This window comes from Pseudomonas helleri (assembly GCF_045830615.1).
In the GTDB taxonomy this organism is placed as follows: Bacteria; Pseudomonadota; Gammaproteobacteria; order Pseudomonadales; family Pseudomonadaceae; genus Aquipseudomonas; species Aquipseudomonas helleri.
In genome coordinates, this window is record NZ_CP174501.1 from 5,038,099 (window position 1) to 5,153,441 (window position 115,343).

A 115,343-nucleotide genomic window follows, 5' to 3' on the forward strand; every position below is an offset into this window, starting at 1 on the left:
GGCGGTGAATTCGCCACTATTTATCTGTCGCCAAAAGACTACCACCGCGTGCACATGCCACTGGCGGGCACTCTGCGCGAGATGATTTACGTGCCGGGCCGTCTGTTCTCGGTGAACCAGACCACTGCTGAAAACGTGCCGGAGCTGTTTGCCCGCAACGAACGTGCGGTGTGCATTTTTGATACCGAACGCGGCCCGATGGCGGTGGTATTGGTGGGCGCCATGATCGTGGCCTCGATTGAAACGGTATTTGCCGGTCTGGTGACGCCGCCTAAACGCGAGCTGAAAACCTTCCGTTACGACGAAGCGGCCCGTGCGCCGATCCACCTGGAAAAAGGTGCAGAGCTGGGTCGTTTCAAACTGGGCTCGACGGCCATCGTGTTGTTTGGCCCGGAGCAAGTGAAGTGGGCTGAAACCCTGGCGGCCGGTACGCCGGTGATGATGGGCGAGAAGATCGGCGAATAACACCTTTACCTCTGTAGGAGCGAGCTTGCCTCGCGATCTTTTAAACCCTCAAAAGATCGCGAGACGAGCTCGCTCCTACAGGGGATGCGTCAAGGCGTTAGCCCTGGCCGTTACGGTCACGCTGGCCCAGCAGGTACAGCACACCATCCAGACCCAGGGTCGTGATCGCGTATTTAGCCGATTTTTTAACCAGCGGCTTGGCGCGGAACGCCACACCCAACCCGGCAATAGCCAGCATCGGCAAGTCATTGGCGCCGTCACCGACCGCAATGGTCTGTTCCAGGCTCAAGCCTTCCTTGCGCGCCAGCTCTGTCAGCAAATCGGCTTTGCGCTGTGCGTCCACAATCGGCTCGACTGCCACGCCAGTCACTTTGCCATCCACCACTTCCAGCTCGTTGGCGAACACATAGTCGATGCCCAGCTTGGCCTGCAATTGCTTGGCGAAGTAGGTAAAGCCGCCCGACAAAATGGCGGTTTTGTAGCCCAGACGCTTGAGCTCGGCAAACAGCACCTCAGCCCCTTCGGTTAGTCGCAGCGACGCGCCGATCGAGTCCAGCACGCTCACGTCCAGCCCTTGCAGCAGCGCCAAGCGCTCTTTAAAGCTGGCCTTGAAGTCCAGCTCACCGGCCATGGAACGCTCGGTGATGGCCGACACTTTGTCGCCCACGCCTGCGGCCTTGGCCAACTCGTCGATCACTTCGGCTTCGATCAGCGTGGAGTCCATGTCGAATACCGCCAGGCGGCGATTGCGACGGAACAGGGTGTCTTCCTGCAAAGCGATATCAACCTGGAGTTCTTGCGCCAGGTTAAAGAAGGCGGCGCGCAAGGCGTCGATGTCAGCCAGCTCGCCGACCACGCGCAGTTCGATGCAGCTTTTGCTCAGTTCGGTGGGGGCGTCCAGCGGGACACGGCCCGACAAACGATCGGTCTGTTCAATGTTCAGCCCGTGCTGGCTGATCACCGACGTCACACGTTGTAACTCATGGGCCGTTACTTGGCGGCTCATCAGTGTAACCACATGGCGTTTTTGGCTTTGCTCGCTGACCCAGCGCTGGTAGTGATCTTCAGTGATCGGGTCAAAACGCAGTTGCAGGCCCTCATTGGCAATCAAGGGCTGGAGGTCTTTAAGCACCGCGGAGACTTGCTCGGCTTCGGGAATATTCACCAGAAAACCCAACGACAAAACGCCATGGATGACGGCCTGACCGATGTCGAGAATATTCACCCCATTGCTGGCCAACACGCCGGTAATGGCCGCAGTGAGACCCGGACGGTCTTCACCGGTGATGTTTATCAGGACGATTTCGCGCAAGGCACACCCCCATTCGCTAAAAAAAACGCATTCTACCCACTTTCAGTGACCATCGGGCATCGCCAAGGCTTTGCCGCCTCAGGGCTGCTCGCTATACTGCGCACCAACTTAACGGACTAAGAGCCGCGCTCAGTGAACCGGCCATCGCCTGTCAAAACCGATAACTTCTTCCTGCTGATCTTCCGGGCCCTTCGCGATAGACGCGTTCCGATAGCTCTGCGTATTGCCAGCCACAACGTGATTCTGGTCGCGTTGGCGTTGGTCATTTATGCAGTCGTCATGGGTTTGCAGTTCAAACAGGCCATGCACGAGCAAGCCGATGCGCTGGGTCAGAGCCTGACCACACAAACAGCCACGTCGGCCACCGAGTTGCTGGTGTCCAACGACATCCTCAGCCTCAACGTGCTGCTCAATAACCTGACGAAAAACCCGCTGGTGGCCCACGCCGCTATTTATAGCGTCGATAACCGCATCCTCGCCGAAGCCGGGCAACGCCCGAAAAGCGGCCTGCTGGGCGAAACCGAAGGCGTGTATCAAACCAAGATCACCTTTCAGGATGTAACCGCCGGGCATTTGCGCATCAGCCTGGACATGAACCAGTTCGAACAGCCGATGACCATCAGCTTGCAGAGCATGGGCATCCTGAGTGCCATTTTGCTGGCGCTGGCCTTGGCCTTGAGCTTGCGTTTGGGCAGGAACATTACGACACCTTTGTTGCAACTGCGTGTCTGGCTGCGTGAGCCGGACCCTTACACCCCGGCCATCAACCGCCAGGATGAAATCGGCGACCTCGCCCGCCAGTTGCACACCCGCTTGGCCCCACCAGCGCCGGAGCCGGAACCCGAGCCTGAACCGGAATACGACGACGAAGAAACCGAAGAAGACGAGCCGGCGTTCGAAGTGCGTAACCTGCGTGATCCGGGCTTTGATGAAACCCCGCCTGCACCGGCGCCAAAAGCTGCGCCGCGCCAGGTCATCAGTGCCGAAGAAGACGAAAACGACGACGAAGACCCGTTTGCCGACCTGCGCGACACGGCGTCCGAGGCGCCAGCGCCGGTGGTCAAGGCCCAACCGGCCAAGCCTGCCGCCCCGCAACCGAGTGCTGTACTGGCCGTACAACTGGGCGCCCAGGAGCAACTGCGTCGCCTGCCACGCGCCCGCTTGATGGAACTGCTGGAGCGTTATCGCGACTGTCTCAACCAAGCGGCGTCGTTGTACCAGAGCGAGCTGCACACGCTGAACGATGGCAGCACGCTGATGCTGTTCCACAGCGACGACAGCGGCGAAGACTACCTGACCAACGCCATTTGCTGCGGTGAACTACTGCGTGCGCTGGGCCATGCCTTGCAGATCGAAGTCGCAGACAGCGGCATCACCTTGCAACTGCAATTGGGCCTGGTGTTGGGCGAAGGTCTGAGCGGAATGAGCCAGATCGACCTGCTGCTAACCGAAACCGCCCAGGACGCCCTGGCCTTGTCGCAACACAGCCGCAACCTGCTGCTGGTAGAGCGCAAGATCAGCGACGACGCACTGATCCGTCAACGCGCGCGCATCCGCCCGATTGCCAGCCCCGAAGGCGCCTGCTGTGTTGAGCGCTTGATGGAACCCTACCCGTCCATGCTCGAACGCCAACTGGCGCGGATGCACGAGAACCGCGGGTAGGGCCTGACTGCGAACCCTGTAGTCGCTGCCGAAGGATGAGGCTGCGATGGGTTGCGAAGCGACCCCGGGCAGCGGTCCTTCGGCCCGCATCGCAGCCTCGTACCTCGTCAGCGACTACAAAAAAAATCCCGCACACGTGCGGGATTTTTTGTTTCTGGCCATCACCTCAGAAGCGGAACACTTCCATATCGGTGCGAATCGGTGAGGCGGTCGGGATCTTGGGCCTGTTCACTTCCTGCTTGGGCGCAGGCTTGGGCTCGGGCTTGTGCGGTTCGATCAAGGGCGGCTGGTTGGCCAATGGCTTGAGCGCCACGGTCAGTTGTTCGCTCAGTTGCTGCAACAACTCACCTTGGGCGCGGACCTGATCGGCCGTGCTGCCATCATGCTTCTGCTCAAGGTGCACCATGCGGCTGTCACGCACCTGACCGCGACGGTCGAGCAAACGCCATTGGGCATCAAGGATCGCTGGCTGGTTTTTACCCGAGTCCAACCGGGTGATCGACAGCAGCACTTGCACGTCCGGAGCAAACCCCGCAGTGGCCGGGGCCAGTACCACGCGCTGGCTGTCCAGACGCCAGGCCAACTGGCGCACCAGCAACTGGTCAATGTCAGACGACAAACTGCCCGCCCAACGACCATCGGTCGCCGCGCTCAGGCTGCCATCGGTTTGGCGCTGCAACAGGGTTTCACGTTGCAGGTAATCAGCCACGGTCACCGGGCCAAGAAGTACGGCCATGCCAGCGCTTTGCTTGGGCTGGCCGGGGTTGCCGCTGTCCAGTTGGTACAAGGACGCTGGCTGGTGCACGCTGCACCCCGCCAGGCCAAGCACACCGGCCAGCAACGCAATTAAAGGAAGGCGCAGAACGTTCATCATTCCATCCAGGTGGCCGCCACACGGCACGCCACAGTGTCATTCTCAGAAAATATCGGGCACATCGCTATCAGCTGTGCGAAAGAGCGCCATATCATCCGTGAATATGCGGCCTTACTCCAGCGCCGCAACGCCGATCTGCGCGAAAAAACCCAGATCGGCGCACCGCGCTTAGTTAGGCGTCTCTACCAAGAGGGCGTCTACGCGCTGGAAGCCACGCGGCAGCTTGTTGCCGCGGCGCCCGCGCTCACCTTTGTAGTGTTCAAGGTCATCGGCCTTGAGCGACAAGGTGCGCTTGCCCGCCTGCAACACCAGCGTGGCGTTGTCGGGCAGCACGGCGAGGTCGGTCACGTACTCTTCGCGACTGGCTACGCGCTCGCCCGGAATGCCGATGATCTTGTTGCCTTTGCCCTTGCCCAGTTGCGGCAGGTCACTGACTTTGAAAATCAACAGTCGGCCTTCGGTGGTTACCGCCGCCAGCCAGTTGTTTTCGCGATCTGCCACAGGGCGCGGAACCATCACTTGCGCGCCTTTTGGCAGGGTCAGCAAGGCTTTACCGGCTTTGTTCTTGGCTTGCAGGTCTTCACCTTTCACCACAAACCCGTAACCGGCGTCCGAGGCGATCACGTACAACGCGTCGTCGTCAGGCAGCAGCACGCATTCAAAGGTGGCGCCCGGTGGCGGGGCCAAACGCCCGGTCAGCGGCTCGCCCTGGCCACGGGCCGACGGCAAGGTGTGCGCCGCCACCGAGTAGCTGCGCCCGGTGGAATCAATAAACACGGCAAATTGGTTGGAGCGCCCGGCCGCCGCGGTTTTATAACCGTCGCCAGCTTTATAGGACAACCCGGTGGCGTCCAGGTCGTGGCCTTTACCGCAACGTACCCAACCTTTTTCAGACAGCACCACAGTGACGGCTTCAGTCGGGATCAGCTCGTTTTCCGACAGGGCCTTGGCTTCTGCACGGGCCACGATCGGGGAACGACGGTCGTCGCCGTAGGTTTCGGCGTCGGCCAGCAACTCGCTGCGCACCAATTTTTTCAGCTTGGCTTCGCTGCCCAGCAAGGTTTGCAGCTTGGCTTGTTCTTTACGCAGAGCGTCTTGTTCGTCGCGCAGCTTCATCTCTTCAAGGCGGGCCAATTGGCGCAAGCGCGTGTCGAGGATGTAGTCGGCCTGGGTTTCAGTCAGGGCAAAACGGGCGATCAATTCAGCCTTTGGGTGCTCCTCGGTCCGAATGATGTGGATCACTTCGTCGAGGTTCAGGTACGCGGTGAGCAAACCGTCCAACAGGTGCAGGCGGCGCTCGACTTTATCCAGACGGAACTGCAAGCGGCGGCGCACGGTTTGTACGCGGAATTCCAGCCACTCCACCAGCAAGGCACGCAGGTTTTTCAGTTGCGGCTTGCCATCCAGACCGATGATGTTGATGTTGACCCGGAAGGTCGACTCCAGCTCAGTCACGGCGAACAAGTGCTGCATCAGCTCGTCGAGATCGACCTTGTTGTTGCGCGGGATGATCACGATACGGCACGGGTTTTCGTGGTCGGACTCGTCACGCAGGTCGGTGACCATCGCAAGCTTGGTCGGCTTGGCCTGCATCAGCGCAGCGATCTGCTCCAGCACCTTGGCGCCCGACACCTGGTGCGGCAACGCCGTGACCACGATGTCGCCGTCTTCTACGTGATACACCGCACGCATGCGCACCGAGCCACGGCCGGTCTGGTAGATCTTCAGCAGGTCGGCGCGCGGGGTGATGATTTCAGCTTCGGTCGGGTAGTCCGGGCCCTGAATGTGCTCGCACAGTTGCTCGACGGTGGCCTTCGGCTCATCGAGCAAACGCACACAGGCGCTGGCGACTTCGCGCAGGTTGTGCGGCGGTACGTCGGTGGCCATGCCCACGGCGATACCGGTGGTGCCATTGAGCAGGATGTTCGGCAAACGTGCCGGCAACACCGCAGGTTCATCGAGGGTGCCGTCAAAGTTTGGCACCCAGTCTGCCGTGCCCTGGCCCAGCTCGCTGAGCAGCACTTCGGAGTACCGCGACAGGCGCGCTTCGGTGTAACGCATGGCCGCGAAGGATTTGGGATCATCCGGCGCACCCCAGTTACCCTGGCCGTCAACCAGTGTGTAGCGGTAGCTGAAGGGCTGAGCCATCAGCACCATGGCTTCGTAGCAGGCCGAGTCGCCGTGCGGGTGGAACTTGCCGAGCACGTCACCGACGGTACGCGCCGATTTCTTGTGCTTGGCGTCAGCGTCCAGCCCCAGCTCGCTCATGGCGTACACGATACGCCGCTGTACCGGCTTGAGGCCGTCGCCGATGTGCGGCAAGGCCCGGTCCATGATCACGTACATGGAGTAGTTGAGGTAGGCCTGTTCTGTGAAGTCGGCCAGTGACCGGCGTTCTACGCCGTCCAGGCTGAGATCAAGGGAGTCGCTCATGCGGACCTCATTCAGTTCGTTGTCTGGCGCAACAGCATGGTGCCGTCGCGCTGGGTAAATTCAAGTTTGTTCAAAGCGCTCATGCCCAGCAGCACTTGTTCGCCTTCAAGCCCCGGCACCGCCACTGCACGCACGTCGCGCAACACGATGGCGCCCAGTTGCAGGCGGTCGATTTGCGTGCGGTAGCCCTGAACCCGGCCATTGGCGGTGTTCAGGGTCACGGCGGCGCCCCTGGGCAATGCCAGTTGCCTGGCGAGTTCCTGCGGGACCGCCACATCGGTGGCCCCGGTATCGAGTAAAAATTCCACCGGCACGTTGTTGATCCGGCCGCTGGCGACAAAGTGGCCCTGCACGTTGCCGCGCAGGGTCACTTCGATATAGCCCTTGCCTTGCTGCGAGGCTACCTCGGTATTGGGGTTTTGCTGACGCTGCTCTACACGCCCGAAAAACTGCGTGGCCAGGTACAAACCGGCGCACCAGGCCACGATCATGAAGATGCGCCCCATCCCTTTACCCGGCGCCTGCTGGCTCATGACTTGGCGCTCCAGCCACCTTGCGGGGCAGCAAAGCGCCAGACAATCGGGCGTTTCTCGCCATCGGCGCGCACGTGGCTGCCGTTATCCACCCCGATCCACGCGCCTTTGGCGTCGATGACCAGCGCTTCGGCGTTGCCGTACGGGCTTTTGTACAAGCGCTCTTTGGTCAAGGCGTCGTTGGCAAATGACCAGCAACGCTCGACTTCACCGGTGTCCAGAGTGCGACGGCACACGCGGTAGGCCATGCGCTCAAGGGTAAACAGCTTGCCCTCGAACAGCGCCAGATCAGAAAAGTCCTTCTGCTGGGGCTTGCCCTTGAGTTGCGGCGGTGGCTGTTCAAGGCCGCCTTCGCTCATCAACACGCAACCGTTTTCACAGTCCCACACGCTCTGCTTTTTGCGGATGGTCAGCAAACCCCGGCGCTCGCGCTCGGCCGCCAACCAGAGCTGCGTGCCCTGCGGGTTGACCACAATGCCTTCAAACAGCGCATTAAAGTGCAGCAACATGCCGCTGGCGCGGGCCTGACGCACCAGCGCCGGGTCGATTTTGAGCCAGGCCGGGGCGCCAATCGGCGGCACCCGCAGCACGGCAGCATGGGCTTCACTGACCACGTAACGGTTACCGGCGTCGTCGCAGGTGATGCCTTCGAAATCCAGATCGCCGCCGCGCAGCGGGCTGATGGCTTTACCCATCATGCGCACGCCCCACGGCAAGCCGCTTTCGGGCGCAGGCGGCACCTCAATGGCCACCGCCTCGGCCTGCCATAGCGGGTCGCGGGTATCCAGACGGTACAGCTGATCATCATCGCGATCAGACACGGCCCACATCTCGCCCTGGCACATTGCCAGGCCGGACAAGTTACCCCCGCGAATGCCTGCCACCGGATGCTCGGACTGCAGCGCCAGCTCTGGCCAGGTATCCGCCAGAGCCGGGGCCGCACTCACACACAGCAGCGCCAGCAAGGCACTGCGCATCAGGCCAGCACCTGCAGATCGCCTTTGGATTCAAGCCAGGACTTGCGGTCACCGGCGCGTTTTTTCGCCAGCAGCATGTCCATCATTTCTGACGTCGCGGCGTAGTCTTCGAGGGTGAGTTGCACCAGACGCCGGGTGTTCGGGTCCATGGTGGTTTCACGCAGTTGCGGCGGGTTCATTTCGCCCAGGCCTTTGAATCGCGTGACCTGCGGCTTGCCGCGTTTTTTCTCGGCCACCAGACGGTCGAGGATACCGTCGCGCTCGGCTTCGTCGAGGGCGTAGAAAATCTCTTTGCCCAAGTCGATCCGGTACAGCGGCGGCATGGCCACGTACACGTGACCGGCGTCGACCAGCGGACGAAAATGCTGCACGAACAACGCGCAGAGCAAGGTGGCAATGTGCAGACCGTCGGAGTCGGCGTCGGCCAGGATGCAGATTTTGCCGTAGCGCAGCTGGCTCATGTCCGCCGCGCCCGGATCAACGCCAATGGCCACGGCGATGTTGTGCACTTCCTGGCTGGCGAGGACTTCGCTGCCGTCGACTTCCCAGGTGTTGAGGATCTTGCCGCGCAACGGCAGGATGGCCTGGAATTCTTTGTCCCGCGCTTGCTTGGCAGAACCGCCTGCGGAATCACCCTCTACCAGAAACAGCTCGGAGCGCATCGGGTCCTGCCCGGCGCAATCAGCCAGTTTGCCGGGCAAGGCCGGGCCTTGGGTGATGCGTTTGCGTTCGACCTTTTTGCTGGCCTTGAGGCGACGACCGGCGTTGTTGATCGCCAGCTCTGCCAGTTGCATGCCCAGTTCAGGGTTGGCGTTGAGCCACAGGCTGAACGCGTCCTTGACCACCCCCGAGACAAACGCCGCCGCTTCACGGGACGACAGACGCTCTTTGGTCTGGCCGGAGAACTGCGGCTCCTGCATTTTCATCGACAAGACGAAAGCAATGCGCTCCCAGACGTCTTCGGGCGCCAGCTTCACACCACGTGGCAGCAGGCTGCGGAACTCGCAAAACTCACGCATGGCGTCGAGCAAGCCCTGGCGCAAGCCGTTGACGTGCGTGCCGCCCTGGGCGGTCGGGATCAAGTTGACGTAGCTTTCCTGCACGCTGTCGCCGCCCTCGGGCAGCCACAGCAGCGCCCAGTCGACGGCTTCTTTATTACCCGCCAGGCTGCCGCAGAACGGCTCGTCTGGCAGGCGTTCGAATTCGCTGACCGCATCGACCAGGTACGAGCGCAGGCCGTCTTCGTAGTGCCACTCGACCTTCTCGCCGGTGCCTTTGTCTTCAAAGCTGACCAACAGGCCCGGGCACAACACGGCCTTGGCCTTGAGCACGTGCTTGAGGCGGCTGACCGAGAACTTGGGCGAATCGAAGTATTTAGGGTCCGGGGCGAAGTACACGCTGGTCCCGGTGTTGCGCTTGCCGACCGTACCGACGACTTCGAGGTCGGTGGCCTTGAAGCCATCGGCGAAGGTCATCTGGTATTCGTTGCCGTCACGCTTGACCTTGACCCGCACTTGGGTCGACAAGGCGTTCACCACCGAAATCCCCACGCCGTGCAGGCCGCCGGAGAACTGGTAGTTCTTGTTCGAGAACTTGCCGCCCGCGTGGAGCTTGGTCAGGATCAGTTCGACGCCTGAGACGCCCTCTTCCGGGTGAATGTCGACCGGCATGCCGCGCCCGTCGTCGCTGACTTCCAGCGAGTGGTCGGCGTGCAGGATGACTTGCACCGATTTGGCGTGACCGGCCAGGGCTTCGTCGACGCTGTTGTCGATGACTTCCTGGGCCAGGTGGTTTGGCCGACTGGTGTCGGTGTACATGCCGGGGCGTTTGCGCACCGGGTCGAGGCCCGAGAGGACTTCGATGGCGTCTGCGTTATAAGAGCTAGCGCTGGGAGTGGCCATAGGGTCTCGTCGTTAGTCGTAAGTGAAAAATAAGGGCCATTAGACTCGCGCTTAAAGCGCCGCGAAGTCGATGGCTTGATACTGAGGTGCCGCTATCCCGGCGAAACTCAACAGGCCCGGCAGTTGCTCGGCAAACCCTTGGTAACTGTGATCGCCGCCGCCCTGAATCCGTAACGCGCACGCGGCGTAGTACTGTTCGGCATGGCGGTAATCCAGGGTTTCGTCGCCGGTTTGCAACCACACCTGATAACGCTGCGGGTCTTGCGGGGCCGGAACTTCCAGCGCTGCCAGGGCCAGCACGTGATCGTGGGTCAGCTCCCAGGTTTCGCCGCTGTAAAAGTTGGTTTGCGTGCCCAGGTAGCCGTCGAAGTGACGATGCGGGCTGACGGCCGGGTTGACCAGCAAGGCGTTGAGCCCATGCTGTTCGGCCAGATACGTCGCATAGTAGCCGCCGAGCGAGCTTCCGACCAGCAAAGGACGGCCCAGTTCGCTGATTGCCGCCTGCAATTGCGCCATCGCTTCACGCGGATGGTGATGTAAGGCCGGAACGCGCAGGTGCTCACTCAGCCCGATGCGCTGCATCACGGTGGCCAGCTGGACGGCCTTTTTCGACTCGGGGGCGCTGTTGAACCCATGGATATACAAGATGGAACCCGACATGCACTAACTCCCGAGTACAGATTTAGCCGAACGCTGTTTCAAGAAAGACGCGCAGTTTAGCCTGACTCAAGGGGCCATGGCCGTTTCAAGATAATTCAGGCCCGCCCACTCAGTAATTGTTCGCGCTGTAATCGGGCGTGAACACAAAGTTATCCAGCCGCGACACGCCGGTGTCCAGCGCGCCATCGGGGTGCAGGCGGAGCCAGCGATAGCCGGGGGCCTCGCCGCTGACATCAAAATCTGTGCTGCCCGGCGTGAACTGCACGCAGGTAGAAGGCGTTGCCAGCAAGCGCACACCGTTGCGCACATGGTCGAAGGGCTGGTGGATATGCCCCCAGAGCACGGCGCGTACCTGCGGGAAGCGATCCAGCACGGCCCAGAACTCTTTAGCGTTGCGCAGACCGATCGGCTCGATCCATTCACTGCCCACCGGCACCGGGTGGTGGTGCAGGCAAACCAGATGATGACGCTGCGGCGCTTCGCTCACAGCCCGGGCGAGCAACTGTAATTGCTCCTCCTCCAGATAGCCCGGCGTGGCGCCCGGCACCTGCGAGTTGAGCAAAATGATGCGCCAGTTACCGATATCCACAACCGGATCGAGCAGACGGGTCTGCACGGTGGCTTCGCGCATCTGCGCCAATCGGTCGTGATTGCCGGGCAGCCAGCGGGCATTGGCGCACAACGGCTCGCTCACTTGCCGAAACCGCTGATACGCCGCAACGCTGCCGTCCTGAGCCAAATCGCCGGTGCCTAGCAGCAGATCGACCTGCCCCTGCTCGGCCCGCGCCTTGTCGACCACCTGTTGCAGGCTCTGCGCCGTGTTCAGCCCCAGCAGAGAGCCGTCTGCGTCAGCAAACAAATGGCTATCGGTCAGTTGCACCAGCAGCACCGAGTGTTCGGTGGTCGACGTGGAAGCGTTGGGCAAGGCGTTCTCCCGGTGGGTAGATAAATGGCGCGATTATGCCACTCCAGAACCCTCTGTAGGAGCGAGCTTGTCTCGCGATCTTTTGATCGTTAAAAGATCGCGAGGCAAGCTCGCTCCTACAGCAGGAAAGCCTAGCGGACTTCGGCGTACTCGTGCCCGCAGGCCAGGCAATGGCTCAGCCACTCACCCAAAAACACATTGAGCTGGGCCTTTTCGTCGGGCTGGTGCATCGCATCATTGGGGTAAGGATAGATGCTGCGAAAGCGCCGCGCATGTTCTGCGCCAATCACTTCGGCCATGCGCGCATCGTGGTACACCTGCACTTGCAGTTCCGGCACCGGCAGCCACGGCAGGCTGTGTTCCTGGCGCACGCGCAAGGTGCTGGTGTACGGGCAGTCAAGCATCACTTCAAGGGTCAGCACGCCGAGCATCTGCTCACCCTGAGTGACCGCGATCTGTCGCGCGCTCGGTTGCTCGCGCATGTCAGGCAATAAACGCATCAGCCGCGCATAGTTGGCTTCGCAGGCAGCCTGCAAACCAATCAAATCAACCCGGTAGCGATCACGGACGCCATTTACTGCCATAACCCCCTCACTTCAGCGCGGTTAAGCGCCAGCCACTGCAGGGCAATAATGCTCGCCGCGTTAGAAATACGTCCATCACGCACCGCTTGCAGCGCATCTTCATACGCCCATTTAGTCACGCGAATGTCTTCGGCTTCTTCGTCCAGACCATGCAGGCCGCCCGCATTGGAGCTGTCGCAACGCCCCAGAAAAACGTGCACAAATTCAGTGCTGCCGCCCGGTGAAGGGAAATAACGGGTAATGGGCCATAACGCCGAGAACGTCAGCCCCGCTTCCTCTTCGCCTTCGCGGTGGGCGATGTCTTCGGGGTCGTTTTCACCCTCTTTGTCGATCAGGCCGGCCACCAGCTCGATCAGCCACGGGTTGTCGATTTTGCCCAGGGCGCCAACGCGAAACTGCTCGATCAACACCACTTCGTCGCGCACCGGGTCATAAGGCAGCACACACACCGCGTCATGACGCACAAACACCTCACGACTGATCTCACGGCTCATGCCACCGGCAAACAGCTCATGGCGCAGGAAAACCCGGTCCAGTTGGTAAAACCCCTGGTAGCCGTTTTCGCGTTTTACGATCTCGACGGCGCTGGGCTTGGCCTTGGTGATGTCAGTCATGGAAAACCTCTTGCTGGCAAATTCACACCGGGGGTGACCCCACGGCATCGCGCATCCTAACGCGCCTGTGCTTCTGGATGCAGCCCCTTTTATAACGTGGGGATAGACGGATTGCCTGCAAACCAACTCTAATTGACACCTTCAAGCTTAGCGGCGAACTGACGCCCTTGTTGGCAGTCGAACGAGCCTGCGTTCACCTTTCTTTCGTTGATGAAGGACGACCATGTCACTTTTAAAACTGGCTTCCCTGACTTGCATCGCCCTCGCGCTGGGTGCTTGCCAGAGTGCTTTTCAACCCAAACCGCTGGCGTTCACCCCCGATGCTTCCGAGCAGGTCAAAGCGGGCTGCAAGGGCGATGACTGCCCGCTGGTCAACATTGAGACCGTGCACTTTGCAGCCGACCCGAAGCTGGACGCCCTGATCGAACAGCGCCTGCTGAAAATGACCGTCAACTCGCCGGACGACAAATTGGCGCCGTCGCTGAACGCTTACCGCGAACAGTTCCTGCGCACTGCCGACACCCGCAACAGCATGTATTTGCAGGCCAAGGTACGTGAGCAGCATGACGACTTGGTGATAATCGAGCTGATCAGCTACCTGGACACCGGCGGCGCGCATGGCATGCCGGGCCGTGGCTTTATCAACTGGTCGCGTAAAGACCATAAAGAAGTGACCTTGCAGGACATGCTCCTGCCGGGTCAGGAAAGAGCCTTCTGGGGCGCGGCCAAAGTGGCGCACAACAACTGGCTGATCAACTCGCACCGCAGCAACGATGCGGAGTTCGTCAAAACCTGGCCGTTCCAGCAAACCCCGAACGTGGCGCTGCTTAAAGACAGCGTCTTGCTCAAGTACGACGTGTACAGCATTGCCCCGTACTCCGATGGCAACGTTGAGCTGAGCATTCCGTATTCGCGTTTGAACGGGATTATCAAGCCGGAGTGGTTGCCGGGTCGCGGCTAACCCAAAACGCCCAAAACGTCTGTAGGAGCGAGCTTGCCTCGCGATCTTTTGATCTTTTTAAAAGATCGCGAGGCAAGCTCGCTCCTACAGTGGGTTTTGGGTTTTGGGTTTTGGGTTTTGGGTTAGTGTTTGCGGCCCAGCACCCACATCAGCAGCCCGGCCAGCAGCAACGCCGGCAAGGTTGCACCGACATCCGGGTAGAAGTTGGCCAGCAGGTGGTAGGTCAGCACCCCGCCCGACCAGGCCAGCAATGTCGGCCAGCGCAGCAGACCCGGTGTCACGTCGACGCTGCGTTTACGCACAATGAAGTGGTCCACCAGCACCACGCCAAACAACGGCGCAAACACCGAGCCAATCAGCAGCAAGAAGTTCTGGTACTGCGCCAGCGGCGCCAGCAGGGCGATCAAGGTGCAGATAACGCCAATGGCCAACGCCAGGTGCTCAACTTTCAAGCGCAGCAAGAACCCGCTGGAGACGGCCGCCGAGTGAATGTCGGCGAAGGCGTTTTCAGATTCATCGAGCAAAATCAGCAGCAACGGAATCCCCAGGCCAGCCCCCGCCAGCGCCAACAGCAGCGCATTGACTTCACCGCTCGGCGCGAACGCCAGGGTGTAGGCCACACCCAGACTCATCAGCCAGAAGTTGCCGATCAAAAAGCCCAGCGCGGTGCCGCCAAACACGCTTTTGGCGCGTTTGCCGAAGCGCGAATAGTCGGCGATCAGCGGTAGCCACGACAGTGGCATGGCAATCGCAATGTCGAAACCCACCGCGAACGGCATCGAACCGTCGCCCTTCTGCACCCATAATGCAGCCAGATCGGCCTTGGCGAAGAGGTTCCAGGTGAGCCACAGGCACGCGGCCAGCAACAGCCAGATGCCCCATTTGCGCAAGATCTTGCGCACAAACGCCAACGGCCCGCTGACCGCGAGCAGCGTGGCCAGGGCGCCGAAGAATAATGTCCAGAGCAGCGGATTGCTCAGCCAACTGCCCTCACTGAAGGCCCGCGCGCCAAGCAGGCTGGCGGCATCGCGCATCACAATGATTTCAAACGAACCCCAGCCAATCAGTTGCAGAACGTTCAACACGGCAGGGAGCATGGCACCGCGGCTGCCCAGGCTGAGTTTTAGCGCGGCCATGGAGGACAGCCCCGTGTCGCTACCGATCACACCCACCGACGCCAATAACGCCACGCCCACCAGCGTGCCGAGAAAAATTGCCAGCAGCGAACCCGACAGGCCCAGCCCCGGCGCCAACAAGGCCCCGGTCTGCAACACCATCAGCCCGACGCCGAGGGAGAACCACAAGGAAAACAGATCGCGAGCGCCGAAGACGCGCTTGTCCAACGGGACGGCGGTATCCGTTGAGTAAGTGCTGGGTGTGTTCAAAACATCATTCTCGAAAAGGACCAAACCCGTAGTCGCTGTCGAGGCACGAGGCTGCGATAAGGGCCGCAGGACCTTCAACAATAGGGTCGCTGCGCAACCCATCGCAGCCTCGTCCCTCGGCAGCGACTACAAATGGGCGCCAGCGGCGGCTGGCGCGTTTACATCACACCTTCTTGTACAACTGGCTGCCTTCCTGCTTGAAGCGCTCGGCCTGTTCCGCCAGGCCTTTGGCCACGTCGACGTCGACCGCTTCAATGCGTTGGTTGGCGGCGTAGATGCGCACTTCCTGGGTGATTTTCATCGAGCAGAATTTCGGCCCGCACATGGAGCAGAAATGCGCGACCTTGGCCGAGTCTTTCGGCAGGGTTTCGTCGTGGTACGAACGCGCCGTGTCCGGGTCCAGGCCAAGGTTGAACTGGTCTTCCCAACGAAACTCAAAACGTGCCTTGCTCAGCGCGTTGTCGCGGATTTGCGCACCGGGGTGGCCCTTGGCCAAGTCCGCGGCGTGGGCGGCGATTTTGTAGGTGATGATGCCGGTCTTCACGTCATCCTTGTTCGGCAAGCCCAAGTGCTCTTTGGGCGTGACGTAACAGAGCATGGCGCACCCGAACCAGCCGATCATCGCCGCGCCAATGCCCGAGGTGATGTGGTCGTAACCCGGCGCGATGTCGGTGGTCAGCGGGCCAAGGGTGTAGAACGGCGCCTCGTCGCAGCACTCCAGCTGCTTGTCCATGTTCTCTTTGATCAACTGCATCGGCACGTGGCCCGGGCCTTCGATCATGCACTGCACGTCGTGCTTCCAGGCAATTTTGGTCAGCTCGCCGAGGGTTTCCAGCTCACCGAACTGCGCGGCGTCGTTGGCGTCAGCAATCGAGCCCGGACGCAGGCCGTCGCCCAGCGAGAAGCTGACGTCGTAGGCCTTCATGATTTCGCAGATTTCGTCGAAATGGGTGTAGAGGAAGTTCTCTTTGTGGTGCGCCAAGCACCATTTGGCCATGATCGAACCGCCCCGCGACACAATGCCGGTCACGCGTTTGGCGGTCAGCGGCACGTAGCGCAGCAACACCCCGGCGTGGATGGTGAAGTAGTCCACGCCCTGCTCTGCCTGCTCGATCAGGGTGTCGCGGAACAGCTCCCAGGTCAGGTCTTCGGCCACGCCGTTGACCTTTTCCAGCGCCTGGTAAATCGGCACCGTACCGATCGGCACCGGCGAGTTGCGGATGATCCACTCGCGGGTTTCGTGAATGTGCTTGCCGGTGGACAAGTCCATGACCGTGTCCGAGCCCCAGCGAATGCCCCAGGTCAGCTTGGCCACTTCTTCTTCGATGGAGGAGCCCAGCGCGCTGTTGCCGATGTTGCCGTTGATCTTCACCAGGAAGTTACGGCCAATGATCATCGGCTCCAGCTCAACGTGGTTGATGTTGGCCGGGATGATGGCACGGCCGCGGGCGATTTCGTCGCGTACGAACTCAGGGGTGATTTCTTTCGGGATGTTGGCGCCGAAGCTGTGACCGGCGTGCTGCTGGTCCAGCAGGCCCGCCGCACGGGCTTCTTGCAGCTTCATGTTTTCGCGGATGGCGACGTATTCCATCTCGGCGGTGATGATGCCCTGACGCGCGTAGTGCATCTGGGTGACGTTGGCCCCGGCCTTGGCCCGGCGCGGGTTTTTCACGTGGGCGAAACGCAGTTTGGTCAGTTCGGCGTCTTCGAGGCGCATTTGCCCGAAGTTCGAGCTCAGGCCCGGCAGGCGTTCGGTGTCATCGCGGTCGTTGATCCAGGCTGAACGCACGTCGCCCAAGCCTTTGCGCACGTCAATCTGTACAGAAGGGTCGGTGTACGGGCCTGAAGTGTCGTAGATCAATACCGGCGCATTGATTTCACCGCCAAAATCGGTCGGCGTGACATCAAGGCTGACTTCACGCATCGGCACCAGAATGTCCGGGCGCGAACCCTGTACGTAAACTTTTTGCGAGCGGGTAAACGGCTTGACCGACTGCTCATCGACCTTGGCCGAATCACTGAGATTGATCGCGTTTTTTAGTGTTGTACTCATCACGGCTCTCCAGACTGCATCCAGGTGGATTGTCGGAGGGAGAACCTGAAAAAAGCACGGACGCACCCAAGGACCGGGTGCTGAGTGACGACCTCGAACGATTGATCATTTTTTGAACAATCGATCCCGGACGGCACTCAAGAGGACTCGCCGGGAGACGAGAAATCTTGTTCCCTACGCAGGCGCTAACCTGATCAGGTTCAACGGGATCCGAAATTATTCGATCTCAGCCTCATAGCAAGGCACCCCGACAAGAACACGGCCAATATAAAGAAGTGTGTGGCAGAACGCCAACCCTGAAATAAACAGCATGACGAAAGAGACAACAACGGCATTGTTGCAAGGTGTCACGGCTACTACACTCGCTACGTCTTGAAACTCCGAGTGCCAAAACACGGCCTCGATAATCAATCTCGCATTATTGAACTAGGGATCGCTCATGCTGCGCAAACTCTCGCTGGCTATCGCCGTGTCTTGGGCGACCAACGCTATGGCTGTGGATTCACCCGCGCCTGTGTCCAACCAAAACGGTCTGGTCAGCGTTTACCAGGAAGCTGTCGACAATAACGCCGATCTCGCGGCAGCTCGCGCCAGCTACTCGGCACAAAAGGAAGTCGTCCCCCAGGCCCGCGCCGGTTTGCTGCCTAATTTATCGGGCGGCGCCGAGTCGAGCAGCGTGCGCACCTCCATCGACAGGCCGTCGATGACCACCAACCGCAGCTTGATGGTTTACCAGGCCACACTGGCCCAGCCGCTGTTTCGCATTGACCGCTGGTTCCAGCTCAAGGCCGCTGAGTCGATCAATGAACAGGCCGCGCTGCAACTCTCGGCCACTGAGCAAAACCTGATTCTGCAAAGCGCCAATGCTTACTTCTCGGTGTTGCGTGCCCAAGACACTCTGGCCGCGACCAAGGCCGAAGAAGCCGCGTTCAAGCGTCAATTAGACCAGTCCCGCGAGCGTTTTGATGTGGGCCTGTCAGACAAGACCGACGTGCTGCAATCCCAGGCCAGCTACGACACCGCCCGTGCTAATCGCATGCTCGCCAAGCGCCAGGTCGAAGACGCCTTTGAAGCGCTGGTCACGCTGACCAACCGCCAGTACAACGCCATTGAAGGCATGCGCCACAGCCTGCCGATTTTGCCGCCCACGCCAAACGACGCCAAAGCCTGGGTAGACACCGCCGCGCAGCAGAACCTCAACTTGCTGGCCAGTAACTACGCGGTAGACGCCGCGCAAGACACCCTTAAGCAGCGCAAGGCTGGCCACGCGCCGACCGTGGACGCCGTGGCGCAATACAAGACCGGTGATAACGATGCGTTCGGCCTGACCAACCCCAACAGCCTGAGCCAGCGCTATGGCGGCCCGGTCAACCAGACCAGCATCGGCATTCAGTTGAACATCCCGATTTACAGCGGCGGCCTGACCAGCTCGCAAGTGCGCGAGTCGTACTCTCGCCTGGACCAGACCGAGCAGCAGCGTGAGCAACTGCGCCGCCAGGTGGTGGAAAACACCCGCAACCTGCACCGCGCGGTGAATACCGATGTCGAGCAGGTAAAAGCGCGCAAACAGTCGATCATCTCGAACCAAAGCGCCCTGGAAGCCACGGAAATCGGTTATCAGGTGGGTACACGCAACATCGTTGACGTGCTCGACGCCCAGCGCCAGCTGTACAACTCGGTGCGCGACTACAACAACAGCCGCTACGACTACATCCTCGACAACCTGCGCCTTAAACAGGCGGCGGGCACGCTGAACCCGGGCGATCTGGATGCATTGTCGCGTTACCTGAAAGCCGATTACAACCCGGACAAAGACTTCCTGCCGCCAGACCTGGCCCAGGAAGCGGCTGCCAACATTCGTAACGCCGGTCAGTAACCCTCTGTAGGAGCGAGCTTGTCTCGCGATCTTTTAAAGATCAAAAGATCGCGAGACAAGCTCGCTCCTACAGGGCGTCATCGACTTAGTAATCGACCCAACCCGTCCAGCAAGCGCTGCAAGGCGCCCTGGTTGGCGAGCATCACGTTCAAACCGGCCTGGCCCATGTGCCGGGCGTCTTGCGGCAGTTCAAACAAGCGCCGTACCGCCACTGCCAAGGCTTGCGCATCGTCCACTTCTTCCAGCGCCCCGGCGTCACGCAACAGCGCGGCGATTTCGAGGAAGTTGAACAGGTGCGGCCCGCTCAGCACCGGCTTGGACAGCGCCGCTGGCTCCAGCAGGTTGTGCCCGCCATTAGCCACCAGGCTGCCGCCCACAAACGCGCTGTCGGCCAGGGCGTACAAAAACAGCAGCTCGCCCATGGTGTCGCCCAACAGCACCTGTGTTTGCGCGCTAACCGGCGTTGCGGCCGAGCGCCGTACCGTGTCGAACCCTTCGCTTTGGCACAACGCGAACACCGAGTTAAAGCGCTCCGGGTGGCGCGGCACCAGGATCAACAAGGCGTTCGGGTAGCTGGCGAGCAACTGCCGATGCGCCGCCAACACGATGGCGTCTTCACCTTCATGGGTGCTGGCGGCGATCCACACCGGGCGCTCCAACGCCTGCCATTGCTCGCGCAGCTCACGGGCCTTGATCAGCAACTGGGGGTCAATCGTCAGGTCGAATTTGATCGAGCCGGTCACTTGCACGCACTCGGGGCGGGCGCCCAACTGGCGGAAACGCTCGGCTTCGGTTTCGGTCTGCGCGGCAATCAGGCTCATCTCTTCGAGCATTGGCCGGGTGAGCTTGGCAAACCGCGCATAGCCTTTGGCCGAACGGGCCGAGAGGCGCGCATTGGCCAGCGCCACCGGGATGCCGCGCTTGGCGCATTGGTGGATATGGTTAGGCCACAGCTCGGTTTCCATGATCACCGCCAGTGTGGGCTGCACCCGATCCAGAAAACGTGCGGCGGCCCATGGCAGGTCGTAAGGCAAATAACAGTGCTGGATGCGCGGTTCGTCGGCGAACAGGGCTTGAATGCGCTCCGATCCGGTCGGGGTCATGCAGGTCACGGTAATCGGCAACTGTGGATAACGTTGCAGCAACGCCCGGATCATCGGGGCGGCGGCAATACTCTCGCCCACGGACACGGCGTGTACCCAGATCCCGCCCGGCTGCATGGCGGGCATATTCAGCGCGAAACGCTCGCCAATGCGCTTGGCATACGCCGGGGCCTTGCGTGCCCGCAGCCATAAGCGAATCGCCACCAGCGGCAGCCCCAGATGAAACAGCAAGGTGTAGAGAGTTCTATTCATGGGCCCGGAGTTTACTTGAAAACGACCTCCACGATGATGGCACCGAACACGCCCATTTCAAGGCGCGACAAAAAGCCCCCTACACACTTTTACAACCACTAGAATGCCGTGCTGTTAAATTGCTTCGCCACACACTCAGGATTGCACCATGACCGCTTACTACTACCTGGCTATCGCTATCTGCGCTGAAGTCATTGCCACTGTTTCGATGAAAGCGGTCAAAGGGTTCAGTACGCCATTGCCACTCATTTTGGTGATTGTGGGCTACGCCACCGCGTTCTGGATGTTGACCCTGGTGGTGCGCACCATCCCCGTGGGCGTTGCTTATGCCGTGTGGGCGGGCATGGGCATTGTGATGGTGAGCGTTGCCGCCTTGTTTATCTACGGGCAAAAACTCGACCTGCCGGCCATGCTCGGCATGGGCCTGATTGTGCTGGGCGTGGTGGTGATTCAACTGTTTTCCAAAACGGCAGGGCATTAAAGCTTTGCCACTGTAGCCCCTCTTTTCTGGGCACCTCAAAGGCAGAGTCGGGATCAGGCTGTATACTCCCAGCCTTGTCTTTCAACGCTGAGGTCGCCCATGGCATCTGTAATTTCCACCGACGTGCTGATTGTCGGCGCTGGCGTCGCTGGCCTCTGGCTCAATGCCCGCCTGCGTCGTCAGGGTTTTTCCACGGTGCTGGTTGAAAACCATTCGCTGGGTGGCGCACAGACCCTGAAGTCTCAGGGCATTATTCACGGCGGCGCCAAATATGCGCTGCACGGCGCGCTGACCGGCGCTTCCGAAGCCATTGCCGATATGCCGCGCCGCTGGCGCGAGGCCCTTGCCGGTGACGGCGAGCTGGACTTTAGCGGCGTGCGCCTGCTCTCCGAAGCCCATTACCTGTGGTCCCCCGGCACGCTGGCAGGCAACCTGACCAGCTTTTTTGCGAGCAAGGCCGTGCGCGGCCGGGTCGATCAGGTCAAGGGCGATCAATTGCCGCCTGCCCTGCAAAACCCGCGCTTCAAGGGCAAGGTGTACCGCTTGGCCGAGTTGGTGGTGGATGTGCCCAGCCTGGTCGAGCGCCTGGCCGAACTGGCCGGTGACAGCCTGCTGGCAGGGCAAAAGGTCGAGCCGCTGTTTGAGAATGAGCGCCTGATCGGCCTGCGGGTCGACGGCCTGGATATCCTCGCACAACGCATCGTGCTCAGCGCCGGGCAAGGCAATGCCGAGCTACTGGCCAGCCTTGAAATCAACGTCCCTGCCCAGCAACTGCGTCCCCTGCACATGGTGATGGTCAAAGGCCCGAGCCTTAAACCGCTGTATGCCCATTGCCTGGGCGGTGGCCCCAAGCCGCGCATCACCGTGACCACTCACCCGGCCGCCAACGGCGAATGGGTCTGGTATGTGGGCGGTGACATTGCCGAGGCCGAGGGCGTGGCCCGCACCCCGGACGAACAAATCGCCGCCGCCAAAAAAGAGCTGACAAGCCTGCTGCCATGGGTCGATCTGAGCCAGGCGCAATGGGCCACCCTGCGGGTCGACCGCGCTGAACCGGCGCAGTCCGGTCTGGTACGCCCGGATAACGCCTTCCTCGCCGATACGGGCCGTTTGCTGGTGGGCTGGCCGACCAAGCTGGCGCTGGCGCCGGACTTCTCGGACCGGGTCATCCACGCGCTTGAGCAAGACGGGATCAAACCCGGCAATGTGCCTGCGCTGCCGGACTTCCCTCGCCCGCCACTGGGCAAAACCGCTTGGGAGCAACTGCTGCCATGAGCCAGGCGACCCTGCACGATTTTCTGCGCCCGCTGGGCAGCACCGGCCTGCACGTGTCGCCGCTGGGCCTGGGCACCGTCAAGCTGGGCCGCGACCAAGGGGTGAAGTACCCCAACGGTTTTCAGATCCCGGATGACCATGAAGCCAAGATGCTGCTCAAGCTGAGCCGCGACCTGGGTATCAACCTGATCGACACCGCGCCCGCCTATGGGCGCAGTGAAGAACGCTTGGGCCCGCTGCTGCGCGGCCAGCGCCAGGACTGGGTGATTGTCAGCAAGGTCGGCGAAGAGTTCGACAACGGTGAGTCGCGCCACGACTTCAGCGCCAAACACACCCGCCGCTCGGTAGAACGTAGCCTGCAACGTCTGAAAACGGATTTTATCGACCTGGTGCTGGTGCACTCGGACGGCAACGACCTCGCGATCCTCAACGACAGCAAGGTGTACGCCACCCTCGCCGAGCTGAAGCAAGAGGGCAAGATTCGTGGTTTCGGCTTTTCTGGCAAAACGGTCAAAGGCGGCCTCAAGGCCCTGGAAAACGGCGACTGCGCCATGGTCACCTACAACCTCAATGAGCAAGCCGAGAAGCCGGTAATCGACTACGCCGCTGCCCATGGCAAAGCCATTCTGGTGAAAAAGGCCCTGGCCAGCGGCCATGTGTGCCTCAAACCCGGCATCGACCCGGTGCGCGCCAGCTTCGAACTGGTGTTTGGCCATCACGGGGTTGCCAGTGCTATTGTCGGCACTATCAATCCGCTGCACTTGGCCCATAACGTGGCAATGGTTGCGCAGGTTCTGCGTAACGCCTAAAGCCGCCGATTCGGCCGACCCCGACGCAAGAAGGAGCCGACATGCCGCGAATGCTCATCCGCAAGAACCCCAGCGACTTCAAAACCCTGCCGTTGCTTGTCGAAGCCACGGCAGAGGGCTTGAGTTACCAAAGTGTCGGCATGCCGCTTAACTTCGCGCAAACCCTGAGCAAGCGCCGCCCGGTCAGCGTTGCCGACACCGAGCGCTTCGCGCTGGAGCTGGCCAACCTCGGCGTATCAGTGCGTTTGACGCTGCATTGGCAGGGCCGCGATTACTGGGTGCTGGTGCGCCAGCGCCGTCAGGACCGGGGTGACGTGGTGCTCAAGCTGATCTCCGGCTACGTACCGGCCCACGAGGTCAACTTGCCCTTGCACACGGCGGTTCAGGAAGTGGCCGAAGAGTGCCTGCTGGAGACCCCAGAAGGCTGGCTCAGCGGGCGTTTCAACGACATCTGGCTGCCAGCGCCCTACGCCAGCGCGCTGCATTACCGTGAAGCGCTGTCGTTTCGCCTGGCGCCGTTTTCTGGTGCGGCGCGCCCGGTGCGCTGCGCCAACCAGCCGTTGCTTGAGCGCCCGCGGGCCTATGTGCACCTGCCCACCGCCTCCTTGCAACTGATTTACGACCTGCGCCTTGAAGTGCCCAAAGAAGCCAAGTCACTGAGCCTGTTTCATGTTGATGAGCGCCTGGAGGGGGACCAACTGGTCGCCCGCCTCAACCGCAAGCGCCCGGACCTGTACCTGATGCCGCTGACCGACGGCCAGCCGTGCGCCGAGCTGTACACCTTGCACAAGGATCAACTGAAACCGGCCAGCACCCGAGGCGTGTACCTGGCGGAGAGTTTTGCGCCGCAAGAGGGCTGGGTGGTGAGCGAAGAACGCATTCGCTGGAAAGACTGGCTCAAGCAGCAAGGTTTGAGCGCACCTGACAAAGAGTCGCGGCTCAAACGCCTGACGGGCAAGGCGCGGCAGATGTTCAGGAAGGTCGTAAAAAAAGCCTGAATCAAAAGCACCCTCACCCTAGCCCTCTCCCGGAGGGAGAGGGAACCGATTGGGGGATGCTTAAGAAATGCTGCGCCCTGTCAGTGAAACGCTGAAACTGAAAACACCTCGATAGAGCTCCCTCTCCCTCCGGGAGAGGGTTGGGGTGAGGGCAATGCCTTTACTGGCCGCGAATTTTCTCGACGATGGCCGTGGTCGAGCTGTTTTCTACCAGCCCCAGCACTTTCACTGTCCCGCCGTACGCGCTCACGATGTCAGCACCGACCACTTGGTCGATCCCGTAATCGCCGCCTTTAACCAGTACATCCGGCTTGACCTGGGCCAGCAGGTTTTCCGGGGTGCCTTCAGGGAAGCTGATCACCCAGTCCACCGCGCCCAGACCCGCCAGTACCGCCATGCGCCGGTCAACGCTGTTGATCGGGCGACCCGGGCCTTTGAGGCGGCTCACGGAGGCGTCGTCGTTTACGGCAACGATCAAACGATCACCTTGCGCCCGCGCCTGCTCCAGATAGGTCACATGCCCGGCGTGCAGGATGTCGAAGCACCCATTGGTGAAAACGATTTTCTCGTTGTGCGCCCGCGCATCGTCGATGGCCAGCAGCAGTTGCTCGAGGCTCAGCACGCCACGCTCGGAGCCTTCCGAACGCTGGATGGCGCGACGCAGTTCCGGGGCGCTGATGGCCGCCGTACCCAGCTTGCCCACCACAATACCCGCCGCCAGATTGGCCAGGGCCACGGCGTGGGGCAGCTCTTCACCAGCAGCAATGGCAGCCGCCAGGGTCGAGATAACCGTGTCACCGGCACCGGTCACGTCAAACACTTCACGGGCGCGTGCCGGCAAGTGCATGGCGGCAAAGCCCGGACGCAACAAGGTCATGCCGTGCTCGCCACGGGTGACCAGCAAGGCACCCAGCTCCAGATCGGCCATCAGCTTGGCGCCTTTGGCCACCAGATCGGCCTCGTCGATGCAACCACCGACGATGGTTTCGAACTCGCTGAGGTTCGGCGTGATCAGGCTCGCCCCCCGATAAATCGAGAAGTCTTTGCCTTTAGGATCAGCCAGCACCGGAATGCCACGGGCACGGGCGGCCTGGATGAGTACCTGGTGGTTTTTCAATGCGCCTTTGCCGTAGTCAGACAGCACCAGCACTTTAATACCGTCGAGCAGGCGCTCGACTTCAGCGCCCAACGCCAGGGCGTCAGTCGCAAACGGTTCTTCAAAGTCGATACGCAGCAGTTGCTGGTGACGGCTCATGACCCGCAATTTAACGATGGTCGGCTGGTGCTCAATGCGCTGGAACAAGGCGCGAACGCCTGCGCCTTCAAGGCTGTTGGCCAGGCTGTCGGCAGCTTCATCGTTGCCGGTCACGCCGACCAGCGAGGCCGGTGCGCCCAAGGCAGCAATGTTCAAGGCAACGTTGGCAGCACCACCCGGACGGTCTTCAATTTGCTCGACCTTGACCACCGGCACGGGCGCCTCAGGGGAAATCCGTGAGGTTCCGCCATGCCAGTAACGGTCGAGCATGACATCGCCTACCACCAAGACAGGGGCTTGATCGAATCGCGGCATGGACAACTTCATGGAGGACCCACATACAAAATGAACAGGGGCGCGATATTAACACAGGGTGAACGCAGGTCAGTTCACGGTGTTAATCGCAGGGAAAACTGCGCCGACGGGAGCAGGCGTACCTGCCCCCGTCGGTGTTCAGGTGATGTCGCCAGACGCCAGCGGCGCATCCAGGCCCATCGAGTGCAGACGGGCGTAATAGCCGTTCTGCGCCAACAACTCGCCGTGAGTACCGCGCTCGACGATCTGGCCCTGATCCATCACCAGGATCAGGTCAGCTTTTTCGATGGTCGAAAGACGGTGCGCAATCACCAGCGTGGTACGCCCTTGCATCACGTGGTCCAGTGCCGCCTGAATGTGGCGCTCAGACTCGGTATCAAGTGCTGAGGTGGCCTCATCGAGGATCAACAATGGCGAATTTTTGAGCAAGGCGCGGGCAATTGCCAGACGCTGACGCTGACCACCCGACAACAGCACGCCGTTCTCACCCACCGGCGTGTCCAGACCTTTGGGCAACTGCTCGATAAAGTCCATCGCGTAGGCATCACGCGCGGCCTTCTCGATGTCGGCCCGTGGCGCACCGGCCAGGTCGCCGTAGGCAATGTTATTGGCCACGGTATCGCTGAACAGGGTCACGTTCTGGGTCACTTGCGCGATATGACGGCGCAGGTTGAGCAAGCGATAGTCTTCGACCTCAACGCCATCGAGCAGGATCTCGCCCGAGGTGTGGTGATAGAAACGCGGGATCAGGTTGGCCAGCGTTGACTTGCCGCTGCCCGAACGCCCGACCAGTGCCACCATCTGCCCCGGCTCAGCCGTGAACGACACGTCTTTAAGCACCTGGCGCTCAGTGTCGGGGTAGGTGAAGTTGAGGTTGCGCACCTCAAGACGGCCACTCACGTGGTCCAGCTCAACGGTGCCGGTGTCGACTTCCGGTTTTTCGTCCAGTTGCTCAAAGATGCTTTCAGCACCGGCAACACCCTTCTGGATGGTCGAGCTGACTTCAGACAACTGACGGATCGGCTTGGGCAGCAGGCCGGCCAGGGTGATGTAAGCGATCATGTCGCCCGCCGAGGCATCGCCGCGCATGTACAGCACCAGGAACATCAAAATGCCCATGGCGATGTAGATGACCAATTGCAGCATCGGGGTGTAGATCGCCCCGGTGCGGGTCATGCGCAGTTGTTTGTCGGTGTTGCTCTGGCTGGCCTTGAGGAAACGCTCGCGCTCGTATTTTTCGCCGCCAAAGCTGCGAACCACACGGTAGCCCTGGATGGTTTCGGACGCCACGTGGGTCACGTCGCCCATCGCCACCTGGATTTTCTTGCTTTGCTTGCGGAATTTTTTGCTGGCCGAACTCACCATGACCGCAATCAGCGGCAGGATCGCCACCATCACCAGCGTCAGGCGCCAGTTCATCCACAGCAACGACGCAAACAGGAACACCACGGTCATGCCTTCACGAATCACCACCTTGATTGCATCGGTGGCAGCACCGGTGACCATGGTGACGTTGAAGGTGATGCGCGAGATCAAATGCCCCGAGTTGTGCTTGTCGAAATAGCGGTTAGGCAGCACCAGCAGGTTGTTGAACAGCTGCACCCGCAGGTCGTGAACCAAGCCCAGCGAAACCTTGGCCAGGAAGTAGTTACCCAGGAAAGACCCCAGCCCTTGCCAGGCCGCGATCAATACGATCAACAGCGGCACGGTCTGCAGCAGGCGCATATCACGCAGGTAAGGCACGTTCGGAAACAGCACGGCATCCGGGTTGGACAAGCCGTCAACGAAATACTTGAGGATGTAACCCAGCATGGGTTGAGTCGAAGCGAAGATAAGGAAGCCAACGATACTCAGCAGGAAAAGGCCGATGTAGGGCTTCACATAACTCAAGAGCCGGAAGTAGATTTTCAGGCTTGAACTCTGTCCTTCTTCGGACGGTGAATCACTCATCGTAGAGCTCACTGATTAAGGAAAACGCGAAATTTTATCACAGGCTTCACCCTGCGCCGTCTTGAACGACAAAAGAGTCGCCACGGCAATGGGCAGCCAGGTGATAAACCATTCGGCACGCGGGGTATCAAGCAAACTGGCCGCGTCAAACTGCATGGCCATTGTCGAAAACACCCACATGCCCACCAATCCCTGGCCCAGCAAAGTCGCGCGAGCGCGCCAGCCATATACCACTACCGAAAACCAGGCGATGCTCCACAGCAGCAAACCCGGCAAGCCCAAACTGATCGCCACACTGGTGAACAGGTTGTGCGAATGATCAAACATGATTCCCAGCGCCGGCACACCAAACGGCGCCTCAAGGCCAAGGCCGAGCCATGGGTGCGCCTTGATCATCTGCACGCTGGACATAAACAGCTCGGGCCGATAGGACGAGCCACGCGACATCATCTGCGCCTGCATGCACCAAAACACGATCCCGGCGCCAATCAGCCCGGCCACCGAGATGACCACGGTCTGACGGTTGCACCGCCAGATCGGCATGGCCAGCACCGTAACCAATAGCGCCACTGCCGCGCCGCGGCTCTGGGTAAACACCACAAAGGCGCCCAACAACGCCAGTGCGACCCACCACAGGGCTTGCATCCCACGCTCGCGCGGCATCCAGTGCAACATCCAGACACCGGCGATCCCCACTGCATAAGCGCCCAAAATAGGGTGAGCCAGCTCGCCCAGACCTTCCAGGCGGTCCATCAAGGGCCGAGCGTCAATAAAATAGAAACGCACCATGGCCGCTGCTGCCATGACTGCCAGCCCCAGCCCGCCCCATTGCAGCAGGCGTACAACACGTTCAGGGCGGCCATTGGCCAGAATCGGCCATGACATCACAAACAAGGCGATGTAGAGCAATTGCTTGGCCTGGCTCAGGGGCTGGCCACTCCAGCTCAAGCTGAGCGTGGCCCAGGCGGCCAAACCGATCAGTGCCAGGCACAGCGCTCTTTGCGCGTGCCAGACCTGCGCCAACACCGGGCGTGCAGACCAGGCCACCAGCAGTGTCGGCAGCCAGACAAACACCACCAGGCCCTGTTGATAGATTTTGTTCGTGGGGGCAAATGCAATGGCCAACATGAACCACAGCACGCCGCAGGTCATGAGGGTCTGAGCCCAACGACTTTCGTACATCTTCCCGCTCCTAAATCATCTACCCGGCCAACCTGGCATGGTTAAAGCGCCACTTTTTCGGCATCATTGCGTGTCTGACTGCTCGCAAGGGTTCTACGATGCAATGTTCACGGCTTCCACAAGCCGCTTTAAATCAAATGATTGAAGGCGCCAAAATTCTTGAGGCGGACAGTTATGGTGCAAAAGTCTACCTGCTGCAAGACGGGAACATAGTGAAACTGTTTCGTCGCAAGCGTCTTCTGTCGTCCGCCTTGCTACGTCCCTATTCCAAACGTTTTATCGATAACGCGGCCCAACTCGAGAAGCTGGGTATCCCCACGCTCAAGGTGCTGGCGTTTTACCGCCTGGATAAACCCGGCATGACCGCGGTGCTGTATCGCCCGCTGCCCGGTGAAACCCTGCGTCAGATCGCTGAAAAAAACGGTTTTGACTGGACAGAAAATCTGCCGAAGCTTATCGAGCTGATTCGCAGATTGCACGCGGCCGGTATTTACTTCCGCTCTCTGCATTTGGGCAACATTGTGGTGACCCCCGACAACGCGTGGGGTTTGATTGATGTCGCCGACATGAGTTTTGTGAGGGCGCCACTGTCCAAAAAGCTGGTTCAGCGCAACCTGCAACACTTTTTGCGCTACATCGAGCGCGAGAGCCTGAGCGATAAATTCCCCGCCCAAGCCCTCAAAGACGCCTTCTTAAAGGCCTGACAACACCGTGGTGCATGCCTGCCTGAAGCGCAGCCAGGCATGTTCCGGGTCAAGGCTTGCGTGCTGGCGCGCAGCTACTTCTGTTGTCGACAGCGCGTCGCTGGCTTCAATCGCCCGTGCCCATGCCGACTCATCACCTACCGTCACGTAGTTCCCCGCCTCGCCCAATTGCTCGTAAAACACGGGCAGGTCACTGGCCAGTATCGGCACACCAGCAATGACCGCTTCCTGGACGACCAGCCCCAGGCCTTCTGCCCGCGACGGTATCAGCACCCAGTCAAATGCCCGATACAGGCTGGCCACGTTGTCAACGTAGCCCGGCAGCAAGACCTTGCCTTGCAGCCCGAGCGCCTTGACCTGCGCCTCCAGCTCGGTGCGCATGGCGCCTTCGCCGATGATGATCAGCAGTCGATCCGGGTGGGTAACGAGGGTTTTGGCAAAGGCGCTGAGCAGGGTGTCAAAGCCCTTGGAGTCCACCAGCCGACCTACAGCACCGAACACTTGATGAGTACCCGCAGGAATGCCCAGTTGCTGGCGCGCCTGGTCACGCGGTAACAATTGCTGCTCGAATGTGTGCGGGTTGAGCATGCTGCTCAGGGTGACCACCGGCAACTTGAGATCGGCCGAAATGGAGTCTGCGAGGGTTTGCGAGACAGCACAGAGTGTCAGTTGCTCACCCGAGAACTGGCGAAGCAGCCTGACATCTTTGCATTGCAGTCGGGTTGAGCCGTGAAACATCACCACCGCCCGTACGTGCGGCAGTTTGCGCAAGGCAGGCAACAACACCCGAGCCACGCCCAGCCCATCAATCAGCACCTGCCGGGCGTCATTTTTGAGCAGGGCCTTGCGAAAAAAACAATTACGCCAAGGGCGCGATAACGCCCAGATGCCCCGCCCTTTTAAAAAGCGCGACGACAACTTCAAAGCCTCAACCTGCCCAAGCTCGCGCAGGCAAGCCGGGGCAGAGTGCTGTAAAAGCCAGGTTTTAACCGATGTACCCGGTGCCGCCTGAGAGAGGATTTGCTGGTGAACCTTGTGTACAGACGCATAAGGAGAACCGCCTGACCACATCACATTAATGATGCTCATCACACGCTTCCTCGCCGTTCAATCATCACCATTCAAACCTGTACCTGCTAACTGATAAGGACGCCTATTAGCACGCCCACCAACAACGTAACGAACAACTTGATCCGCTCCCGACGGCCGCGTCGCAGCTTGCGCTGACGCTCTTCAGGCACCTCGACATGGTTGCCAAAGCCTGTGTGCAACACCGCGTCAGCTTCAAGGGCCACCGCTTGCAGATTAAGCTCGGCATAGCGCTTGGACAGCGCTTTTTCGCCACCATGACCGCTATAAGGCGCACACAACAAATATTCTTTGTAACGGCGTAATCCAGGATTCAGCGAAAAGCTCTGCCATTCGGGTTTATCCGACAGCACCGGGTAACACGCGACGCCTGCAATCACCTCGCGCTCACCGTAATGCAGGTAAGGGCTGTGAATCCGCAAGTCGTGTGCGTAGCTGCGCAACCAGACCTGCAAGATCTCTGGCTTGTTCTCCAGAATCGCTCTTGAGTCTTCGACAAAGCCCGGGCGATAAAACTCCCAATCGTCTTCACAATGAAAAATGTACGGTGTGCTGACCTTAGAGTAGGCCAGATCGATGGAAGCCAACTGCCCAAGTTTCGGTTTGTTGACGAAAACAGTGCAGTGCTCACGCCAATTGGGCGGAATAGCCTCGCGCACAGCCTCATCACCGGAGTCTTCGGTAATAAAGACTTCACGAATGGGCGCGGTATTGAACCGGTCAAAGCTTTCGAGCGTCAGCTTGAGCAAGTCAAGACGGCCGCAGCTTGTCACAACCAGGGTGATGTCACTTTCTTGGCAGAACCGCACGGTTCGCCTCCTCTCATTAAATAGTTTCAGTCCCTTGGGTATCACCACGATGGCACCGGGGGATGTCTCAAATCCCCAGTTTCAATCGCACCCGATCGACCCAGGACAAGGGTGGATGCGGACGTAGTGCCGGTTGCAGCTTTTCAACAATGCGCTGGCCAATTCGACCGAAGCTGTACTGCGACACCGCAAGATCACGACCACGAAGAGCGATATCGGCTGCCAGTTGCGGATCATTACGCAGCTGTTGCAGTTTTTTTTGCAGCTCTGGAATGTCGCGATAAAAAACAATGTTGTGCATGTCGACAAAGCCCAACGCACGGTTTTCGGCTTCACCCTGATCAAACGCCAGCAGCACACAACCGCAGGCCATGGCCTCAAAGTTTTTGATCATGTATTCGCCCATGCCCACGTCCGCGCTGACAAAAAAGCGGATGCGGTTAAGGGTGTCGCGGTAGTCATCACCAGACTTGGTGCGCGTCACCACCAGCGGCTCGACGCTGGCCAGCTCGTCGAGCAACGCTTTGCGGCCACTGTAAGCCACGCTGTTGGTGCTGCCAACAAACGCCAGCTCGATGTCGCGCTCACGGCCCAGGTCATGCAACAGCGTCTGATCGTAACCCTTGGGCACAAATACGGCGTCAAAGCCCTCTTCGCGCAAGCGCTCGGTGACCATAAAACCCGAGGTGATCACCCGGGCCCACGGCAGTTGGCGGTAATGGGCGCTGAATTTACCGGTGTATTTGCACTCGATGTAATTCTGATACGCATCGTGCTCAAGGATCACCAGGTTGGGCACGGTACGGATAAAGCCTACCTGGCGGATTTCTTGTTTAAAACGCAAGAAAAACACAATGCGGTCATAACGCGACACGTCTACTTCGCGGCGGAAGTAGCTGCGCAAGTTGCGCTGCTCGTCACTGCTCAGCCAGCGCGTATCGCACTCGCAATTGGCTGCAATGCCGTCATACAAGCGATCCAGAATGGCCCGCTGCTCTTTCTGTACTAGAAATAGAACTCTCATGGGTTTCCTTGCGACGCCTTGAGGCGCCAGAACAGCTCATGCCGTCGAACTGCTTTACGAAAATATTCATTCTCGCCATAAGGCGATGGCCGTCTGCCCGCCAGCAGCGCCTGGATTGACCGGCGCACGCGGCGCTTGAGCGCAGCGCGCGGTTGCAGGTCGTGCATCATGCCCAGCGCCATAGCCTTGTCGCGTTGCTGGGCCAGCGTCAGCGGCAGGCTGCACGGGTGCAAGCTGAGCGACGTATCGAACACCGGCGGCAGAGCCACCCCATCACCGCTGTTGCCCATGGGCCAGCGGTCATTGTCATGCAAATGGTTGGCGTAGCCCAAAATCGTCGTCGGTTGCCACTCCAGCCCTTGCAGCGCCTCGAACACCGCCGCTTGCGCGCAGATGTGGTCGGGGTGCGGGTCGAGCGAGGGATGCGGCAACACAATCACTTCAGGACGCGCGCGCAGGATCAAGGCACGTAAATCCGCCAGCAGGTTATTCCAGGTCGGTTCGCCATCGCCATCGCCGGGCATCGGAAACGGATTGAGCTGACGAAATAGCCGGATGTCACTTATGTCAGCCTCGCGGGACGGCATCGGCTGATCCGGCGCGGCCTGCATGGCCGGCAGTTGCAGGCAGAAGTAGCCCAACTGTGCGCAATGCGCCTCAGGCACACCGGCCCAGCGCGGCACGGCCAGGCTGTCCCATGCCCGCAAGCGACCCTTGAGGCGCGCGGCTTCGGCGCGCTCAAGGCCCATCTGCTGATAATGCCCGGCTTCAATTTCACCGGCCGTCAGGGTGACGATCCACGCCTCTTTGGCCTGGCTGTACAGACCAAACGCCGCAAGCTCCGCATCGTCGGCATGGGGCGCAATGACCATGACCCGCTGCTCGCGGTAATCGGCTTGGCGGAACAGCCACAACCGGGGCTGGCCAGACACGCGGCAGTGCCGGCCTTTGAGGCGTAACTCGCCACGGGCCAATGCGCCAGCGTGCTCACTCAGGTTCAAATAGCGCAGCCCGTTGACCCCGCGTTCGAAGGTTTGCTGATCGGGCTGTTCGCCACCCAGCAATTGAATGCTCGGATCAATAAAACGCCCAAGCCCGCGGCTGCTGACCTTAATGGCCAAAATCAGGGTTTGATTGCCGGTCACGCTCAACGGCTGATCGAGCACCAGGCGTTCGCCCTCAAGGCGCACGTCAAGACACTCGCCGTCCGGGTCGAAGGCGTACTGGTAGTCGTCTTGGGGGGAATAGAACAGATGGTCCGCAAACCAGGCCTCATGGGCCACCCAGCCCAGCACCGCCAATACCGGCGGCAGCCACCAGGCCAGCCAGACACCGCTGACAATCAGCACCAGCAAGCCAATCAGCAAGCCAATTCGTTTATTGCGCCGATGGCGCTTGAGGAGTTGCTGTTTGCGGCTCATGGCTCAACTCTTATGTTTGATGCTCTGTAGGAGCTGGCGAAGGCTGCGATCGTTTAAAGATCAAAAGATCGCAGCCTGCGGCAGCTCCTACAAGGTGTGCACTAGACCTTAAACACCGGCACCGGGTTGCACCAACGCTCTTTGTATTCGCGGTCGGCGCGGCCGAACGAGAAACGCAAAGGCTTGTTGACGCTGCGCGCCTGCTCCCAGGCCGATTGGGTATTGAGAAAGCTCAATACGCTACCGGGGCTGAAATCTCGGGTTTGCGGGTCAACGCCGCCGTTGACGTACTCAACGCTGATCCATTGCGGGGATTCAACCCGGTACACCAACTGGATGGCAATAGGCGCGTCGTTAAGGAATATGACCGAACCGATCAACAGCTCACGCAACAGCTCGACCACATCGGCCATGCGCTCGGCGCCCGTGGCCACAAAACCCCAGCGGCGCAGGAACAGATCGCAGTAAATGGCCGCCAGTTCAGTGCTGGAAAAGTCCGTCACCGGGCGCACCACACCGCCCGCCTCTTCCAGCAAACGCAGTTCGCGGCGTTGGTTGTAACGGAATTTTTTGGAGAGTTCTTCAGGCGTGCGGGCCATCGCCAGCTGTTCGGTTTGCTGGATCAGCGTACTGAAACGGCCTTCATTGAGCTGCGACAGGTAGCGCCCACGGTGACGTAAGGGCACGTTGGCCCCGTCGGCAGCCGGCAGAATGATCTCGGCATTACCGAGGTCAAACAGGCCTTTTTTACCGTGGCGCTTGAGCACATCCTTGGACAAAGCCAGGTCGCGGCCCCAGGTCGGGATCGCAGCTTTCACTTCACCGTTTTGCTCCCAGGCCAGGTAGCGCACCGGGATACCCGCCAACTGAGCCAAACGCTCAACCACCATCGGGTGCGTGGCCACGCTGCCACCAAAGCGTTGCCAGGCGTCTGCGTAAACAGACGCGTCAACAACGCTCCAGCCGCGCTCACGCCAGCCCTGGAAATAATTGAGCATCAGGCCCCCGCAGTCAGGTCGGTGACTTGCGGCAACTGCCAGAACCGGTCATGAACGGCCTGATCGCTGAAGCGCTCATGCAGGCGCGCCAGCATCAGGTCAGCACAGGCATAGCGCTGCTCATCGGTGAGCACCGACAGATGCTTGATGCCCTGAGCCAGATGCTCGACATCGCCCAGCGGGAACAGAATCCCTACGCCTTCCACCACTTCCTTGGCGCCGCCACAGGCCGTGGCCAGCAACGGCACGCCAGCGGCCATGGCCTCCAGCAAGACCATGCCAAACGGTTCGTGATCGGAACTGAGGGCAAATACATCAAACGCACGGAAATAACGCCGCGCATCGGGCACCTGGCCCAAAAACTTCACCTGCTCGGCAACACCGAGTTCACGGGCCAGCTCTTTGAGGTCTTGCTCCAGACGGCCTTTACCCAGAATCACCAGTTGGCTATCTGCTGGCAGGTCTGCCCGTGCCTGGGCGAAACCCTTGATCAGCGTGGCCTGGTCTTTGTCCGGGTGCAGACGCCCGACGTTGCCGACAATAAAGCCATCGACCGACAACCCCAGCGCTTCACGCGCCTGGGTGCCGGGCAGTTGGCTGGCTTGTACGGCGTCGATATCGATGCGGTTGTACAGCGTACTGATACGCCCGGTCGGCCACTTGGGCAGGCATTGGCGCATGTCGTCACGCACCGCATCAGACACCCCGAGCAGGCTCAGGCGTTTACGAAACAGGTTAGCGAACAGTTTGCGGCTGCCGCGCTGGTAGTCGCCAAACGCATGGTGCACGCCGATCACCGGCAAACCGGTGGCCAACAAGGCGATATAAATCGGCTTGAAGCGGTGGGCGATGCAAAAGCTGAATGCCCGCGAGGCGGCGATTTTACGCAGCTTGGCGATGGCGCCCAGCTTAAGGCCACGAATGGCCTTGGAGCTGAACTCCATAAACAAGACTTCATCCGACGCGCAGCCTGCGGCGACTTCGGGGTCGGCCGCCCCGGTCAAAAAGACCGTGGTGACCTTGTACCCGCTGCCGGCAAACAGGCTGGCGTACTGGCGCGCGCAGTCCAGAAACGGCCCGTCATAGCCGTGGCAAAACTGCAGCACATGCCGCTCAGTCGAGCGATTCATAACGCTCTGCGCCTTCTTTAACCACCAAGATGTCTTCCATGATCAGGTACTGCAGGTCCGAGCCGAAGAACATGTTCAGGGCGTCGGTCGGCGAGCACACCATCGGCTCACCACGGCGGTTGAGCGAGGTGTTCAGCGACACGCCGTTGCCGGTCAGTACTTCAAGGGCCTTCATCATGTCGTAGTAGCGCGGGTTGTATTCGCGCTTGAGCACCTGGGCGCGAGAAGTGCCGTCTTCATGGACAACCTCTGGCACACGGGTCTTCCACTCTTCAGCCACTTCAAAAGTGAAGGTCATGAACGGTGCCGGGTGATCGACCTTGATCATCTGCGGGCCCACGGTGTCGAGCATCGACGGGCAGAAAGGCCTCCAGCGCTCACGGAACTTGATCTGTTCGTTGATGCGGTCAGCCACGCCTTCGCTGCTCGGGCAACCGATGATCGAACGACCGCCCAAGGCACGCGGGCCAAACTCCATGCGGCCCTGGAACCAGGCCACCGGGTTGCCATCGACCATGATCTTGGCGATTTTCTCAGGTGTGCCTTCGATTTTGCGCCAGGCTGGCTTGCCCGGGTGACGGGCACACGCCGCGATCACGTCTTCGTTGCTGTACGCAGGGCCGAGGTAGACGTGTTCCATCTTCTCGACCGGCACGCCGCGCGCGTGAGACACATAGGCCGCAGCACCCACCGCCGTACCGGCATCACCGGACGCAGGCTGGACGAACAGCTCTTTGACTTCCGGGCGGGCAATGATCTTTTGGTTCAGCTTCACGTTCAACGCGCAGCCGCCCGCAAAAGCAATTTTGCCGGTCTCTTTGAGAATGTCGCCCAGGTAGTAGTCGATCATCTGCAGCGCCAGTTTTTCAAACAGCGCTTGCATGCTGGCGGCGTAGTGGATGTAAGGCTCGTCGGCGATGTCGCCTTCGCGCTTGGGCCCCAGCCACTCAATCAGTTTTGGCGAGAAGTAGAAGCCTTTGCCCTTCTCTTTGTAGCGGCGCAGGCCGATAACGTTGGCGTATTCGGTGTTGACCACCAGCTCGCCGTTTTCAAACGAGGCCAGGCGCGAGAAGTCGTATTTGCTGGCGTCGCCGTACGGCGCCATGCCCATGACCTTGAACTCACCGTCGAGCATCTCGAAACCGAGGAACTCGGTGATCGCGCCGTACAGGCCGCCCAGGGAGTCCGGGTCGAAGAATTCTTTGATCTTGGTGATCTTGCCGTTTTCGCCATAACCAAAGAAGGTCGTGGCGTACTCGCCTTTACCATCGATACCCAGAATCGCGGTTTTCTCTTTGAAACCCGAGCAATGGTAGGCGCTGGAAGCGTGAGCCAAGTGGTGCTCAACCGGTTCGATCTTGATTTTTTTCGGATCAAAACCCAGTTGCTGCAGGCAGAACACAATCTTGTTGCGATAGCGCTTGTAGCGACGGTTGCCCATCAGGATCGCATCCAGAGCGCGGTCCGGGGCGTACCAGTAGCGCTTGGCGTAGTGCCAGCGGGCCTTGCCGAACAAGCTGACAGGTGCGAACGGGATCGCCACCACATCAACGTCGGAAGGTTTGATACCCGCTTGCTCAAGGCAGAATTTTGCCGACTCGTAAGGCATGCGGTTCTTTGCATGCTTGTCGCGTACAAAGCGTTCTTCCTCAGCCGCTGCAACCAGCTTGCCGTCAATATAGAGGGCTGCGGAGGGATCATGGCTAAGGGCGCCGGACAGGCCAAGGATCGTCAATGCCACTGGATTAGCCTCTTAAAAATGCAGGCAGGCGGCGGGCGCCTGAAAAAAGGGGTGTACTGCGCGCAACGCGCAGAAACAACTAAAGGGCGGGATTATAGCGTAAAGCGCACGGGAATGACCCAGCGCTATTTGCCACGCCCTGGCGCCCGCCTGCCTACCTCAACAAGAGACTGCCCTCGCGGCTTTGCTGAAAAATCGTATAGGGCAACGCAACCGTGTCGACCACCGCACAGGCCAGCACATCAAAAAAGAAAATCGGCACAAACCCGCTGGGCACACCGCTGGTGGTGTTGGGCGGCGCATTCAGTACGCACAAATCAAAAGCTACGCCACTGTAGACACGGGTCACCGAGTCACAGTAACTGCGCTGCTTTTTAAGGTCCCGACGGATGCTCTCATCACTGCCGAGCAAGGTCTTGACGGACCCACACCCCAACAAAAGGCAAGGCACGACACACAGCAGCACGAATTTGCAGGCCATCGCATTGGCTCCTGAAGAATGGCCTCGCAACCTAGCACCCGGCTGCGGCTAATCGCAGGTGATGGCTTCCTAAGTTTTCGTATGAAGCCTCTTACACCGCTAAACTACCCGCCCTCTGCTAGCCTGATACCCGTCGCCCAGACGGGTCGCGTCACACGGAACCCCGATACCGCCCATGAATTTTTTTGCTCCTGCCCGCTTTGCCCTGTTGCTCCCGGGGCTTTGCCTCGCCCCCGCCAGCTTCGCCGAAACCCTGGAATTGGACCCCAGCGTCATTACCGGTTCGCGCAGTGCCAGCCCCAGTTTTGACCTGCCCTACTCGGTCGACAGCATCAACCAGCAGCAGATCAGCGAGGGTCAATTGGACATCAATGCCTCAGAAGTGCTGTCCCGCGTGCCGGGGCTGGTGGTGCAAAACCGGCAGAATTACGCGCAGGACCTGCAAATCTCGTCCCGTGGGTTTGGTGCACGCTCGGCGTTTGGCGTGCGCGGCATCAAGCTGATAGCCGACGGCATCCCGGCCAGCACCCCGGACGGTCAGGGCCAGGCCGCGACGTTTAACCTCGACACCGCCGAGCGCATCGAAGTGTTGCGCGGCCCGGCGGCCACGCTGTACGGCAGCAATGCGGGCGGGGTGATTCAAATGTTCTCCCGCGATGGCGAAGGGCCGCCGCGCATCGGCGCCGAAACCCTGGTGGGCAGCGACGGCATGAGCAAAAACCACCTCACGGCCGAAGGCGCGACAGACGACGTAGGCTTTGTGCTCGACGCATCGCGCATGGACACCGACGGCTACCGCGACCACAGCGCCGCCCGCCGCGACCAGACCTTTGCCAAGCTCAACTTAAAACCTGACGAAGACAGCAAACTGGCGCTGATTTACAGCAGCCTTGAGCAAAACGGCACCCAAGACCCGCTGGGCCAAACCTGGGCAGCCTACAAAGCCGACCCACGCTCGGTGACACCGGCGGCACTGACCTACAACACCCGTAAAAGCATCGACCACCAACAAGTGGGCCTGAACTACGAGCGCTACTTCGGCGATGCCACCTTGCAGGTCAATGCCTACAACGGCACCCGCAGCGTGATCCAGTACCTGGCGATTCCCAAAGGCACGCCCGGCAACAGCCAGGGCGGCGGCGTGGTGCAATTCGACCGCAAGTTCTATGGCGGCAGCCTGCGCTGGCTGCAACCGGTGCACAGCGTGCCCGGCGACCTGACCCTGATTGGCGGGCTGGACTACGACCAGAGCCGGGACAGCCGCCACGGCTACCAAAACTTTGTGGGCGACCAACTGGGCGTGAAAGGCGCGCTGGTGCGCGACGAAATCGACACCGCCCGCAGCCTCGACCCGTACGTGCAGGCCAACTGGGCCATCGACAACTGGACCGTCCAGGCCGGGCTGCGCTACAGCACCATGGAACTGGACGTGCATGATCAATTTTTGAGCAACGGCGACGACAGCGGCACCAAGCGCTACGAAAAAGCCACGCCCTCGATGAGTGTGATGTACGCCTTTACCCCGGAGCTGCATGGTTATGTCAGCGCGGGCAAAGGCTTCGAGACACCGACTCAGGCGGAATTGGCCTACTCCCCAAGCGGCAATGGCTTCAACTTTGGCCTCAAACCGTCTGAAAGCACGCAGTACGAAATGGGCTTGAAAGCTCAACTCGCCAACACGCGCATCAATGCCGCCATCTTCCAGATCACCACCTCCGACGAACTGGTGGTGCTGAGCAATACCGGCGGGCGCACCACCTACCAGAACGCGGGCCGTACCCTGCGTCGCGGCTTCGAGCTGGGGGTCGAAAGCCAGCTTGCCGACGACTGGACCACCACCCTGGCCTACACGCGGCTGCAAGCCACCTATGACCGCGACTTCACCAGCCCCAAAGGCCTCATTGATAAAGGCAACGACCTGCCGGGCGTGCCGCAGACCACTTTGTTTGCCGAAGTGAACTGGAAACCCGCCGACTGGGTCAGCACCGCCATCGAAGGCATGTACCGCAGCAAGGTCTACGTCGAAGACACCAACACGCAAAAAGCCGCACCGGCCTACAGCGTGTTCAACTGGCGCGCGAAGTTTGAGCAAAAGGTTGATCACTGGACCTTCCACCAGACCTTGCGTCTGGACAACCTGCTGGACCGCCAATACGTGGGCTCAGTGATCGTTGCCGACGGCAACAACCGCTTCTACGAAGCCGCACCGGGCCGCTCGTGGTACGCCGGCGCCGGGGCGCAATACAGCTTCTAAGTCGCACCAAACACCTTGTAGGAGCGAGCTTGCCTCGCGATCTTTTGATCTTGATCTAAGAGCCCCCTCACCCTAGCCCTCTCCCGAAGGAGAGGGAACCGATTGGGGGATGCTGTCGATTATCGGTGGCCTGTTTGCTGCGCGACAGCGCGGCGTCGAAGACGGGACAGCAGCGCCCACAGAGTTGGGTTACACCACTTTGGGCAAGCGCTCATCAATCACGTGATGCAACGCGCTGCTCGCCGGCCAGTTACGCATAAAGCGCGCGCGGTCGCGGGCGTAGGCCGTGGCGAAGCTGCCTGGCGATGAGTGCTGGCACATGGAGTCCAGGTCAATCAAGGCCCAGCGCCCGTCTGCCCAGAACACGTTATGGCCTTTAAGGTCGCCGTGGCTGATGCGCTCGCGAATCAGGTCGGCAAACAACTGGTCCAGCGCCTGCAATTCAGCTTCAGGGGCGTCGCCGCTGTCTTGATAGGGCGCAAAACGCTCGATGATGTCCGGGCCGGACAGGTACTCGGTGACCAGATACGCCTTGCCACGCAACCACAAAAAGCGGGTTTCCAGCAGCGCCAGCGGCTTGGGCGTGGCAATGCCGAGAAACAGCAGCCGATTGCCTTCCTGCCATGAATGCCATGCCCGGCTCGGGCGCCAGAAGCGTTTAAGCCAGTGGGCAAAGCCTTTGATGTTGTAGCGCTTGACCACCAGGCTGCGGCCCGCCACCTCAACCTTGCCCACGCTGGCCGCGCCGCCGGTTTTGTATAGGTGGCCCTGGTCGAGCAGCGCATCGGCCTTGGCCACTACGGGCAACATCGCCGCTTCTTCTTCGCGGGCAAATGCGCGCAAGGCAAACGCCCCGCTCTGCACGCTGAACAAGGTGCAGTCGCGGCCCACTTTGTTCATGAAGTCGTTGAGGCGCCAGGCGCGGACTTTTTCGACCTGCTTGAGCAGCGCCTCCAGTGGCAAGGCGTGTTCGCCGTTGCTCAGCAGGTAATGCACCAGCAGTTCTTCAATAAACGGCTCAAGGCTTTTCGGCAGTTGAGCGAAGAACACCCCAAGGTTTTCCAGCACTTTTTGCCGTGACAGCGGCTTGCCCGCCTCTTCGACGCAAATACCCGCGCCGTCGATCAAATACAGTTTGCCGTTGCAGCGCAGCAGGTTGTCCAGGTGCAGGTCTTCTTGCCACAGGCCCTTGAGGTGCATCTGCCCGATCGCTTCCAGCGCCTCGGCCAGCACCGCCTGTTGCTCGTCGGCCAACACCGGCAACGCCGCAACTGCATTCCAGGCATCGCCCAGGCTTTGCGCACCCTCAAGAAACTCAAACAGCAGCCAGCCGCCCTCGCCTTCTTGCAGACCGTCGGCCAGCAGTTGCGGCGTGGTCAGGCCTTGCTCTGCCAAGAGGCGCACGCCAGTCAGCTCACGCTGAAAGTTACGCGCCGCCTTGCTGCCGACCATTAATTTGGCCAGTACGGTACGCCCGCGCCACACCCCGGCACCCACGTAGCGCTGCCCCGGCAACACCCGCAGCAGGCTCAGCAGCTGCAATTGCGCAGGCCCGGCGGCGTCAGCCAGTTCAATGCTCAGCGGCAACGACGGCGTGCGCCCGGCCTTTTGCAATTCGGACAAGCGCATCAGCGGCTCTCCTTGTGGCTGCGACGAACATTCAAACGCTCAAACCAGGCATCGACCAAACCGCTCTCGACCGGCTGCTCAAGGTACGCCGCAAGCAGCGTGCGCACGTCATCGGCGTTCCAGACCTGAGCCCGGCGCAACAACGGTTCGATGTCTTTGACCCGGTCACGCTGACCCAGCAGCAAGGGCCGGGTCTTTTCCAGGTCGATCAACTGGGCGCGATAGCCCTCGCCGTCTGCCTGCAAAAAAATGTGTTTAGGGTAGAAACAGCCATGCACCTGACGCGCAGCGTGCAGTTGACGCGCCAACTGACCGCAGGTGCGCAAGATAGCTTGCTGCTGCCCGTGGGTCAGTTGCGGCCAGTGTTCGAGCAGGTAATCGAGGTCGTTCCAGCCGTCCAGCGCGCGGGTCATCAGAATGGCCCGACGCTCGCCAGCGACTTTACGCTCACCAAAAAACACCGCTTCTAGCGCCGGAATGCCCAACTGCTGGTAACGCTGAATATTGCGAAATTCGCGGGCAAAGCTCGGCTCGCCCAACGGGCTGTGCAAGGTACGGGTCAGGTAATTGCTCTGGCGCTTGAGGTAAAAGCCCTGGCCTTCGAGGTCCATGCGAAACACCGTGCTCCAGCCGCCACGGCTGGTATTGGGCTCATCGACCGCGTCCAGTTGCAGGTTCCACAGGGCATCGAAATCTGCCAATCCATTGCGTTCCAGCAAACCCCGTTCGGCTCCTGCCAAAAAATCAGTCATTCCCGGCCCTCAAAAAAACGCACGATATGGCGGACCCGCTCTTTGTCCGCCGCGTTGAGTGTGGTGCGCCCGGTGTATTGGAAATAAAAGCGCAAACGCTGAGTGGCTGTCAGGTGGTACTTGGCCACTTTGTCGAGGCACGCCAGGTCTTTGGTGATCCGGTACTTGAGCCAGAAACCGCGCCAGAAGTCGCCGTTGGGGCAGTCGATCAAGTACAGGCGCGCCTGATCGTCGATCAGCAGGTTGCGCCACTTCAAATCGTTATGGGTAAAGCGATGGTCGTGCATGGTTTTGGTGTAGCGCGCCAGTTGGCGGCTGACGCCGTCGACCCAGGCACGGTCCTTGAGCAGCGGGTCGTTGTTGTCCGCCAGCTCCGACAAATCGCGGGTGTTGGGCAGTTCGCGGGTAATCATCGCGCCACGGGCGTAGGCAAAGCCTTTGCGTTCCAGACCCCAAGCCACCACCTCGGCGGTCGGGATGCCCCACTTGGCAAAACGCTTGAGGTTCTGCCATTCGGACTTCACTCGCGGGCGGCCCAGATAGCGACGCAACCCTTTGCCCGCGCCGGTGTAGCGCTTGACGTAGTAATTGACGCCATCACGCTCGACGCGGATCACTTGCGACAACGGATCGCGGGTCAGGTGCTCGCCTTGCAGGGCAAACACGGCATCGAGACTGCCAAAATCATGTGCCAACGCGCGGTAAGCGGGTTCCAGAGTCCAACCCGCCATTACAGTGCATCTCCATAGCGCACTTTGCGCTCGTAGAGTTTTTGCGCCTTGCCTTCGAGCCAGGCCAGCAAACGCGCTTCTTCGCGCAGGATCTGGCGCAGCGGCATCTGGAAGTAACCGCGCAAAAAGCGCAGCTTGTCGCGTTGGGTCAGGCCAATGTCCAGCGCCGAAAAGTACAGCGCGGCCAGGTCTTTGTTGCGCCAGCGACGGCTGATCACGGCGCGGGTCTGGGCACGGTGCAGGTCGATGAGCGACAGGCGCAGGTTGTCGGCAGTCACCGGTGTGTCGGTGTGCAGCAAGAAGTGGCAGATGTAGCAATCGCGGTGGTTAACGCCCGCACGGTGCATCATGCCGGTCATGCGCGCCACTTCGGCGATCAGCGCACGTTTAAGCTTGGGCTGCGGCGGCTGCTTGAGCCAATTAAGGCTGAAGTCTTCAAGGCTGACGGTCGGCGCCAGCTCTTCGGTGATGATGAACGAGTGCTGCTGGGCCGGGTTACTGCCCTTTTCGCCATAGGCCACAGCGGTCATGGTCGGCACACCGACTTCGTGCAAACGCTTGATCGCCCGCCATTCCTGGCCGGCACCGAGCACCGGCAGTTTGGCGGTGAGCAGGTTTTTGAACACTTCACCCCAACCAATGCCACGGTGGATCTTCACAAAGTAACCGCGCCCGTCGACTTCCGTACGCAAGGTACGGCGGCCGTCCAGTTCGCGGTAAACCTCACCGCTCAACTGCTCGACTTCGGTGAACGCATCGCGCCCATCCCACAAGCGTTTGAAAGGTTCGGCAAGTATCAGTTTCATCAGTGTTGCTCCGCCAGAATCACATCCGCAGCATGCTGCGGCATGCTATAGAGGTCGGCCGTCTGCGCGTAGGCCAGGCCATTTTGGCTCCAGGCCGCGCGCGCAGCATCGTCGGACAACATGTGGGTCAGATAATCATTGAGTTGCGTCTGTTCGAACGGTTCGTCCAGCACCAGGCCCGCATCGGCGTCGCTGATGTAATGGGCATAGCCACACACCGCGCTGACCAATACCGGCAAACCCGCCACCAAGGCTTCAAGCAGAACGGTGCCGGTGTTTTCGTTGTAGGCCGGGTGAATCAGCACGTCAGCGCCCAGCAGAAAGCGCGGGATGTCGCTGCGCCCCTTGAGAAACTGCACGTGCTCGCCCAGCCCCAACGTGGCGCTTTGCAATTGAAAGACCTTGGGGTCGTCCTGACCGATCACCAACAGTTTGGTGCGCTTTTTAAGCTCGGACGGCAACGCCGCGAGGGCTTTGAGGCTGCGGTCGACGCCTTTGGTCTTGAACCCCGAGCCGATTTGCACCAGCAACAGGTCGTCGTCGGCCAGGTTGAATTCGCGGCGGAACTCGGCGCGAATCTCAGCCGCATTCGGCGGCGCACGACGGTCCAGCGCAATGCCCGGCGGCAGCAAATGAAAACGCTGCAACGGGGTGTCGTAGTGTTTAATGAACAGCGGCTGCTGGACTTCAGAAATCATCAGGATTTCAGTCTTGGCGTTCTTGTCGAACACCGCACGCTCGTATTCAGCAAAGTGCTTGTAGCGCTTGAAGAAGCGGTAGAACGAGTGGCGCAGGTTTTGCGCCTTGTCTTCAAAGCAGCCGTCGGCGGCGTAGTACACGTCCAGGCCGGGCATTTTATTGAAGCCAATCAGGCGGTCGACCGGGCGTTTGGCCAGATCGGCCTGCATCCAGGCGAGCATTTTTTCGTTACGGGTGTGGTTGTGGAACGCCTTGACCGGCGCCACCAGCACTTCGAAGCCGGGCGGGATATCGCCTTCCCAGATCATCGTGTACACACGGATCTGGTGCCCACGCTTCTGGCACTCCAGCGCAATGCGCATGAAATCGCGTTGCAGCCCGCCAAACGGGAAGTATTTGTACAGCACAAAAGCCAGTTGCATCAGCGCAGTTCCTCAGCCAGTAACAACGTGCTTAATCGACTTGCGACACGCTCAGGGTTCAGACGAGTGAAGCACAACGGCCACTCGTTTTTCAGATCAAACCGCTGCTGGTCCTGTGCAGTCGGCTGGTAAGTGCATTTTTTCTGCAGGCACGGCGCACACGGGAAATCGCTGGCCAGGTGGATCTGCACCTTGCCGTACGCGCCCGTGAGCCCGGGGTTGGTGGGGCCAAACAGGGAAATGGTCGGCACATCCAGTGCCGCCGCCAAATGCCCCAGCCCGGTGTCCACCGCCACGCATGCGCTGGCGTTAGCCAGCACTTTGGCCACGCCTGCGAGGTTCAGCTTGGGCAGGACCACGGCGTTTTTAAGACCGCTGGCAATGCGTTCAGCACGGGCCTTTTCAGCGGGATTACCCCACGGCAAGCGCACTTCGAGGCCCAAATGGCCCATGCGCATCGTCAAATCGCGCCAGTAGGTTTCGGGCCAGTGTTTGGTGTCCCACGTGGTGCCATGCAAGAACACTGCATAAGGTTTGCTGCGCGGTAATTCAACCAGGCGCTCAACATCGAGGCCGTAATCGCCCAGCCCTTTGGGCAGGTCATAGCCCAGCGCGACGGCAAACAATTGGCGCAAACGCTCGACCGCATGCTGCCCACGGGCCACGGCCAGGCGGCGCTGATAAAAATGGCTGGCCAGCGGCTCACGGGCGGAGTGTTTGTCCAGCCCGGCCACCGGCGCCTTGACGTAGCGGGTCAAAAAAGCACTTTTGACCAGCCCTTGGGCGTCGATCACCAGATCATATTTTTCGGCGCGCAGGGCGTGCTTGAAGCGCTTCCACTCGCCGCTCTTGAGGGTTTCCCAGATATTTTTGCGCCAGCGGCGGATCGCCACCGGAATCACTTTGCCCACGGCCGGGTGCCAAGTCGGGATTTCGGCAAAGCCTTCTTCCACCACCCAGTCAAAGGTGATGCCCGGAATGGCACGGGCCGCATCGGTCAGCGCCGGCAAGGCATGAATCACATCCCCAAGGGATGAGGTTTTCACCAACAGAACACGCACCTAGTTGACCTCGACCGGGGTGACCTGCAGGCGTTGCAAGGCTTCAATCACCGGCGCCGGCATCAGTTCGCGCAAGCAGTTGTAGTGGCCGAAACGGCATGTGCGCTCAAAGCACGGGCTGCATTCCAGGCCCAGGCGCACCACTTCAACCTGGTCGGCCAACGGCGGGGTAAAGCCCGGCGAGGTCGAACCGTACACCGCCACCAGCGGGCGATTGAGCGCCGCGGCCACGTGCATCAGCCCGGAATCATTGGACACCACGGCGTCTGCGCACGACAGCAGGTCAATGGCTTCGGCCAGTGAGGTTTCACCGCTGAGGTTGACGGACTCTTCGCGAAGGCCCGGAATCAACCGGGCGCGGATGTCTTCACCGACGCTGTGATCGTTTTTCGAGCCAAACAGCCACACTTGCCAGCCTTCGCGGATCTTTTGCTCGGCCACTTTGGCGTAATGCTCGGACGGCCAACGCTTGGACTCGCCAAACTCGGCGCCGGGGCACAGCGCCAGCACCGGACGGTCCAGTTCCAGACCGAACTTGCTCAGGGCGGCCTCGCGGCTTTGCGGCTCGATTTGCAGATCTGGGCGCGGGTACGGCTTGGGCAGGTCGGCGCCCGGTTCATAGGCCAGCGCCATAAAGCGCTCGATCATTAACGGGTAGCGTTCTTTGTCCAGCGTGCGCACATCATTGAGCAGCCCGTAACGGAATTCGCCGCGCCAGCCGGTGCGCTTGGCAATACCGGCGAAAAACGGCACCAGCGCCGACTTCAACGAGTTAGGCAGCAAAATGGCCTGATCGTATTGGCCCTTGAGGGACTTGCCGATCTTGCGTCGCGTGGCCAGTTCCAGCGCGCCATGGCCGAGCGGAAAGCTCAAGGCCTTGCGAACTTCAGGCATGCGCTCAAGGATGGGCCGGCTCCACTCAGGGGCCAGCACATCGATTTCGCACTGTGGGTGGCGCTTTTTCAGGCACTGGAACAGTGTCTGCGCCATCACCATGTCACCGACCCAGCTGGGCCCAACGATCAAAATATTCATAAGTTTCCATAAACAAGCAAGGGAGGCAGTGGCCTGATGCTCGTCAGCCAGAACACTCAACTGTAGGAGCGAGCTTGCCTCGCGATCTTTTAAAGATCAAAAGATCGCGAGGCAAGCTCGCTCCTACAAAGACCGCGTTCACGTTACTGACGGCTTCAGACGCTTGCCTCCCCGCTGTAATTGCTAGCCGTAGCTTAGCTCAAGCCCAGTTGCGCCCATATACGCCGAACATCTCGTCGCGCTTCCACCAATTGGTCGCCACTGACCACCCCGGCTTCCTTTTGCAAGGCCTGGCGGTGAGCAACGGCGCGGAAGGCTTTGTACGCCTCACGCAACAGGCTGGCATCGCTGGCGGGCATCAGCCCGGCCTGTTCCAGCCCTTCAAGAATGCGGATGTTATCGGTATAGCGCAGCAGTTCCGGGTGTTCCCTGGACCACGCCAGGGCCGCGTATTGCACCATAAATTCAATATCGACGATACCTCCGGCGTCCTGCTTGAGGTCGAACGGCACCGTGGCCTCGAAGGCATTCTCCCCCGTCCCGGCAGCGGTCAGCCGGGTGCCCAGGTTGTCGCGCATTTTGGCGCGCATCTCGCTGACCTCCTGACGCAGCTTCGGCAAGTCACGCTCGCGGCCCAACACTTGCGCGCGCACGGCTTCAAAGGCCGCGCCGACCTGCTTGCAGCCCACCAGCACCCGCGCCCGCACCAGCGCCTGATGCTCCCAGGTCCAGGCTTCGTTCTGTTGATAGCGCTCAAACGCTCCGAGCGAGCTGACCAACAACCCGGAAGCGCCTGACGGACGCAGGCGCATATCGACTTCATAGAGCTGGCCGGAGTTGGTTTGCGCGGTGAGCAAATGGATGATCCGCTGGCCCAGCCGGGTGAAGAATTGCGCGCTGTCGATGGGCTTGGCACCGTCGGTTTCGGCGTTGGGGTCGCCGTCATGGATAAACACCAGGTCCAGGTCCGAGCCGTGGCCAAGCTCGATACCGCCAACTTTGCCGTAGCCCACAATAATAAAGCCGGGGTCGCACAGGCTGCCGTCCGCCCGCTGCGGCGTGCCGTACTTGGCCACCGTTTGGCGCCAGGCCAGGGCCAGCACTTGTTCCAGAATCGCCTCGGCCAGCCAGGTCAGGTAATCGCTGACCTTCATCAGCGGCAAGCTGCCGGCGATTTCTGAGGCCGCCACCCGCAGGCGGTGCGCCAGTTTGAAGTTACGCAGCGCTTCCATCTGCTGTTCAAGGTCGTCCTCGGGGATGCGCGTGAGTCGCTCGCGCAACTCGGCGGCCAACTCGGGTGCCAACGGTGGCTTGAACAGGCGCCCTTCGTTGAGCAACTCATCAAGCAACAGCGGGAAGCGGGTGATTTGCTCGGCAATCCACGGGCTGGCCGCGCACAAGGTCAGCAGGCGGCGCAGCGCGTCCGGGTTTTCGGTCAGCAACACCAGATACGCCGAACGGCGGGCCACAGCCTCAACCAGTGGCAACACACGCTCCAGCACCAGGTCCGGGTTGGCATGCTCCACCGCCTGCGCCAGCAAACGCGGGATAAACGCATCCAGACGCTCACGCCCCAAACGCTGCATGGCGCGCAACTGCGGGCTGGAGCGCAGGTTGGCCAGTTGTTTCAAGGCTTTGGGCGCATCGACAAACCCGGCTTCTTCTAGTTGAGCACAGGCTGCTGCGTCATCCTGGACTTCTTCCCACAACGGCAACCACTCGCCGCCGACGATCAGTTCGCCTTCGTCGAGGTCTTCTTCCTCGTCCGGGTCGGCAATCACCTGACGGAAATGCCAGTCGATACGCCCGCGCCACGCCATCAGTTGTTCATGGAACTGCGCCCAGGTGTCAAAGCCCATCATAAAGGCGATGCGCGCCTGATCCTGTTCGCCGTCCGGGAGCATTTGCGTCTGGCGGTCAGCAATGGCCTGGATCGCGTGCTCGGTGTAACGCAAAAATTCATAACCTTCGCGCAACTCATTGACCACCGCAGCCGGCAAGTAGCCTTGCCCCTCAAGGATGCTCAGCACTTTAAGCAGCGGCCGCTGTTGCAGGCTGAGGTCGCGCCCGCCGTGGATCAACTGGAACGCCTGGGCAATAAACTCGACTTCACGAATGCCGCCCGCGCCCAGCTTGATGTTGTCGGCCATGCCTTTGCGCCGTACTTCTTGCTGGATCAACTGCTTCATGGTGCGCAGCGCTTCGATGGCCGAGAAGTCCAAGTAACGCCGATAGACAAATGGGCGCAGCATCTCCAGCAACTGCGCGCCAGCCACTTGGTCACCGGCCACCACCCGCGCCTTGATCATCGCGTAACGTTCCCAGTCGCGGCCCTGGTCCTGGTAATACTGCTCCAGCGCGTTAAAGCTCAGCACCAGCGCGCCCGACGAGCCGTACGGGCGCAGGCGCATGTCAACGCGGAACACAAACCCGTCGACGGTCATCGGGTCCAGCGCCTTGATCAAGCGCTGACCCAGGCGAATAAAGAACTCCTGGTTGTCCAGCGGGCGCTTGGCGCCAACAGTTTCGCCGCCCTCGGGGTAGGCGAAAATCAGGTCGATGTCCGATGACAGGTTAAGCTCCACGGCGCCAAGCTTGCCCATGCCCAAAATCACCATCGGTTGCGGCTCGCCGCTGCGGTGCCCGATGGGCGTACCGAACTGCTGGCAATGGCGCTCATACAGCCAGCGGTAGGCTTGATCGATGCTCGCATCGGCCATGTCCGACAAATCGCGACAGGTTTCTATGAGGTCGGCCTGGCGGGTCAAATCACGCCAGATAATCCGCACTTGCTGGCGCGTGCGCTGGCGGCGCAGGGCGCGACCCAGCTCTTCGTCGGTTTGCGCCTGCTGGGCGGCTTCGGCAATCTGCCCGCACAACTCGCCGGGGGCAAAGCTGCGGTCCAGTTCACCCCAGCTCACCAGTTCCAGCAACATCAAAGGGTCACGTAACACCTGTTCAATAAAGAAGTCGCTCGCCGCACTCACCCGGGCAAAGTCTGACCAGCGTTCAGACGACCATTCGTCGAGTCCCTGTTCGCCTTCCAGACCGGCCACGGCACTGCGCCAGGACTGCTCGGCGCGGCTGGCAAGGGGCAATAAAAGGGAGGGGATTGCGGCAAGCGAGGGAAGGCTCATGGTCTATCCTTGATCGGCGATGGTATTGCCGAGTACGGTGACTGGAAGAAACAGCGGTTAAACCCGACTGTCGAACAAAGGTTATAAATAGCTTAAAAACGTGATTCTTTAGCAAAAAAACATTGTCACAACGGCCAAATACCAAACACAGAACCAACAATATCGATTTATCGCACAACCCAACAGGTGACCTTCGAAGGCTTCCCTGTAGTTTTACTACTGAGTCAAACACTCGAAAGGCTGAAATGAGCAACGATTTGTAGTAAAACTACACGACGCCGGAATCAACCTTCCGGTCATCCAAGAATTTATGTCGTCTGCCCACAAGGCCAGTCGCAAACTCAGGCAACCGATTCTGGAAGCCTTTCCGCCCTGGAGCAAGCCATGCAAGACCTCGATCCCGTCGAAACCCAGGAATGGCTGGACGCCCTGGAATCGGTTCTCGACAAAGAAGGCGAAGACCGTGCTCACTATCTGATGACCCGTATGGGTGAGCTCGCTACTCGCACCGGTTCGCAACTCCCGTACGCCATCACGACTCCATACCGCAACACGATTCCTGTTACCCACGAAGCACGCATGCCTGGCGACCTGTTCATGGAACGCCGCATTCGCTCGCTGGTACGCTGGAACGCCATGGCTATGGTTATGCGCACGAACTTGAAAGATTCTGACCTGGGCGGTCATATCTCCAGCTTCGCTTCCAGCGCAACCCTGTATGACATCGGCTTCAACTACTTCTTCCAGGCCCCGACCGAAGAACACGGCGGCGACCTGATCTACTTCCAGGGTCACACCTCGCCAGGCGTTTACGCCCGTGCGTTCATGGAAGGTCGCATCAGCGAAGATCAAATGAACAACTTCCGCCAGGAAGTCGACGGTCAGGGCCTGTCGTCCTATCCGCACCCTTGGCTGATGCCTGATTTCTGGCAGTTCCCGACGGTATCCATGGGCCTTGGCCCGATCCAGGCGATCTACCAGGCGCGTTTCATGAAGTACCTGGAATCGCGTGGCTACATCCCTGCTGGCAAGCAAAAAGTCTGGTGTTTCCTGGGCGACGGCGAGTGTGACGAGCCGGAATCCCTGGGCGCCATCTCTCTGGCTGGCCGCGAAAACCTCGACAACCTGATCTTCGTCATCAACTGCAACCTGCAGCGCCTCGACGGCCCGGTTCGCGGCAACGGCAAGATCATCCAGGAACTCGAAGGCGTGTTCCGCGGTGCTCAGTGGAACGTGACCAAAGTCATCTGGGGCCGTTTCTGGGACCCGCTGCTGGCCAAAGACGTCGACGGCATCCTGCAACGTCGCATGGACGAAGTCATCGACGGCGAGTACCAGAACTACAAAGCCAAAGACGGCGCGTTCGTACGTGAACACTTCTTCAACACGCCTGAACTCAAGGCGATGGTTGCTGACTTGTCCGACGACGAGATCTGGAAACTCAACCGTGGCGGCCACGACCCGTACAAGGTCTACGCGGCGTACCACGAAGCGGTCAACCACAAAGACCAGCCAACCGTTATCCTGGCCAAAACCATCAAGGGTTACGGCACTGGCGCTGGCGAAGCGAAAAACACGGCGCACAACACCAAGAAAGTCGATGTCGACAGCCTGAAGTTGTTCCGTGACCGTTTCGACATCCCGGTCAAAGACGAAGACATCGAGTCCCTGCCATTCTTCAAACCGGAAGAAGGCAGCGCCGAAGCCCGCTACCTGAGCGAGCGCCGCACGGCACTGGGCGGTTTCGTGCCTCAGCGTCGCGCCAAGAGCCTGAGCATTCCGACCCCGCCACTGGACACCCTCAAGGCCATCCTTGACGGTTCCGGCGACCGTGAAATTTCCACCACCATGGCGTTCGTGCGCATCCTGGCACAGCTGGTGAAGGACAAGGACATCGGCCAGCGCATCGTCCCGATCATCCCGGACGAAGCCCGTACCTTCGGTATGGAAGGCATGTTCCGTCAGTTGGGCATCTACTCCTCCGTCGGCCAGCTCTACGAGCCAGTCGATAAAGACCAGGTGATGTTCTACAAGGAAGACAAAAAGGGCCAGATCCTCGAAGAAGGCATCAACGAAGCAGGCGCCATGAGCTCCTTCATCGCGGCCGGTACTTCGTACTCGAACCACAACCAGCCAATGCTGCCGTTCTACATCTTCTACTCGATGTTCGGCTTCCAGCGTATTGGCGACCTGGCCTGGGCCGCTGGCGACAGCCGCACCCGTGGCTTCCTGATCGGCGGCACCGCCGGGCGTACCACGCTCAACGGTGAAGGCCTGCAACACGAAGACGGTCACAGCCACATCCTGGCCGCGACCATCCCGAACTGCCGCACCTATGACCCAACCTACGGCTATGAGCTGGCGGTGATCATTCAGGACGGCATGAAGAAGATGACCGAAGAGCAACAGGACGTCTTCTACTACATCACCGTGATGAACGAGTCTTACCAGCAACCTGCCATGCCGGCCGGTGTTGAAGAAGGCATCGTCAAAGGGATGTACCTGCTGGAAGAAGACACCAAGGAAGCGGCTCACCACGTACAACTGATGGGCTCCGGCACCATCCTGCGTGAAGTGCGTGAAGCGGCGAAAATCCTGCGTGAAGAGTTCAACGTCGGCGCTGACGTGTGGAGCGTTACCAGCTTCAACGAACTGCGTCGCGACGGCCTGGCCGTTGAGCGTCACAACCGTCTGCACCCTGGCCAGAAGCCACAGCGCACCTTCGTTGAAGAGTGCCTGACTGGCCGTAAAGGTCCGGTCATTGCTTCTACCGACTACATGAAGCTGTTCGCTGAGCAGATTCGTCAGTGGGTACCGGTCAAGGAATTCAAAGTGCTGGGCACTGACGGTTTCGGCCGCAGCGACAGCCGCAAAAAACTGCGTCACTTCTTTGAAGTAGACCGTCACTTCGTGGTGTTGGCAGCCCTGGAAGCCCTGGCTGACCGTGGTGAAATCGAACCTAAGGTGATTGCAGACGCTATCGTCAAGTTCGGTATCAACCCGGAAAAACGCAACCCACTGGACTGCTGAGGAGAATTTTTGTGAGCGAACTCATTCGAGTACCTGACATCGGCAGCGGTGACGGTGAAGTCATCGAACTGTTTGTAAAGGTCGGTGACCGTGTCGAAGCTGATCAGAGCATTCTGACGCTGGAATCGGACAAGGCGAGCATGGAAATCCCTGCGCCTAAAGCCGGTATCGTCAAAAGCCTGAAAGTAAAGCTGGGCGACCGCTTGAAAGAAGGCGACGAACTGCTTGAGCTGGAAGCTGAGGGCGGCGCTGCGCCAGCCCCTGAAGCGGCCGCACCGGCCAAGGCTGCGGCGGCTGAAAAGCCAGCGGCTGCTCCTGCTGCCGAGGCCCCTGCGGCCCCGGCTGCAGCACCGGCAAGCGAGTCGGTTCAAGACATCCACGTGCCGGACATCGGCTCGTCGGGCAAAGCCAAAATCATCGAGATTCTGGTCAAGGCTGGCGACACCGTTGAGGCTGATCAATCGCTGATCACCCTTGAATCCGACAAGGCCAGCATGGAAATCCCGTCGCCTGCCGCAGGCGTGGTGGAAAGCATTGCCGTCAAGCTGGACGACGAAGTCGGCACTGGCGACTTCATCCTCAAGCTGAAAGTGGCTGGCGCAGCTGCGCCAGCCGCTCCTGCACAAGCGGCGCCAGCTCCGGCGGCCAAAGCTGAAGCACCGGCGGCTCCTGCGCCGGCTGCCAAGGCTGAAGCGGCCCCTGCTCCGGCACCGGCGGCTGCCCCTGCGCCAAGCGGTGCCAAAGTTCACGCCGGCCCTGCCGTGCGTCAACTGGCCCGTGAGTTCGGCGTTGAGCTGAGCGCGGTGAGCCCAAGTGGCCCTCACGGTCGCGTCTTGAAAGAAGACGTACAGGCTTACGTCAAAACCGCTCTGCAGAAAGCCAAGGAAGCTCCGGCTGCCGGCGCTGCAACTGGCGGCGCAGGCATTCCGCCGATCCCGACAGTCGACTTCAGCCGTTTCGGTGAAGTTGAAGAAGTGGCCATGACCCGCCTGATGCAAATCGGCGCGTCGAGCCTGCACCGCAGCTGGCTGAACATCCCGCACGTGACTCAGTTCGACCAGGCTGACATCACCGAGCTGGAAGCTTTCCGCGTTGCGCAAAAAGCCGTCGCAGAAAAAGCCGGTGTGAAACTGACCGTCCTGCCGCTGCTGCTCAAGGCCTGCGCACACCTGCTCAAGGAACTGCCAGACTTCAACAGCTCGCTGGCGCCAAGCGGCAAAGCGATCATCCGCAAGAAATACGTGCACATCGGCTTCGCCGTAGACACCCCGGACGGCTTGCTGGTGCCGGTGATCAAGAACGTTGATCAGAAGAGCCTGCTGCAACTGGCAGGTGAAGCGGCTGCACTGGCTGCCAAAGCCCGTGACAAGAAGCTCACCGCTGACGACATGCAGGGCGCTTGCTTCACCATTTCCAGCTTGGGTCACATTGGCGGCACCGGCTTCACGCCGATCGTCAACGCACCGGAAGTGGCGATCTTGGGCGTGTCCAAGGCAACCATGCAGCCAGTCTGGGACGGCAAAGCCTTCCAGCCGAAGCTGATGCTGCCACTGTCGCTGTCCTACGATCACCGCGTGATCAACGGCGCTGCAGCTGCACGCTTCACCCAGCGTCTGAGCCAGTTGCTGGGCGACATCCGCACCATCTTGCTGTAAGCCACGTCCCGGCCTTCCTCACCGAAGGCCGGGATAGCGCACTGTTTTCCGAGCGCCACGCTCGTACCTCAACCCCGCCCAATAAGCGGGGCTTTTTTTTGCCTGAAATCCCCCCTCACCCCAACCCTCTCCCGGAGGGAGAAGGAGCTGAATAGAGGTGTTCTTGAACCCGCGTGCGGTCAGTTCCCTCTCCCTCCGGGAGAGGGCTAGGGAGAGGGGCTCTTGATTCTGTAACCAGAAAATTCACTCACCACACAACACCCCGGCACTACGAAGCCCGCTGATGTTGAGAGGCGAAGTTACCTCTGCCCCCCTCTACGGTTAATGAAAGGACTTAACCGCGGCGACAGGGATCGCCACTTATCAAAAAGGATTTCGACATGGACACACCCACCGTTGGCCCCATAGTGGGCTACACCACCTCAGAGCAAGCGCGCATTTTTATCCGGGGCGCTGCCGATGCTGAAAATGCCGTTTTTGCCGCTGTTCGCTACCGCAAAGCAGGCACGCAGCAATGGTCTGCTGGCCTCTATTCGAAGCTCAGCAACATTTACGACATGTCTGACACCCTGGTCCTGCGCGGCCTGAGCGCAGACACCCCCTACGAATACCAGGCGGGCTGGTTCAGAACCACTTACCTGGACCACACTCCGGACACCGTAAAACACATAGCGCTGGAATGGCCCTCAACGATCTACCGGTTTAAATCTGCCTCCCCCAAACGCAACCGCACGCATCGCTACGTTGTAGGCTCATGCCGCTACCTGCGGCTCACGCTGAATACCCCTTCCAAGCCAGAACTGGGCGACAAGATCTTCAAGGCCATCAGCGACCTGAACGCCAGCACCCCGCTTGATGGCATGTTAATGATCGGGGATCAGGTGTACGTCGATGACATGAACATCTTCGCACCCGACCGGAAGTACGCAGACATCTCGCGCAAATACCGGGCAGCCTTCTCACAGCCGCACATCCGCCAGCTCATGGCCAGCACCCCGACCTATATGATCCTCGACGACCATGAGATCGAAGATAACTGGCCTGCAAGTCGCAGCCACCAGGACGACGAGCTCTACAGCAATGCCATTCGCGCCTACGAAACCTTCCAGTGCAGCCACGGCCCCGCCCACGACCTGCTCACAGACGGGTGCATCAACCGCAGCGTAGAGAAATACTGGTACACCTTTGCCGATGGCGACACCGACTGGTTTGTCATGGACTGTCGCACCGAACGCGTGTTAACCGGCACTGACCGCAGAATGATCGGCGTCGAGCAAGAAAACGCCCTGCACAAATGGGTGAAAAACAGCACCGCCAAAGTGAAGTTCATCGTCAGCAGCGTGATGTTCATGCCCGATCAGAAAAGCCATGGCGATGACGGCTGGAAGTCATTTGCCGCACAACGCTTGCGCCTGCTGGAAGTCATCCGCGCCAACGCCGTTAAAAACGTGATGTTTGTCAGCGGCGACATCCACGGTTCTCTGACCTGCTCGCTCACCCACAGCGAAGACCCTGACTTTGTGGTGCACGGCATCGTCTCGTCACCGCTGTGCAACAGCAGGCTGTTACCGTACGCGAAGACCAGTAATCTGCTGCTCAATGCTCCGCTGGCCAGTCATGGGCAAGGCCATTATTCCCCCGCATTGACCAGCGCCATGGTCAGCGAAGATAACTTCGCCTGCCTGACCCTCACCGGGCAGCACTTGCAGGTCGATTTTTATAACCCTAAGGGTCGGGTGCTTGAGTCGGTGACGATTGCATTGAAATAACAGTCATAAAACTGAAACCAGCGATCGCCAGCCTGTTGCATCCTGACGTTGCGGCGCTAACCTTCAAGTGGGTGATGTCAATCATGTTCACTTGTCAGCTCAGTACGCATGATGCAACCTTGCCGCAGACAGCAGGAACAGGGCTTGAGCCCTGATGCCATCCGCAAGTGTGAAGCGAGTACCCCAATGAAAAGCCAATCCGATGCTGCCCTGCGAACGGCAGCCGAGGTCGTGACGCAGTTACCCGTGCCCTCGCGGCTCGGGATGCTGCGTTTCGAGCGGCTTAATGAAGCCAGTTGGGCCTTGCTTTACCTCGACCCAGGCTGCGAGCGCTACGTCGGGTTGCCCGCCACTGAGCTGTGTGCACTGGTCGGCTCGCCCTACGCCAGCCTGATGGAGCCCAAAGCGCGCTATCGCTTGCATGACGCGATTGCGCTGCAACTGCGCGCCAGCCCCCACTATGTGGTGCATTACACCCTGCACACGCCCCTGGGGGCGCTGAATCTGATGGAAGTGGGCGAAGCCTACAAGCAACACAACCGCCAACTGTTGCGCGGTTATGTGCTGGTAGTAGAGGGCTCGGTCAGCAGCACCGCGCTGGCCCCGGTCACAGAGCTGGAAACACAAAACAGCCGGTTGCACATCGCCCTGGAACTCAACCAGCGCGCCCAGCAAGAACAACTGCAGCACCTTGAACGTGTGCGCGCCCAACAGGACTTGATCCTGCGCCTGGCCCGCCACCGCTACAGCCAGCACAACTCGCTGCAAGAAGCCGCCGAACTGATCACCCGCAGCGCTTGCGACATTTACCAGCTGGACGCTGCCAGCCTGTGGACCCTCGACGGCCACCGCATGCTGCCGATTTCGGCGTTTCAGCGCGAAAGCCAGGCGTATGTAGCCCAAGACGCCATCGACATCAGCCTGTTCCCGGACTACCTCGACGCCCTGCACACCAGCCGCTCCATCGACGCGCAAAACGCCAACCGCGACCCGCGCACCCGGGAACTGGCGGCCTGCCTGAACCGCCACGACACCAACGCCATGCTCGATGCCAGCATTCGCATCGACGGCCAGGTGATTGGCGTGCTGTGCCTTGAGCAAACCGGCAAGACGCGGGCCTGGCAAGCCGATGAAATCGCCTTTGCCGGCGAGTTGGCCGACCAGTTCGCGCAAGTCATCAACAACCACAACCGGCGCGCAGCCACTAACGCCCTGCACCTGTTTCAGCGGGCCGTCGAGCAAAGTGCCAATGCCTTTTTGCTGGTCAATTGCGACGGCGTGGTCGAGTACGTCAACCCGAGCTTCACCGCCATCACCCAATACAGTGCCGAAGAAGTCCAGGGCCACAAGCTGTCTGAACTGCTGGCGCTGGAGAACCTCAGCGACCTGCTGTTCGATGCGCACTCAAGCTTGAGCAAGGGCAATAGCTGGCAAGGTGAGTTCAAGAGCCGGCGTAAAAACCTGGAGCCCTACTGGGGTCAGATGTCGATCTCGAAGGTGTATGGCGACAACCGCGAACTGACCCATTACATCGGTATTTACGAAGACATCACCGAGGCCAAGCTGGCGCAACAACGGATCGAACGCCTGGCCTACACCGACAACCTGACCGGCCTTGGCAACCGCCCGGCGTTTATCCGCAACCTCGATGAGCGGTTCACCCATGACAGCGCTACCAAGGTGTGCCTGTTGCTGGTGGACATCGACAACTTCAAGCGGATCAACGACAGCCTCGGCCACCAGACCGGCGACAAGCTCTTGATCAGCCTGGCGCGCCGCCTGCGCAACAGCCTGAACCCCGAAGATAATCTGGCCCGCTTTGCCAGTAACGAATTTGCCGTACTGCTGGACAACGCCACCCTCGAAATCGGCCAGCAAACCGCCAGCCAGTTGCTGATGACCCTCGACAAGCCGATGTTCGTCGATAACCAGCTGATCAGCGTCACCGGCTCTGTCGGCGTGGCCTGCGCGCCCCTGCACGGGCTCGACCCACAGACCTTGATGCGTAACGCCGGGCTGGCGCTGCACAAGGCCAAAGCCAACGGCAAGCATCAGGTGCAGGTGTTCACCGAAACCTTGAACGCCGAGGCCAGCTATAAGCTGTTCGTCGAAAACAACCTGCGCCGCGCCCTGACCCAAAACGAGCTGGATGTGTTCTACCAACCCAAGCTGTGTTTACGCACAGGGCGGCTGTTGGGCATGGAAGCCCTGCTGCGTTGGGACCACCCGGAAAAAGGCATGATCCGCCCCGACCAGTTCATCAGCGTCGCGGAAGAAACCGGGCTGATCATCCCCATTGGCAAGTGGGTCGCGCGCCAGGCCTGCCGTATGAGCAAGCAACTGAGTGCGGCCGGGTTTGGCAACTTGCAGGTGGCGATCAACCTGTCGCCCAAGCAGTTTTCCGACCCGGATCTGGTCGCCTCGATTGCCAGCATCCTCAAGGAAGAACAGCTGCCCCCGGCATTGCTGGAGCTGGAACTGACCGAAGGCCTGCTGCTGGAAGCCACCGACGACACCCGCCTGCAACTGGATCAGCTCAAAGAGCTGGGCCTGACCCTGGCCATGGACGACTTTGGTACCGGGTACTCCTCGCTCAGCTACCTGAAGAAATTCCCGATCGACATCATCAAAATCGACCGCAGCTTTATCAAAGACATCCCCGACAACCAGAACGACATGGAAATCACCTCAGCGGTGATTGCCATGGCCCATAACCTTAAGCTTAAAGTGGTGGCCGAAGGCATCGAGACCGCCGCCCAACTGGCCTTCTTGCGCCGCCATCGCTGCGACGTGGGCCAGGGCTACCTGTTCGACCGGCCGATCCCCGGTGCCGAACTGGAACGTGCACTCAAACGCTACCCGCGCGGACCGCTGACCTGACAGCGACGCAGCACTCGGGCACACTGCTGTTCTAACTTCCTGCAATCTGACTGAGAGGACTTGAAACATGGTCTTGCGCTCGGAAATCCTGGTGAATAAAAACGTGCTACCCACTCAAGAACAAGCCCTGCCGGGCCGCGAAACACCGATGCAACTGCCCGAAACCCACTTCGTCAACGGCAACCCGCTGCTGGGCCCGTTTCTGGACGACGTCGGTTTTGCGATCTTGGGTTTGGGTTGCTTCTGGGGCGCAGAACGCAAGTTCTGGCAAGTACCCGGCGTGGTCAGCACGGTGGTGGGTTACGCCGGAGGCTTTACCCCCAACCCGACCTATGAAGAAGTCTGCTCGGGCCTGACCGGCCACACCGAGGTGGTGCTGGTGGTGTATGACCAGGCAAAAGTGAAATACGAAGACCTGCTGAAAATGTTCTGGGAACTGCACAACCCGACCCAGGGCATGCGCCAGGGCAACGACATCGGCACCCAATACCGCTCGGTGATCTACTGCACCACGCCAGAACAACTGGCAGCGGCCGAGGCCAGCAAAGCGGCCTACCAGGCTGAATTGACCAAGGCTGGCCTGGGCACTATCACCACCGAAATCGACCAGGCGCCAACGGTCTACTTCGCCGAGGCGTACCACCAGCAATACCTGGCGAAAAACCCGCAAGGCTACTGCGGCATCGGCGGCACAGGCGTGACCTGCCCGATCTGACACCACACCCCCTGTAGGAGCGAGCTTGTCTCGCGATCTTTTGATCTTTAAAAGATCGCGAGGCAAGCTCGCTCCTACAAGGTGAGGTGATCGTTATTCAGCGATTATCCATTCCATCTGCCAGCCACCCTGGGTTTGGCCCAGTGTTTTGGCCAGCCATGGCAGCAGTTCGCGCAGTTCTTCTTCCAGACCCCATGGCGGGTTGGCGATTGCCAGGCCCGAGCCGTTCAGGCTGTTGGGGGTGTCCAGCGGGTGCACAAACAACTCGACCTGCAACAACTTCGGAGCGCCGGAGGCGGCCAGATCCTGATAAAAACGGCGCAGTTGGCGCTTGTCCTTGATCGGGTACCAGATCGCTACAACGGTCTGACGCATGCGGCTGATGGCGTCTTTTAACGACTCCACGCAACGCTGCATTTCGTCGAGCTTTTCAAACGGCGGGTCAATCAGCATCACCGCACGCTTTTCGGCCACGGGCAGCAACGCACGCGGTACGTGCCAGCCTTCGCCCAAGTGCACCGCCACACGACGGTCGCCCTTCATGTTGGCCTTGAGCATCACACCGTCTTCAGGGTGTTTTTCGTTGAGCAACACGCGGTCGTGCGCACGAGTGGTGCGACGTGCCAGTTCAGGCGAACCCGGGTAGTAACGCAATTGCCCGTCCGGGTTCATCTTGTGCAGCACCTGCATGTAGTCCGCAGTCATCGCGGGCAGGTCTTTTCTGCCCCACAAGCGTGCGACGCCTTCCAGGTATTCGCCCGTGCGCGTGGCCTGATCGCCTTGAAGGTCATACAAACCCAGCCCGGCGTGGGTATCGAGGTAAGCAAAAGGCTGCTCTTTGCGCGACATCAACGCGATGAGGCGGGTCAAGACGATATGTTTAAGAACGTCGGCGTGGTTACCGGCGTGGAAGGCGTGACGATAGTTCATGGTTGCTCCTGCGCAGGGAGCGAAGTTTACCCTGTGCAGCGAATAACGTCAGGGGTTAAGCCTCGCTCCACGCCAGACGGCGCCTTGCTCAAATCGCTCGCGGCACCAATACCAGGTTATGCACGCTGACCTCACTCGCCACCCAGTCAATCGCGAACTGCTCGCTGGCATCGGCAATCAGTACGTCCTTGTCCAGCACTTGCACGCGGATTTGATGGGCTTCAACGGGCTCCGGCGACTCATCGTCATCGACGTGAAAGGCGAACGTCCAGGGTGCCGGAATGGCGTAATAGCCGTGCGTTTCGAGCAGCAGGCGCTCTACACCACCCGGTTTGCGGGCGTACACCGAAATAATCCAGTGATAGTGGCTTTGAAATGAGAAGGGCAAGTCCCGAGCGGAGATGTGCCCGAGGAAAATCTTTTTACGCATGGTTGTCATCCTTGATTGAGGCACTCATCAGTGAGCGCTTAACCAAGGTTAATACGTCTGGAGCAGGGCATTTACGCTTCAGAAGAACCCGCTTCACAAATGAGAAACCTCCGGGCAGGACACGCTGCTATTCCCACGCGCAATGCCATGCCTTAAGCGAGCCCCAATAAAAACGGCCCGTTCCATGGGAAACGGGCCGTTGTCTGTTACCCACTAGGTGGGCCGCAACTCACTGAACTCAGTGGTGCAGTTTGAAGTCATTCTCAGCCGCTTCGAAGCGCTCGACCATCTTCTTGCTTGGGCCTTGGCCCATGGCGCTGACCACCAAAATGGCGATGCTGGCGAAGATGAAGCCCGGGATGATTTCGTACAGCCCCAGCAAACTGAAGTGTTTCCAGACGATCACCGTGATGGCCCCGACCAAAATACCGGACAGCGCGCCATTGCGGGTCATGCCTTTCCACAGTACCGAGATCAGCACCACCGGGCCAAACGCAGCACCGAAGCCTGCCCACGCATAGCTCACCAGGCCCAGCACGCGGTTGTCCGGGTTAGACGCCAGCATGATGGCAACCACGGCCACCAGCAGCACCATGGCGCGACCGACCCACACCAGCTCGGTCTGGGAGGCATTTTTACGCAGGAAAGATTTGTAGAAGTCTTCTGTCAGGGCGCTGGAGCACACCAGCAACTGGCAGCTCAGGGTACTCATCACCGCCGCCAGAATGGCCGACAGCAAGACACCGGCAATCCACGGGTTGAACAGCAGCTTGGCCAGCTCGATAAACACCCGCTCAGGGTTTTCATTAACCGGGCCCGCCACTTCCGGGTGCGCCGAGAAGTAAGCAATACCGAAGAAGCCGACGGCAACGGTGCCGACCAGGCACAAGATCATCCAGGTCATGGAGATGCGACGTGCGTTGGCGATCGACTTCACCGAGTCTGCGGCCATGAAGCGCGCCAGAATGTGCGGCTGGCCAAAGTAGCCCAGGCCCCAGCCCATCAGCGAGATGATGCCGATAAAGGAAGTGCCTTTGAGCATGTCAAAGTTGGCCGGGTCCTTGGCTTCGATCGCAAGGAACGTGGTATCAACGCCACCGGTTGCCAGCAATACGATGATCGGCGTCAGGATCAGCGCAAAAATCATCAGGGTGGCTTGCACGGTGTCTGTCCAGCTCACCGCCAAAAAGCCGCCGACGAAGGTGTAGGCAATAGTTGCCGCAGCACCGGCCCACAGGGCTGTTTCGTACGACATGCCAAAGGTGCTTTCAAACAGACGGGCACCGGCCACCACGCCCGAGGCGCAGTAAATGGTGAAGAACACCAGAATCACTACCGCCGAGATAATCCGCAGCAGCCCGCTTTTGTCTTCGAAACGGCTGGCAAAGTAGTCCGGCAACGTCAGCGCATCACCGTTGTGCTCGGTCTGCACCCGCAGGCGCCCGGCCACAAACAGCCAGTTCAAATACGCACCGACCACCAGGCCGATGGCAATCCAGCTTTCGGACAGGCCGGACATGTAAATGGCACCCGGCAAGCCCATCAGCAGCCAGCCGCTCATGTCAGAGGCGCCAGCGGACAACGCGGTGACCACGCTGCCCAGGCTGCGACCGCCGAGAATGTAGTCCGACAGGTTATTGGTGGAGCGATAAGCCATAAAGCCAATCAGCACCATTGCCGCGATATAGATCACGAACGTGATCAGGGTTGGGTTACTTACACTCATTGCATTAAGCCCTGGCATTGTTTTTATCGTTGACGGCCGCCTGGCCGCACATTCACAAACGTTTTGTCTGAGACGGTTAACCAGGCTGCGCATTTATGACGGACGCTTCTCCAGGAAAAGCGTCAGCCGTAGAACCTTGTGGGTTCAAAGGGTCACACCTAAGTCGCGAATGCTATGCAACAACGCAAATCAGGTGCAACCAATTTCTGTCTTGTCAGTTGCACCTTGTCGCGCCTTTCGCTTCTTTTTCGACGCAAAAGCGCCCCGTATCAATCGAAAACCCCACATTCCCTGTAGGAGCGAGCTTGCCTCGCGATCTTTTAAAAGATCACCCAATCGCGAGGCAAGCTCGCCCCGACAGGCTAGGAAAAAAATTCTGATGAAACCGGGTTGCACCTAGTTGCACCCAATTCAGCGCAGCGCTAATCTTGCCGCCAGCTGCTGCCGCGCCCATGTGGCACCCATGAGGATAAAAAAATGGCTACCACCACCCTTGGGGTCAAACTCGATGACCCAACCCGCGAGCGCCTGAAGGCTGCCGCGGCCTCGATTGATCGCACGCCACACTGGCTGATCAAACAGGCAATTTTCAATTACCTGGAAAAACTCGAGGGTGGTGCAACCCTGGCGGAGTTGAACGGTGTGCCAGCAGGCACCAGCGATGACGCTGATGACACCAACACCGATCACACCCACCAGTGCTTCCTGGAATTTGCCGAAAGCATCTTGCCGCAGTCAGTCCTGCGTGCAGCCATTACTTCGGCTTACCGCCGCCCGGAACCCGAAGTGGTGCCGATGCTGCTGGAGCAGGCGCGCCTGTCTGCGCCGATGGCCGAAGCCACCCAGACCCTGGCCGCCTCTATTGCCGAAAAACTGCGCAATCAAAAGAGCGCCGGTGGCCGTGCCGGTATCGTGCAAGGCCTGCTGCAAGAGTTCTCGCTGTCGTCCCAGGAAGGCGTGGCCCTGATGTGCCTGGCCGAAGCGCTGCTGCGCATCCCGGACAAAGGCACCCGTGACGCCCTGATCCGCGACAAGATCAGCACCGGCAACTGGCACCCGCACCTGGGCAACAGCCCGTCGCTGTTCGTCAACGCTGCCACTTGGGGCCTGTTGCTGACCGGCAAACTGGTGTCGACGCACAACGAAGCAGGCCTGACCTCCTCCCTGAGCCGCATCATCGGCAAGAGCGGCGAGCCGATGATCCGCAAGGGCGTCGACATGGCCATGCGCCTGATGGGCGAGCAGTTTGTGACCGGCGAAACCATCGCCGAAGCACTGGCCAACGCCACGCGCTTTGAAGCCAAGGGCTTCCGTTATTCCTACGACATGCTCGGTGAAGCCGCACTGACCGAACATGACGCGCAGAAGTACCTCGCCTCGTACGAACAAGCCATCCACTCGATCGGCAAAGCCTCCAACGGTCGTGGCATTTATGAAGGCCCGGGCATTTCGATCAAGTTGTCGGCCCTGCACCCGCGTTACAGCCGCGCCCAATACGAGCGCGTGATGGACGAGCTGTACCCGCGCCTGCTGTCGCTGACCCTGCTGGCCAAGAAATATGATATCGGCCTCAACATCGACGCCGAAGAAGCTGACCGCCTGGAACTGTCCCTCGACCTGCTCGAACGCCTGTGCTTTGAGCCAGAGCTGAGCGGCTGGAACGGCATCGGCTTCGTCATCCAGGCTTACCAGAAGCGCTGCCCGTACGTGATCGACTACGTGATCGATCTGGCCCGCCGCAGCCGTCACCGCCTGATGATCCGCCTGGTGAAAGGCGCCTACTGGGACAGCGAAATCAAGCGCGCCCAAGTCGAAGGCCTGGAAGGTTATCCGGTGTACACCCGCAAGGTGTACACCGACGTGTCCTACGTTGCCTGCGCGAAAAAACTGCTGGCCGTCCCCGAAGCGATCTACCCGCAGTTCGCCACGCACAACGCCCACACTTTGTCGGCCATTTACCACATCGCCGGTCAGAACTACTACCCGGGCCAGTACGAGTTCCAATGCCTGCACGGCATGGGTGAACCGCTGTACGAACAAGTTGTAGGCAAGATTTCCGAAGGCAAGCTGAACCGTCCGTGCCGTGTGTACGCTCCGGTCGGCACCCACGAAACCTTGCTCGCTTACCTGGTGCGTCGCCTGCTGGAAAACGGCGCGAACACCTCGTTTGTTAACCGCATTGCCGACCACTCGATCTCGATTCACCAGTTGGTGGCCGACCCTGTCAGCCAGATCGAGCAAATGGCCACGGCCGAAGGCAGCTTCGGCTTGCCGCACCCGCGCATTCCTTTGCCGCGTGACCTGTATGGCAGCGAACGCGCCAACTCCAGCGGCATCGACATGGCCAACGAACATCGTCTGGCATCGTTGTCCTGTGCCCTGCTGGCCACGGCTCACAACGACTGGAAAGCCGCGCCGATGCTCGGTTGCACCTCCAGCACCCAAGTCCCGGCCGCGGTACTCAACCCGGCCGACCTGCGCGATGTGGTCGGCTATGTGCAAGAAGCCACGGTTGAAGACGCAGACAACGCGATCCAGTGCGCGCTGAACGTCGCGCCGATCTGGCAGGCCACCCCGCCGACCGAACGTGCCGCCATCCTGGAACGCGCCGCCGACCAGATGGAAGCAGAGATCCAGCCGCTGATGGGCCTGCTGGCCCGCGAAGCTGGCAAGACCTACGCCAACGCCATTGCTGAAGTCCGCGAAGCGGTCGACTTCCTGCGCTACTACGCCGTGCAGGCGCGCAATGACCTGACCAACGACGCCCACCGCCCGCTGGGCCCTGTGGTGTGCATCAGCCCGTGGAACTTCCCGCTGGCGATTTTCAGCGGCCAAGTGGCCGCAGCGCTGGCCGCCGGTAACCCGGTACTGGCCAAACCTGCCGAACAAACACCGCTGGTGGCCGCTCAGGCCGTGCGCATCCTGCTGGAAGCGGGTATTCCAGAAGGCGTGCTGCAACTGCTGCCGGGCCGTGGCGAAACCGTGGGCGCACGTCTGGTCGGTGACGATCGGGTCAAAGGCGTGATGTTCACCGGCTCAACCGAAGTCGCTCGCCTGCTGCAACGCAACATCGCCGGCCGTCTGGACGCTCAAGGCCGCCCGATCCCGCTGATCGCTGAAACCGGCGGCCAGAACGCCATGATCGTCGACTCCTCGGCCCTGACCGAACAAGTGGTCATCGACGTGGTGTCCTCGGCGTTCGACAGCGCCGGTCAGCGCTGCTCGGCACTGCGCGTGCTGTGCTTACAGGAAGATTCGGCAGACCGCGTCATCGAAATGCTCAAAGGTGCCATGGCCGAATCGCGCATGGGCAACCCGGAGCGCTTGAGCGTGGACATTGGCCCGGTGATCGATGCCGAAGCCAAGGCCGGGATCGAGAAACACATCCAGGGCATGCGCGACAAAGGCCGCAACGTTTTCCAGATGGCCATTGCCGACATCGAAGAATCCAAGCGCGGCACCTTCGTGATGCCGACCCTGATCGAGCTGGAAAGCTTCGACGAACTGGAGCGCGAAATCTTCGGCCCGGTTCTGCACGTGGTGCGCTACAAGCGTAAAGACATCGACCAGTTGATCGCCCAGATCAACGCATCGGGCTACGGCCTGACCCTGGGCGTGCATACCCGCATCGACGAAACCATTGCCAAAGTGGTCAACAACGTCAACGCCGGTAACGTGTATGTCAACCGCAACATCGTCGGTGCCGTGGTCGGCGTACAGCCGTTCGGTGGCGAAGGTTTGTCGGGTACCGGCCCGAAAGCCGGCGGTCCGCTGTACCTGTTCCGCCTGCTGTCGACTCGCCCAAGCGATGCCATCGAGCAATCGTTCGCCAAAGTCGACGCCATCAGCGCGCCAGACACCCAGGCCCGCGAAGCGCTGAGCAAGCCGCTCAACGCCCTGCAAACCTGGGCACAAAGCAATCAACAAGCGGCGCTGGCCGAACTGTGCAGCGAATTCGCCGCCCACTCGCAAAGCGGCATCACCCGCCTGCTCAACGGCCCGACCGGCGAGCGCAACAGTTACGCCATCCTGCCGCGCGAACACGTGCTGTGCCTGGCCGACACTGAAAGCGACCTGCTGACCCAACTGGCTGGCGTACTGGCCGTGGGCAGCTCGGCGGTACTGCCGGACAGCGATCTGGGCAAAGCCCTGTTTGCCCGTCTGCCAAAAGAGGTGCAAGCGCGCATCAAGCGCGTAGAGGACTGGACCAAGGACGACGTTGTTTTCGACGCGGTCCTGCACCACGGCGACAGCGACCAACTGCGCGAGGTATGCCAGCACGTGGCCAAACGTGCAGGCGCCATTGTCGGGGTGCAAGGGTTGTCTCAAGGCGAAACCAACATCGCCCTGGAACGCCTGGTGATCGAACGCGCACTGAGCGTCAACACCGCTGCTGCGGGTGGTAACGCGAGCTTGATGACCATCGGTTAAACGCCGAGCTACAAAAAACCGGGCACCTGTGAGGGTGCCCGGTTTTTTTGTGCGCCAAAAACGTCTTCGCCTCCAAAGCGTTCTATATACCCGACAAGTGGTCAAAGCCTTCCGATGTGTCTAGGTCGGGGCTTTCAGCTCAATTTATTAGCAGCCCACCCTGCAGACCTGTCATTTCTGACAGCAGACATTTCCTACACGCCAACCTAAATATGTGGATAGAAAAAACCACAGGCCCACGCGTGCATATCTAACGGGAAAGCCTACATCACACTGTTGAGAGGCGAAAATGAGCATGAGTGAGAAAAAAAACTCTCCAATGAGTCAATTAGGCGTTTCAGCATCACGCCAGCAATTATTGAGCGAAACGTTTGACTCCGTTTTCGACATCGCCGCGCAACCTCTGGCCCGCCTGCTAGCGACTGACCCAAAGATGCATATTTCCGAGGCCCGCCCTTTGTTGCAACAGGCCAAGGTGCTTGCAGCTCACAGCGCCCGACAATTTCGCGAGCAGCGCCTGACCACCAGCATCCGCAATGCCTACCCGTCAGAAACCGGGGTAAAAGGCCTGATAGACGGCCCCACTTACACGGGCATGTTCGACCCTGACTGGGCAGCCCATTGCCCCCCGGACGCCATCGAAGCGACCACCTCACCCATCGCCTATCTGGCTGATTTGTACCGCGAGGCGCTGACGATTGAAGGTAATTCTATGGCGCTGGGGAATATCACCCTGGCGCAACGACGCCCCGACCTGGCCGAACTGATACTCGACCACACGGCGCTAAACCAGATCGAGCCGACACTGGTGCTGGTTAACGACATTCTGGAAACTTCAATCCGCACGTATCTGGATGAACATAGCAGGGAAGAAACATTAGTTGACGACGTGCTGTTGCAAGCCCGTTACCCACAGACGCTGCCCTATGAACGCTATCTGCAGCAAATCAACTATGTGCTGGGTAGAAAACAGCGCTCGCTGGGCGATGTCATTCGTTGCATCGACCCTGCTTATCCCTACTTTAAAGAACCCGGCGCCCACTCGTTGCACTCCGATGAAGCCCTGCAACAAGACACCGGCTTTGGGCCGGAGCAACAAAGCTTGCTACTCGAAGCTCCGTACTACCCCGACACTGGCTCCCCCGCCGTACGCAATGCACCGCGCCCAACGTATCGGATCAACCCGCGATCCCGGTTGATCGAAGATGAGAGCACGTTCTCACTAGACTTTTTTAAAACCAACTACGGCCTGGAAGATCCCGAGAAACTGCTGGACAGCAAAACCTTTTGTTTACAAACCGGGCTGAGCAGCGATGAACTCGACTCACTGCTATCGGTAGGCCCCTATGCCCCGACTCAATCACCGAATACCGGCTCACAACGTGAACCTATCGACGGCGCAGTGTTTGGCTCGGTGTACGTGAATGGCGGACAAAGCCGAGCCATCGCCATTGAGGCCCAGCTCGATGATCAGGGCAACACGCTCAGCCACAAACTGATCAATTGCTCTTACGATCAATTCGACCGAATGAACCGCATGATTCGACTGGCCCGCTGGCTGGACTTGCCGTTTGACCAAGTCGACAGACTGCTGACAGCGTCTATTGCCGCAGAACAAAAAAGCCCCCCCTTGCTGATTACCGCCGACACGCTTCGCTCACTCGGTGTGTTCCAGCGTTTGCGGGCGACCCATAAAATCACCGTCGATGACTTTGCCACCTTGCTCAATGGTCTTGCCACTCAGGGCAGAGGCAAGGAATTGTCACAGTTCGACCGTGTATTCAATAGCCAGGCATTGTTTCCACAGCCTTTGATACTCGACAACAGTGAGCTCAGCATCACGCCGAGCACCGATGCCGAGCGCCAAAAAGTCGATCATTTGTGCGCGGCATTGGGCATGACCTACGAAACCTATCGCTTCACTGCCAAGCTCGTTCAGCAAGCTCAGAATGCTGAGCTGCTGCGTTGGTCTACTACGGTGGTTTCAGCCTTTTACCGACTGACTCGGCTGCCACGCTACCTGGGGCTGAGTACCATCGAGGCGCTGGCGCTACTCGAACTTCTGGATAACGGCGGCAGCAAACTGGTCTCCAAACTGGCTGGCCGTACCCACATCATCACGTACCAAACCTCGGCAAACAGCGACACCCTGAGCACAATCCACGCACTGGCTGATTGCACAACCTGGCTCAGTGAATATAAGTGGACAGTCTCCATGCTATGCCGAGCAGTGCTACCCGCTCTGACCAGCCCGGTGGCCACTGATTCTGAATACAACCTATTACACTCGATGAGCCTGCGCCTTCAATCAGCGCTCATTACCGACAGCAGCTTCGCCGAAGCGAATGCACCTACTTCAGTACTGCTTATCAAACAAGGCGAAAACGGCCAGCAACTTTACGAAAACGAAACAATCGACTGGTTCGGACTGCTCTATGAATACATTGACGCAGGGGACAACAGTAATCCCGCCTCAAACAGTAAAGGCCTCGTTATTTATCATGGTGAAGACGAAGAAAGCTTTGAGGTGCAACTGAGCGACACCGTAACATCGATAATCGACACGTTTAATCTGCCTGATGAGCTACATTCCAGATTGGTCAATATGATCATGCGAGCACGAGGGGTGCAGGAAGCATTACTGCTTGAAGGCCTTGCTGATTATCTGACAGTGTCAACCGACCTCACTAAAACCTTACTGATTTGGGCGGGTGGCAACCGCTACGACATGCTCAAAGAAGTGTGCCGGGTTTCAGCCAATATCATTGAAAGGCCGGATGTACCTATTGGCGACGACGTACTAAGCATGCTGAGCACGTTGGCCAAACTTGCGGGCGTGACCAACCACCTGAGTCTAAGCCCAACACTCATCACCCAACTATGCGAACGACCTCTATGGTTCGGCTTGAGCGATACGCGCCTCTCACTTCGTTGCGTCTATATTCTCACCCAGTACACCCAAATCCTGAGTGTGAGCGAACAGAGTGAAGATCAACTGCTGAACTATTTCCGGCTAATCAATAACGCTTGGACTGAAGCAACAGAAAGCGACAAGGTATTAATCCGAGACAGTGCCGCGAACAAGTTAGCCATCTTCCTTCAATGGGGAGTGCGTGAAGTACTGACAGTGGCCTTTCATCTTAACCCTGATGAAGGTGTGGTACGCACACTGCCAGATATGGACCTGATGGTGAGGGTATGCCAATTGTGTCAACAAACCGGTCTGGACGCCAAAGCGCTGCTAGCCCTCGGCAACCTCACGCCTACGAGCCCTCTTGAAGAGTATCGTGGCGCCTCAGAACAAGCACTGAGCTGCCTGACAGATGGCTTGCCCAACAAGCCAGGCGGGGAAGTCGGCCAAAGCCAGAAGGGTGTGATTACTGTCATCAATAGCTATCTGATCGCTAACAACCCCTCTGACCAAGGAGCCACGCTGACCCTTACTCTGCAAGACTTTAAGGATCAACCACGTGAGGACATAACCATCAGGTGGAGCACGGATATTGGCGTTCTAGAACCGGAGTTAAGTCTAACTGATCGACTTGGACAAGCGTCGGTCACACTGAAAAGCGGAGCAGAAATGGGGCTCGCCCATGTCGTAGCCAAGTTTGGGCTTAATGACACAATTCTTGCTCCAGAGGTGACTATCGGCTGTGATGAAGACTCGCTTGATTTTTTTAACCCCTCATTTACGCCGTCCAGCGCACTCTCTAACAATCTGGAAGCTATCGAATTCACTGTCTCGCTCAAAGACCTATTCGGTAACTATGGAGCTGACCGCGCCATTGAATGGGGCACTAACTTAGGTCAGTTTCACCGGCATACCACACGTACCAATGCGTCAGGCAAAAGTAAGGCTAGCTTACGGAGCGATGCTGCGGGATCAAGTACTGTCATCGCTCAATACAACAAAGCATCACCGCTCGTTTTTGATCCCGTCACATTCACCAGCACGCCCTATTTTGAATACGTGCGCTTTGACAACCCCGCTGTCATTGGCGTTGAAGTAGAACTAAGTTGCCGTGTGGTGGAACTCAATGGAGACCCTGTCTCCGAGCCACAGACTATTGCCTGGAGCGCTGACACTGGAACACTACTTGTCACGTCCAGCAAAACAGATATCAATGGCATCGCAAAATCTCGATTCAAATCCAATGCAACCGGGACGGTTATTATTACCGCGAGCGCGGGCGGCGCGATACAGGATAAAAACTCAGCTGCCACAAATATTCATCCACAGGTACAAATAGCACGATCAGAGGCGTCCTCTGATTCTTATGTAACGGGCAGCCCTGCCCCCGTAGAGTTTTTCGTTTGGCTGGAGAGCGACGGCAATGCTGCGTCTCGCACAGCCGTTTCATGGAGCATCAACGATGTATTTAGTTACAGTACTGAGTCGGATAAAAACGGGATGGCATCTTTTAGCTCTAAAAGCTTTCCGCTTGGCTCATCAACAATTAAAGCAACCGTCACTGGAAGTGCAAGCAGTCGCGACTTCACAGTCGTCTGCACGCCTGAGTTCCATGAAATTGTATTCTCTATACCTCCAGGCCCTATTCCAGGGCGACCTGAGCTATTACCGAAAAACGCAACCCACATCATAAACATCAAAGCTGTAGACAAAAATGGTGCACCCGTTGAAGGCGTTCCGTGCACATTAAGCGCCAAAGGCGTAGTGGGCGGCATGTCAGCAAGCTTAGCTGAAAATAGAATAAAAATAAGCCATACCGGCACCACCTTTACTTCTTTAAAATCAGGAACTGATATCACCGTAGACATAGGCGAACCCATGAAAGAGTCGCTTGTAATTAAAGACCTTATTCTTGAAATTGAAACCAATACGAAAAACCCAGTGAAATGGGAAAGCAGAATTTCCATACCCTTCATATTAATCCCTCACAAGGCGCATATAGAGGAGTTAAATTTCAATATCATATACAGAATTGGCTACAAGGATTCGGTTTACCACCTACTTCCGTACTACAGATCAAAAGTGCCCCTCAACATAACTGCAACAATACCAAAACTCAACGAATCCAGCGTTTGCAATTTAATGGTGAGCGCCACAGGGTCTACAAATGAATGGGTGAATGGTTATAGGTACAAGCCAAATGGAGAGTGGACTCCCGAAATGGAAGTCCATGTAAGCGGCGCCGTCGGACCTGATGAATTTATTTGGACAATGGAAGGAACTGTTACAGGCCTGGCAGCAACCAACACACACGGTGAAGAACAATGAACACCTCCATCATCCCCGAGCTCGAAGAACAACGCCGTGATGCATTGGTCGCTTATTACTTGGGCCAGATGGTTACGTCATCACCCTCCGCCGCGCCCATACGCATCACCACGCCGGAAGATCTGTACGAATACTTGCTGATCGATAACCAGGTCAGCGCCCAAGTAGAAACCAGCCGTGTTGCGCAGGCCATTGCCAGCCTCCAGCAATATATCCATGCCATTTATAACCGCATGGAACCGGGCTATCCGTATGATTTCACGCAAGAGCAACTGAACCGCTGGCACGATGGCATGAGTGAGTACAGTACGTGGGCCGGTTATCAGATGATTGAAGACTACCCGGAAAACTATATTGACCCAACGTTACGTCAACATAAAAGCAGCCAGTTCCAAGCCTTTGAAATGGAGCTGGCGCAAAGCCGTATTACTCACGATAGCGTACAGACTGCGCTCAAAAACTACCTAAGCGCTTTCGAAGTGGTCAGCAACTTGAAAGTGGTCTCTGGCTATATAGACGGCACTGATTTTGCTAACGCCGACTACTATTTTATTGGTCGTCAGACTATAGAGCCTTTCTCATATTACTGGCGTAAAGCCGCGATTTTTTTTGGCAAGGCCTACACTCCTGACCCACTGACTGGCGCCCCGGCTGCAGAAGAACCGCCTACAGAACTCGCGCCCACGGCTTGGAGCGAATGGAAAAAAATTGACGCAGCCCTCAGCGCCAACGTCTCGCATGCCAGAGGCGTCGTCATTGATGGGCGTCTGCATCTGATTTGGGTCGAACACGGTGTGCCTGAGTATGATGATGAAGGTAAAAAAACCGGCCTCTTTTTTTACCACATAAAAATGGCGTTTAAACAACTGAATGATAGTTGGTCACCGGCAACAACCCTGCATACTGGCACCACCCAAAAAGAAGATCTTAGCCTGGAAAAGGATGGCCGATTTGTACTCACCGCCACGATGGATATTCGCGATCAATCTGACCCTCATTTGGCAATTAGTTTCCAATGGAGAGATACTGAAAACAAAAACCAAGAAGGGGAATTTTTCTTACAGTCATATGACAAGTACTTTAACCCATTGATGTCCCTCGATGAGTCTAAGATTGACTCTGAACTGAATGTTATCGCACACATGATGTACGGCAACGACCCTGCCCGTTTGCAATATCCTTTTACCGGATTAGACACTGGATCAGATGACGAGCCCTGGACATTAAGCTCTGTCGTCTGGGACGAAGCGTCTGCCTATAACCACATCGTTACCGGTGGGCTTAATCAATCGCTAGAACTCACCGCCACCCTGCACAAAAATGAAAATTCCGCCTTCCTTGAAATACAGGGCCTGTGTGACGAACCAAGGCTCGAATATGACTATTTACATTTTTATATTAAAACACCCTCAACTTACATAAATAAACCCGGCTTCAAAACCTACAACCCCTACACCGTAGACATCATTAACGAAAACGGAACATTATTCGCAACCACCACTTTCTATAGTAATTCCCGAACCACGTCTATTGAAAGCGTTACCCTTTACCACCAATTTGTCGAGGTTGGAAAAACCCAAAAAAGTGATTTTAAAATCATGGGCAGCAGCGCGCCCTACTTATATGTAGCCAAAACAAGAATTGACGTAACACTTCAAACCCTCCGGAAGTATTCTGCCGAAGAGCTTCAGCAGGGCGCTGGTTTCAGGGCAGACGTGTTTCACATAGACCAAGGGATAACGGAAATTTCATTAGCCAACAACTCAAACTCAATTCGAGAAGTTTGGAAACCCATCCGCATTGAGTTCGAACTATGGCATTTCACCAGCAAGGGCTCGGTTTACAAGGACATTTGGAAAGGAAACCTCACTCTAAATGGCGCGGCTAAAACACCCATTTGTCGATATGAACTGACTGAAGCCGATAAAATCTCCATCGACAATTCAATACTCACAATCGCATTTGGCGTCGAGCGAGGCCATGCGCACGACCTCGGCTGGAACCACTTCAAATTAATCTTTGCACCTAAACCTCGTCCGGCCCCTACTTTACTTGAACACCAAGGCGCGCTTTTTCTGGACCTGAACGTAGTGGGCGTTGGCTTTCGGTATGTCCGTTTAAACAGCTTGTTTGCCAAGGAATTCTCGCGCAAAGCACAGTTTTCACTTGAGAGTGTTTTGAACTGGGAAAGCCAACATACTCTAGAGCCTCCCTATCCAGATGCCGCAAACGTTGCGCAACCCTTGGACTTTAACAGTGCCAATGCTCGGTATTTTTGGGAAATTTTCTTCCATGTCCCTCATCTGATTGCCCATCGCCTGCATTCGGAGTTCGATTACATCGGCGCTGAAAACTGGCTGCACAACATTTTCAACCCACAGGTACGGGTTCAAGCGCTCAATCCCCCACCGCAGGAAGAATATCGCTACTGGGCCTGCCGCCCCTTGGCAGAGCCGGGTATAGCCAGTTATGAGCTGGACAATCTGGGCGACCCGGACGCTATTGCCTACAGCGAACCTTTGCATTACCGGAAAAATATTTTCATCTTTTATGTGAACAATTTAATTGCCCGCGGCGACATGCTCTACCGGCAATTGACCCGTGACACCCTCAACGAAGCCAAACTGCATTATGTGAGGGCGCTGTCGTTACTCGGGGCGCTTGCCCATGGACGTAGCATCAGTCAATGGACACCCAAGACGCTAGAAGTGGCTGCACAAGTTGACCCTGAGGTTTTCAACACTTTTGAGAACAGCATATTGGCGACCCGCTCCGTCAACCTGCCACACAAAGTCAACGGTGAGCCGTGGTTACGCTTGCTCAATGCACCTTCATTTCGGTTACCGGTGAACTCGGCGTTGCTGGACATATGGGGCCGAGTTGATCTGCGCCTTAGTAACCTGCGTCACAATTTGACCCTGGATGGCAAACCGCTGCAGCTGTCCCTGTATGAGCCTGCAGCCAACCCTCTGGATTTACTGCGTGCGCAACTGGCAGGTCGCAGCAGCGCGCAACGGCGTTTAGGCTCACTGGCGATCATCCCGCCGTACCGCTTCAGGGCGATGTTGCCACGGGTGCAAAATGCCGTCGAAACACTGATTCGCTTTGGCGACCAAGTGCGCGGTTATATGGAGCAACGTGACCGTGCCCACCAGGAAGAAATGCAACAGTCCCATGTCCTGGACCTGTCGGGCTTCACTCAGGCGCTTCAGGTGGAAGCCATCGCACAATCGGAAAAAACTGTCGAGATGCTGCAAAGCAGCAGCAACAAAATACAAGACCGCGTCAACTACTACACCGCTCTGATACAAGAAGATGTTAGTACCGCCGAGAAAAAACAAATAACGGCCCACAGTGCTGCAAACAGTCTCAATATCGCAGCCACTGCCGTCACGGCAGCCGGGCACCTCACGTCGCTGGCGCCCAATATATTCGGCACATCATCAGGGGGTGGGTCATATGCTGGCCCTGCCTTCGCCGCCGCATCAGCGCTACAAGCGAGCGCCCAAGGTCTGTTGATGAACATGGAGGAACTGACACTGAACGAGCAGTTCCGTCGCCGCCGTGTCGAGTGGGAGTTTCTTTTGGCGCAATCCAAAGCCGAACGGGAGGAAATCGAGTTACAGATCGAGACTCAAAAAATTGCCACTACCGCTGCAAAAATCAGCTTGGCCCAAGCTCAAAAAGCCCAGGCTCAAGCCCAGGAGTACTATACCTTCCTGAAAAACCGTGCCACAGGAGCAGCACTGTACCAGTGGCTGTTGAGCCAGATGTCGACCTTGTACTTTCAGGCCTACGATGTGGTGCTGTCGCTGTGCCTGAGCACCGAGGCGTGCTGGCAGTATGAAATCGGCGACCGCGACACTCACTTCATTCCGTCTACCGCCTGGGCAGACAACTACTACGGGCTGACCGCTGGCGAAACCTTGAAGCTGGGCCTCTTGCGCATGGAGTCTGCCTTCCTCAATCGCCATGAGCGGCGCCTTGAGCTGACTAAAACCATCTCGCTTCGGCAACTGCTTGGAGAACATTCAAATGAGTATCCGCAAGGCAGGTCATGGGAGCAGATCATTACGGCGTTAAAAGGCGATGCTCAAGGTGAACTCACCTTCGCGCTGAAGGCATCGACCTTTGACAAAGATTACCCCGGCCATTACCTGCGCCAGTTGATCAATGTGTCGCTATCGATACCGGCCGTACTCGGCCCTTATCAAAACATTCGCGCCACCCTCACCCAACAGAGCAGTGACACCCTCATGGCACCCGATATGAAGGGTGTGAGGTATCTCTACACGCTTGAATCTGAAGAAGATCAAATAGCTGACAATACAAACATCATGTCCAACCCTCGTGCTTATCAGCAGATTGGCCTCTCCACTGGGGTCGATGATCGCGGGATGTTCATGATGGATTTTGGTGATGAACGTTATTACCCCTTTGAGGGCACTGGTGCGATCTCCACCTGGACGCTGCACTTCCCTCGCTTCCAGACTGAGCACCAGGTAACGATGTTCGATTCACTCACCGACATCATTGTGCATGTCCGGTATCTGGCAGTGGATGGCGGCAAAGCATTCCAACAAGAAGTCGAAAAACTGGTAGATACAGTGGACCCATTGCCTCAAACACTAAACATTAACCGGCTTAACTGACAAAAACCGGGCACCTGTGAGGGTGCCCGGTTTTTTTGTGCGCCAAAAACGCCGACGTCACGTGTTGAAGCTGAACCAAACAACTACTGCGTATCGCCACTCAACAAATTGATCGCCCGCTGAGCCCCCATAAACAGATAGCCGCTAATGGCAATCAAAACAGCCTCGGCCACATAGACGCACACCATGCCCAATGGTCGATCAGGGAAGGTGAACAGCAGCACCGAGAGCATCACCAGCAGCATGATCAATAACGCCCGGCTTTCGGGGTACCAGCGATGAGGTTGCTGCGCTCTGTCCAGAGCGTTTTGGACTTTGTCGAACAGCTCGAGGACAAAAAAAGGCCAGAGCAGGCCGCGTATCACCGGTGTAATCGCAGCACCGGAGTGGGCTTTGTAAAAGGCCCAGTTGCGGTAAGACCAATAGAACAAGTAACAACCGCATGTCAGTACATACAGCAGCAGGAAGTGCGGAATTGCCACGGTGTACAACGCACCGGGCCTGTCATCAGTCGCAATTGTGGGCTTCATGACGTGTCCATGGCTAAACAGAGCCGTGAGTAGACACAATTTGCCTAACATTAAAATACAGGCCGGCTCCATTTCTCTTGTAAGAAAAAGCCATTTCCTCCGTCACTCAACAGAGACAAGGCGGCAATGGACTACAGAACACTTCGCAGCACGTGTTTCATCCACGGCCAAGCAACCCTGAAAAGCTTTTTGACAGCGCGCCAATAACGCAGGTTAGAATCGCTGGCACGTAGCCTGCATGGGTACGCCCTGTCTTTTCTGTTTTTTATGGAGTACTGCCTTTGAATGCGACGACCATCAACAGCCTGTTCTTGATCGGCGCGTTGCTGGTAGGCGCAAGTATTCTGGTCAGTTCTTTGTCTTCACGCCTGGGCATCCCGATTCTGGTGATTATCCTGGCCGTGGGCATGGCCGCCGGTGTCGATGGCGGCGGTATCATTTTTGACAACTACCCTACCGCCTATCTGGTGGGCAACCTCGCCCTGGCGGTGATTTTGCTCGACGGCGGGTTGCGCACGCGGGTCTCCAGTTTCCGCGTGGCGTTATGGCCTGCCCTCTCGCTGGCCACCGTGGGGGTGATGATCACCACCGGGCTGACCGGCCTGGTGGCGGCCTGGTTGTTTAACCTCAATTTGATTCAGGGCCTGTTGATCGGCGCGATTGTCGGCTCCACCGATGCCGCGGCGGTGTTCTCGCTGCTGGGCGGCAAGGGCTTGAACGAACGGGTCTCGGCCAGCCTTGAGATCGAATCCGGGAGCAACGACCCGATGGCGGTGTTCCTCACCGTCACCCTGATCGACATGCTTGCCAGCGGCGAAACGACGCTGCATGCCAGCCTGCTCCTGGATTTGCTGCGCGAGTTCGGCATCGGCGCGATTGTCGGCCTGGCCGGCGGCTGGCTGATGCTGCAAATGGTTAATCGTATCCACTTGGCCAACGGCCTGTACCCGATTCTGGTGATCGCTGGCGGGCTGGTGGTGTTTGCCTTGACCAACGCCCTGCACGGCAGCGGCTTTTTGGCGGTTTACCTGTGCGGTCTGGTGCTGGGCAACAGCCCGATCCGCAGCCGCCACGGCATTTTGCACATGCTTGACGGCATGGCCTGGCTGGCGCAGATCGGCATGTTCCTGGTGCTGGGCCTGCTGGTCACGCCACACGACCTGCTGCCTATTGCGGTACCCGCGCTGCTTCTGGCCCTGTGGATGATCCTGTTCGCCCGCCCGCTGTCGGTATTCGTCGGCCTGCTGCCCTTCAAGGCCTTCCACGGGCGCGAAAAAGCCTTTATTTCGTGGGTCGGCCTGCGCGGCGCGGTGCCGATCATTCTGGCGGTGTTCCCGCTGATGGCGGGATTGCCGAACGCACAGCTGTATTTCAACCTCGCCTTCTTTATCGTGCTGGTATCCCTTTTGGTGCAGGGCACAAGCCTGCCGTGGGTCGCCAAGCTGCTCAAGGTCACCGTACCGCCAGACCTCGCGCCTATCTCCCGCTCCGCCCTGGAAGTACACGTGACCAGCGAGTGGGAGCTGTTCGTTTATCGGCTGGACGCACAAAACTGGTGCATCGGCGCGGCCCTGCGCGAACTGAAAATGCCCGAAGGCACGCGTATCGCCGCCTTGTTCCGCGACCAGACGTTGCTCCACCCGTCGGGTAGCACCACGCTGGAAATCGGCGATTTGCTCTGTGTGATCGGCCATGAACACAACTTGCCAGCCCTGGGCAAACTGTTCAGCCAGCCGCCAACTCGCGGGCTGGACCTGCGCTTTTTCGGCGACTTTGTACTCGAAGGCGATGCCCAGCTGGGCGACGTCTCGGCACTTTACGGCCTGAAGCTCGATGGCATCAGCCCGGACACTCCGCTCAGCAGCTTTATTGCGCAAAAAGTCGGCGGCGCGCCGGTTGTCGGCGACCAGGTCGAGTGGAACAACACCATCTGGACCGTCGCGGTCATGGACGGGAACAAGATAGGCAAAGTGGGCGTCAGATTCCCCGAAGGAAGTGCCCCGGGACCGGGGTTGTTCCTCTAAACTCCAAATTTCCTACGCTTGCTTGACCGGATTCTATGCCAACTCTGCGCACGTTCTTCGCAACAGTCCTGCTCGGCCTGAGCCTTTCCGTTGGCCCGGTTTACGCGGGCGACCCGCCTTCGGCCGAGGCCGTGCAGCTCAGCCTGGACAAAATAGCCGACCGCAAACTGCCCGACGCCGACCAGAAAGCCTTGCAGACCGTGCTCGAGCAGACCTTGAGCTTTCTGGCCAACAAAAGCGACTACGAACAGCGCCTGATCGAGGTCAAAGACCAGCTCCACAGTGCCCCGCGCCAAACCATCGATAACCAGCGCGAACTGGCCCGCCTCAAGGCCAGCAAAGTGGTGCCCATCGAGCAGCGCTACGCCACGCTGTCGGTGCAGCAACTGGAGCAAATGCTCGCCGACCGCACCACCGAGCAAGGTGAGCTGCAAAAAGCCCTGGCCAGCGCCAACACCCAGAGCATCGCCGCCCAGACCCGCCCCGAGCGCGCCCAGGCCGAGATCAGCAACAGCCAGACCCGCATTCAGCAGATCGGCAACATCCTCAAAGTCGGCCGCGACAACGGCAAATTGCTCACTGGCGATCAACGCAATCAGCTCAGTGCCGAATCGGCAGCGCTCACCGCGTTGATCGCACTGCGCCGTCAGGAGCTGGCCGGCAACAGCCAACTGCAAGACTTGAGCGGCAGCCAGCACGACTTGCTGCTGGAAAAAACCACGCGCCAGGACCAGGAAATCCAGGACCTGCAGACCCTGATCAACAAGAAGCGTCTGGCCCAGTCGCAACAGACCGTGACCGAGCAATCGATTGAGGCGCAAAAGTCTGGCAGCAGCAGCTTGCTGGCCACCGAAAGCGCGACCAACCTCAGGCTCTCCGATTACCTGTTACGCAGCACCGACCGGCTCAACGTGGTCACCCAGCAGAACCTTGAAACCAAGCAGCAGTTGGACAACGTCACCCAAAGTGACCAGGCCCTGGATGAGCAAATCAACGTCCTGCGGGGCAGTTTGCTGCTGTCCAAAATCCTCTATCAGCAGAAACAAGCCCTGCCGCGCCTGCAAAAGATGGACAAGAATCTGGCCGATGAAATCGCCGATATCCGCTTGTACCAATTTGAGATCAACCAACAGCGCGAGCTGATCAGCAACCCGATTACCTATGTGGATAACCTGCTGTCGACCCAGCCCGCCGACCAGGTGACGCCGCAACTGCGCAAAACCCTGCTCGAACTGGTCAACACCCGCAGCGACCTGCTGGACCGCTTGAACCGCGAACTCAGCTCGCTGCTCAGCGAGTCGATCAACCTGCAACTGAACCAGAAGCAACTGCTCAGCACCGCGCAGGGCCTGCGGGCGACGCTGGATGAGCAGATGTTCTGGATCCCCAGCAACAAGCCGCTGGATCTGGATTGGCTGGAATCGGCCCCGCGCCACCTCAAGCAACAACTTGTCACCCTGCCGTGGGGTTCCAGCGTCACCGAACTGGCTGAAGGCCTGATCCAGCGGCCGCTGCTGTTTTTGCCTTTTGTGCTGGTGATGATCGCCCTGCTGTGGAAGCGCCGCTACCTGTACAACAAGCTCAACGATATCCATAAGGACATTGGCCACTTCAAGCGCGACAGCCAGTGGCACACGCCGCTGGCGATCCTCATCAACATCTTGCTGGCGATGCCGGTTTCACTGGCCCTGGCCCTGTGCGGGTACGCCTTGCAAACCGATGCCCGCGGCATGAACGCCAACACTGGTGCGGCCTTGATGCAAATGGCCGAAGCCTGGCTGGTGTTCTACACCGCCTACCGGATTCTGGCGCCGGGCGGCGTGGCCGAATTGCATTTTCGCTGGGAGAAACCGCTGGTTGCCTTCCTGCAAAACTGGATCCGCAGACTCGGCCTGGTGGTGCTGGCACTGGTGGCCGTGGTCGCCTTTGCCGAACAGCAACCGGCGGCGCTGGCCGACGACGTGCTGGGCATCCTGGTGGTGTTGACGTGCTACGCCACCATGGCGTGGCTGCTGTGCCGCCTGATCCTCAACGACCAGACCGAGAAAAAAGCCTACCGCGTGCGCAAGCTGCTCGGTTTCGCCTTCGCCCTGCTGCCCCTCGCACTGTTTGTGGCAGTGTGTTTTGGCTACTACTACACCGCGCTCAAACTCAGCGACCGACTTATTAACACCCTGTACCTGCTGATGCTCTGGCTGGTGGTTGAAGCCACCTTTGTGCGCGGCCTCTCGGTCGCGGCGCGGCGGCTGGCCTACCAGCGGGCTTTGGCCAAGCGCCAGGCGGCCAAGGAAGCCGGTGAAGGCAACGACGCCATCGTTGAAGAGCCGACACTGGACATCGAACAGGTCAACCAGCAATCGCTGCGCCTGATTCGTCTGGCCTTGCTCGCGGCGTTTATCGGGGTGCTGTATTGGGTCTGGGCCGACTTGATTTCGGTCTTTTCCTACCTCGACAACATCACCCTGTACGAATACACCAGCGGTACCGGCGCCAACATGAGCATGGTGCCCATCAGCATTGGTGACGTGCTGGGCGCGTTGATCATCGTCGGCATCAGCATTGCCCTGGCGCGCAACCTGCCCGGTTTGCTTGAAGTGCTGGTGCTGTCACGGCTAGACCTGGCGCAAGGCAGCGCCTACGCCACCACCACGCTGCTGACGTACGTGATCATCGGCGTCGGCTTTGTCGCCACGCTCTCAACCCTGGGCGTGAGCTGGGACAAGCTGCAATGGCTGGTGGCGGCCCTCTCGGTGGGCCTGGGCTTCGGGATGCAGGAGATCTTCGCCAACTTTATCTCCGGCATCATGATCCTCTTCGAGCGCCCGGTGCGCATTGGCGACACCATCACCATCGGCAACCTGTCGGGTACCGTGAGCAAGATCCGCATCCGCGCGACCACCATCACCGACTTCGACCGCAAAGACATCATTGTCCCGAACAAGACCTTTATCACCGGGCAACTGATCAACTGGTCGCTGACCGACACCATCACCCGCGTGACCCTCAAGCTGGGCGTTGATTACGGCTCCGACCTGGACCTGGTCAAAAGCCTGCTGCTCAAGGCCGCGCAAGAAAACCCCCGCGTGCTCAAAGAGCCCGAGCCGCATGTGTACTTCTTAAGCTTCGGGCAAAGCACGCTGGACCACGAACTGCGCATGCACGTGCGTGACCTGGGCGACCGCAACCCGGTGATCGACGAAGTGAACCGCTTTATCAACCGCGAGTTCAAGGCACACAACATCAACATCTCGTTCCAGCAGATGGAGGTGTACCTCAAGAACACCAGCAACCAGGAATACAAACTGGTGCCCATGGACCTGCCAACGCCGGAACAAAAGCCCCTGCCGGGTAAGCCCGACTAACATGCATTTTGCTGGAGACGGCCATTGAAAGCCCTCGACGAACTGACCTTTGACAACCGTTTCGCCCGCCTGGGTGACGCGTTTTCAACCCACGTGCTGCCCGACCCTCTCGACGCACCACGGCTGGTGGTCGCCAGCGATGCGGCAATGGCCTTGCTCGACCTGGACCCGGCCGTGGCCCACGACCCGGTGTTTGCCCAACTGTTTGGCGGCCATACCTTATGGGCCGATGCCGAGCCACGGGCGATGATCTATTCCGGCCACCAGTTCGGCTCGTACAACCCGCAACTGGGCGATGGCCGCGGGCTGTTGCTGGGCGAGGTCTACAACCAGGCGGGCGAGCATTGGGACCTGCACCTCAAAGGCGCCGGCATGACGCCCTACTCGCGCATGGGCGATGGCCGTGCGGTGCTGCGCTCATCGATCCGCGAGTTTCTCGCCAGCGAAGCCCTGCACGCGCTGGGTATTCCCACCAGTCGCGCCCTGTGCGTGATCGGCTCCGACACCCCGGTGTGGCGTGAAAAACAAGAACGCGGCGCCATGGTGCTGCGCCTGGCGCACAGCCATATCCGCTTCGGGCACTTTGAATACTTTTACTACACCAAACGCCCGGAACAGCTAAAGCAACTGGCCGACCACGTGCTGGCCCTGCACTACCCTGAATGCCTGGAGCAGCCGGAGCCCCATCTGGCGATGTTCCGCGAAATCGTCGAGCGCAACGCTGAACTGATCGCCAAATGGCAGGCCTACGGGTTTTGTCACGGTGTGATGAACACCGACAACATGTCGATTCTGGGCATTACCTTCGACTTCGGCCCGTTCGCCTTTCTTGACGACTTCGACGCGCAGTTCATCTGCAACCACTCCGACCACCAGGGGCGCTACTCCTTCAGCAACCAGGTGCCCATTGGCCAGTGGAACCTCAGCGCCCTGGCCCAGGCACTGACACCGTTTATCAGCGTTGACGCCCTGCGTGAAACATTGGGCTTGTTCTTGCCGCTGTACCAGGCGCACTACCTCGACCTGATGCGCCGCCGCCTGGGCCTGACCACCGCCGAAGACGGTGATCAAAAACTGATCGAAGACCTGCTGCAACGCATGCAAGGCAGTGCCATCGACTACACCCTGTTCTTGCGCCGCTTGGGCGACGAACCGGCAGAACACGCGGTTGCCCGCTTGCGCGACGACTTTATCGACCTCAAGGGCTTTGACGAATGGGCCGCGCAATACCTCGCCCGCGTGGCCCGCGACGGCGAGCCAGACCAACAGCAGCGCCGTGAACGCATGCACGCGGTCAACCCGCTGTACATCCTGCGCAACTACCTGGCACAAAAAGCCATCGACGCCGCCGAAGCCGGGGATTACAGCGAAGTACGGCGCTTGCACAGCGTCCTGACCCAACCGTTCACCGAACAGCCGGGCATGCAACCCTACGCCGAACGCCCACCCGAGTGGGGCAAGCACCTAGAAATCAGTTGCTCCTCTTAAAAAGATCGCGAGCAAGCTCCAACAGGGTGGTGTGGCGCACGCAAATCTTGTAGGAGCTGACGAGGTACGAAGGCTGCGATCGGCAGCGCAGCGGCCGCAAAACCATCCTGCGCGGCAACGGCCAAGATCAAAAGATCGCGAGCAAGCTCGCTCCTACAGGGTGGTGTGGCGCACCCAAAACCTGTAGTCGCTGACGAGGTACGAAGGCTGCGATCGGCAGCGCAGCGGCCGCAAAACCATCCCGCGCGGCAACGGCCAAGATCAAAAGATCGCGAGCAAGCTCGCTTACAGATATGAGGCGTGCTAACGGGCCTGCAACGCTACGCCAAACGACTGGCAAGCATTTAGTCTCAAAGCCTCCACCACCCCTGTAGGAGCGAGCTTGTCTCGCGATCTTTTGATCTTAAAAAGTCGCGAGACCTGTGGCGCACCTACATCCCATAGCAGTGAAGGGCACCCGCTATAACAGACGTATTCGTCTGAAGTCAGGGAAGCGGACTACCTTCCAGCCGATTGACCCTCTGTGCGCCAGCCCCTATCCTCGCCGACGTCACGACACATTCGTGATCCGGTTTGACGGTCGGGCTCTTCATAGTGGAACGCATAGTCTAGAAATTCGTTCGCGCACTTTCGTGCCCGAATGATTGTTATGGCGACTGTGTGTGGGGCATCTTCGGGTGCGCCGGGTTCCACTATGACCGGTCCGTCAACCTGCACACAGTTGCCACCCTTCGTTTGACGGCGATATGTGGCAACTCCAATCTCATAGTGGAGTTAACCCATGCCCCTGATCACTCATCAAACCCCTTTCGGCCACAGCCTGACCGGCGATTGCCTGTTCAGCGTTAACGCCGGTATCCCCATCAAACTCGCGCTGGAACTGGCAGCCCAGTTACTCAGCAGCGCCACGGCTCTGTGCGCCGAAAGCCAGGTCGCCAGCCCTCAAACCAGCCACAGCCTGACGTTTGCCAGCTTGCAACTGGTGGAAATGAGCAAAGGCCTGGTGGATGCAACGCTAGACAGCGTATTGCAGGCCGACACCCTCAAATAAACATCTCTACCGGCACTTTAAAGTGATCTGCCAGCCAGCGAATTTGGCGCACGTTAAGCTGACGCTTGCCGCTGAGGATTTCGGATACCACCGACTGCGTGCCCACGCCCGGCAGATCACTCTGGTTCAGCCCATGCTCTTGCATCACTGAGCGCAGCACATCAACACCACTGACCTTGGGCATCGGCCGATGCTCAAGGTCATAGGCTTCGACCCAATCACCGATGATGTCTACCAGGCTCATGAGCGGGTGGCTTTCATCGTCGCCAATGCGGTCGGTCAGTTCATCAAGGGCTTCAACCAACTGGTCGTAATCCGCTTCATTTTCAGGTTTTCGCAACAGTGGCGAAACGAACTGCCAATGCTGGGCGGCCTGTTCGATCAGTGCATTCATTGGGTTACTCCTTCCATTTACCTTTGTCATATTCACGATGATCCAGCACATGACGAATGTAGAGGCGCTGCACCCGATACCGCACTACCGCAATCAGACGCAATTTATTGCCGCCAATATTAAATACATGCAAAGAACCGACTTTGTCAGTCGCAGGGAAAAACGACCTCAACGCAGCGAAATCTTCAGGGTTGAGGACCTTGATCTTGCGATACCACTCATCCAGAGCACTGGCGGAATGTGGCCATTGTTCCTTGGCCTCCCAAATACGTTTCGCAGTAATCACTCGCATGCAATGTCCCTATCGCATCTTGCTATGAAGGGTAAGCCCGCTTTCGCTATATCGCAAAGCGCGATATTCAGCATCTGACCGACGGTGTCTCATCAGGCGGGTTTCAACAGCCTAGATTCAAGGGCTCAAGGCGGCGCAGGCACATTGTGAGCAGATACGTCACAGCCAGTGGCGGGCGGGGGCAACATCTGCTGAACTGCACCTCTACGCGACGTGCTCATTTTTGCAGGAGCGTGCCACAGCAATTTCCGGAGTATTTGAAATGACCGACCCGCTGCTTATCCCCTGCCCTCACTGCAACGGCCTTAACCGTATCCCCGCCGCACGCGTGGGCGAGCACCCCAAGTGTGGGCGCTGTAAGAATGAGGTGTTGATCGCCAAGCCTTTCGATCTGAAAGAAACCGATTATGCCAGCCAGATCAAAGGCGACCTGCCGCTGCTGGTGGATGTGTGGGCGGACTGGTGTGGGCCGTGCAAGGCCTTTGCGCCGGTGTTTGAACAGGCGGCCAGCCAATTGGTGGGTGTGTGCCGGTTGGCCAAGCTCGACAGCGAGGCTAACCCGCAACTGTCAGCGCAACTAGGCATTCGCTCGATTCCGAGCCTGATCCTGTACAAAAACAGCCAGGAAGTCGCCCGTCAAAGCGGCGCCTTCCCGTTGCAACAGCTCAAGGCCTGGCTGCAAAGCCACGGCGTGCGGGCTTAAGCGTTTTGGTCCAGGTGATCGTGTAGCTCAACAAATTGCAGGGTCAGCTTGTGCCGTGGTTCGAAATACACCAGCGGCTGGCTGGCCTGATGCGACTCGCGCATTTTGACTGAGCTGCTGAGGTACACCGGCAGCACGGGCAGGCCTTCGGCAATCAACTCATCGAGCATTTGCTGCGGCAGGCTGGCGCGGGCCTGGAACTGGTTGACCACAATGCCTTCAACCAGCAGGTCTTCGTTGTGGTCCTCTTTCAGCTCTTCAATTTCGCTCAGCAGGCCGTACAACGCCTGACGCGAAAAGCTGTCGCAGTCAAAGGGGATCAATACACGATCGCAGGCAATCAATGCCGATACCGCATAAAAATTCAGCGCGGGCGGTGTGTCGATGTAAATGCGGTCGTAGTCTTCAGCCAAGTCATCAAGCAGCTTTTTGAGCTTGTTGATCTTGTGCTTGGCCTCAAGCTTGGGCTGCAAGTCTGCCAGTTCGGGCGTGGCGGTAATGATGTGCAGGTTGTCGAACGGTGTTTCGTAAATATCGACCCGATTCTTCTTCGACCCAACGCCCGCAGACAGGCTTTGCTTGAAGAACTCGGCGATACCCATCGGGATGTCATCACCTGTTAGCCCGGTGAGGTATTGAGTGGAGTTGGCCTGAGCATCCAGATCGACCAACAGAGTGCGATACCCCTCGCTGGCACTGACGGCCGCCAGGTTACAAGCGATGCTGGATTTGCCCACACCACCTTTTTGGTTGAACACCACGCGACGCATTTCAAAACCTCCGTGTATCAATAAGTGCCCGAGTGTAGATGCCCTGAGAACAACTTCGCTACCTCGCAGAGAAAAGAGCTACAACCAAGGCAGATTTATCCCTATATACGCCGGAACAGACCTCTTTTTTCAAAGTCATACAGGCGCCCATAGTTTAGCGATTACAAAAAGATAGCTATTTCGTCCGATAAGCCAAAAAACCGGCACAAAAATGTAAGCGATATTTGCTACGAACCAACAGCACCGGGATAATGCCGCCACTTTGTTACTAGTGCCGCATTGACCGCTGCCTACCTTCGCATCAAGGAAGCCCGCAAGGGCGGGATAAATCTCCAGTGATTAACTTCAATATTGCCGCTTGGCGAGCCTGGGCTCCGGGCCTCGACAGCGTGGCCGATTGGCAGGCCTGGAGCCAGCACCCCCACGCGATCGCCGCCAGCGATGCCAGCCCCGACGTGTCGTTTTTACCGGCCATGCAACGCCGCCGCCTCAGTCGCCTGGCACGCATGGCATTCAGTGTCGGCTGGCCCTTGGCAGAGGGTCATGAGGCGCTGCCACTGGTGTTTGTTTCGCGCCACGGCGAAACCCCGCGCACCTTCGACATGCTGAACGAGCTCGCAGCCAGTCAGCCCTTGTCACCCACCCAGTTCAGCCTCTCGGTACACAATGCGGTCATTGGCCTGTGGTCGATCATGCGCGGCGAAACCAGCGAAATGACTGCCCTCGCGGCCGCCGGTGATGGCCTAGAACATGGCCTGATCGAAGCCTGTGCGCTGCTTAATGACGGCGCGCCCGCCGTGCTGCTGGTGATCACTGAAGAACTACCACCCGAGGCTTACCGGCCCTGGGTTGACGACGTGCCCTTTGCCTATGCCGCAGGCCTGCTGCTGACACCCGGTGAGCAGTGGCACCTGTCGTTGTCCACCCGGCCTGCTGATGTCGCCCAAGCCCCGTGGCCCCATGCATTGCAATTGTTACAGCACCTGCTCAGCGGCCAGACGTCGTTTCAACACGCCTGGGAAAACCGGCTCTGGCAGTGGCAACGTACGTCGTGAAAACCGCTAATGCTTACTACTGGCGCCTGCTGGCCACCGCCATCAGCTTCGTGCTGTTCGGGTTTGGGTGCCTGTGCCTGCGACTGGTCATTTTCCCGCTGCTCAGTTGCTTGCCAGGCGACGCCCTGCGCCAGCGCGAGCGCGCGCGTTACACCGTCAGCCGACTGTTCTGGCTGTTTATCCGCTTTATGGCCCGCCTGGGCGTACTGACCTATGACGTGCAAGGTGCCGAGCGCCTCGGGCGCCCCGGCCAAATGATCATTGCCAACCATCCCTCGCTGATTGATGTGGTGTTTCTGATCGGGCTGGTGCGTAACGCCAATTGCGTGGTCAAGCAAAGCCTTTGGCAGAATCCGTTCACCCGCAGCCCCGTACGCGCCACGCAATACATCAGCAATGACGGCAGCATCGACATGCTCGACAAGGCCGCAGAGGCCCTGCAACAAGGCCAGACGCTGATTATCTTCCCGGAGGGCACCCGCACCCCGCCAGGCCAGATGCCGGCCTTTCATCGGGGGGCCGCCGCCATCGCCTTGCGCGGTGCGAAAATCCTCACGCCGGTGGTAATCAAGGTCAGCCCCACCACGCTGACCAAAGCCGAGCCGTGGTACCGCATCCCCAAACGCCGCGTGCACTTCAGTTTTTGTGTCGGGGCCGATATAGATCCAAATGCCTTTGCAGCAGCAGGCCCGCCGCCCAAGGCTTCGCGCCTGCTTAACGACTTCGTGCATGACTACTTTATTAAGGAGCTCGCCACAGATGAGCGATCTACACAATGAAATCAAACAGCTGATCATCGACGCCCTGGGCCTTGAAGACATCAGCATCAGCGACATTGGCGATGAGCAAACCCTGTTTGGCGAAGGCCTGGGGCTGGACTCGGTCGACGCCCTGGAGCTGGGCCTGGCGATCCAAAAAACCTATGGCATCAAAATAGATGCCGACGCCAAAGACACCCGTGACCACTTTTCCAACGTGACCAGCCTTGCGGCTTTTGTCACAGCCAAACAGGCTGCCTGAGACCGAACCATGCAAACCCGTGAAGACATTTTCAACATCCTGCGCGACGCCCTGGTCGAACTCTTCGAACTGGAGCCCGAACGCGTCACGCTGGAGGCCAATTTGTATCAGGACCTGGAAATCGACAGCATCGACGCGGTCGACCTGATCGATCACATCAAGCGCAAAACCGGCAAAAAAATTGCCGCCGAAGCCTTTAAATCGGTGCGCACCGTCAACGATGTGGTTGAAGCGGTTTACCACTTGGTGCAACCGCACGCATGAGCCGATTGATCGGCCTGGGCCTGCTGCTGGCGGGCCTGCTGTACCCCTTTGCGGTGCATTTCGGCATGGCCCACTTTGCTCCGTGGCAGTTTGCGCTGCTGCTTGGCGGCCTGTGGCTGGCACGGGTACTGACCGGTGAACGACGCCCCGGCAGCCTGTGGATCGCCGGGGTCGCGCTGGTGTTTTGTGCGCTGCTGGCGCTGTTTAACAGCCCGGCTCTGCTGCGCTGGTACCCCGTACTCATCAGCAGCCTGATGCTCAGCCTGTTTGGCATGAGCCTCAAATTCGGCCCGCCGATGGTCGAGCGTCTGGCCCGGCTGCGTGAGCCGGTACTCCCCGACAGCGCAATTCGTTATACGCGCCAGGTCACCCAGGTCTGGTGCCTGTTTTTTATGCTCAACGGCCTGATCGCGGCCAGCCTCACACTGTGGGCGCCGCTAAGCTGGTGGACGTTGTACAACGGCTTGATCGCCTACGGGCTGATGGGGCTGCTGTTTGCCATTGAATGGCTGATACGACAAAAGGTAAGAGGCCAGGCATGAAGTGGATAAAACTTGAGCAACTGTTGCTTGAGGGCGATGCCCATCGCACCGTCAGCGTTGAACCGACGTTCACCCATCACACCCTCTGCGCGCAGGCCCTGAGCCTGGCGGGCGGGTTGCGGCAACGCGGCGTGCAACGCATGGCCGTGCACCTGGACGACGCGGGTGAATTGGCCATTGCGCTGCTGGGCGCCTGGCGCGCCGGGGTCAGCGTGTTATTGCCCGCAGACCTGCAAGCCCACACCCGTGAGCGCTGGGCCAGCCACGTCGATCTATGGTTGACCGCCAGCACCGAGCTGCACACCTTGTATGGCGCACCATTGGCCCCAGCCGAGCTGGATCTGGACGCGTGCCAGCTAAGCCTGTGCACGTCAGGCTCCAGCGGCGAGCCCAAGCGTATCGACAAAAGCCTGCGGCAAATGGCCAATGAGGTAGAAACCCTCGAGCAATTGTGGGGCCATGAACTGGGCGATGCGTGCATCATCGCCAGCGTGGCCGCGCAGCATATTTATGGGCTGTTGTTCCGCGTGTTGTGGCCGCTGTGTGCGGGCCGGGTCTTTACTCGTCAGCAACTGGCGTTCCCCGAAGACATGCAGCGCGCCAGCCGCGAACACGCGGCATTTGCCTGGGTGGCCAGCCCCGCCCTGCTCAAGCGCATGGCCGACAACCTCGACTGGCCGGCCTTGAGCCAGGTGCGCCGGGTGTTCTCTTCGGGCGGCGCATTACCTGCCGAGGCGGCTCATGCGCTGGAGCAGCGCTTGGGTCAATGGCCAACCGAGATTTTTGGCAGCTCAGAAACCGGCGGCATTGCATGGCGCCAGGGTCCAACCTTGTGGCAGCCGTTTGCCGGGGTCCATCTAAGCCAGAGTGAGGACGGCGCGCTGCGCATCGCCTCGCCGTACCTGATGGCAGGCCATGTCGAGCAAACGGCCGATGCGGCGCGCATTGAAGCCGACGGGCGCTTTGAACTGCTGGGGCGTCTGGACCGCATCGTCAAACTCGAAGAAAAACGCATCTCGCTGCCCCTGCTGGAACACGCCTTGAGCACCCATCCATGGGTTGCGGAAGCACGCTTGGGCGTGGTCAATGAAAACCGCGCCTCGCTGGGTGCCTTGCTGGTGCTCAGCCACAGCGGGCTGTTTGCCCTGCGTGAACACGGCCGCCGAGCCCTGACCCAAGCCCTGCGCCAGCACCTTGGGCCCTATTGTGAAGCGCTGGCATTGCCGCGCCGCTGGCGGTTGCTGCGGCAAATGCCGCTCACCAGCCAAGGCAAACTGCCGCAAGCGCAGGTCGATGCGTTGCTGCTGGCGCCACGGCCAACGCTGCCTGAAGTACTCAGCCAACACCTCGGCGATGACGGCTGGACACTCAACCTGTCGATCCCGCCTGACCTTGCGTATTTTAGCGGGCACTTCCCCAAAACCCCGGTGCTACCCGGCGTGGTGCAAGTGGACTGGGCCATCAACCTGGGCCAGCAACTGCTCGACCTGCCGCCCCGCTTTGCCGGGATGGAAGTGCTCAAGTTTCAGCAACTGGTGCGCCCCGGCGATGAAATCGAGTTGACCCTGCGCTTTGATCGCGAACGCAGCAAATTGCACTTTGCCTACCGCAACGCCAACGCCGCCTGCTCCAGTGGCCGTATTGTTTTGGAGGCCGCCTGTGCATAACCCCTGCGCCGTGATCCCGGTGTATAACCATGAAACCGCTGTGCCCGCCGTGGTCGAGGCGTTGCAGGCCGCAGGTTTGCCCTGTGTGCTGGTCGACGACGCCAGCAGCCCCGCGTGCAGCGCCGTGCTCACCGAGCTGGCCCGGCACGAGCACATCTACTTGGTGCGCCTGGCCGTCAACCAAGGCAAAGGCGGCGCCGTCATGGCCGGTTTGCGCGAGGCCTCGCGCCTGGGCTTTACCCATGCGCTGCAAGTCGATGCCGACGGCCAGCACGACCTCAGTGATGTCTCGACCTTTATCCAGGCCTCACAGCACAACCCCGAGGCGCTGATCTGCGGTTACCCGCAATACGACGCAAGTGTGCCCAAAGGCCGTTTATATGCACGCTACCTGACCCATGTGTGGGTGTGGATCAACAGCCTGTCACTGCGTATTCCCGACTCGATGTGCGGCTTTCGGGTGTACCCGCTGGCGCCGACACTGGCGCTGCTGGACTCGGTCAAGCTGGGCAAACGCATGGACTTCGACCCCGAGATCCTCGTGCGTCTGGCGTGGCGCAACCAGCCGATGCAGTGGCTGGCGACCAAGGTGCATTACCCGCAAGACGGCCTGTCGCACTTTCGCCTGTTCCATGACAACGCCCTGATCTCAGCCATGCACACCAAGCTGTTCTTCGGCATGTTAGTGCGTTTGCCGAGCATTCTATGGAGGCGCTGGCGGGCATGAGCGAGACACCACAGCATTGGGCCGAGCATAAAGAGCGGGGCAATTTTTGGCTGATGAAGCTCACGGCCTTCGGGGTCAAAGTACTCGGTCGCCGCCTGCTGGCCCCCGTGTTGTACGCCATCGTGCTGTACTTTTTTGTCTTCGGCCGCAAAGCCCGACGCAGCATCTGGCACTACCAGCAGCACCTGGCCGACTGGAGCGGGCAGCCCGCCTTGCGCCCCACGCCGTGGCGGGTGTTCGGCCAGTTCATGGCGTTTGCCGACGCGCTGCTCGACAAGCTCGACGTGTGGAACGGCCGCCTCAAGACCCAAGACATCGAGATCATCGACCCTGCCCGGCTGCGCGAGCAAATGCGCAGTGAGCGCGGGCAAATGCTGGTGGGCGCTCATTTGGGCAACCTTGAGGTGTGCCGGGCCCTCGCTGAACTGGGCGAGAAAATCACCCTGAACGTGCTGGTGCACACCCGCCATGCCGAGCACTTCAACCGTTTGCTGGGCGAGGCCGGGGCCACGCATGTGCGGCTGATTCAAGTCAGCGAGCTCAACCCCGGCGTCATGCTGCAATTGAGCCAACGCCTGGAAAACGGCGAGTGGCTGGCCATTGCCGGTGACCGCGTGCCGCTGCATGGCGCACGCACCGCGCAGGTCAACTTTCTCGGCCACCCGGCGCCCTTCCCGCAAGGCCCGTGGTTGCTGGCCGGGTTGCTCAAGTGCCCGGTCACTTTATTGTTTTGCCTGAAACACCAAGGCCGCTATCGAGTGGTTATCGAACCCTTCGCCGAGGCCATTGAGTGGCGGCGCAGCGACCGCGAACAGGTGATCGCCGAGTGGGCGGCGCGCTATGCCGAACGGCTGGGGCATTACTGCCTTGAAGCGCCGCAACAATGGTTTAACTTTTACCCTTTCTGGAAAACCGATGACGACGCATCAGCATAAGCCAGTAACCTTCGGCCAAACCCCATTGCGCATTGAAGACGTGCTGGCACTGGCCAATCGTCAGGTGCCGACCCGTTTGCAAGACGACGCCGAATACCGCGAGCGCATCGCCAAAGGCGCGCGCTTTCTCGATTCATTGCTCGACAAAGAGGGCGTGATTTACGGCGTGACCACCGGCTACGGCGACTCGTGCGTGGTGGCGGTGCCGCTGGAGCATGTCGAAGCGCTGCCACGTCACCTCTACACCTTCCACGGCTGTGGCCTGGGCAAAATGCTTGATGCCCAGGCGACCCGCGCCGTGCTGGCCGCCCGCTTGCAGTCGCTGTGCCACGGGGTGTCCGGGGTACGCGTTGAACTGCTGGAGCGCCTGCAAGGGTTTATCGCCCACGACATTTTGCCGCTCATCCCCGAAGAGGGCTCGGTAGGCGCCAGCGGTGACCTTACGCCGTTGTCTTATGTGGCGGCCACCTTGTCGGGCGAGCGCGAGGTCATGTTCAACGGCGAGCGCCGCCTGGCGGCTGACGTGCACCGCGAACTGGGCTGGACGCCGCTGGTGCTGCGACCCAAGGAAGCGCTGGCGCTGATGAACGGCACGGCCGTGATGACCGGCCTGGCGTGCCTGGCGTACGCCCGCGCCGATTACCTGCTCAAGTTGGCAACCCGCATCACTGCACTCAATGTGGTGGCGTTGCAAGGTAACCCTGAACACTTCGATGAGCGTCTGTTCGCCGCCAAGCCGCATCCAGGGCAAATGCAAGTGGCCGCATGGTTGCGCCAGGACCTCGCCATCGACGCCCCGACCGCGCCGCTGCATCGCCTGCAAGACCGTTACTCGCTGCGCTGCGCGCCCCATGTGCTGGGCGTGCTGGCCGACAGCCTGAACTGGCTGCGCGGGTTTATCGAAGTCGAACTCAACAGCGCCAACGACAACCCGATCATCGACGCCGAAGAAGAACGCGTGCTGCACGGCGGGCACTTCTATGGCGGGCACATTGCCTTCGCCATGGACAGCCTCAAAACCCTGGTGGCCAACGTGGCCGACCTGCTTGATCGCCAACTCGCGCTGTTGGTAGACGTACGTTACAACCACGGCTTGCCAAGCAACCTCTCGGGCGCCAGCGCCGAACGGGCGATGCTCAACCACGGCTTTAAAGCGGTGCAGATCGGCGCCAGCGCCTGGACCGCCGAAGCCCTGAAAAACACGATGCCGGCCAGCGTCTTCTCGCGCTCAACCGAATGCCACAACCAGGACAAAGTGAGCATGGGCACCATCGCCGCCCGTGACGCCATTCGTGTACTGGAGCTGACCGAGCAAGTGGCCGCCGCGACCTTGCTGGCTGCCCACCAGGGTGTGTGGCTGCGCAGCCGCGACGCAGACGCCCGCCCGCTACCCTCCGCACTGGCCGACATGCACGCTGAACTGGCCAAGGATTTCGCCCCCGTCATTGAAGACCGCGCACTGGAAACCGAACTGCGCCTGTGCCTGGCCCGTATTGCCCAACAACACTGGAGGCTGCATGCGTAGCAAAGGCGTTTTGCACGTCGACACCGAAGTCCTGGTGCCGTTTTTCGACATCGACACCATGCACGTGGTGTGGCACGGGCATTACGTCAAATACCTCGAAGTCGCCCGCTGCGCCTTGCTCGATCACATCGGGCACAACTACACGCAGATGCTCGACGCGGGCTACGCGTGGCCGGTGATCGACCTGCAACTGCGCTATGTGCGCGGTGCCACTTTCGGCCAACGGATCAACGTGCGCGCCAGCCTGGTGGAGTGGGAGAACCGTCTGAAGATCAACTACCTGATTACCGATGCGGCCACCGGCGAACGCCTGACCCGCGCCTGCACGGTGCAGGTCGCGGTCAGGATTGCCGACCGGGAGATGCAACTGGCGTCGCCCAAATGCTTGATCGATGCGATTGCGAAGGTGCTGGCATGATCTTTTTTTGGCGATCAAAAACCCCTCACCCTAGCCCTCTCCCGGAGGGAGAGGGAACTGACCGCACGTTCGTTCGCGCTTTGTGCACGGCGCTGCTGCTCGGATTATCACCATTGGCCCACGCCTTCGACCTGCAACAACTGAGCGATCAACTGGCCAGGCCGCAGGTGATCCACGGTGATTTCATCCAGGAAAAACACCTGCGCGCGCTACCCAAGCCGTTGACCAGCACCGGCACCTTTGTGCTGGCCAAAGATCACGGCCTGTTGTGGCAACTCAACTCCCCGCTGAAGCAGGACTACCGCATCACCGCCCTCGGCATTGCCCGACGCAATGGCAGCGAGTGGCAAATGCTCCCCGGCAAGAGCGCAGGCGCCGAGCAGAACCGCCTGTTCCTGGCCGTGCTGCAAGGCGACAGCAGCGGGCTTGCGCGTGATTTCGAGCTGCGCCTGCAAGGCCAACCGACGCAGTGGACGCTCACCCTGACCCCGCGCTCGCTGTTGCTCAAGCAGGTGTTCACACAGATCAACATCGACGGCGGCGAGCGGGTGCAACGCATCGAGTTACAGGAAACCCAAGGCGACAGCACCGTGCTGAAGCTGCAAAACAGCATCAGCCACTTACCCTTGAGCGACGCGGAGCTGCACGACTTTGCGCAGTGAACGCTGGTTGCCCCGGGGCTTTTTGATCCTGCTGCTGGCCGTGCTCGCCCTGGCCGGCTGGCAATGGCGGCATGGCCCGCCGCTGTCGGCCAACCTGATGGAACTGGTGCCCGGCCACACTCCGGACGCACTGCTTCAGAGCGCCGAGCAGCGCATGCAAGAACCCCTTAACCGAGAGGTGCTGCTGCTGGTGGGCAGCGCCGATCGCCAGCAAGCCATTAACACCGCTCGCCAGTTGGGCGAGCAGTGGCAGGCCAGCGGGCTGTTTGAAAAAGTCCAGTGGAACCTGCAAGCCGACTTGCCCGCCCTGCGCGAGCAACTGCTGCGCGGTCGCCTGGCAATGCTCGCGCAAGCTGACCGCACACAACTGATCGAACACCCTGACGCCTTTATCCAGCAACGGGTGCAAGCGCTGTTCGACCCGTTCAGCGGCTTTAGCCTGGTGCCCAGCCAGGACGATTGGCTGGGCCTGACCGGGCGCATCCAGAACAGCCAGCCGCAACGCGGCGCGGTGCAACTGGACATCGGCAGCGGCGCCTTGATCGCTGACGCCGACGGCAACAGCTGGGTATTGCTGCGCGCCCGCACGCAGGGCGATGCCTTTGACATGAAACTGCCCCTGCAAGTAGCCGCACTGGTTGAGCACAGCCGCGAACAGGCCGCCAGCCAGAACGTGCAGCTACTCGCCGCCAGTGGCCTGCTCTACGCCGCCAGCGGCCAACAACAGGCCACCCGTGAGATCACTTGGGTGGGCGGCGGGGCCACCTTCGGAATTTTGCTCCTGTTGCTGCTCGCATTCCGCCGCTGGCGCGTGCTGCTGGCCTTTGTTCCGGTGCTGGTGGGCATGCTGTTTGGCGCCGTGGCCTGCGTCGGTTTGTTTGGCAGCCTGCACGTGATGACGTTAGTGCTGGGCTCCAGCCTGATCGGCGTGGCCGTCGATTACCCGCTGCATTACCTGTCTAAAAGCTGGAGCCTGAAACCGTGGCGCAGTTGGCCTGCCGTGCGCCTGACATTGCCCGGCTTGAGCCTGAGCCTGGCCACCAGTTGCATCGGTTATCTGGCCTTGGCGTTTACCCCGTTTCCCGCGTTGACCCAAATCGCGATCTTCTCGGCCGCAGGCTTGGTCGGGGCGTATCTGAGCGCCGTGTGCCTGCTACCCGCGCTGCTCAACGGTATGACGTTACAGCCCGCGCAATGGCCGTTACGCCTCGCGCAACGCCTGCTGGATACACGGGCAGCGCTGTTGAAAAAAGTCCCCACGCCCGCGCTATTGGCCTTGTTGCTGGCCTTTTGCGCAGCGGGCGTGTGGCAGCTGACCAGCAAAAACGATATTCGCCAATGGGTCGGTGCACCGCCTCAACTAACGGCACACGCCCAGGCCATTGCGCGCATTACCGGCTACCAACCGACCAGCCAGTTCTTTTTGGTGCGGGCCGACAATGAGCAGCAACTGCTTGAGCGCCAAACCGTGCTGCGCGAGAGGCTGGATCAACTGGTCAGCACCGGCCAGCTGCAAGGCTATTTGGCCCTGGGCCAATTGGTCAGCCTGCCGAGCGAGCAACAACACCTGCGCACGGCCTTGAAGCAACTGCCACAGCACTGGCAACCGCTGCTGGAACTGGGCGTGCCCGAGGCCGCGCTGCAACATGAACTCGCACAGTTAGAAGCGTTGCCCGAGCAAACTATCGACGCCGCGCTCACCGGGCCATTGGCCGAACCGTGGCGCGCGTTGTGGCTGGGCAAACAGGGCAACGGCGTGGCCGCCATGGTCAGCCTGCAAGGCTTGAACAACCCCGACCTGTTGCGCGAACAGGCCCAGGGCCTGCCCGGCGTGCAGTGGGTGGACCGCTTGGGCGACTTGAATGGCGTGTTCGCGGCCACCCAGATCAGCGCGGCAGAACTGAAGCTGTTGTCGTGCGTGCTGATCGTCTTGCTGTTGATCGCGCCCTTTGGCTTAAGCGGCGCGCTGCGCATTGTTGCACTGCCGCTGTTAGCCGCGTTGTGCAGCGTGGCCAGCCTCGGCTGGTTGGGGCAGCCACTGACCCTGTTCAGCCTGTTCGGGTTATTGCTGGTGACGGCGATCAGCGTCGACTACGCGATTTTGATGCGTGAACACATCGGCGGGGCTGCCGTCAGCCTGCTCGGCACCTTGCTCGCCGCGCTGACTACCTGGCTGTCGTTCGGTTTGCTGGCGGTGTCCAGCACGCCAGCGGTCAGCAACTTCGGGCTGTCGGTGAGCCTTGGCCTGGCCTTCAGCTTTATGCTCGCGCCGTGGGCCGGTCAGCAAACGCCGCACACCCCGCGTTATTCTTCATTGCCACGGAGGCCTCATGAAACCCCTTAGCGATACCTACGTAGAAGAAACCCGGTTCGGGTTTTGGTTTTTGCGCAGCCACACCTGGCAGCACCATGTACTGCGGGTGGCGATCAATGACTTGCGCGGCTTGTTCAGCGAGCCGCCGCCGTCTGCGCCGGTCATCCTGGATGCCGGTTGCGGGCAGGGCAAGTCGTTCCAGTACCTGCAGGCAACCTTCGCCCCCAAGCGTTTGATCGGGCTCGATGCCGATCCGCTGAGCCTTGAGCTGAGCCGCGAAGAGGCCCGCCGCCAAGGGTTCGACGTTGAGCTGATCGGCAGCGACTGCGCTGAACTGAACGTGCCCGATGCCAGCGTCGACCTGCTGTTCTGTCACCAGACCTTCCACCACCTGGTGCAACAAGACCGGGCGCTGGCCGAGTTCTATCGCGTGCTCAAGCCGGGCGGCTATTTGCTGTTCGCCGAGTCCACCGAAGCCTACATCGACACCTGGGTGATTCGCTGGCTGTTCCGCCACCCCATGCACGTGCAGAAAAGCGCGGCGCAATACCTGGAAATGATCCGCGACCAGGGCTTTGAATTTGACGCGCAGAACGTCTCTTACCCCTACCTGTGGTGGAGTCGTGCGACCGATTTCGGGCTGTTGGAACGCTTTGGCCTGCGTTCTGCCAAGCCGGTGGGCCAGCGGGAAGAAACCCTGGTCAACGTGGTGGCCCGCAAACCGTTGCAAGGCAAAGCTCAATGACACGCCGTTATAGCCTGTTCGCAGCCCTTGGCATCTTCATGCTCCTGCTGTTAAGTGGCTGCACCAGCCTGCCCTTGCCCAAACACACACCCAGCCTGGCGCTGCCGATGCAGTTGCATGTCCAGCGTCAGCAGGCCGAACAGCGCCAGGACTGGCTGCTGGTGATTCAGCAAGAGGACGCCGGGCTACGCTGGTCATTGATGGACCCGCTGGGGATCCCGCTGGCACGGCAATTACTGCACAACCAGCACTGGCAAGCAGACGGTTTGCTGCCGCCCAACCCCGAGGCCCGGGAGCTGTTCGCCGCGCTGCTGTTTGCACTCACGCCTGCCGACCAATTGGCCGACACTTACCCGCAGGCAACCTCCAGCGCTGATCGCCGTACGCTCGACCGCCGCTGGCAGGTGCACTATGTACAACCGCAGGTGTTTAGCATCGATCTGGACAATGGCGTGCACTACACCCTCAGCCCACTCAACACCGAGACGGCCCCATGACTGCGTACCTGAATGCACTGGGCATCGTTTGTTCACTGGGCCGCGGGCCCAAGGACGTCGCGCAGCACCTGTTTGCCGGTGACTGCTCGGGCATGCAGCAAACAGCCGGCTGGATCCCTGAGCGCCCGGTCACGGTGGCGCAGGTGCAAGGCGAGTTACCAGCGATCCCGGCACACCTTGCCCGCCACAACAGCCGCAATAATCAGCTATTGCTTGAGGCGGCATTGCAGATTGGCGATGACATCGAGCAGGCGATCCAGACCTATGGCCGTGACCGCATCGCTGTCGTGCTGGGCACCAGCACCTCGGGCATCGACGAAGCCTGCCATGGCATTGCCCACTACGCGCAGCACCAGCATTTCCCCAGCGTTTACGACTACCGCCAGCAAGAGCTAAGCGCACCGGCTGAGTTTCTGGCCGCGTGGCTGAACATCAGCGGGCCGACCTACGTCATTTCGACGGCTTGCACCTCCAGCGCCCGCGCCCTGATGAGCGCCCAGCGCCTGCTGCGCATGAACCTGTGCGACGTGGTGCTGTGCGGCGGCGTCGACAGTTTATGCACGCTGACCCTCAATGGCTTTGCAGCCCTTGAAGCCGTGGCCGATGAGCGTTGCAACCCGTTTTCGGTCAACCGTCGCGGCATCAATATTGGCGAAGGCGCGGCCCTGTTTTTAATGAGCAAACAGGCCAGCGGCGTGCAACCGATCGCCTTGCTGGGCGCAGGCGCCAGCTCGGATGCGCACCATATTTCTGCCCCAGAGCCCAGCGGCCGGGGCGCGGTCAACGCCATGCGCCAGGCCTTGCAGCGTGCAGGGTTGCAGGCCATCCAGATCGGCTACTTGAACCTGCATGGCACGGCAACCCAGCACAACGACGCCATGGAAAGCCAGGCCGTGGCCCAGGTGTTCCCACACGGTGTACCGTGCTCGTCAACCAAACCTATGACCGGCCACACACTGGGTGCAGCCGGGGCGCTGGAGGCCGCGTTTTGCTGGTTGAGCCTGAGCCACGGTAACGCCTTGCCCCCGCACCTCTGGGATGGCCAGCCCGACCCGCAGTTGCCCGCGCTGAACTGGGTCACCCCAGGCCTTACCCTGGCCCCCGAACACCCACGCTGCCTGATGAGCAACTCGTTTGCCTTCGGCGGTAATAACGTCAGCCTGATTATCGGAGACGCTCCATGATTGATTGGCCGCTCGCCGAATTGCTGCCCCACGCTGGCGACATGATCTTGATCGATCACGTGCTGGCATTTGATGAAGAAACCATCCACACCCGGGTAACTGTCCGCTCTGGCGGCCTGTTTAACCGCGCAGACGGCAGCCTGCCGGCCTGGGTCGGCGTCGAGTTGATGGCGCAAAGCGTGGCCGCCTATGCCGGTTGCCGCGCGCGTCAGGCAGGCAACCCCGTGGCGCTGGGCTTTTTGCTCGGCACCCGCAAGTTTGAATGCAACGTGGAGCACTTCCCGCTCGGCGCCGAGTTACAGATCCACGCCGTGCGCTCGCTCGAAGACGACAACGGCATGGGCGTGTTTGAGTGCCACCTGACCGGCCCACAGATCCACGCCACCGCCCGCCTGAACGTGTTCCGTCCGCCTCAGGCTGAAAACTACCTTGCTCAAGCATCTCAGGAGGCTCGCCATGACTGAGTCCATTTTGGTCACTGGCTCTAGCCGTGGCATTGGCCGTGCCATCGCGTTGCGTCTGGCTCAGGCCGGTTTCGATCTGGTGCTGCATTGTCGCAGTGGGCGCAGCGAAGCCGACAGCGTCATGGCACACGTGCAAGCGCTGGGCCGCAACGCCCGCGTGTTGCAGTTCGACGTGTCGGACCGCGCCCAGTGCCGGGCAATACTGGAAGCCGATGTCGACGCCCACGGTGCTTATTACGGCGTGGTGCTCAATGCCGGGCTGACCCGTGACGGCGCGTTTCCGGCCCTCAGCGAAGACGATTGGGACGTGGTGATGCGCACCAACCTCGACGGCTTTTACAACGTCCTGCACCCGGTCATGATGCCCATGATCCGCCGTCGTCAGGCCGGGCGCATTGTGTGCATCACCTCGGTGTCGGGCCTGATCGGCAATCGCGGCCAGGTCAATTACAGCGCCTCCAAAGCCGGGCTGATCGGCGCCGCCAAAGCCCTTGCCATTGAACTGGGCAAGCGCAAAATCACGGTTAACTGTGTGGCGCCGGGCCTGATCGACACCGCCATGCTGGACGAGAATGTACCCGTTGAAGAACTGATGAAAATGATCCCTGCCCAACGCATGGGCACTCCGGAAGAAGTCGCCGGGGCGGTCAACTTTTTGATGTCGGCCGAAGCGGGCTATATCACCCGCCAGGTGCTGGCCGTCAACGGAGGCTTGTGCTGATGAAGCGCGTCGTCGTTACCGGCATGGCCGGCATTACCTCGTTGGGCAGTGACTGGGCCAGCATCGCAGCCCATTTTGAGGCGGGGCGCAGCGGCATTCGGCGCATGGACGAATGGGACCGCTTTACCGAACTCAACACCCGTTTGGCCGGGCCCATTGATGACTTTTCCGTGCCCCCACACTGGACCCGCAAACAACTGCGCAGCATGGGCCGCGTCTCGCGCCTGGCGGTGGGGGCAGCGGAGCAGGCCTTGCAAGACGCGGGCTTGCTGGGCAACCCGATCATTCAGGACGGGCGCATGGGCGTGGCGTGTGGTTCGTCCACCGGCAGCACGGACGAAATCAAAGCCTTCGGCAACATGTTGCTCAACTCAGTGGCCGAAGGTCTTAACGCCAACAGCTACGTGCGCATGATGCCGCACACCACGGCAGCGAATATCAGCATTTTCTTTGGCCTTACCGGGCGGTTAATCCCGACCTCCAGCGCCTGCACCAGCGGCAGCCAGGGCATTGGTTATGCCTACGAAGCCATCAAGTTCGGCCGCCTGCCGTTGATGCTCGCAGGCGGCGCAGAAGAGTTGTGCCCCACCGAAGCCATGGTGTTTGACGCGCTGTACGCCACCAGCCTTAAAAACGACGCCCCGCACACCAGCCCAAGCCCCTATGACAGTGGCCGCGATGGTCTGGTGATCGGCGAAGGGGGCGGCATGCTGGTGCTCGAAGAGCTGGAACATGCGCTGGCCCGCGGTGCGCACATCCATGCTGAAATCGTCGGTTTTGGCAGCAACGCAGACGGCCAGCACACCACCCGCCCCGAGGTCAGCACCATGCGCCGGGCCATGGAACTGGCGCTGGAAGACGCGGGACTTGCCGCTCAGGCCATCGGCTATGTGAACGGTCACGGCACCGCCACCGATCAAGGCGACATCGCCGAAACCCAGGCCACCCATGACGTGTTTGGCAAACACATGCCCATCAGCTCGCAAAAGAGTTTTTTGGGCCACACTTTGGGGGCCTGTGGCGCGCTGGAGTCGTGGTTCAGCATCGAGATGATGAACCGCGACCGCTACGTGCCCACGCTGAACCTGCACAACGTAGACCCACGCTGCGCTGAACTGGACTACCTGCGCGGCGAAAGTCGCGTGATGCACAACGACTATGTGATGAACAACAATTTTGCCTTCGGCGGCGTCAACACCTCATTGATTTTTCGCCGCTGGTCATGAGGTCAAGGAGACCCCCTATGCACATCAAAACGTTGGCAGCTGCCACCCTTCTGCTGTCCGCCCTGCCTGCCGTGAGCCAGGCCCGCGACACCACCTTGTACTTGCCGTTTGATCAGGTGGTCACCGAAGCCATCAGCACCGGCAAAATCGACGGCAGCGTCAAGTTTTACCTCGCGGGCAACACGCCGAGCGGCAAAGTCAGCGTACTCAGCCCCGGCGCTGTGACCAACAAAAAGACCAACGCCTTCAACAAAACTGACTACCAGGCGTGTTCCTGGGCGCTGCAATCGGCGTTGATCACCCTGCATGACGCGGCCAAAAAAGCCGGTGCCAACGCCGTGACCGACATCACCAGCTACTACAAACGCAACGAACGCAAAGACCCGAAAACCTACGAATGCCACGCAGGCGCGATCATTGCGGGCGTGGCGCTGAAAGGCGATTTGTCGAAGGTGAATTGAGCGTCTGGGGGCTGGCCCCAGAAACGACAAAGGCGCCTCGCGGCGCCTTATTCACAAACAGACTGGCTTGTCATCGCGCTGTGTCTGTCCGGCTCGGTGATGGCTGGTTGCCCAGGATCCTCCGAGTCTCACAAGCCCCTTTCGGGAACGTGGCGAGTATTGCGCTGAAGGAGGCTAAAGGCAACCTTGAGTACGTTCCGTCGGTCGAATCAAACGCGCGTCACAAGCCGAGAGCGCAGCGGACTGCGGCTTTGATTGCAATAAACTCATCTGTTTCAAGTTGTGAAACCACATAACAACGACGGCCCTGACGGTCTCGCGTTTTTATTCGATCCAGTCGAGCGAGGCTAACGGTCGACAGCATGTCGCATTTTGCCCAGCACATAGGGTTCGCTCCCTGCAAATGACTCTGCAACTCAAGGTGATGCCCCAGCATGGATTGGGGCTCAGTTGTGCTAAGAGGAATAACCGTCACCAACTGTTTATTGGTGCGGTGTTTACGAATAACCACAACAGGCCTGATTTTGACCATTTCAGGTACTTCATGGCCCCTGAAGTCACAAATAAGTACGCTGCCTTCTTTTGGCTGATAAAGGAGGGGCATTGGTTGAACCCGAAGTAAAAGAAACGATTCTGAGCAACTTTGCCTTTAAGGGACCAGGCGAGTTTTATGACCGCGCATGTCTCAATCTCCAGCCTCACCCAGTCACTCGCAGGTCTCGTCTCTTTCCTTTACAGGACTATTCCTAGAGAATCCCTTGGCCTTGCGCCTGCCTGTTTCGATCGCTAGCCTGCGGTTCGTCATCCCTCATGGATGGCCGGACGTGCAAGTTCGAATCGAAGTTAGAGCCAGACAATGACTGCCAGAAAAATCAGTTTCATGGTGGCTGTACGTGGGAGGTCTTCGGGCCTGCCGGAACTCCGCTCTATATCGACCGGTCTTGCACACCCGCGTACAGCTGCCACCCTCTTTGTGTGCAAGCAAATGGTGAAAGCTCCCAAACTTTTTAGCGGAGTAAAACCATGACTCACACCCCCGAATACGAACAAAACCTCGAACACACTGACGAACTGTTGCGGTGCGCGCTTGCGACGGCGTATGCGTCGGCCGATAACCTGCAAGGCCTGAACCGCGACGTGGCGTTGGCGGTGGTGCACTTGATCCATCAGGTCAAAGCGTCTGTGGATAAGTTATTGGCCGGGTAAAAAACGTTCACAGGCTGCGGTCTTTTGATCGTGGCCGTTGTGAATGGCTTTACGGCCGCTGCGCAGCCGATCGCAGCCTTCGTACCTCGTCAGCTCCTACAAGATTTGTGTGCGCCACACCACCCTGTAGGAGCGAGCTTGCTCGCGATCTTTTGATCTTGGCCGCTGCGCTGCCGATCGCAGACGTCGGCATGAACCGTGATATGGCGCTAACCGAATCAGGAAGGCCCCATCCGTTCACTTGGAGATGTGTAGTTTTAGCCCCAGCGCCTTGGCTACTTTGAGAATGGTTCCAAATTCCGGGTTGCCCTCCCCGGACAGCGCTCGGTACAAGCTTTCTCTTGAAAGACCTGCATCACGCGCTACTTGGCTCATGCCACGCGCTCTCGCAATGGTGCCAAGGGCTTTGGCAATAAAAGCAGGGTCATCGCCAGCCTCCTCCATGCAAGCTTCAAGGTAATAACCTATATCCTCTTCAGTTTTGAGGAATTCGGCGCTGTCCCAGCGGGTGAATTTTTCGGTCAAAGGGTGTACTCCTTCCAGTCTTTGGCTATCAGTCGCGCTTGTTTGTTTAACCCAAAAAACCCACCCAAAGAATCAGCCCCTAACACTCCCTCTCGTCAGGAAGGCCTTTTTGTTATGTCAGCGATATCCGTTCATTCTTAGGGCTTCACCATCTTGCGTGTCACTAGTTCAGCAAACGCTTTGGCCATTGGCGAGGGGTTGCCTTTGCGTTGCACCAGCCACACGGCGGTGCTGGAGTCGGCGTCGAGCAGAGGACGGTAGACCACGCCTTTGATGCGCATGTGCTGGAACGATGCGGGCAGTACGGACACGCCCAACCCCGCAGAGACCAAGCCAATGATGGTCATGGCTTCGCCCGCTTCTTGGGCGATGTGCGGGCTGAATCCGGCCTGGCGCGCCAGGCTCAGCAGTTGTGCATATAGCCCGCTGCCATAACTGCGCGGGAAGAAGACGAACGGTTCGTCAGCCAATGCCCCGATGTAGAGGCCGCTTTCGCTGCCTTCGGCCAGCGGGTGTTCGGCCTGGATGACCGCCACCAATGGCTCGCGGAACAGTTCCACGGCCACCAGCGAGTCCGCCAGGGGAAACGGGCGCATGACGCCGATTTCTATCGACTCTTCTACCAATGCCTCAGCCACGTCGCGGCTGCTCATTTCCAGGAGGTTTAAGTGCACCGCCGGGAAGGCCTGACGAAAGGCAAAAATGGCCTGCGGGATACTTGAATTAAACGGCGCTGAAGAGGTGAAGCCAATTTTCATTTCCCCCAGTTCGCCCAGTTGCGCACGGCGAGCGACGTCGGCGGCTTTATCCACCTGCGCCAGCACTTGGCGCGCTTCGTCGAGAAACAATCGCCCGGCTTCGCTGAGGGCAACCCGACGGTTGGTACGTTCAAACAGCCGCGCCCCCAGTTCTTCTTCCAGCGCCTGTATTTGCTGGCTCAGCGGCGGTTGAGAGATGCCCAGCACCTGGGCGGCCCGGCCAAAGTGCAGTTCTTCGGCGACGGCGATGAAATAGCGTAAATGGCGCAGTTCCATGCAAGCTCCATTGAGTCGTTAAACCTATCAAACAGGTCGAATAATATATTGGAAAGAATCGTTAGCTGGCTATATTCTTTTGCCATTGCCGTTTGGCTATACGCGTTATGAGGTCCCCGTGAAAACTGCTGTCGCCCCGCTCGCTCATGAAATCCCGCCCACGGCGCTGGATGATGTTGTCGCTCAACTCAATGACGTTTTTATCGAGAAAGGCACGCCGATGTTTATGCGCACGGTGCTGGCGCTGTTCTCGGGGGGCTTTGCGACGTTTGCTTTGCTGTATTGCGTGCAGCCGATGATGCCGATGCTGTCCCATGAATACGGGATCAACGCCGCGCAAAGCAGTCTGATTTTGTCGGTGGCCACCGGGATGCTGGCTATCGGCCTGTTGGTGACGGGGCCTATTTCTGATGCCATCGGGCGTAAGCCGGTGATGGTCTCGGCACTGTTCAGCGCGGCGGTGTTCACTGTGCTCAGTGCGTGGATGCCGAGCTGGGAAGGCGTACTGATTACCCGCGCACTGGTGGGCTTGTCGCTGAGCGGGCTGGCCGCCGTTGCTATGACCTACTTGAGCGAGGAAATCCACCCGCAGCACATTGGCCTGGCGATGGGGTTGTACATCGGCGGCAATGCGATTGGCGGGATGAGCGGGCGTTTGATCACCGGCGTGTTGATCGACTTTGTCAGCTGGCACACGGCGATGCTGGTGATTGGCGGCCTGGCGTTGGTGCTGGCCATGGTGTTTGTGAAGATCTTGCCGGAATCGCGTAACTTCCGCCCGCAAACCATGAACCCGCGCAGCCTGTTGAACGGCTTCACCATGCACTTTCGTGACGCCGGTTTGCCGTGGCTGTTTCTCGAAGCATTTTTGCTGATGGGCAGCTTTGTGACGCTGTTCAACTACATCGGTTATCGCTTGCTGGCTGACCCGTACAACATGAACCAGGCCGTGGTGGGCTTGCTCTCGGTGGTGTACTTGTCGGGCATTTACAGTTCGGCGCAGATTGGCGCGCTGGCGGACAAGCTGGGCCGTCGCAAGGTGCTGTGGGCGGTGATTGTGCTGATGCTGGCGGGCATCGCGCTGACGCTGTTCGAACCCATCGCGCTGGTGATTATCGGCATGCTGCTGTTCACCTTCGGCTTCTTTGGCGCGCACTCGGTGGCCAGCAGCTGGATCGGCCGCCGTGCAACCAAAGCCAAAGGCCAGGCCTCGTCGTTGTACCTGTTTTGCTACTACGCCGGGTCGAGTGTGGCCGGGACCGCCGGGGGCTTTTTCTGGCACTACGCGGGCTGGAACGGCATCGGTGCGTTTATCGGCGCTTTGCTGGTGATTGCCCTGCTGGTGGCGTTGCGTCTGGCCAAGCTGCCCGCGTTGCCGGGTAATACCCACAACGCGTGAATGCGCAGGCTGTCATTGTGAGAGTGGTTTATGGGTTGCTGATCTGTAGCTGCACCTGCAGCACCTGAGCGCTTTTTTCCAGGCTCAGGCTCTCGAACTCGGCGCCTTCTTGTTCGATACGGTTAAGCCACGCCAGCACCGCCATGGCATTGCCGCTCAGGCTGATGCGTAACCGTTGGGTGTCCACATCAAACTGCTGCACCTGAAGCCCCGCACTCGCGGCGCTTTCGCTGAGGCGGCTGCTCAACGGTTGCGTGTATACCCGGATCGCGCGCGTGGGCTGCGCTCGCTGCACCTCCCCCGCCTGAGCAACGCGCTGGACATACAGCGTTTGCGCCGCCGCCAGCCGTTGTTGCGCGGGCTGCCAAAGCCCATAAAAACCAAACACCATCGACAAGAACACCGCGAGTACACCGCACAATTGGCGGTCACGGCGTGGCAGTTGCCGCCAGCGCTCACGCACACGGGCCTTCATAAAACGTCCTCCAGGGTGAGTAAAGCTTGCACCCGGTTACCCTGTTGGCTGGCGTTGCCCAAGGTGATCGGCAGTGCACTTTGCAGGCCGCGCTCGCGCAGGTGTTCAAGCTCGGCAAAGCTGTTGGCGGTGATGGTTAAGGTCCAGCCGACCGTGGCGCGCCATTCCATGCGTTGCACGTCCACGCTGCTGGCACCGATCACGTGCTGGGTTAGCTGAAGCAAGCGCGCCATATGCCCGTTTTGCCGGGCCGCGCCTTGTTGTTGCAGGGCGTTGAGTTGCGCAGACAAATCGACGATACGGGTGTGCTCCGGGTACAGCGCTTTAAAGCGCTGTTCACTCTGGGCGTAGAGGCTCGCCGCTTCACTCTCAAGGAAGCTGCTGCGCAGGTGGCTCGCCCCCACAGCCATGGCAACAATCAGCAAGGCGGCCACACTGACACCCCGCCACGGCAGCCGCTGCGACGTGCGCCGGTATTCGCCTTGCAGCAGGTTGATGGCGCCAGGCGGTGCGCTAGCAGGATCAAACGTGTGTTCAACCGCCGTATCGAGGGGCCCGTCTTTCAGGGCCTCCAGCGCCTGAGGGGTTAACGCAAGGCGCAAGTCCAGCGCGCCGCCCGCCAGCCAGCGCCCGTCCCACCACGCGATGCCCGGTTGCTCGCGAGGCAAGAGGTCGGCATCCACGTACACGCTGACGATGTTCAACCCGCGCGCCTGAAACTGCGCCAAGAGGTGTTTGAAGCGCTGACGCTCAATCACCAGCAACGGATAACGCCGCTGCGCATCCAGGGGGCCGACGGCAATGTGCAGTTCATCAAGGTCATCCGCCAGTTGGTCTTCCACCGCAAAGGCCAAGGCCTGAACGCTGGGGCGGCGCCTGCCCGGCCAGGGCTCGGTCAGCAGCCAACTGCACATTTCCATCGGCAGAATCAGCTGCACATCGTGCCCGCCCAGTCGCTCGGCGGCCTCGTTCAGTGAGGTTTCGTGGGCGATTATTTCGCCGTGCCACAGGTAGACCCGCGTATCGCTGTGCGCGGAGAGATAAAGCCGGCTGTTCATCAAGAAGGTTCGCTGTGTTCAGGGGCTAAAAAGCGCCGCTGGAGAAGGTGCCAGCGGCCGGTTTTGGGGTCGCGGGCCATATCGCTTTCAAGGCGCAAACGGCTTTGCCCCACGCGCACGTGGGTGGTGATGCGAAACCAGCGGCTGGCGGTGCCCAGCCCTGCTGCCTGAACCCCCAGGCCGATCAGCGCCGGGGTGAAGGTGAAGTCCTCAACACTGGCATACCCCTGCAACGGGCGCTCGCTCACCAAGCGGCGGGCCATGTCCGGTGTCACGCCTTCGAGGGTAGCGAGCAACGTGACGGAGGCGGTGTTGATGTTGAGTGTCGCGTCTTTGCCCAGCAGGGCGATCCAGGGCTGCATGCGCGTGTACCAGCGGGCATCGACACCCGGCACGCTGCGCAATTGGCTGATGTCGCTCAGGTTCAGGCCGTGCAGTGCGCTGGCGTCGACGGGCGGCAAGCCAAGCTCAGTTTGCAGGCGCAACCAACGCTGTTTCAGCACCTCGTCGACAGCACCTTGAGTGAGCAAGGCACTGACGTTGAAACGGGCGGCCAGGTCTTCGATGTCGACCTCAATGTGGCCGTTGTCGATCAGCCATTCGGGCCGACTTTTGGCCCAGGTTTGGCCTGCTGCAACGGGCAACTTGGGGTCTGCCAGCAGCGTGTACAAACGCTCTCGCCCCCAGGCCTCCCCAGCAAACGCCGACTGGCGCAATTGCAGTTGATGGAGTTGCTGGGCGCTGCTGTGCAGGGCCAGGCGGTGGCTGCGCAACATGCCGGCAGTCACCAGCAGCGCAAGGCTCATCACCAGCAGCACGGTGAGCAGTGCAATGCCTTGCTGACCCTTGCGCATCATTGGCCCTCCGGCAGTAGCATCACGCGACGAAGCTGTTCAAATCGCCCGGCTGAGAACTGCAATTCAAGGGCTCGCGGTGTTCCCTTGGGGGCCGCTTTGGCGGTGGGCCAATCGGTGCGCCAACCCAGCGCGGGGTCGTACAGCCGCCAACGCAGATCGCGCACGTCGGTGAGCAGTTTTTGCTTTTGCAGTTCGCCGCCTTCCAGCCCCTGGCTGTAGCGCCAAAGCTCGCCGTTTTCCAATGTGTAGCTGACGTCTTGCAGTTCGCTGCGCGGCTGGCCCAGCGGATTGCGCCAGTTGGCGCGGCGCAGGTTGAGCTGGCTGGGATACAGCGCCAGCCCCGGCGACGTGGCCGAGGTGTGCAGGTGCAACACATCGCGCTCGATCAGCGCCACCGCGCGCTGCAAGCCACGCAGGGTTTGCTCGTGGGCGCTGCTGCTGCGTTCGGCGCGCAGCACGCCGTCAAACAGACGCCAGCAGGCCACGCCCAGCAAGGCAAAAATGGCGATGGCGATCACCAGTTCGAGCAAGGTGAAGCCCGCTTGCGGTTTAGTCATGGTTGCGCGCCAGCCAGTGCGTCACGCTGAGCAATGCCTGATCACTGCCCTCCGGGCTGACGCTCAGTTCCACCCGTAACAGACCCGTATCGGGTTCGCTGGCGATGTGTTGAAACAGGCGCCACTCGCGTTGGGCAAAACGCTGGTTGAGGGTTTTTGAACCCATGGCCAGGGTCGCGCTTTGCAGGTGCAGCTCGCTCAGATGATTGTCGGCCAACCAGCCCGCCAACAGCCGGGTTTGGACCCGGGCGCTTTGCCCCAAGACGTATTGGCTGGCCGACATGACCGCCGCCGCCAGGGTCGCGAAAATGGCCAGGGCGATCATCACTTCCAGCAAGGTAAAGCCTTTCTCAGTGCGCATCCGTGACCTCGGACGCTTCGAGCAACGGGTTGCCAAGGCCATCGCTGTAGAGGCTCTGCCAGCGCAGCGGCGGGCTCTCAAAGTGCAGGATAAAGGGGGTGTTTTCATCACTGCTGAGCCACAGCAGTTGCGGGGTGTGTTCACCGGCGCCAAGGCGGTGTACACGCCCCTCCAGCACCAGGGTCAATTGCACACCGGCGGGCAATTTCACCGGTGCTTCGACGGCCTGCCAGATCGCACCTTGCAAGCGCATCTGTTGGTAGGCTTCGGGCTCCAGTCGCAGGCCGTATTCCTGCCCTTCCAGCACGGCCTTTTCGCGCAGGCCCTGCATCAGGGCGAGCATGACCTGCGCTTCTTGCCGCGCGTCGCGGGCGCGTTTGTCGCCCTGGCTGATGTGCACCATTGAGACCAGCACGCCAATCATCACGATCACCACCATCAGTTCGATCAGGGTGAAGCCCAGCGATGAATCGCGCATGCCTCAGTTGCTCCAGTTGCCAATGTCCGTGGCAAAGCCTTCGCCGCCCTGCACACCGTCTGCGCCAAAGGAAAACAGGTCATACCCGGCCGAATGGGTGCCGGGGTTGAGGTATTGGTACGGCGTGCCCCAAGGGTCGACCGGCAGGCTTTTGAGGTAACCCTGGGGGTTCCAGTTTTTCGCCAGCGGCGTGCCCGTCGGGCGTGTCACCAAGGCCTCAAGGCCTTGCTGGGTCGAGGGGTAGTTGAAGGTGTCGAGGCGGTACATTTCCAGGGCGGTGCTGATGGCCTGGATGTCGGTGTGCGCCGCGGTGACTTTGGCCTGGTCAGGGCGGCTCATGAACTGCGGCACGACAATGGCGCCGAGCACGCCGATGATGACCACCACCACCATGATTTCAATCAGGGTAAAGCCACGTTGAGTTGATGCACGAAGGGTTTTCATCGGTCAATTCACCAGTTGATTGAGGCTAAGGATCGGCAACAAGATGGCCATGACGATCAGCAAAACCACGCCGCCCATCAGCACCAACATGATCGGTTCAAACAAACTCACCACCAGCGCGATGCGCGCCGCGAGGGTTTTTTCCTGCTGTTCGGCGGCCCGCGCCAGCATGCTGTCCAGCTCGCCGGCACGTTCGCCGCTGGCAATCAGGTGCAGCATCATCGGAGGGATGTCGCCGCTGCGTTCCAGACCGCTGGCCAGCGTTGCGCCTTCGCGTACGGTGCGGGCGACATCGAGCATGCGGTGGCGAATGGCGAGGTTGGCGATTACCGTGGCCGAGATTTCCAGGGCATCCACCAACGGCACAGCGCTTTTGCCCAGAATCGACAAGGTGCTGGCAAAACGCGCCGCCTCCATGGCGCGCAGCACCCCGCCGACCATGGGCACATTGAGCAGCAGCGCATGCCAGCGCAGCTTCAAGGCTGGTTGCAGCAACGCCCAACGCGCCGCACCAAAGGCGGCGAGCACCAGCAGCAACAACAGCCAGCCGTAGTCACGCAACCCTGTACTCAGGGCGATCATCGCCCGGGTCAGCACAGGCAGCGGCTGGCCACTGTTGACGAAAATCTTGACCACATCCGGCACTACATAGCCCAGCAGAAAACCGACGATGGCGAATGAGGCAATCAACAAAATCAGCGGGTACACCAGCGCCAGCTGGATCTTCTGACGCGAGGCATGACGGGCTTCGGTGTAGTCGGCGAGCTGTTCGAGCACATGGCCCAAATGGCCGCTGCGCTCGCCCGCCGCCACGGTGGCGCGAAATAATTCCGGGAAGGCCCGAGGGAACGCTGACAGCGCCGTCGCCAAGGCATGGCCTTCGGTGACGCGGTTACGCACAGCGAGTAATACGCTGCTGACATGGCGCTTGGCACTCTGCGCCGCCACCGCGCCCAGGGCTTCTTCGAGGGGTAAACCGGCATGGATCAAGGTCGACAGTTGCCGCGTGACAAGGGCCAGATCAGTAACGCCCAGCCGCCACCGCGAATGCGTCGCACGGTGTGTTCGGACTTCGCTCAACTGGCTCGGGCGCAAACCGCGCTCGCGCAATAACTGCCGCGCATGCCGGGCATTGTCGGCCTCTTGCTGGCCTCGGCAGTTGCGCCCGTTGGCGTCCTGCGCCCGGTAGTCAAAGGTCGGCATGCTCAGTCCTCCAGGGTCACGCGCAGCAGTTCGTCAAAGCTGGTCAGGCCCTGGATCACCAAACGCTGGCCGTCCTGAAACAAACTGGGGGCGTGCTCGCGCGCCACGCGTATGAGGTCCGGCTCGCTGGCCCCCTGATGAATCAGCTCGGCCAGTGCCGGGGTGATGCCGACCAGTTCGTAAATCCCGGTGCGCCCGCGATAACCCTGCTGGCACTGGCGGCAACCCTGCGGCTGGTACAAGGTGATGCCAGCCTGTGGATCGAGCCCCAGGCGCTGGCATTGCTGCGGGTCGGCGCGATACGGGGTTTTGCAATCGGCACACAGAGTGCGCAACAAGCGCTGGGCCAACACGCCAACCAGCGAAGACGCCAGCAAGTAGGCATCGACGCCCATGTCGACCAGGCGGGTGACCGCGCCCACTGCGCTGTTGGTGTGCAGGGTCGACAGCACCAGGTGCCCGGTGAGCGAGGCTTGTACGGCGATGTCTG

At 59.6% G+C, this 115,343-nt stretch carries 95 protein-coding genes and 1 riboswitch (2 of these 96 only partly in view); of the genes, 44 read left to right on the top strand and 51 right to left on the bottom strand.

What is annotated here, in order from left to right; all coding sequences use genetic code 11:
- Nucleotides 1-465: the 3' portion of an archaetidylserine decarboxylase gene (gene asd, locus ACJJU9_RS22690; RefSeq protein WP_048385252.1), read on the top strand. It extends 387 nt beyond the left edge of the window; 465 of the gene's 852 nt are visible here — the last part of the coding sequence; the start codon falls outside the window, past its left edge; it ends in the stop codon at nt 463-465.
- A 97-nt stretch (nt 466-562) separates the two neighbouring features.
- Here asd and serB read toward each other — a convergent pair whose 3' ends face one another.
- Entirely contained in the window at nt 563-1,777 is a 1,215-nt protein-coding gene (gene serB, locus ACJJU9_RS22695) for a phosphoserine phosphatase SerB (protein WP_048385250.1), read from the bottom strand.
- A gap of 132 nt (nt 1,778-1,909) precedes the next feature.
- Here serB and ACJJU9_RS22700 point away from each other — a divergent pair, with 132 nt between their 5' ends.
- Nucleotides 1,910-3,439: an AhpA/YtjB family protein gene (locus ACJJU9_RS22700; protein ID WP_407729579.1), complete on the top strand. Its 1,530-nt coding sequence runs from the start codon at nt 1,910-1,912 to the stop codon at nt 3,437-3,439.
- A gap of 166 nt (nt 3,440-3,605) precedes the next feature.
- Here ACJJU9_RS22700 and ACJJU9_RS22705 read toward each other — a convergent pair whose 3' ends face one another.
- The 9 genes from ACJJU9_RS22705 to ACJJU9_RS22745 all read right to left on the bottom strand — a co-directional run bounded on the left by ACJJU9_RS22705 (nt 3,606) and on the right by ACJJU9_RS22745 (nt 12,940).
- Nucleotides 3,606-4,310: a membrane integrity-associated transporter subunit PqiC gene (locus ACJJU9_RS22705; protein ID WP_174479310.1), complete on the bottom strand. Its 705-nt coding sequence runs from the start codon at nt 4,308-4,310 to the stop codon at nt 3,606-3,608.
- Between the two features lie 171 nt (nt 4,311-4,481).
- Entirely contained in the window at nt 4,482-6,746 is a 2,265-nt protein-coding gene (gene parC / locus ACJJU9_RS22710; RefSeq protein ID WP_123751146.1) for a DNA topoisomerase IV subunit A, read from the bottom strand.
- 11 nt (nt 6,747-6,757) lie between these two features.
- Complete coding sequence (locus ACJJU9_RS22715) at nt 6,758-7,279, bottom strand: TIGR02281 family clan AA aspartic protease (RefSeq protein WP_153373562.1); 522 nt, start codon at nt 7,277-7,279, stop codon at nt 6,758-6,760.
- On the bottom strand, nt 7,276-8,256 hold the full coding sequence (locus ACJJU9_RS22720) for an esterase-like activity of phytase family protein (RefSeq protein ID WP_407729580.1): 981 nt from the start codon (nt 8,254-8,256) through the stop codon (nt 7,276-7,278). Before ACJJU9_RS22720 ends, ACJJU9_RS22715 begins: the two co-directional genes overlap by 4 nt.
- The gene (gene parE / locus ACJJU9_RS22725; protein WP_153391355.1) at nt 8,256-10,157 is read right to left on the bottom strand and encodes a DNA topoisomerase IV subunit B; all 1,902 of its coding nucleotides are present in this window, start codon (nt 10,155-10,157) and stop codon (nt 8,256-8,258) included. Before parE ends, ACJJU9_RS22720 begins: the two co-directional genes overlap by 1 nt.
- Before the next feature lie 51 nt (nt 10,158-10,208).
- Nucleotides 10,209-10,817, bottom strand: coding sequence for a YqiA/YcfP family alpha/beta fold hydrolase (locus tag ACJJU9_RS22730; RefSeq protein WP_407729581.1), 609 nt, complete (start codon nt 10,815-10,817; stop codon nt 10,209-10,211).
- Nucleotides 10,818-10,926: 109 nt separating this feature from the next.
- Complete coding sequence (gene cpdA, locus ACJJU9_RS22735; protein ID WP_407729582.1) at nt 10,927-11,742, bottom strand: 3',5'-cyclic-AMP phosphodiesterase; 816 nt, start codon at nt 11,740-11,742, stop codon at nt 10,927-10,929.
- A 131-nt stretch (nt 11,743-11,873) separates the two neighbouring features.
- Nucleotides 11,874-12,326, bottom strand: coding sequence for a DUF1249 domain-containing protein (locus tag ACJJU9_RS22740; protein WP_048366623.1), 453 nt, complete (start codon nt 12,324-12,326; stop codon nt 11,874-11,876).
- Nucleotides 12,317-12,940, bottom strand: coding sequence for an NUDIX domain-containing protein (locus ACJJU9_RS22745; protein WP_123751141.1), 624 nt, complete (start codon nt 12,938-12,940; stop codon nt 12,317-12,319). Before ACJJU9_RS22745 ends, ACJJU9_RS22740 begins: the two co-directional genes overlap by 10 nt.
- A 223-nt stretch (nt 12,941-13,163) precedes the next feature.
- Between ACJJU9_RS22745 and ACJJU9_RS22750 the strand changes: the two genes are divergently transcribed.
- Entirely contained in the window at nt 13,164-13,901 is a 738-nt protein-coding gene (locus ACJJU9_RS22750; protein WP_048366625.1) for an RsiV family protein, read from the top strand.
- A gap of 122 nt (nt 13,902-14,023) precedes the next feature.
- Here the strand turns inward: ACJJU9_RS22750 and cytX are convergent, their stop codons facing one another.
- A complete protein-coding gene (gene cytX / locus ACJJU9_RS22755) occupies nt 14,024-15,286 on the bottom strand; it encodes a putative hydroxymethylpyrimidine transporter CytX (protein WP_407729583.1) in 1,263 nt (420 codons plus the stop codon).
- Nucleotides 15,287-15,449: 163 nt separating this feature from the next.
- Entirely contained in the window at nt 15,450-17,339 is a 1,890-nt protein-coding gene (gene thiC / locus ACJJU9_RS22760) for a phosphomethylpyrimidine synthase ThiC (RefSeq protein WP_048366627.1), read from the bottom strand.
- 154 nt (nt 17,340-17,493) lie between these two features.
- A riboswitch (TPP riboswitch) is annotated at nt 17,494-17,599 on the bottom strand.
- A gap of 179 nt (nt 17,600-17,778) precedes the next feature.
- Between thiC and ACJJU9_RS22765 the strand changes: the two genes are divergently transcribed.
- Complete coding sequence (locus tag ACJJU9_RS22765) at nt 17,779-19,215, top strand: TolC family outer membrane protein (RefSeq protein ID WP_407729584.1); 1,437 nt, start codon at nt 17,779-17,781, stop codon at nt 19,213-19,215.
- 77 nt (nt 19,216-19,292) lie between these two features.
- Here ACJJU9_RS22765 and waaA read toward each other — a convergent pair whose 3' ends face one another.
- Nucleotides 19,293-20,570 carry a lipid IV(A) 3-deoxy-D-manno-octulosonic acid transferase gene (gene waaA, locus ACJJU9_RS22770; RefSeq protein ID WP_407729585.1) on the bottom strand — a complete coding sequence of 426 codons (1,278 nt, stop codon included), beginning with the start codon at nt 20,568-20,570 and terminating at the stop codon, nt 19,293-19,295.
- A gap of 148 nt (nt 20,571-20,718) precedes the next feature.
- Here waaA and ACJJU9_RS22775 point away from each other — a divergent pair, with 148 nt between their 5' ends.
- The 4 genes from ACJJU9_RS22775 (at nt 20,719) to ACJJU9_RS22790 (ending at nt 24,133) form a co-directional block, all read left to right on the top strand.
- The gene (locus tag ACJJU9_RS22775) at nt 20,719-21,051 is read left to right on the top strand and encodes a multidrug efflux SMR transporter (RefSeq protein WP_048366630.1); all 333 of its coding nucleotides are present in this window, start codon (nt 20,719-20,721) and stop codon (nt 21,049-21,051) included.
- Nucleotides 21,052-21,150: 99 nt separating this feature from the next.
- Nucleotides 21,151-22,326 carry an NAD(P)/FAD-dependent oxidoreductase gene (locus tag ACJJU9_RS22780; protein WP_407729586.1) on the top strand — a complete coding sequence of 392 codons (1,176 nt, stop codon included), beginning with the start codon at nt 21,151-21,153 and terminating at the stop codon, nt 22,324-22,326.
- Complete coding sequence (locus tag ACJJU9_RS22785; RefSeq protein WP_407729587.1) at nt 22,323-23,135, top strand: aldo/keto reductase; 813 nt, start codon at nt 22,323-22,325, stop codon at nt 23,133-23,135. The genes ACJJU9_RS22780 and ACJJU9_RS22785 overlap by 4 nt, the downstream gene beginning before the upstream one ends.
- A 41-nt stretch (nt 23,136-23,176) precedes the next feature.
- Entirely contained in the window at nt 23,177-24,133 is a 957-nt protein-coding gene (locus ACJJU9_RS22790; protein WP_273222361.1) for a metal ABC transporter ATPase, read from the top strand.
- Between the two features lie 160 nt (nt 24,134-24,293).
- On the opposite strand, the gene hldE is transcribed toward ACJJU9_RS22790, so the two are convergent.
- The 3 genes from hldE to ACJJU9_RS22805 form a co-directional block, all read right to left on the bottom strand.
- Nucleotides 24,294-25,715, bottom strand: coding sequence for a bifunctional D-glycero-beta-D-manno-heptose-7-phosphate kinase/D-glycero-beta-D-manno-heptose 1-phosphate adenylyltransferase HldE (hldE, locus tag ACJJU9_RS22795; protein ID WP_048366634.1), 1,422 nt, complete (start codon nt 25,713-25,715; stop codon nt 24,294-24,296).
- 126 nt (nt 25,716-25,841) lie between these two features.
- Complete coding sequence (gene msbA, locus ACJJU9_RS22800; protein ID WP_153328402.1) at nt 25,842-27,653, bottom strand: lipid A export permease/ATP-binding protein MsbA; 1,812 nt, start codon at nt 27,651-27,653, stop codon at nt 25,842-25,844.
- 15 nt (nt 27,654-27,668) lie between these two features.
- The gene (locus tag ACJJU9_RS22805; protein ID WP_048385211.1) at nt 27,669-28,835 is read right to left on the bottom strand and encodes an O-antigen ligase; all 1,167 of its coding nucleotides are present in this window, start codon (nt 28,833-28,835) and stop codon (nt 27,669-27,671) included.
- A gap of 98 nt (nt 28,836-28,933) precedes the next feature.
- On the opposite strand from ACJJU9_RS22805, the gene ACJJU9_RS22810 reads away from it, so the two are divergent.
- Nucleotides 28,934-29,539 (top strand): lipopolysaccharide kinase InaA family protein, encoded by a 606-nt coding sequence (locus ACJJU9_RS22810; RefSeq protein ID WP_048385209.1) that lies wholly within the window; start codon nt 28,934-28,936, stop codon nt 29,537-29,539.
- Here ACJJU9_RS22810 and ACJJU9_RS22815 read toward each other — a convergent pair.
- From ACJJU9_RS22815 to ACJJU9_RS22850, 8 genes are all read right to left on the bottom strand, one after another.
- Nucleotides 29,528-30,628 carry a glycosyltransferase gene (locus tag ACJJU9_RS22815; RefSeq protein WP_407729588.1) on the bottom strand — a complete coding sequence of 367 codons (1,101 nt, stop codon included), beginning with the start codon at nt 30,626-30,628 and terminating at the stop codon, nt 29,528-29,530. The genes ACJJU9_RS22810 and ACJJU9_RS22815 overlap by 12 nt on opposite strands.
- A gap of 47 nt (nt 30,629-30,675) precedes the next feature.
- Nucleotides 30,676-31,437 (bottom strand): glycosyltransferase family 2 protein, encoded by a 762-nt coding sequence (locus tag ACJJU9_RS22820; RefSeq protein ID WP_048366639.1) that lies wholly within the window; start codon nt 31,435-31,437, stop codon nt 30,676-30,678.
- Nucleotides 31,438-31,504: 67 nt separating this feature from the next.
- The gene (locus tag ACJJU9_RS22825; RefSeq protein WP_407729589.1) at nt 31,505-32,461 is read right to left on the bottom strand and encodes a glycosyltransferase; all 957 of its coding nucleotides are present in this window, start codon (nt 32,459-32,461) and stop codon (nt 31,505-31,507) included.
- The gene (locus tag ACJJU9_RS22830; RefSeq protein WP_407729590.1) at nt 32,458-33,882 is read right to left on the bottom strand and encodes a PIG-L deacetylase family protein; all 1,425 of its coding nucleotides are present in this window, start codon (nt 33,880-33,882) and stop codon (nt 32,458-32,460) included. Before ACJJU9_RS22830 ends, ACJJU9_RS22825 begins: the two co-directional genes overlap by 4 nt.
- Nucleotides 33,883-33,983: 101 nt before the next feature.
- Entirely contained in the window at nt 33,984-34,880 is an 897-nt protein-coding gene (locus ACJJU9_RS22835; RefSeq protein ID WP_407729591.1) for an antimicrobial resistance protein Mig-14, read from the bottom strand.
- Nucleotides 34,880-36,010: a glycosyltransferase gene (locus tag ACJJU9_RS22840; protein WP_407729592.1), complete on the bottom strand. Its 1,131-nt coding sequence runs from the start codon at nt 36,008-36,010 to the stop codon at nt 34,880-34,882. Before ACJJU9_RS22840 ends, ACJJU9_RS22835 begins: the two co-directional genes overlap by 1 nt.
- The gene (locus ACJJU9_RS22845; RefSeq protein WP_048366644.1) at nt 35,994-37,751 is read right to left on the bottom strand and encodes a carbamoyltransferase; all 1,758 of its coding nucleotides are present in this window, start codon (nt 37,749-37,751) and stop codon (nt 35,994-35,996) included. The genes ACJJU9_RS22840 and ACJJU9_RS22845 overlap by 17 nt, the downstream gene beginning before the upstream one ends.
- Before the next feature lie 154 nt (nt 37,752-37,905).
- Nucleotides 37,906-38,232, bottom strand: coding sequence for a YceK/YidQ family lipoprotein (locus ACJJU9_RS22850; protein WP_048385198.1), 327 nt, complete (start codon nt 38,230-38,232; stop codon nt 37,906-37,908).
- A 175-nt stretch (nt 38,233-38,407) separates the two neighbouring features.
- Here ACJJU9_RS22850 and ACJJU9_RS22855 point away from each other — a divergent pair, with 175 nt between their 5' ends.
- On the top strand, nt 38,408-40,486 hold the full coding sequence (locus tag ACJJU9_RS22855) for a TonB-dependent receptor family protein (protein WP_407729593.1): 2,079 nt from the start codon (nt 38,408-38,410) through the stop codon (nt 40,484-40,486).
- A 189-nt stretch (nt 40,487-40,675) separates the two neighbouring features.
- Here ACJJU9_RS22855 and ACJJU9_RS22860 read toward each other — a convergent pair whose 3' ends face one another.
- The 8 genes from ACJJU9_RS22860 to glnE all read right to left on the bottom strand — a co-directional run bounded on the left by ACJJU9_RS22860 (nt 40,676) and on the right by glnE (nt 50,758).
- Nucleotides 40,676-42,115 (bottom strand): lipopolysaccharide kinase InaA family protein, encoded by a 1,440-nt coding sequence (locus tag ACJJU9_RS22860; RefSeq protein ID WP_407729594.1) that lies wholly within the window; start codon nt 42,113-42,115, stop codon nt 40,676-40,678.
- Entirely contained in the window at nt 42,115-42,867 is a 753-nt protein-coding gene (locus ACJJU9_RS22865) for a lipopolysaccharide kinase InaA family protein (RefSeq protein WP_407729595.1), read from the bottom strand. The genes ACJJU9_RS22860 and ACJJU9_RS22865 overlap by 1 nt, the downstream gene beginning before the upstream one ends.
- On the bottom strand, nt 42,864-43,598 hold the full coding sequence (locus ACJJU9_RS22870) for a lipopolysaccharide kinase InaA family protein (protein WP_048366649.1): 735 nt from the start codon (nt 43,596-43,598) through the stop codon (nt 42,864-42,866). The genes ACJJU9_RS22865 and ACJJU9_RS22870 overlap by 4 nt, the downstream gene beginning before the upstream one ends.
- Nucleotides 43,598-44,404 (bottom strand): lipopolysaccharide core heptose(I) kinase RfaP, encoded by an 807-nt coding sequence (gene rfaP, locus ACJJU9_RS22875; protein ID WP_048385192.1) that lies wholly within the window; start codon nt 44,402-44,404, stop codon nt 43,598-43,600. The genes ACJJU9_RS22870 and rfaP overlap by 1 nt, the downstream gene beginning before the upstream one ends.
- Nucleotides 44,404-45,525: a glycosyltransferase family 4 protein gene (locus tag ACJJU9_RS22880; RefSeq protein ID WP_048366651.1), complete on the bottom strand. Its 1,122-nt coding sequence runs from the start codon at nt 45,523-45,525 to the stop codon at nt 44,404-44,406. Before ACJJU9_RS22880 ends, rfaP begins: the two co-directional genes overlap by 1 nt.
- Nucleotides 45,525-46,586, bottom strand: coding sequence for a lipopolysaccharide heptosyltransferase I (gene waaC, locus ACJJU9_RS22885; protein ID WP_407729596.1), 1,062 nt, complete (start codon nt 46,584-46,586; stop codon nt 45,525-45,527). Before waaC ends, ACJJU9_RS22880 begins: the two co-directional genes overlap by 1 nt.
- Nucleotides 46,587-47,621 (bottom strand): lipopolysaccharide heptosyltransferase II, encoded by a 1,035-nt coding sequence (gene waaF / locus ACJJU9_RS22890; RefSeq protein WP_048366653.1) that lies wholly within the window; start codon nt 47,619-47,621, stop codon nt 46,587-46,589.
- 194 nt (nt 47,622-47,815) lie between these two features.
- Nucleotides 47,816-50,758 (bottom strand): bifunctional [glutamate--ammonia ligase]-adenylyl-L-tyrosine phosphorylase/[glutamate--ammonia-ligase] adenylyltransferase, encoded by a 2,943-nt coding sequence (glnE, locus tag ACJJU9_RS22895; RefSeq protein ID WP_407729597.1) that lies wholly within the window; start codon nt 50,756-50,758, stop codon nt 47,816-47,818.
- A gap of 384 nt (nt 50,759-51,142) precedes the next feature.
- On the opposite strand from glnE, the gene aceE reads away from it, so the two are divergent.
- From aceE to msrA, 5 genes are all read left to right on the top strand, one after another.
- Nucleotides 51,143-53,788 carry a pyruvate dehydrogenase (acetyl-transferring), homodimeric type gene (aceE, locus tag ACJJU9_RS22900; protein WP_153334851.1) on the top strand — a complete coding sequence of 882 codons (2,646 nt, stop codon included), beginning with the start codon at nt 51,143-51,145 and terminating at the stop codon, nt 53,786-53,788.
- Nucleotides 53,789-53,799: 11 nt separating this feature from the next.
- Nucleotides 53,800-55,443: a dihydrolipoyllysine-residue acetyltransferase gene (gene aceF, locus ACJJU9_RS22905; protein ID WP_282365066.1), complete on the top strand. Its 1,644-nt coding sequence runs from the start codon at nt 53,800-53,802 to the stop codon at nt 55,441-55,443.
- Nucleotides 55,444-55,823: 380 nt separating this feature from the next.
- Entirely contained in the window at nt 55,824-57,212 is a 1,389-nt protein-coding gene (locus ACJJU9_RS22910) for an alkaline phosphatase D family protein (protein ID WP_407729598.1), read from the top strand.
- A 186-nt stretch (nt 57,213-57,398) separates the two neighbouring features.
- On the top strand, nt 57,399-60,092 hold the full coding sequence (locus ACJJU9_RS22915; protein ID WP_407729599.1) for an EAL domain-containing protein: 2,694 nt from the start codon (nt 57,399-57,401) through the stop codon (nt 60,090-60,092).
- A 67-nt stretch (nt 60,093-60,159) separates the two neighbouring features.
- Nucleotides 60,160-60,807 carry a peptide-methionine (S)-S-oxide reductase MsrA gene (gene msrA, locus ACJJU9_RS22920; protein ID WP_407729600.1) on the top strand — a complete coding sequence of 216 codons (648 nt, stop codon included), beginning with the start codon at nt 60,160-60,162 and terminating at the stop codon, nt 60,805-60,807.
- Between the two features lie 93 nt (nt 60,808-60,900).
- Here msrA and ACJJU9_RS22925 read toward each other — a convergent pair whose 3' ends face one another.
- From ACJJU9_RS22925 to putP, 3 genes are all read right to left on the bottom strand, one after another.
- Nucleotides 60,901-61,737, bottom strand: a complete 837-nt coding sequence (locus ACJJU9_RS22925; protein WP_048366660.1) for a 23S rRNA (adenine(2030)-N(6))-methyltransferase RlmJ — start codon at nt 61,735-61,737, stop codon at nt 60,901-60,903.
- A gap of 88 nt (nt 61,738-61,825) precedes the next feature.
- Nucleotides 61,826-62,167 carry a hypothetical protein gene (locus tag ACJJU9_RS22930; RefSeq protein WP_153329391.1) on the bottom strand — a complete coding sequence of 114 codons (342 nt, stop codon included), beginning with the start codon at nt 62,165-62,167 and terminating at the stop codon, nt 61,826-61,828.
- Nucleotides 62,168-62,405: 238 nt separating this feature from the next.
- Complete coding sequence (gene putP, locus ACJJU9_RS22935) at nt 62,406-63,893, bottom strand: sodium/proline symporter PutP (RefSeq protein ID WP_048366662.1); 1,488 nt, start codon at nt 63,891-63,893, stop codon at nt 62,406-62,408.
- A 477-nt stretch (nt 63,894-64,370) separates the two neighbouring features.
- Between putP and putA the strand changes: the two genes are divergently transcribed.
- The 3 genes from putA (at nt 64,371) to ACJJU9_RS22950 (ending at nt 78,215) form a co-directional block, all read left to right on the top strand.
- A complete protein-coding gene (gene putA, locus ACJJU9_RS22940) occupies nt 64,371-68,324 on the top strand; it encodes a trifunctional transcriptional regulator/proline dehydrogenase/L-glutamate gamma-semialdehyde dehydrogenase (protein WP_407729601.1) in 3,954 nt (1,317 codons plus the stop codon).
- Nucleotides 68,325-68,619: 295 nt separating this feature from the next.
- Complete coding sequence (locus tag ACJJU9_RS22945) at nt 68,620-73,563, top strand: Tc toxin subunit A (protein ID WP_407729602.1); 4,944 nt, start codon at nt 68,620-68,622, stop codon at nt 73,561-73,563.
- Complete coding sequence (locus ACJJU9_RS22950) at nt 73,560-78,215, top strand: neuraminidase-like domain-containing protein (RefSeq protein WP_407729603.1); 4,656 nt, start codon at nt 73,560-73,562, stop codon at nt 78,213-78,215. The genes ACJJU9_RS22945 and ACJJU9_RS22950 overlap by 4 nt, the downstream gene beginning before the upstream one ends.
- Nucleotides 78,216-78,298: 83 nt before the next feature.
- Here ACJJU9_RS22950 and ACJJU9_RS22955 read toward each other — a convergent pair whose 3' ends face one another.
- Nucleotides 78,299-78,745: a hypothetical protein gene (locus ACJJU9_RS22955; RefSeq protein WP_048366957.1), complete on the bottom strand. Its 447-nt coding sequence runs from the start codon at nt 78,743-78,745 to the stop codon at nt 78,299-78,301.
- Nucleotides 78,746-79,026: 281 nt separating this feature from the next.
- Between ACJJU9_RS22955 and ACJJU9_RS22960 the strand changes: the two genes are divergently transcribed.
- The 4 genes from ACJJU9_RS22960 (at nt 79,027) to ACJJU9_RS22975 (ending at nt 86,670) form a co-directional block, all read left to right on the top strand.
- Nucleotides 79,027-80,769: a potassium/proton antiporter gene (locus tag ACJJU9_RS22960; protein ID WP_048386312.1), complete on the top strand. Its 1,743-nt coding sequence runs from the start codon at nt 79,027-79,029 to the stop codon at nt 80,767-80,769.
- A gap of 35 nt (nt 80,770-80,804) precedes the next feature.
- Nucleotides 80,805-84,131 carry a mechanosensitive channel MscK gene (mscK, locus tag ACJJU9_RS22965; protein ID WP_048386314.1) on the top strand — a complete coding sequence of 1,109 codons (3,327 nt, stop codon included), beginning with the start codon at nt 80,805-80,807 and terminating at the stop codon, nt 84,129-84,131.
- Nucleotides 84,132-84,155: 24 nt separating this feature from the next.
- Nucleotides 84,156-85,619, top strand: coding sequence for a protein adenylyltransferase SelO (gene selO, locus ACJJU9_RS22970; RefSeq protein ID WP_153373539.1), 1,464 nt, complete (start codon nt 84,156-84,158; stop codon nt 85,617-85,619).
- 781 nt (nt 85,620-86,400) lie between these two features.
- On the top strand, nt 86,401-86,670 hold the full coding sequence (locus tag ACJJU9_RS22975; protein WP_407729604.1) for a DUF3077 domain-containing protein: 270 nt from the start codon (nt 86,401-86,403) through the stop codon (nt 86,668-86,670).
- Here ACJJU9_RS22975 and ACJJU9_RS22980 read toward each other — a convergent pair.
- On the bottom strand, nt 86,663-87,064 hold the full coding sequence (locus ACJJU9_RS22980; protein WP_048386318.1) for a type II toxin-antitoxin system HigA family antitoxin: 402 nt from the start codon (nt 87,062-87,064) through the stop codon (nt 86,663-86,665). The genes ACJJU9_RS22975 and ACJJU9_RS22980 overlap by 8 nt on opposite strands.
- 4 nt (nt 87,065-87,068) lie before the next feature.
- Entirely contained in the window at nt 87,069-87,356 is a 288-nt protein-coding gene (locus tag ACJJU9_RS22985; RefSeq protein ID WP_048366671.1) for a type II toxin-antitoxin system HigB family toxin, read from the bottom strand.
- Between the two features lie 262 nt (nt 87,357-87,618).
- Here ACJJU9_RS22985 and trxC point away from each other — a divergent pair, with 262 nt between their 5' ends.
- A complete protein-coding gene (gene trxC / locus ACJJU9_RS22990; RefSeq protein ID WP_407729605.1) occupies nt 87,619-88,059 on the top strand; it encodes a thioredoxin TrxC in 441 nt (146 codons plus the stop codon).
- On the opposite strand, the gene ACJJU9_RS22995 is transcribed toward trxC, so the two are convergent.
- The gene (locus ACJJU9_RS22995; protein WP_407729606.1) at nt 88,056-88,829 is read right to left on the bottom strand and encodes a ParA family protein; all 774 of its coding nucleotides are present in this window, start codon (nt 88,827-88,829) and stop codon (nt 88,056-88,058) included. The genes trxC and ACJJU9_RS22995 overlap by 4 nt on opposite strands.
- A gap of 335 nt (nt 88,830-89,164) precedes the next feature.
- Between ACJJU9_RS22995 and ACJJU9_RS23000 the strand changes: the two genes are divergently transcribed.
- From ACJJU9_RS23000 to ACJJU9_RS23090, 19 genes are read left to right on the top strand one after another with little or no spacing between them, the layout of a single operon-like run.
- A complete protein-coding gene (locus tag ACJJU9_RS23000; RefSeq protein ID WP_323368871.1) occupies nt 89,165-89,884 on the top strand; it encodes a beta-ketoacyl synthase chain length factor in 720 nt (239 codons plus the stop codon).
- A complete protein-coding gene (locus ACJJU9_RS23005; protein ID WP_406549855.1) occupies nt 89,881-90,663 on the top strand; it encodes a lysophospholipid acyltransferase family protein in 783 nt (260 codons plus the stop codon). Before ACJJU9_RS23000 ends, ACJJU9_RS23005 begins: the two co-directional genes overlap by 4 nt.
- Nucleotides 90,644-90,904, top strand: a complete 261-nt coding sequence (locus ACJJU9_RS23010) for a phosphopantetheine-binding protein (RefSeq protein ID WP_153332558.1) — start codon at nt 90,644-90,646, stop codon at nt 90,902-90,904. The genes ACJJU9_RS23005 and ACJJU9_RS23010 overlap by 20 nt, the downstream gene beginning before the upstream one ends.
- A 9-nt stretch (nt 90,905-90,913) precedes the next feature.
- Entirely contained in the window at nt 90,914-91,168 is a 255-nt protein-coding gene (locus ACJJU9_RS23015) for an acyl carrier protein (RefSeq protein ID WP_123751104.1), read from the top strand.
- Entirely contained in the window at nt 91,165-91,710 is a 546-nt protein-coding gene (locus ACJJU9_RS23020; protein ID WP_407729607.1) for a hypothetical protein, read from the top strand. Before ACJJU9_RS23015 ends, ACJJU9_RS23020 begins: the two co-directional genes overlap by 4 nt.
- Nucleotides 91,707-93,377 carry an AMP-binding protein gene (locus ACJJU9_RS23025; RefSeq protein ID WP_407729608.1) on the top strand — a complete coding sequence of 557 codons (1,671 nt, stop codon included), beginning with the start codon at nt 91,707-91,709 and terminating at the stop codon, nt 93,375-93,377. Before ACJJU9_RS23020 ends, ACJJU9_RS23025 begins: the two co-directional genes overlap by 4 nt.
- Entirely contained in the window at nt 93,370-94,104 is a 735-nt protein-coding gene (locus ACJJU9_RS23030) for a glycosyltransferase family 2 protein (protein ID WP_407729609.1), read from the top strand. Before ACJJU9_RS23025 ends, ACJJU9_RS23030 begins: the two co-directional genes overlap by 8 nt.
- Nucleotides 94,101-95,039 (top strand): glycosyl transferase, encoded by a 939-nt coding sequence (locus ACJJU9_RS23035; RefSeq protein WP_407729610.1) that lies wholly within the window; start codon nt 94,101-94,103, stop codon nt 95,037-95,039. The genes ACJJU9_RS23030 and ACJJU9_RS23035 overlap by 4 nt, the downstream gene beginning before the upstream one ends.
- Entirely contained in the window at nt 95,020-96,564 is a 1,545-nt protein-coding gene (gene hutH / locus ACJJU9_RS23040) for a histidine ammonia-lyase (RefSeq protein WP_407729611.1), read from the top strand. The genes ACJJU9_RS23035 and hutH overlap by 20 nt, the downstream gene beginning before the upstream one ends.
- Nucleotides 96,557-96,982 carry a thioesterase family protein gene (locus tag ACJJU9_RS23045; protein ID WP_048386338.1) on the top strand — a complete coding sequence of 142 codons (426 nt, stop codon included), beginning with the start codon at nt 96,557-96,559 and terminating at the stop codon, nt 96,980-96,982. The genes hutH and ACJJU9_RS23045 overlap by 8 nt, the downstream gene beginning before the upstream one ends.
- Nucleotides 96,946-97,644, top strand: a complete 699-nt coding sequence (locus ACJJU9_RS23050) for an outer membrane lipoprotein carrier protein LolA (protein ID WP_407729612.1) — start codon at nt 96,946-96,948, stop codon at nt 97,642-97,644. The genes ACJJU9_RS23045 and ACJJU9_RS23050 overlap by 37 nt, the downstream gene beginning before the upstream one ends.
- Nucleotides 97,634-99,988: an MMPL family transporter gene (locus tag ACJJU9_RS23055; RefSeq protein WP_407729613.1), complete on the top strand. Its 2,355-nt coding sequence runs from the start codon at nt 97,634-97,636 to the stop codon at nt 99,986-99,988. Before ACJJU9_RS23050 ends, ACJJU9_RS23055 begins: the two co-directional genes overlap by 11 nt.
- Nucleotides 99,975-100,703: a class I SAM-dependent methyltransferase gene (locus ACJJU9_RS23060; RefSeq protein WP_407729614.1), complete on the top strand. Its 729-nt coding sequence runs from the start codon at nt 99,975-99,977 to the stop codon at nt 100,701-100,703. The genes ACJJU9_RS23055 and ACJJU9_RS23060 overlap by 14 nt, the downstream gene beginning before the upstream one ends.
- Entirely contained in the window at nt 100,700-101,200 is a 501-nt protein-coding gene (locus ACJJU9_RS23065) for a DUF3261 domain-containing protein (RefSeq protein ID WP_407729615.1), read from the top strand. Before ACJJU9_RS23060 ends, ACJJU9_RS23065 begins: the two co-directional genes overlap by 4 nt.
- Nucleotides 101,197-102,384, top strand: a complete 1,188-nt coding sequence (locus ACJJU9_RS23070) for a beta-ketoacyl-[acyl-carrier-protein] synthase family protein (RefSeq protein WP_407729616.1) — start codon at nt 101,197-101,199, stop codon at nt 102,382-102,384. Before ACJJU9_RS23065 ends, ACJJU9_RS23070 begins: the two co-directional genes overlap by 4 nt.
- Entirely contained in the window at nt 102,381-102,848 is a 468-nt protein-coding gene (locus tag ACJJU9_RS23075; RefSeq protein ID WP_048366687.1) for a hotdog family protein, read from the top strand. Before ACJJU9_RS23070 ends, ACJJU9_RS23075 begins: the two co-directional genes overlap by 4 nt.
- Entirely contained in the window at nt 102,841-103,569 is a 729-nt protein-coding gene (locus tag ACJJU9_RS23080) for a 3-ketoacyl-ACP reductase FabG2 (protein WP_153373525.1), read from the top strand. Before ACJJU9_RS23075 ends, ACJJU9_RS23080 begins: the two co-directional genes overlap by 8 nt.
- Nucleotides 103,569-104,795 carry a beta-ketoacyl-ACP synthase gene (locus ACJJU9_RS23085; RefSeq protein WP_407729617.1) on the top strand — a complete coding sequence of 409 codons (1,227 nt, stop codon included), beginning with the start codon at nt 103,569-103,571 and terminating at the stop codon, nt 104,793-104,795. The genes ACJJU9_RS23080 and ACJJU9_RS23085 overlap by 1 nt, the downstream gene beginning before the upstream one ends.
- A 17-nt stretch (nt 104,796-104,812) precedes the next feature.
- Nucleotides 104,813-105,256 carry a hypothetical protein gene (locus tag ACJJU9_RS23090; RefSeq protein ID WP_048366690.1) on the top strand — a complete coding sequence of 148 codons (444 nt, stop codon included), beginning with the start codon at nt 104,813-104,815 and terminating at the stop codon, nt 105,254-105,256.
- A gap of 220 nt (nt 105,257-105,476) precedes the next feature.
- Here the strand turns inward: ACJJU9_RS23090 and ACJJU9_RS23095 are convergent, their stop codons facing one another.
- A complete protein-coding gene (locus tag ACJJU9_RS23095; protein ID WP_082148601.1) occupies nt 105,477-105,860 on the bottom strand; it encodes a type II toxin-antitoxin system PemK/MazF family toxin in 384 nt (127 codons plus the stop codon).
- A 419-nt stretch (nt 105,861-106,279) separates the two neighbouring features.
- Between ACJJU9_RS23095 and ACJJU9_RS23100 the strand changes: the two genes are divergently transcribed.
- Complete coding sequence (locus ACJJU9_RS23100; RefSeq protein WP_048366692.1) at nt 106,280-106,462, top strand: DUF6124 family protein; 183 nt, start codon at nt 106,280-106,282, stop codon at nt 106,460-106,462.
- Nucleotides 106,463-106,699: 237 nt separating this feature from the next.
- Here the strand turns inward: ACJJU9_RS23100 and ACJJU9_RS23105 are convergent, their stop codons facing one another.
- Nucleotides 106,700-106,987 (bottom strand): addiction module antidote protein, encoded by a 288-nt coding sequence (locus ACJJU9_RS23105; RefSeq protein WP_048366693.1) that lies wholly within the window; start codon nt 106,985-106,987, stop codon nt 106,700-106,702.
- A 137-nt stretch (nt 106,988-107,124) separates the two neighbouring features.
- Nucleotides 107,125-108,021 (bottom strand): LysR family transcriptional regulator, encoded by an 897-nt coding sequence (locus tag ACJJU9_RS23110; protein WP_048366694.1) that lies wholly within the window; start codon nt 108,019-108,021, stop codon nt 107,125-107,127.
- 220 nt (nt 108,022-108,241) lie between these two features.
- On the opposite strand from ACJJU9_RS23110, the gene ACJJU9_RS23115 reads away from it, so the two are divergent.
- Nucleotides 108,242-109,420, top strand: coding sequence for an MFS transporter (locus ACJJU9_RS23115; protein WP_407731026.1), 1,179 nt, complete (start codon nt 108,242-108,244; stop codon nt 109,418-109,420).
- A gap of 28 nt (nt 109,421-109,448) precedes the next feature.
- Here the strand turns inward: ACJJU9_RS23115 and gspM are convergent, their stop codons facing one another.
- The 9 genes in view from gspM to gspE are tightly spaced (at most 3 nt apart) and all read right to left on the bottom strand, a layout consistent with a single transcriptional unit that may run on beyond the window.
- The gene (gspM, locus tag ACJJU9_RS23120) at nt 109,449-109,895 is read right to left on the bottom strand and encodes a type II secretion system protein GspM (protein ID WP_407729618.1); all 447 of its coding nucleotides are present in this window, start codon (nt 109,893-109,895) and stop codon (nt 109,449-109,451) included.
- Complete coding sequence (gene gspL / locus ACJJU9_RS23125) at nt 109,892-110,953, bottom strand: type II secretion system protein GspL (RefSeq protein ID WP_407729619.1); 1,062 nt, start codon at nt 110,951-110,953, stop codon at nt 109,892-109,894. Before gspL ends, gspM begins: the two co-directional genes overlap by 4 nt.
- Nucleotides 110,953-111,810: a general secretion pathway protein GspK gene (locus tag ACJJU9_RS23130; protein WP_407729620.1), complete on the bottom strand. Its 858-nt coding sequence runs from the start codon at nt 111,808-111,810 to the stop codon at nt 110,953-110,955. Before ACJJU9_RS23130 ends, gspL begins: the two co-directional genes overlap by 1 nt.
- Complete coding sequence (locus tag ACJJU9_RS23135) at nt 111,807-112,367, bottom strand: type II secretion system protein GspJ (protein WP_407729621.1); 561 nt, start codon at nt 112,365-112,367, stop codon at nt 111,807-111,809. Before ACJJU9_RS23135 ends, ACJJU9_RS23130 begins: the two co-directional genes overlap by 4 nt.
- A complete protein-coding gene (gene gspI, locus ACJJU9_RS23140) occupies nt 112,360-112,728 on the bottom strand; it encodes a type II secretion system minor pseudopilin GspI (RefSeq protein ID WP_407729622.1) in 369 nt (122 codons plus the stop codon). Before gspI ends, ACJJU9_RS23135 begins: the two co-directional genes overlap by 8 nt.
- On the bottom strand, nt 112,718-113,206 hold the full coding sequence (gene gspH, locus ACJJU9_RS23145) for a type II secretion system minor pseudopilin GspH (protein WP_407729623.1): 489 nt from the start codon (nt 113,204-113,206) through the stop codon (nt 112,718-112,720). Before gspH ends, gspI begins: the two co-directional genes overlap by 11 nt.
- A gap of 3 nt (nt 113,207-113,209) precedes the next feature.
- Nucleotides 113,210-113,650: a type II secretion system major pseudopilin GspG gene (gene gspG, locus ACJJU9_RS23150; protein WP_048366701.1), complete on the bottom strand. Its 441-nt coding sequence runs from the start codon at nt 113,648-113,650 to the stop codon at nt 113,210-113,212.
- Nucleotides 113,651-113,653: 3 nt separating this feature from the next.
- Nucleotides 113,654-114,853, bottom strand: coding sequence for a type II secretion system inner membrane protein GspF (gene gspF / locus ACJJU9_RS23155; RefSeq protein ID WP_407729624.1), 1,200 nt, complete (start codon nt 114,851-114,853; stop codon nt 113,654-113,656).
- Nucleotides 114,854-114,855: 2 nt separating this feature from the next.
- Nucleotides 114,856-115,343, bottom strand: the end of a protein-coding gene (gene gspE / locus ACJJU9_RS23160; RefSeq protein WP_407729625.1) for a type II secretion system ATPase GspE. 985 nt of this gene lie beyond the right edge of the window; 488 of the gene's 1,473 nt are visible here — the last part of the coding sequence; its start codon lies off the right edge, out of view — the gene reads right to left on this strand; its stop codon occupies nt 114,856-114,858.

Coding starts and splice junctions, on each gene's coding strand:
- ACJJU9_RS22705 (WP_174479310.1), bottom strand. CDS start 4,310: ATGAACGTTCTGCGCCTTCCTTTAATTGCGTTGCTGGCCGGTGTGCTT.
- parC (WP_123751146.1), bottom strand. CDS start 6,746: ATGAGCGACTCCCTTGATCTCAGCCTGGACGGCGTAGAACGCCGGTCA.
- ACJJU9_RS22715 (WP_153373562.1), bottom strand. CDS start 7,279: ATGAGCCAGCAGGCGCCGGGTAAAGGGATGGGGCGCATCTTCATGATC.
- ACJJU9_RS22720 (WP_407729580.1), bottom strand. CDS start 8,256: ATGCGCAGTGCCTTGCTGGCGCTGCTGTGTGTGAGTGCGGCCCCGGCT.
- parE (WP_153391355.1), bottom strand. CDS start 10,157: ATGGCCACTCCCAGCGCTAGCTCTTATAACGCAGACGCCATCGAAGTC.
- ACJJU9_RS22730 (WP_407729581.1), bottom strand. CDS start 10,817: ATGTCGGGTTCCATCTTGTATATCCATGGGTTCAACAGCGCCCCCGAG.
- ACJJU9_RS22740 (WP_048366623.1), bottom strand. CDS start 12,326: ATGGCAGTAAATGGCGTCCGTGATCGCTACCGGGTTGATTTGATTGGT.
- ACJJU9_RS22745 (WP_123751141.1), bottom strand. CDS start 12,940: ATGACTGACATCACCAAGGCCAAGCCCAGCGCCGTCGAGATCGTAAAA.
- ACJJU9_RS22750 (WP_048366625.1), top strand. CDS start 13,164: ATGTCACTTTTAAAACTGGCTTCCCTGACTTGCATCGCCCTCGCGCTG.
- thiC (WP_048366627.1), bottom strand. CDS start 17,339: ATGAGTACAACACTAAAAAACGCGATCAATCTCAGTGATTCGGCCAAG.
- ACJJU9_RS22765 (WP_407729584.1), top strand. CDS start 17,779: ATGCTGCGCAAACTCTCGCTGGCTATCGCCGTGTCTTGGGCGACCAAC.
- waaA (WP_407729585.1), bottom strand. CDS start 20,570: ATGAATAGAACTCTCTACACCTTGCTGTTTCATCTGGGGCTGCCGCTG.
- ACJJU9_RS22775 (WP_048366630.1), top strand. CDS start 20,719: ATGACCGCTTACTACTACCTGGCTATCGCTATCTGCGCTGAAGTCATT.
- ACJJU9_RS22780 (WP_407729586.1), top strand. CDS start 21,151: ATGGCATCTGTAATTTCCACCGACGTGCTGATTGTCGGCGCTGGCGTC.
- ACJJU9_RS22785 (WP_407729587.1), top strand. CDS start 22,323: ATGAGCCAGGCGACCCTGCACGATTTTCTGCGCCCGCTGGGCAGCACC.
- ACJJU9_RS22790 (WP_273222361.1), top strand. CDS start 23,177: ATGCCGCGAATGCTCATCCGCAAGAACCCCAGCGACTTCAAAACCCTG.
- hldE (WP_048366634.1), bottom strand. CDS start 25,715: ATGAAGTTGTCCATGCCGCGATTCGATCAAGCCCCTGTCTTGGTGGTA.
- msbA (WP_153328402.1), bottom strand. CDS start 27,653: ATGAGTGATTCACCGTCCGAAGAAGGACAGAGTTCAAGCCTGAAAATC.
- ACJJU9_RS22805 (WP_048385211.1), bottom strand. CDS start 28,835: ATGTACGAAAGTCGTTGGGCTCAGACCCTCATGACCTGCGGCGTGCTG.
- ACJJU9_RS22810 (WP_048385209.1), top strand. CDS start 28,934: ATGCAATGTTCACGGCTTCCACAAGCCGCTTTAAATCAAATGATTGAA.
- ACJJU9_RS22815 (WP_407729588.1), bottom strand. CDS start 30,628: ATGAGCATCATTAATGTGATGTGGTCAGGCGGTTCTCCTTATGCGTCT.
- ACJJU9_RS22825 (WP_407729589.1), bottom strand. CDS start 32,461: ATGAGAGTTCTATTTCTAGTACAGAAAGAGCAGCGGGCCATTCTGGAT.
- ACJJU9_RS22830 (WP_407729590.1), bottom strand. CDS start 33,882: ATGAGCCGCAAACAGCAACTCCTCAAGCGCCATCGGCGCAATAAACGA.
- ACJJU9_RS22835 (WP_407729591.1), bottom strand. CDS start 34,880: ATGCTCAATTATTTCCAGGGCTGGCGTGAGCGCGGCTGGAGCGTTGTT.
- ACJJU9_RS22840 (WP_407729592.1), bottom strand. CDS start 36,010: ATGAATCGCTCGACTGAGCGGCATGTGCTGCAGTTTTGCCACGGCTAT.
- ACJJU9_RS22850 (WP_048385198.1), bottom strand. CDS start 38,232: ATGGCCTGCAAATTCGTGCTGCTGTGTGTCGTGCCTTGCCTTTTGTTG.
- ACJJU9_RS22855 (WP_407729593.1), top strand. CDS start 38,408: ATGAATTTTTTTGCTCCTGCCCGCTTTGCCCTGTTGCTCCCGGGGCTT.
- ACJJU9_RS22860 (WP_407729594.1), bottom strand. CDS start 42,115: ATGCGCTTGTCCGAATTGCAAAAGGCCGGGCGCACGCCGTCGTTGCCG.
- ACJJU9_RS22865 (WP_407729595.1), bottom strand. CDS start 42,867: ATGACTGATTTTTTGGCAGGAGCCGAACGGGGTTTGCTGGAACGCAAT.
- ACJJU9_RS22870 (WP_048366649.1), bottom strand. CDS start 43,598: ATGGCGGGTTGGACTCTGGAACCCGCTTACCGCGCGTTGGCACATGAT.
- rfaP (WP_048385192.1), bottom strand. CDS start 44,404: ATGAAACTGATACTTGCCGAACCTTTCAAACGCTTGTGGGATGGGCGC.
- ACJJU9_RS22880 (WP_048366651.1), bottom strand. CDS start 45,525: ATGCAACTGGCTTTTGTGCTGTACAAATACTTCCCGTTTGGCGGGCTG.
- waaF (WP_048366653.1), bottom strand. CDS start 47,621: ATGAATATTTTGATCGTTGGGCCCAGCTGGGTCGGTGACATGGTGATG.
- glnE (WP_407729597.1), bottom strand. CDS start 50,758: ATGAGCCTTCCCTCGCTTGCCGCAATCCCCTCCCTTTTATTGCCCCTT.
- aceE (WP_153334851.1), top strand. CDS start 51,143: ATGCAAGACCTCGATCCCGTCGAAACCCAGGAATGGCTGGACGCCCTG.
- ACJJU9_RS22910 (WP_407729598.1), top strand. CDS start 55,824: ATGGACACACCCACCGTTGGCCCCATAGTGGGCTACACCACCTCAGAG.
- ACJJU9_RS22915 (WP_407729599.1), top strand. CDS start 57,399: ATGAAAAGCCAATCCGATGCTGCCCTGCGAACGGCAGCCGAGGTCGTG.
- msrA (WP_407729600.1), top strand. CDS start 60,160: ATGGTCTTGCGCTCGGAAATCCTGGTGAATAAAAACGTGCTACCCACT.
- ACJJU9_RS22925 (WP_048366660.1), bottom strand. CDS start 61,737: ATGAACTATCGTCACGCCTTCCACGCCGGTAACCACGCCGACGTTCTT.
- ACJJU9_RS22930 (WP_153329391.1), bottom strand. CDS start 62,167: ATGCGTAAAAAGATTTTCCTCGGGCACATCTCCGCTCGGGACTTGCCC.
- putP (WP_048366662.1), bottom strand. CDS start 63,893: ATGAGTGTAAGTAACCCAACCCTGATCACGTTCGTGATCTATATCGCG.
- putA (WP_407729601.1), top strand. CDS start 64,371: ATGGCTACCACCACCCTTGGGGTCAAACTCGATGACCCAACCCGCGAG.
- ACJJU9_RS22945 (WP_407729602.1), top strand. CDS start 68,620: ATGAGTGAGAAAAAAAACTCTCCAATGAGTCAATTAGGCGTTTCAGCA.
- ACJJU9_RS22950 (WP_407729603.1), top strand. CDS start 73,560: ATGAACACCTCCATCATCCCCGAGCTCGAAGAACAACGCCGTGATGCA.
- ACJJU9_RS22955 (WP_048366957.1), bottom strand. CDS start 78,745: ATGAAGCCCACAATTGCGACTGATGACAGGCCCGGTGCGTTGTACACC.
- mscK (WP_048386314.1), top strand. CDS start 80,805: ATGCCAACTCTGCGCACGTTCTTCGCAACAGTCCTGCTCGGCCTGAGC.
- ACJJU9_RS22975 (WP_407729604.1), top strand. CDS start 86,401: ATGCCCCTGATCACTCATCAAACCCCTTTCGGCCACAGCCTGACCGGC.
- ACJJU9_RS22980 (WP_048386318.1), bottom strand. CDS start 87,064: ATGAATGCACTGATCGAACAGGCCGCCCAGCATTGGCAGTTCGTTTCG.
- ACJJU9_RS22985 (WP_048366671.1), bottom strand. CDS start 87,356: ATGCGAGTGATTACTGCGAAACGTATTTGGGAGGCCAAGGAACAATGG.
- trxC (WP_407729605.1), top strand. CDS start 87,619: ATGACCGACCCGCTGCTTATCCCCTGCCCTCACTGCAACGGCCTTAAC.
- ACJJU9_RS22995 (WP_407729606.1), bottom strand. CDS start 88,829: ATGCGTCGCGTGGTGTTCAACCAAAAAGGTGGTGTGGGCAAATCCAGC.
- ACJJU9_RS23010 (WP_153332558.1), top strand. CDS start 90,644: ATGAGCGATCTACACAATGAAATCAAACAGCTGATCATCGACGCCCTG.
- ACJJU9_RS23015 (WP_123751104.1), top strand. CDS start 90,914: ATGCAAACCCGTGAAGACATTTTCAACATCCTGCGCGACGCCCTGGTC.
- ACJJU9_RS23020 (WP_407729607.1), top strand. CDS start 91,165: ATGAGCCGATTGATCGGCCTGGGCCTGCTGCTGGCGGGCCTGCTGTAC.
- ACJJU9_RS23025 (WP_407729608.1), top strand. CDS start 91,707: ATGAAGTGGATAAAACTTGAGCAACTGTTGCTTGAGGGCGATGCCCAT.
- ACJJU9_RS23035 (WP_407729610.1), top strand. CDS start 94,101: ATGAGCGAGACACCACAGCATTGGGCCGAGCATAAAGAGCGGGGCAAT.
- hutH (WP_407729611.1), top strand. CDS start 95,020: ATGACGACGCATCAGCATAAGCCAGTAACCTTCGGCCAAACCCCATTG.
- ACJJU9_RS23045 (WP_048386338.1), top strand. CDS start 96,557: ATGCGTAGCAAAGGCGTTTTGCACGTCGACACCGAAGTCCTGGTGCCG.
- ACJJU9_RS23050 (WP_407729612.1), top strand. CDS start 96,946: ATGCTTGATCGATGCGATTGCGAAGGTGCTGGCATGATCTTTTTTTGG.
- ACJJU9_RS23060 (WP_407729614.1), top strand. CDS start 99,975: ATGAAACCCCTTAGCGATACCTACGTAGAAGAAACCCGGTTCGGGTTT.
- ACJJU9_RS23065 (WP_407729615.1), top strand. CDS start 100,700: ATGACACGCCGTTATAGCCTGTTCGCAGCCCTTGGCATCTTCATGCTC.
- ACJJU9_RS23070 (WP_407729616.1), top strand. CDS start 101,197: ATGACTGCGTACCTGAATGCACTGGGCATCGTTTGTTCACTGGGCCGC.
- ACJJU9_RS23075 (WP_048366687.1), top strand. CDS start 102,381: ATGATTGATTGGCCGCTCGCCGAATTGCTGCCCCACGCTGGCGACATG.
- ACJJU9_RS23080 (WP_153373525.1), top strand. CDS start 102,841: ATGACTGAGTCCATTTTGGTCACTGGCTCTAGCCGTGGCATTGGCCGT.
- ACJJU9_RS23085 (WP_407729617.1), top strand. CDS start 103,569: ATGAAGCGCGTCGTCGTTACCGGCATGGCCGGCATTACCTCGTTGGGC.
- ACJJU9_RS23090 (WP_048366690.1), top strand. CDS start 104,813: ATGCACATCAAAACGTTGGCAGCTGCCACCCTTCTGCTGTCCGCCCTG.
- ACJJU9_RS23095 (WP_082148601.1), bottom strand. CDS start 105,860: ATGCCCCTCCTTTATCAGCCAAAAGAAGGCAGCGTACTTATTTGTGAC.
- ACJJU9_RS23100 (WP_048366692.1), top strand. CDS start 106,280: ATGACTCACACCCCCGAATACGAACAAAACCTCGAACACACTGACGAA.
- ACJJU9_RS23110 (WP_048366694.1), bottom strand. CDS start 108,021: ATGGAACTGCGCCATTTACGCTATTTCATCGCCGTCGCCGAAGAACTG.
- ACJJU9_RS23115 (WP_407731026.1), top strand. CDS start 108,242: ATGTTTATGCGCACGGTGCTGGCGCTGTTCTCGGGGGGCTTTGCGACG.
- gspM (WP_407729618.1), bottom strand. CDS start 109,895: ATGAAGGCCCGTGTGCGTGAGCGCTGGCGGCAACTGCCACGCCGTGAC.
- gspL (WP_407729619.1), bottom strand. CDS start 110,953: ATGAACAGCCGGCTTTATCTCTCCGCGCACAGCGATACGCGGGTCTAC.
- ACJJU9_RS23130 (WP_407729620.1), bottom strand. CDS start 111,810: ATGATGCGCAAGGGTCAGCAAGGCATTGCACTGCTCACCGTGCTGCTG.
- ACJJU9_RS23135 (WP_407729621.1), bottom strand. CDS start 112,367: ATGACTAAACCGCAAGCGGGCTTCACCTTGCTCGAACTGGTGATCGCC.
- gspI (WP_407729622.1), bottom strand. CDS start 112,728: ATGCGCACTGAGAAAGGCTTTACCTTGCTGGAAGTGATGATCGCCCTG.
- gspH (WP_407729623.1), bottom strand. CDS start 113,206: ATGCGCGATTCATCGCTGGGCTTCACCCTGATCGAACTGATGGTGGTG.
- gspG (WP_048366701.1), bottom strand. CDS start 113,650: ATGAAAACCCTTCGTGCATCAACTCAACGTGGCTTTACCCTGATTGAA.
- gspF (WP_407729624.1), bottom strand. CDS start 114,853: ATGCCGACCTTTGACTACCGGGCGCAGGACGCCAACGGGCGCAACTGC.